Annotated in this window: 113 protein-coding genes, 1 tRNA gene, 1 other RNA gene and 1 pseudogene (2 of these 116 running past the window's edge); 24 read left to right on the top strand and 92 right to left on the bottom strand. The window is 38.7% G+C overall.

The window, feature by feature from the left end; genetic code table 11:
* A protein-coding gene (locus AC3WJG_RS17085; RefSeq protein WP_028409619.1) for an efflux RND transporter permease subunit crosses the window boundary here: on the bottom strand, positions 1-2510 show its 5' portion. 601 nt of this gene lie to the left of the window's left edge; 2510 of the gene's 3111 nt are visible here — the first part of the coding sequence; the start codon lies at positions 2508-2510; its stop codon lies beyond the left edge, outside the window.
* 268 nt (positions 2511-2778) lie between these two features.
* Between AC3WJG_RS17085 and AC3WJG_RS17080 the strand changes: the two genes are divergently transcribed.
* Positions 2779-3651, top strand: a complete 873-nt coding sequence (locus tag AC3WJG_RS17080; RefSeq protein WP_102813394.1) for a TetR/AcrR family transcriptional regulator — start codon at positions 2779-2781, stop codon at positions 3649-3651.
* Between the two features lie 24 nt (positions 3652-3675).
* On the opposite strand, the gene AC3WJG_RS17075 is transcribed toward AC3WJG_RS17080, so the two are convergent.
* The gene (locus AC3WJG_RS17075; RefSeq protein WP_028409621.1) at positions 3676-4260 is read right to left on the bottom strand and encodes a DUF502 domain-containing protein; all 585 of its coding nucleotides are present in this window, start codon (positions 4258-4260) and stop codon (positions 3676-3678) included.
* A gap of 170 nt (positions 4261-4430) precedes the next feature.
* Between AC3WJG_RS17075 and AC3WJG_RS17070 the strand changes: the two genes are divergently transcribed.
* Complete coding sequence (locus AC3WJG_RS17070; RefSeq protein WP_028409622.1) at positions 4431-5225, top strand: SDR family oxidoreductase; 795 nt, start codon at positions 4431-4433, stop codon at positions 5223-5225.
* A 129-nt stretch (positions 5226-5354) separates the two neighbouring features.
* Entirely contained in the window at positions 5355-6557 is a 1203-nt protein-coding gene (locus AC3WJG_RS17065) for an MFS transporter (RefSeq protein WP_060745821.1), read from the top strand.
* 37 nt (positions 6558-6594) lie between these two features.
* On the opposite strand, the gene AC3WJG_RS17060 is transcribed toward AC3WJG_RS17065, so the two are convergent.
* The 3 genes from AC3WJG_RS17060 to AC3WJG_RS17050 all read right to left on the bottom strand — a co-directional run bounded on the left by AC3WJG_RS17060 (position 6595) and on the right by AC3WJG_RS17050 (position 9018).
* Positions 6595-7026, bottom strand: a complete 432-nt coding sequence (locus AC3WJG_RS17060; protein ID WP_028409624.1) for a carboxymuconolactone decarboxylase family protein — start codon at positions 7024-7026, stop codon at positions 6595-6597.
* Between the two features lie 136 nt (positions 7027-7162).
* The gene (locus AC3WJG_RS17055; RefSeq protein ID WP_028409625.1) at positions 7163-8056 is read right to left on the bottom strand and encodes a LysR family transcriptional regulator; all 894 of its coding nucleotides are present in this window, start codon (positions 8054-8056) and stop codon (positions 7163-7165) included.
* Positions 8057-8391: 335 nt separating this feature from the next.
* Positions 8392-9018 carry an FMN-dependent NADH-azoreductase gene (locus tag AC3WJG_RS17050; RefSeq protein ID WP_102813393.1) on the bottom strand — a complete coding sequence of 209 codons (627 nt, stop codon included), beginning with the start codon at positions 9016-9018 and terminating at the stop codon, positions 8392-8394.
* Between the two features lie 215 nt (positions 9019-9233).
* Here AC3WJG_RS17050 and AC3WJG_RS17045 point away from each other — a divergent pair, with 215 nt between their 5' ends.
* Positions 9234-9947, top strand: a complete 714-nt coding sequence (locus AC3WJG_RS17045; protein WP_060745823.1) for an FTR1 family iron permease — start codon at positions 9234-9236, stop codon at positions 9945-9947.
* Positions 9948-9977: 30 nt separating this feature from the next.
* Here AC3WJG_RS17045 and AC3WJG_RS17040 read toward each other — a convergent pair whose 3' ends face one another.
* The 3 genes from AC3WJG_RS17040 to AC3WJG_RS17030 all read right to left on the bottom strand — a co-directional run bounded on the left by AC3WJG_RS17040 (position 9978) and on the right by AC3WJG_RS17030 (position 13331).
* Positions 9978-11333 (bottom strand): sensor histidine kinase, encoded by a 1356-nt coding sequence (locus AC3WJG_RS17040; RefSeq protein WP_098779248.1) that lies wholly within the window; start codon positions 11331-11333, stop codon positions 9978-9980.
* Entirely contained in the window at positions 11311-12036 is a 726-nt protein-coding gene (locus tag AC3WJG_RS17035) for a response regulator transcription factor (RefSeq protein ID WP_025752630.1), read from the bottom strand. Before AC3WJG_RS17035 ends, AC3WJG_RS17040 begins: the two co-directional genes overlap by 23 nt.
* 158 nt (positions 12037-12194) lie before the next feature.
* Positions 12195-13331, bottom strand: coding sequence for an MGDG synthase family glycosyltransferase (locus tag AC3WJG_RS17030; protein WP_240717505.1), 1137 nt, complete (start codon positions 13329-13331; stop codon positions 12195-12197).
* Positions 13332-13484: 153 nt separating this feature from the next.
* On the opposite strand from AC3WJG_RS17030, the gene AC3WJG_RS17025 reads away from it, so the two are divergent.
* From AC3WJG_RS17025 to AC3WJG_RS17010, 4 genes are all read left to right on the top strand, one after another.
* The gene (locus AC3WJG_RS17025; protein ID WP_028409630.1) at positions 13485-14111 is read left to right on the top strand and encodes an undecaprenyl-diphosphatase; all 627 of its coding nucleotides are present in this window, start codon (positions 13485-13487) and stop codon (positions 14109-14111) included.
* A gap of 129 nt (positions 14112-14240) precedes the next feature.
* A complete protein-coding gene (locus AC3WJG_RS17020) occupies positions 14241-14384 on the top strand; it encodes a hypothetical protein (protein WP_180976343.1) in 144 nt (47 codons plus the stop codon).
* A 197-nt stretch (positions 14385-14581) separates the two neighbouring features.
* On the top strand, positions 14582-15019 hold the full coding sequence (locus tag AC3WJG_RS17015) for a MarR family winged helix-turn-helix transcriptional regulator (protein ID WP_013085370.1): 438 nt from the start codon (positions 14582-14584) through the stop codon (positions 15017-15019).
* Between the two features lie 27 nt (positions 15020-15046).
* A complete protein-coding gene (locus tag AC3WJG_RS17010; protein ID WP_013059680.1) occupies positions 15047-15688 on the top strand; it encodes a nitroreductase family protein in 642 nt (213 codons plus the stop codon).
* A 33-nt stretch (positions 15689-15721) separates the two neighbouring features.
* Here the strand turns inward: AC3WJG_RS17010 and moaD are convergent, their stop codons facing one another.
* Genes moaD through AC3WJG_RS16985 form a run of 5 tightly spaced genes read right to left on the bottom strand, consistent with a single transcriptional unit; the run spans position 15722 to position 19233 of the window.
* Entirely contained in the window at positions 15722-15955 is a 234-nt protein-coding gene (gene moaD / locus AC3WJG_RS17005) for a molybdopterin converting factor subunit 1 (protein ID WP_028409631.1), read from the bottom strand.
* Positions 15956-15957: 2 nt separating this feature from the next.
* Positions 15958-16422 carry a molybdenum cofactor biosynthesis protein MoaE gene (locus AC3WJG_RS17000; protein ID WP_025752620.1) on the bottom strand — a complete coding sequence of 155 codons (465 nt, stop codon included), beginning with the start codon at positions 16420-16422 and terminating at the stop codon, positions 15958-15960.
* A complete protein-coding gene (mobB, locus tag AC3WJG_RS16995; protein WP_098791943.1) occupies positions 16419-16946 on the bottom strand; it encodes a molybdopterin-guanine dinucleotide biosynthesis protein B in 528 nt (175 codons plus the stop codon). The genes AC3WJG_RS17000 and mobB overlap by 4 nt, the downstream gene beginning before the upstream one ends.
* Positions 16934-18199, bottom strand: coding sequence for a molybdopterin molybdotransferase MoeA (locus tag AC3WJG_RS16990; protein ID WP_492588422.1), 1266 nt, complete (start codon positions 18197-18199; stop codon positions 16934-16936). The genes mobB and AC3WJG_RS16990 overlap by 13 nt, the downstream gene beginning before the upstream one ends.
* 17 nt (positions 18200-18216) lie before the next feature.
* A complete protein-coding gene (locus tag AC3WJG_RS16985; protein ID WP_102813391.1) occupies positions 18217-19233 on the bottom strand; it encodes a molybdopterin-synthase adenylyltransferase MoeB in 1017 nt (338 codons plus the stop codon).
* A 161-nt stretch (positions 19234-19394) separates the two neighbouring features.
* On the opposite strand from AC3WJG_RS16985, the gene mobA reads away from it, so the two are divergent.
* Positions 19395-19964 (top strand): molybdenum cofactor guanylyltransferase, encoded by a 570-nt coding sequence (gene mobA / locus AC3WJG_RS16980; RefSeq protein ID WP_098333930.1) that lies wholly within the window; start codon positions 19395-19397, stop codon positions 19962-19964.
* 12 nt (positions 19965-19976) lie between these two features.
* Here mobA and moaA read toward each other — a convergent pair whose 3' ends face one another.
* From moaA to AC3WJG_RS16965, 3 genes are all read right to left on the bottom strand, one after another.
* Positions 19977-20993: a GTP 3',8-cyclase MoaA gene (moaA, locus tag AC3WJG_RS16975; protein ID WP_098333929.1), complete on the bottom strand. Its 1017-nt coding sequence runs from the start codon at positions 20991-20993 to the stop codon at positions 19977-19979.
* 46 nt (positions 20994-21039) lie between these two features.
* On the bottom strand, positions 21040-21786 hold the full coding sequence (fdhD, locus tag AC3WJG_RS16970) for a formate dehydrogenase accessory sulfurtransferase FdhD (protein WP_371400140.1): 747 nt from the start codon (positions 21784-21786) through the stop codon (positions 21040-21042).
* A gap of 66 nt (positions 21787-21852) precedes the next feature.
* Positions 21853-22197, bottom strand: a complete 345-nt coding sequence (locus AC3WJG_RS16965; RefSeq protein WP_013059689.1) for a Na-translocating system protein MpsC family protein — start codon at positions 22195-22197, stop codon at positions 21853-21855.
* Positions 22198-22563: 366 nt separating this feature from the next.
* Between AC3WJG_RS16965 and fdhF the strand changes: the two genes are divergently transcribed.
* The 4 genes from fdhF (at position 22564) to modB (ending at position 27580) form a co-directional block, all read left to right on the top strand.
* Positions 22564-25503 (top strand): formate dehydrogenase subunit alpha, encoded by a 2940-nt coding sequence (fdhF, locus tag AC3WJG_RS16960; RefSeq protein ID WP_098433184.1) that lies wholly within the window; start codon positions 22564-22566, stop codon positions 25501-25503.
* Positions 25504-25514: 11 nt separating this feature from the next.
* The gene (locus AC3WJG_RS16955; RefSeq protein ID WP_013085382.1) at positions 25515-25994 is read left to right on the top strand and encodes a helical membrane plugin domain-containing protein; all 480 of its coding nucleotides are present in this window, start codon (positions 25515-25517) and stop codon (positions 25992-25994) included.
* 124 nt (positions 25995-26118) lie between these two features.
* Positions 26119-26916 (top strand): molybdate ABC transporter substrate-binding protein, encoded by a 798-nt coding sequence (gene modA, locus AC3WJG_RS16950; protein ID WP_098526056.1) that lies wholly within the window; start codon positions 26119-26121, stop codon positions 26914-26916.
* A gap of 7 nt (positions 26917-26923) precedes the next feature.
* Positions 26924-27580, top strand: coding sequence for a molybdate ABC transporter permease subunit (modB, locus tag AC3WJG_RS16945; RefSeq protein ID WP_028409640.1), 657 nt, complete (start codon positions 26924-26926; stop codon positions 27578-27580).
* A gap of 130 nt (positions 27581-27710) precedes the next feature.
* Here the strand turns inward: modB and ssrA are convergent.
* From ssrA to AC3WJG_RS16870, 15 genes are all read right to left on the bottom strand, one after another.
* Positions 27711-28072: a transfer-messenger RNA gene (gene ssrA, locus AC3WJG_RS16940) on the bottom strand.
* A gap of 137 nt (positions 28073-28209) precedes the next feature.
* The gene (gene smpB / locus AC3WJG_RS16935; RefSeq protein ID WP_013059694.1) at positions 28210-28677 is read right to left on the bottom strand and encodes an SsrA-binding protein SmpB; all 468 of its coding nucleotides are present in this window, start codon (positions 28675-28677) and stop codon (positions 28210-28212) included.
* A 151-nt stretch (positions 28678-28828) separates the two neighbouring features.
* Positions 28829-31171, bottom strand: coding sequence for a ribonuclease R (gene rnr, locus AC3WJG_RS16930; RefSeq protein ID WP_013059695.1), 2343 nt, complete (start codon positions 31169-31171; stop codon positions 28829-28831).
* Between the two features lie 38 nt (positions 31172-31209).
* Positions 31210-31950 carry an alpha/beta hydrolase gene (locus AC3WJG_RS16925; protein ID WP_013059696.1) on the bottom strand — a complete coding sequence of 247 codons (741 nt, stop codon included), beginning with the start codon at positions 31948-31950 and terminating at the stop codon, positions 31210-31212.
* 267 nt (positions 31951-32217) lie between these two features.
* Positions 32218-32451 (bottom strand): preprotein translocase subunit SecG, encoded by a 234-nt coding sequence (secG, locus tag AC3WJG_RS16920; protein WP_013059697.1) that lies wholly within the window; start codon positions 32449-32451, stop codon positions 32218-32220.
* A 208-nt stretch (positions 32452-32659) separates the two neighbouring features.
* Positions 32660-33955, bottom strand: coding sequence for a phosphopyruvate hydratase (gene eno, locus AC3WJG_RS16915; RefSeq protein WP_013059698.1), 1296 nt, complete (start codon positions 33953-33955; stop codon positions 32660-32662).
* Between the two features lie 24 nt (positions 33956-33979).
* A complete protein-coding gene (gene gpmI, locus AC3WJG_RS16910) occupies positions 33980-35512 on the bottom strand; it encodes a 2,3-bisphosphoglycerate-independent phosphoglycerate mutase (RefSeq protein ID WP_028409643.1) in 1533 nt (510 codons plus the stop codon).
* Complete coding sequence (gene tpiA / locus AC3WJG_RS16905; protein WP_013059700.1) at positions 35512-36267, bottom strand: triose-phosphate isomerase; 756 nt, start codon at positions 36265-36267, stop codon at positions 35512-35514. Before tpiA ends, gpmI begins: the two co-directional genes overlap by 1 nt.
* A 175-nt stretch (positions 36268-36442) precedes the next feature.
* Positions 36443-37627 (bottom strand): phosphoglycerate kinase, encoded by a 1185-nt coding sequence (locus tag AC3WJG_RS16900; RefSeq protein WP_013059701.1) that lies wholly within the window; start codon positions 37625-37627, stop codon positions 36443-36445.
* Positions 37628-37936: 309 nt separating this feature from the next.
* Entirely contained in the window at positions 37937-38944 is a 1008-nt protein-coding gene (gene gap / locus AC3WJG_RS16895; protein ID WP_013059702.1) for a type I glyceraldehyde-3-phosphate dehydrogenase, read from the bottom strand.
* Between the two features lie 45 nt (positions 38945-38989).
* On the bottom strand, positions 38990-40018 hold the full coding sequence (locus AC3WJG_RS16890; protein WP_013085386.1) for a sugar-binding transcriptional regulator: 1029 nt from the start codon (positions 40016-40018) through the stop codon (positions 38990-38992).
* Positions 40019-40151: 133 nt separating this feature from the next.
* Positions 40152-40400, bottom strand: a complete 249-nt coding sequence (locus tag AC3WJG_RS16885; protein ID WP_060745836.1) for a glutaredoxin family protein — start codon at positions 40398-40400, stop codon at positions 40152-40154.
* Positions 40401-40412: 12 nt separating this feature from the next.
* Complete coding sequence (rpoN, locus tag AC3WJG_RS16880) at positions 40413-41723, bottom strand: RNA polymerase factor sigma-54 (protein ID WP_028409645.1); 1311 nt, start codon at positions 41721-41723, stop codon at positions 40413-40415.
* A 286-nt stretch (positions 41724-42009) separates the two neighbouring features.
* Positions 42010-42684 (bottom strand): DUF8580 domain-containing lipoprotein, encoded by a 675-nt coding sequence (locus tag AC3WJG_RS16875; protein ID WP_028409646.1) that lies wholly within the window; start codon positions 42682-42684, stop codon positions 42010-42012.
* Positions 42685-42885: 201 nt separating this feature from the next.
* A tRNA-Arg gene (locus AC3WJG_RS16870) sits at positions 42886-42957 on the bottom strand.
* Positions 42958-43177: 220 nt separating this feature from the next.
* Here AC3WJG_RS16870 and clpP point away from each other — a divergent pair.
* The gene (gene clpP / locus AC3WJG_RS16865; protein WP_013059707.1) at positions 43178-43765 is read left to right on the top strand and encodes an ATP-dependent Clp endopeptidase proteolytic subunit ClpP; all 588 of its coding nucleotides are present in this window, start codon (positions 43178-43180) and stop codon (positions 43763-43765) included.
* Between the two features lie 33 nt (positions 43766-43798).
* Here the strand turns inward: clpP and AC3WJG_RS16860 are convergent, their stop codons facing one another.
* The 25 genes from AC3WJG_RS16860 to uvrB all read right to left on the bottom strand — a co-directional run bounded on the left by AC3WJG_RS16860 (position 43799) and on the right by uvrB (position 67380).
* Entirely contained in the window at positions 43799-44053 is a 255-nt protein-coding gene (locus AC3WJG_RS16860) for an HPr family phosphocarrier protein (protein WP_013059708.1), read from the bottom strand.
* Positions 44054-44081: 28 nt separating this feature from the next.
* Positions 44082-45026 (bottom strand): DNA-binding protein WhiA, encoded by a 945-nt coding sequence (gene whiA, locus AC3WJG_RS16855; protein ID WP_013085390.1) that lies wholly within the window; start codon positions 45024-45026, stop codon positions 44082-44084.
* Positions 45027-45059: 33 nt separating this feature from the next.
* Complete coding sequence (locus AC3WJG_RS16850; protein ID WP_013085391.1) at positions 45060-46046, bottom strand: gluconeogenesis factor YvcK family protein; 987 nt, start codon at positions 46044-46046, stop codon at positions 45060-45062.
* Positions 46043-46936, bottom strand: a complete 894-nt coding sequence (gene rapZ, locus AC3WJG_RS16845) for an RNase adapter RapZ (RefSeq protein WP_013059711.1) — start codon at positions 46934-46936, stop codon at positions 46043-46045. Before rapZ ends, AC3WJG_RS16850 begins: the two co-directional genes overlap by 4 nt.
* Before the next feature lie 41 nt (positions 46937-46977).
* A complete protein-coding gene (locus tag AC3WJG_RS16840) occupies positions 46978-47436 on the bottom strand; it encodes an 8-oxo-dGTP diphosphatase (RefSeq protein ID WP_013059712.1) in 459 nt (152 codons plus the stop codon).
* Positions 47437-47739: 303 nt separating this feature from the next.
* The gene (trxB, locus tag AC3WJG_RS16835; RefSeq protein ID WP_025752588.1) at positions 47740-48693 is read right to left on the bottom strand and encodes a thioredoxin-disulfide reductase; all 954 of its coding nucleotides are present in this window, start codon (positions 48691-48693) and stop codon (positions 47740-47742) included.
* Between the two features lie 111 nt (positions 48694-48804).
* Complete coding sequence (locus AC3WJG_RS16830; protein ID WP_050688922.1) at positions 48805-50307, bottom strand: tetratricopeptide repeat protein; 1503 nt, start codon at positions 50305-50307, stop codon at positions 48805-48807.
* A gap of 181 nt (positions 50308-50488) precedes the next feature.
* Positions 50489-51112 (bottom strand): bifunctional phosphoribosyl-AMP cyclohydrolase/phosphoribosyl-ATP diphosphatase HisIE, encoded by a 624-nt coding sequence (hisIE, locus tag AC3WJG_RS16825; protein ID WP_013059715.1) that lies wholly within the window; start codon positions 51110-51112, stop codon positions 50489-50491.
* On the bottom strand, positions 51109-51867 hold the full coding sequence (gene hisF / locus AC3WJG_RS16820; protein ID WP_025752585.1) for an imidazole glycerol phosphate synthase subunit HisF: 759 nt from the start codon (positions 51865-51867) through the stop codon (positions 51109-51111). The genes hisIE and hisF overlap by 4 nt, the downstream gene beginning before the upstream one ends.
* Positions 51867-52601: a 1-(5-phosphoribosyl)-5-[(5-phosphoribosylamino)methylideneamino]imidazole-4-carboxamide isomerase gene (gene hisA / locus AC3WJG_RS16815; protein WP_025752584.1), complete on the bottom strand. Its 735-nt coding sequence runs from the start codon at positions 52599-52601 to the stop codon at positions 51867-51869. The genes hisF and hisA overlap by 1 nt, the downstream gene beginning before the upstream one ends.
* Entirely contained in the window at positions 52588-53235 is a 648-nt protein-coding gene (gene hisH, locus AC3WJG_RS16810) for an imidazole glycerol phosphate synthase subunit HisH (RefSeq protein ID WP_028409649.1), read from the bottom strand. Before hisH ends, hisA begins: the two co-directional genes overlap by 14 nt.
* On the bottom strand, positions 53236-53820 hold the full coding sequence (gene hisB, locus AC3WJG_RS16805) for an imidazoleglycerol-phosphate dehydratase HisB (protein WP_025752581.1): 585 nt from the start codon (positions 53818-53820) through the stop codon (positions 53236-53238).
* Between the two features lie 75 nt (positions 53821-53895).
* A complete protein-coding gene (hisD, locus tag AC3WJG_RS16800) occupies positions 53896-55164 on the bottom strand; it encodes a histidinol dehydrogenase (protein ID WP_060745840.1) in 1269 nt (422 codons plus the stop codon).
* A 15-nt stretch (positions 55165-55179) separates the two neighbouring features.
* A complete protein-coding gene (gene hisG / locus AC3WJG_RS16795) occupies positions 55180-55812 on the bottom strand; it encodes an ATP phosphoribosyltransferase (RefSeq protein ID WP_013059721.1) in 633 nt (210 codons plus the stop codon).
* A complete protein-coding gene (locus AC3WJG_RS16790; protein WP_492588417.1) occupies positions 55812-56993 on the bottom strand; it encodes an ATP phosphoribosyltransferase regulatory subunit in 1182 nt (393 codons plus the stop codon). Before AC3WJG_RS16790 ends, hisG begins: the two co-directional genes overlap by 1 nt.
* Before the next feature lie 183 nt (positions 56994-57176).
* Complete coding sequence (locus AC3WJG_RS16785; RefSeq protein ID WP_028409652.1) at positions 57177-57704, bottom strand: acyltransferase; 528 nt, start codon at positions 57702-57704, stop codon at positions 57177-57179.
* A complete protein-coding gene (gene ppaX / locus AC3WJG_RS16780) occupies positions 57701-58348 on the bottom strand; it encodes a pyrophosphatase PpaX (RefSeq protein WP_028409653.1) in 648 nt (215 codons plus the stop codon). The genes AC3WJG_RS16785 and ppaX overlap by 4 nt, the downstream gene beginning before the upstream one ends.
* A gap of 60 nt (positions 58349-58408) precedes the next feature.
* Positions 58409-59242: a prolipoprotein diacylglyceryl transferase gene (gene lgt, locus AC3WJG_RS16775; RefSeq protein ID WP_028409654.1), complete on the bottom strand. Its 834-nt coding sequence runs from the start codon at positions 59240-59242 to the stop codon at positions 58409-58411.
* A gap of 16 nt (positions 59243-59258) precedes the next feature.
* Positions 59259-60194 carry an HPr(Ser) kinase/phosphatase gene (gene hprK, locus AC3WJG_RS16770; RefSeq protein ID WP_013085404.1) on the bottom strand — a complete coding sequence of 312 codons (936 nt, stop codon included), beginning with the start codon at positions 60192-60194 and terminating at the stop codon, positions 59259-59261.
* Between the two features lie 190 nt (positions 60195-60384).
* The gene (locus AC3WJG_RS16765; RefSeq protein ID WP_013059727.1) at positions 60385-60750 is read right to left on the bottom strand and encodes a phage holin family protein; all 366 of its coding nucleotides are present in this window, start codon (positions 60748-60750) and stop codon (positions 60385-60387) included.
* Positions 60751-60752: 2 nt separating this feature from the next.
* Complete coding sequence (locus tag AC3WJG_RS16760) at positions 60753-60947, bottom strand: PspC domain-containing protein (RefSeq protein ID WP_013059728.1); 195 nt, start codon at positions 60945-60947, stop codon at positions 60753-60755.
* A 41-nt stretch (positions 60948-60988) separates the two neighbouring features.
* Positions 60989-62080 carry a DUF4097 family beta strand repeat-containing protein gene (locus AC3WJG_RS16755; RefSeq protein ID WP_028409655.1) on the bottom strand — a complete coding sequence of 364 codons (1092 nt, stop codon included), beginning with the start codon at positions 62078-62080 and terminating at the stop codon, positions 60989-60991.
* A gap of 38 nt (positions 62081-62118) precedes the next feature.
* A complete protein-coding gene (locus AC3WJG_RS16750) occupies positions 62119-62430 on the bottom strand; it encodes a hypothetical protein (protein WP_013059730.1) in 312 nt (103 codons plus the stop codon).
* An 87-nt stretch (positions 62431-62517) separates the two neighbouring features.
* Positions 62518-65394: an excinuclease ABC subunit UvrA gene (gene uvrA, locus AC3WJG_RS16745; RefSeq protein ID WP_102813385.1), complete on the bottom strand. Its 2877-nt coding sequence runs from the start codon at positions 65392-65394 to the stop codon at positions 62518-62520.
* Between the two features lie 6 nt (positions 65395-65400).
* Positions 65401-67380 (bottom strand): excinuclease ABC subunit UvrB, encoded by a 1980-nt coding sequence (gene uvrB / locus AC3WJG_RS16740; protein ID WP_013059732.1) that lies wholly within the window; start codon positions 67378-67380, stop codon positions 65401-65403.
* Between the two features lie 335 nt (positions 67381-67715).
* On the opposite strand from uvrB, the gene AC3WJG_RS16735 reads away from it, so the two are divergent.
* Positions 67716-69377 carry a sigma-54 interaction domain-containing protein gene (locus AC3WJG_RS16735; protein ID WP_102813384.1) on the top strand — a complete coding sequence of 554 codons (1662 nt, stop codon included), beginning with the start codon at positions 67716-67718 and terminating at the stop codon, positions 69375-69377.
* Positions 69378-69443: 66 nt separating this feature from the next.
* On the opposite strand, the gene pruA is transcribed toward AC3WJG_RS16735, so the two are convergent.
* From pruA to ftsE, 8 genes are all read right to left on the bottom strand, one after another.
* Positions 69444-71015: an L-glutamate gamma-semialdehyde dehydrogenase gene (pruA, locus tag AC3WJG_RS16730; RefSeq protein ID WP_102813383.1), complete on the bottom strand. Its 1572-nt coding sequence runs from the start codon at positions 71013-71015 to the stop codon at positions 69444-69446.
* A gap of 27 nt (positions 71016-71042) precedes the next feature.
* Positions 71043-71957, bottom strand: a complete 915-nt coding sequence (locus AC3WJG_RS16725; protein WP_102813382.1) for a proline dehydrogenase family protein — start codon at positions 71955-71957, stop codon at positions 71043-71045.
* Between the two features lie 315 nt (positions 71958-72272).
* The gene (locus AC3WJG_RS16720; protein ID WP_063611554.1) at positions 72273-72503 is read right to left on the bottom strand and encodes a DUF2198 family protein; all 231 of its coding nucleotides are present in this window, start codon (positions 72501-72503) and stop codon (positions 72273-72275) included.
* A gap of 20 nt (positions 72504-72523) precedes the next feature.
* Positions 72524-73714: a PDZ domain-containing protein gene (locus AC3WJG_RS16715; protein ID WP_025752562.1), complete on the bottom strand. Its 1191-nt coding sequence runs from the start codon at positions 73712-73714 to the stop codon at positions 72524-72526.
* A 162-nt stretch (positions 73715-73876) separates the two neighbouring features.
* A complete protein-coding gene (locus tag AC3WJG_RS16710) occupies positions 73877-75316 on the bottom strand; it encodes a S41 family peptidase (protein ID WP_013059738.1) in 1440 nt (479 codons plus the stop codon).
* A gap of 173 nt (positions 75317-75489) precedes the next feature.
* Positions 75490-76698 (bottom strand): murein hydrolase activator EnvC family protein, encoded by a 1209-nt coding sequence (locus AC3WJG_RS16705; RefSeq protein WP_098791949.1) that lies wholly within the window; start codon positions 76696-76698, stop codon positions 75490-75492.
* Positions 76699-76858: 160 nt separating this feature from the next.
* The gene (gene ftsX, locus AC3WJG_RS16700) at positions 76859-77749 is read right to left on the bottom strand and encodes a permease-like cell division protein FtsX (protein WP_014457813.1); all 891 of its coding nucleotides are present in this window, start codon (positions 77747-77749) and stop codon (positions 76859-76861) included.
* Positions 77739-78425 (bottom strand): cell division ATP-binding protein FtsE, encoded by a 687-nt coding sequence (gene ftsE / locus AC3WJG_RS16695; protein ID WP_013085414.1) that lies wholly within the window; start codon positions 78423-78425, stop codon positions 77739-77741. The genes ftsX and ftsE overlap by 11 nt, the downstream gene beginning before the upstream one ends.
* 338 nt (positions 78426-78763) lie before the next feature.
* On the opposite strand from ftsE, the gene AC3WJG_RS16690 reads away from it, so the two are divergent.
* Complete coding sequence (locus AC3WJG_RS16690) at positions 78764-79300, top strand: flavodoxin family protein (protein ID WP_492588413.1); 537 nt, start codon at positions 78764-78766, stop codon at positions 79298-79300.
* A 25-nt stretch (positions 79301-79325) separates the two neighbouring features.
* Here the strand turns inward: AC3WJG_RS16690 and cccB are convergent, their stop codons facing one another.
* The 6 genes from cccB to secA all read right to left on the bottom strand — a co-directional run bounded on the left by cccB (position 79326) and on the right by secA (position 86539).
* The gene (gene cccB / locus AC3WJG_RS16685; RefSeq protein WP_013059743.1) at positions 79326-79640 is read right to left on the bottom strand and encodes a cytochrome c551; all 315 of its coding nucleotides are present in this window, start codon (positions 79638-79640) and stop codon (positions 79326-79328) included.
* A 124-nt stretch (positions 79641-79764) separates the two neighbouring features.
* On the bottom strand, positions 79765-80481 hold the full coding sequence (gene tatC, locus AC3WJG_RS16680; RefSeq protein WP_028409663.1) for a twin-arginine translocase subunit TatC: 717 nt from the start codon (positions 80479-80481) through the stop codon (positions 79765-79767).
* A 59-nt stretch (positions 80482-80540) separates the two neighbouring features.
* On the bottom strand, positions 80541-80759 hold the full coding sequence (locus AC3WJG_RS16675; protein ID WP_013059745.1) for a twin-arginine translocase TatA/TatE family subunit: 219 nt from the start codon (positions 80757-80759) through the stop codon (positions 80541-80543).
* A gap of 26 nt (positions 80760-80785) precedes the next feature.
* Positions 80786-82546 carry an alkaline phosphatase PhoD gene (gene phoD / locus AC3WJG_RS16670; protein WP_337134457.1) on the bottom strand — a complete coding sequence of 587 codons (1761 nt, stop codon included), beginning with the start codon at positions 82544-82546 and terminating at the stop codon, positions 80786-80788.
* A gap of 278 nt (positions 82547-82824) precedes the next feature.
* Positions 82825-83923 (bottom strand): peptide chain release factor 2 gene (gene prfB / locus AC3WJG_RS16665; RefSeq protein ID WP_114324550.1). Its coding sequence is split into 2 segments (ribosomal slippage): positions 82825-83859 and positions 83861-83923, totalling 1098 coding nucleotides; the frame shifts between segments, so codons are not numbered across the junction.
* 99 nt (positions 83924-84022) lie between these two features.
* The gene (gene secA / locus AC3WJG_RS16660; protein ID WP_013059748.1) at positions 84023-86539 is read right to left on the bottom strand and encodes a preprotein translocase subunit SecA; all 2517 of its coding nucleotides are present in this window, start codon (positions 86537-86539) and stop codon (positions 84023-84025) included.
* A 226-nt stretch (positions 86540-86765) separates the two neighbouring features.
* On the opposite strand from secA, the gene AC3WJG_RS16655 reads away from it, so the two are divergent.
* Positions 86766-87170, top strand: a complete 405-nt coding sequence (locus AC3WJG_RS16655; protein WP_102813380.1) for a GNAT family N-acetyltransferase — start codon at positions 86766-86768, stop codon at positions 87168-87170.
* Positions 87171-87241: 71 nt separating this feature from the next.
* On the opposite strand, the pseudogene hpf reads toward AC3WJG_RS16655, so the two are convergent.
* From hpf to AC3WJG_RS16630, 5 genes and pseudogenes are all read right to left on the bottom strand, one after another.
* Positions 87242-87795, bottom strand: a pseudogene (gene hpf, locus AC3WJG_RS16650) (ribosome hibernation-promoting factor, HPF/YfiA family).
* Positions 87796-87984: 189 nt separating this feature from the next.
* On the bottom strand, positions 87985-88323 hold the full coding sequence (gene fliT / locus AC3WJG_RS16645) for a flagellar protein FliT (protein ID WP_098333921.1): 339 nt from the start codon (positions 88321-88323) through the stop codon (positions 87985-87987).
* Positions 88324-88325: 2 nt separating this feature from the next.
* Positions 88326-88727: a flagellar export chaperone FliS gene (gene fliS, locus AC3WJG_RS16640; RefSeq protein ID WP_025752547.1), complete on the bottom strand. Its 402-nt coding sequence runs from the start codon at positions 88725-88727 to the stop codon at positions 88326-88328.
* Between the two features lie 16 nt (positions 88728-88743).
* Positions 88744-90534, bottom strand: coding sequence for a flagellar hook-associated protein 2 (locus tag AC3WJG_RS16635; RefSeq protein WP_102813379.1), 1791 nt, complete (start codon positions 90532-90534; stop codon positions 88744-88746).
* Between the two features lie 201 nt (positions 90535-90735).
* Positions 90736-91422: a YpmS family protein gene (locus AC3WJG_RS16630; RefSeq protein WP_263035502.1), complete on the bottom strand. Its 687-nt coding sequence runs from the start codon at positions 91420-91422 to the stop codon at positions 90736-90738.
* Positions 91423-91747: 325 nt separating this feature from the next.
* On the opposite strand from AC3WJG_RS16630, the gene AC3WJG_RS16625 reads away from it, so the two are divergent.
* Positions 91748-93145, top strand: coding sequence for an amino acid permease (locus tag AC3WJG_RS16625; protein WP_102813377.1), 1398 nt, complete (start codon positions 91748-91750; stop codon positions 93143-93145).
* Positions 93146-93182: 37 nt separating this feature from the next.
* On the opposite strand, the gene AC3WJG_RS16620 is transcribed toward AC3WJG_RS16625, so the two are convergent.
* On the bottom strand, positions 93183-94895 hold the full coding sequence (locus AC3WJG_RS16620; RefSeq protein WP_102813376.1) for a high affinity choline transporter 1: 1713 nt from the start codon (positions 94893-94895) through the stop codon (positions 93183-93185).
* Between the two features lie 628 nt (positions 94896-95523).
* On the opposite strand from AC3WJG_RS16620, the gene betB reads away from it, so the two are divergent.
* Together betB and gbsB are read left to right on the top strand one after the other, a co-directional pair.
* Positions 95524-97014, top strand: coding sequence for a betaine-aldehyde dehydrogenase (betB, locus tag AC3WJG_RS16615; RefSeq protein WP_337134454.1), 1491 nt, complete (start codon positions 95524-95526; stop codon positions 97012-97014).
* Between the two features lie 21 nt (positions 97015-97035).
* A complete protein-coding gene (gbsB, locus tag AC3WJG_RS16610; RefSeq protein WP_337134452.1) occupies positions 97036-98238 on the top strand; it encodes a choline dehydrogenase in 1203 nt (400 codons plus the stop codon).
* 42 nt (positions 98239-98280) lie between these two features.
* Here gbsB and cudC read toward each other — a convergent pair whose 3' ends face one another.
* The 15 genes from cudC to AC3WJG_RS16535 form a co-directional block, all read right to left on the bottom strand.
* Positions 98281-98835, bottom strand: a complete 555-nt coding sequence (cudC, locus tag AC3WJG_RS16605; protein ID WP_028409671.1) for a choline uptake/conversion transcriptional regulator CudC — start codon at positions 98833-98835, stop codon at positions 98281-98283.
* Positions 98836-99061: 226 nt separating this feature from the next.
* A complete protein-coding gene (gene csrA, locus AC3WJG_RS16600) occupies positions 99062-99292 on the bottom strand; it encodes a carbon storage regulator CsrA (protein ID WP_013085431.1) in 231 nt (76 codons plus the stop codon).
* A gap of 24 nt (positions 99293-99316) precedes the next feature.
* Positions 99317-99739 (bottom strand): flagellar assembly protein FliW, encoded by a 423-nt coding sequence (gene fliW / locus AC3WJG_RS16595; RefSeq protein WP_050690875.1) that lies wholly within the window; start codon positions 99737-99739, stop codon positions 99317-99319.
* Between the two features lie 81 nt (positions 99740-99820).
* On the bottom strand, positions 99821-100702 hold the full coding sequence (gene flgL / locus AC3WJG_RS16590; RefSeq protein ID WP_337134450.1) for a flagellar hook-associated protein FlgL: 882 nt from the start codon (positions 100700-100702) through the stop codon (positions 99821-99823).
* 2 nt (positions 100703-100704) lie between these two features.
* Positions 100705-102228, bottom strand: a complete 1524-nt coding sequence (gene flgK / locus AC3WJG_RS16585) for a flagellar hook-associated protein FlgK (RefSeq protein WP_028409674.1) — start codon at positions 102226-102228, stop codon at positions 100705-100707.
* Positions 102229-102246: 18 nt separating this feature from the next.
* Positions 102247-102708 (bottom strand): flagellar protein FlgN, encoded by a 462-nt coding sequence (locus AC3WJG_RS16580; RefSeq protein ID WP_223269021.1) that lies wholly within the window; start codon positions 102706-102708, stop codon positions 102247-102249.
* 21 nt (positions 102709-102729) lie between these two features.
* Positions 102730-102984 carry a flagellar biosynthesis anti-sigma factor FlgM gene (gene flgM, locus AC3WJG_RS16575; protein WP_028409676.1) on the bottom strand — a complete coding sequence of 85 codons (255 nt, stop codon included), beginning with the start codon at positions 102982-102984 and terminating at the stop codon, positions 102730-102732.
* A 159-nt stretch (positions 102985-103143) separates the two neighbouring features.
* Positions 103144-103557 (bottom strand): TIGR03826 family flagellar region protein, encoded by a 414-nt coding sequence (locus AC3WJG_RS16570; RefSeq protein WP_098333914.1) that lies wholly within the window; start codon positions 103555-103557, stop codon positions 103144-103146.
* A 61-nt stretch (positions 103558-103618) separates the two neighbouring features.
* Positions 103619-104254, bottom strand: coding sequence for a ComF family protein (locus AC3WJG_RS16565; RefSeq protein WP_253351967.1), 636 nt, complete (start codon positions 104252-104254; stop codon positions 103619-103621).
* A gap of 53 nt (positions 104255-104307) precedes the next feature.
* The gene (locus AC3WJG_RS16560; protein WP_337134449.1) at positions 104308-105816 is read right to left on the bottom strand and encodes an ATP-dependent helicase ComFA; all 1509 of its coding nucleotides are present in this window, start codon (positions 105814-105816) and stop codon (positions 104308-104310) included.
* Positions 105817-105895: 79 nt separating this feature from the next.
* Complete coding sequence (locus tag AC3WJG_RS16555; RefSeq protein WP_013085440.1) at positions 105896-106741, bottom strand: DegV family protein; 846 nt, start codon at positions 106739-106741, stop codon at positions 105896-105898.
* 106 nt (positions 106742-106847) lie between these two features.
* Positions 106848-107285 carry a YaaR family protein gene (locus tag AC3WJG_RS16550; protein ID WP_028409681.1) on the bottom strand — a complete coding sequence of 146 codons (438 nt, stop codon included), beginning with the start codon at positions 107283-107285 and terminating at the stop codon, positions 106848-106850.
* 119 nt (positions 107286-107404) lie between these two features.
* Positions 107405-107836 carry a flagellar export chaperone FliS gene (gene fliS, locus AC3WJG_RS16545; RefSeq protein WP_081085243.1) on the bottom strand — a complete coding sequence of 144 codons (432 nt, stop codon included), beginning with the start codon at positions 107834-107836 and terminating at the stop codon, positions 107405-107407.
* A 422-nt stretch (positions 107837-108258) separates the two neighbouring features.
* A complete protein-coding gene (locus AC3WJG_RS16540) occupies positions 108259-108942 on the bottom strand; it encodes a response regulator (RefSeq protein ID WP_492588410.1) in 684 nt (227 codons plus the stop codon).
* A 77-nt stretch (positions 108943-109019) separates the two neighbouring features.
* Positions 109020-110168: a sensor histidine kinase gene (locus tag AC3WJG_RS16535; protein ID WP_028409683.1), complete on the bottom strand. Its 1149-nt coding sequence runs from the start codon at positions 110166-110168 to the stop codon at positions 109020-109022.
* Positions 110169-110607: 439 nt separating this feature from the next.
* Between AC3WJG_RS16535 and AC3WJG_RS16530 the strand changes: the two genes are divergently transcribed.
* Complete coding sequence (locus tag AC3WJG_RS16530) at positions 110608-111243, top strand: YigZ family protein (protein WP_060745863.1); 636 nt, start codon at positions 110608-110610, stop codon at positions 111241-111243.
* Positions 111244-111439: 196 nt separating this feature from the next.
* A complete protein-coding gene (locus tag AC3WJG_RS16525; protein ID WP_060745864.1) occupies positions 111440-112438 on the top strand; it encodes an LCP family protein in 999 nt (332 codons plus the stop codon).
* Between the two features lie 38 nt (positions 112439-112476).
* On the opposite strand, the gene AC3WJG_RS16520 is transcribed toward AC3WJG_RS16525, so the two are convergent.
* On the bottom strand, positions 112477-113529 hold the full coding sequence (locus tag AC3WJG_RS16520) for a glycosyltransferase family 4 protein (RefSeq protein ID WP_013059776.1): 1053 nt from the start codon (positions 113527-113529) through the stop codon (positions 112477-112479).
* A gap of 631 nt (positions 113530-114160) precedes the next feature.
* Between AC3WJG_RS16520 and AC3WJG_RS16515 the strand changes: the two genes are divergently transcribed.
* Positions 114161-114694 (top strand): NfeD family membrane protein, encoded by a 534-nt coding sequence (locus AC3WJG_RS16515; RefSeq protein WP_098249421.1) that lies wholly within the window; start codon positions 114161-114163, stop codon positions 114692-114694.
* Between the two features lie 20 nt (positions 114695-114714).
* Positions 114715-115343 carry the 5' portion of a flotillin lipid rafts scaffold protein FloT gene (floT, locus tag AC3WJG_RS16510; protein WP_013085445.1) on the top strand. Its footprint extends 901 nt past the window's final position, so the window shows 629 of its 1530 coding nt (coding positions 1-629); the start codon lies at positions 114715-114717; its stop codon lies off the right edge, out of view.

The following is a 115343-nucleotide window of genomic DNA, read 5'->3' as shown; positions in this document are numbered from 1 at the left end:
GAAACACCGCCTACATCGTCACTCTTAATATCGGCACTTACCTCTGCATAAATTTTATTATCACGGCGAGTTACCGTATTCGATGTTTTACCTTTTTTAATGTCGACAACTTCATTTAATGTAACTTCCTGTCCAGTTTGAGAGGTCACTTTTGTACTTGAAAGTTCAGCAAAAGTAGAGAAATCCTCTTTTTCTTTTGGAAGGTACACGTTAATTTCGTTTCCGTCTTTTTGGATAGTTGTTAATACTTCACGCTGTCCAAGGTTCGAAATTTGCATACCAATTTGACTGGCTGACAAGCCGAGTTCAGCAGCTTTCTTTTGATTCGGTACTAGCGTATATTCATCAAACGTATCTGAAAGCGTAGAATCGACATTTTTCAGTTCTTTATGCTTTTCTAAAACATGCTGAACTTTATCAGCATAAGGTTTGATTTCTTCTAAGCTATCTCCGTAAATAAGGACGTTTAATGAATTATTGCTGCCGCTAGACGCCGTATTCATTGAGCCCCATTCACCTTGATTCGCTTGTTTATTAAGAGCTTTTAATACTTTATCCTGCTCTTTATCAAAGTTTTGTGTATCCTCGTCATATTGCACAAATGTTAAAACGTTATTTTTGCTTCCCGGATTAAAAGAGTTACCTTCACCGAACGAATACTGAACCGTTTTGACACCATCTCGCTTCATCAAGTACGCTTCTGCGCGATTTGCTGCTTTTTCTACGTCGCTTTGAGACTGTCCGGCTTTCGGTGTATACGTAAGCGTCAGCGTTTTTTCTTGATCAGATGATAAGAAGCTCACGCCAATAGAAGGAACTAAGAATAAACTTCCTACTAACAGTAGTACGGCTAACCCAAAGGAAATAAGCTTATGGTTTAGCGTCCAGTTCAAAATTCGCTTATATCCGTGCGCTAGTTTGCTTGGTTTTTCTTCTTTTACTTTTACATTTGTTTTAAATAACGAATGAGCAAGCATTGGCACGAGTGTTACCGCTACTAGCAGTGATGCTAACAGTGCAAAAACAACGGTTAATGCAAACGGTAAGAATAGCTCTCCTACCGGTCCTTCTACTAGACCTAACGGTAAGAATACGGCCACGGTTACGATTGTAGAAGAGAAAATTGGAACAAACATTTCTTTCGTCGCCGCGACAATTAAATCTTTTCCTTTAAGCTTTTCTTCCTGATAAGCCATGCGGCGGTAAATATTTTCAATAACGACAATGGAATCATCTACAACCCTTCCGATGGCTACAGTCATCGCTCCAAGCGTCATAATATTTAAAGAGATATCCATTGATTTGAGCGCTAAAATGGCGATCAATAACGAAAGCGGAATCGAAATAACGGCAATAATCGTTGAACGAATATCACGTAAAAATAAAAGAATAATAATAACCGCAAAGACCGCACCGATAATAGCTTTATTTAGCATCGTATGAACGGAATCTTCAATCGGTTTACCTTGATCAAAAATATTGTCAACGTGAAGGTCTTTGTTTTTCTTTTCTAGGCTATTCATTTTCTCTTTAATATCATTTACAACATTTACTGTGTTCGCATCCTTCGCTTTGACAACTTGTACAGCAATGGAAGGTTTTCCGTTCGTGCGAGAAATAGATTCTGCTTTCCCCGTCACTTTAATATCCGCAATTTCTTTTAATTTCACAGTTGGAATAGAAGCTGCGGATGGCGCCTGCTGTACGGTGCCTTGTGTCTGCTGCTGGCTCATTCCTTGTTGCTGACCTTGAGCAGCTCCTTGACTAGGCACAGCTGGAATCTCTAAGTTTTCTAAATCTTTTTCTGTTGTCATCTTTCCGTCTACCACAACAGATTTTTGAGATCCATCCATCGTATACGTGCCAGCCGGCACTTTTGCATCGGATGCTTGGATAAGCTTTTTCACCGTATCTTCATCAAGTCCCAGCTGCTTGAGCTTGTCTTGTTTGAATACAAGTTCTGCTTCTTCAACTTGTTCTCCTGACACACTGACCGAAGAAATCCCCTGCACTTTTTCAACTTGTGGAACAACGGTATTTTTTACATACTTCGTTAAGTCTTCTAATGATTTTTTATCATCTGAAACACTTAATGAAATAATCGGAAAATCACTAATGCTTTGTCTTGAAACATTTGGTTCCTCTACATCATCTGGCAGATCTACGTTTGAAAGAGCTCGCCTAACTTCGTCTTCTGCCTTTTCCATATCTTTACTAAAACTATATTCAACTTGAATGGTAGCCATGTTTTCATAAGAAGATGAGCTAACTGTGTCAACGCCGCTCAGTCCCTGGAGCTTTTGTTCAATCGGCTTACTCACCTTATCTGCCACTTGTTCCGGAGTGGCTCCCGGATAAGTTGCACTGACTGTTACAACAGGCGTTGAAATATCAGGAATGGTCTCTAGCTTCATATTAAACCCTGAATACAGCCCTGCAATAATGACAAAGAGCGTTAACAGCCATACTGCAAATTTATTTTTCAATGAAAATTTAATAAACTTCCCCAATGCATATCCTCCTTCAAATATATGTATACTAATAAAATTGACTGATCGGTCACAACAACTTAAAATATAAATGACTAACTAGTCAGTGTCAACCCTAAGCAGGTTCTCTCCTGACTTGTTCATAATAAAGACATATTTATAATAATCGTTTTTTAAAGGAACTGACTCTCGTTCTCAACTTTGATATATACCTTTATCTTTTTTAGTGTATGATACTATTATCTAACGAAATGAATGGCCAAATTGTTCAATAAAGGAGGTAGAAGACATGAAGGAAAAAGAAAAAAGAATAATTGAAGCTTCGATTAAGCTTTTTGCAAAAAAAGGATTTAATGCTACCTCTGTGCAAGAAATTGTAGATGAATGCAACATTTCAAAAGGTGCGTTTTACCTGCACTTCAAATCTAAGGATGCACTTTTATTATCAATTCTAAACTTTTACTATGAAAAGCTCTTTAGCTCTGTTTATGCTCTCGACGAGGAAGTGAACGATGCCCGCAGCCGCTATATGAATCAGCTTATCTATTTCTATGAATTTATTACGGAGCACAGAGATTTTATTATCATGCAAATCCGTGAAAAATCTATTCCCTTTAACAAAGAAGTGGAGACCTTTGTTCATAAAATGCAGCGAGAAACATTTTACTTCCATCGCAAAAGCCTCGTTAGCGTATACGGAGAAGACGTAACTCCTTATATCTCGGATTTAACGAAAATGATTGAAGGTATTCATCATTCCTTTTTAGAAATTATTATCTTCAATCAATTCGAGCTTACATTTAAAGAAGTAGCGCAGTACATAATGGACCGAGTTGATGTAATAGTAGAAGATTTATTAGCTAGAAAACCTCGTCCCCTTATTCCTGCTTCTTTTGGTGAAGATATATACGGAAAGGAACGAACGACTTTTCTCAGTAAAAATGAGCAGGTAAAACAAGCCCTTGAGGAAATTAAACATCTGCTAGACAACAGCGATCATATCTCTGATGAGCACGCAGACAGCTTTCACATTTTACAAACGGAGCTAGAAAAAGATAAGCCTACTGCTGCTATTGTAAAAGGCATGGTTGGAAATTTAACGGAACTTAAACCGTTGGAAGAACCGCTTAATCTTTTAACAGCCTTACTTCAACAAAAATAACAGAAGGCTTCAACAAGCCTTCTGTTATTTTTCTGCTTTTGAACTAGATACTCCCCCAGATAACACGAACTTCATAGCTTCCTCAGGCTTAATATCTAACCATTCAATTTCTTCTTTTGGAATCAAAAAAGTAAAACCGGCTACTTGAAAAGTCTGCGGAACATAAACGGCTACGTGGTCTTTTAATGAATGAATCACCTCTTCTACTTCTTCAGAGGTCACAAACCCTATGACTTTCATTGACGTGCCGGGCATCGTCACTAAAGCGACTTTTGAAAATGACTTTTTCTCTCCAAGAAAAGATTGAAACGTATCTTTAATAACGGTATATAGCGTTTTAACAAACGGTATTCTTTCTAACAATCGATCAATTAAGTTAATAATTTTCCCTGTAAAAAAACGAGTGGATAACCATCCTAAGAACGTAATTAAAAGAAGAGTCGCTAAGATGCCAATCCCCGGTATATAATCCTGCTTCATATAGGGCTTCAATACGTTTCCTAAAATGCTATCTAAAAAATTAAACACTCTTACTAAAATATAAATAACAAGGATAATAGGGACAATCGTTAAGAGTCCATTAATAAAACTTTTTATAATTGCTTTCATGCAAACACCTCATTTTTTCTGACATACTGCTGTTTATTATACAATGGATTTGTTTTGCTGCGTCTCTTTATTTCTATTCGCACACGTATAAACTAACGACGTTTTATCAAAATAATAGATGGGTACATGAACATACATACTTATATATCTATTTTTGCGGAGGGATACAATTGGGACGTTTAGAATCAAAAATTGCAGTGATTACAGGATCAAGCTCTGGCATTGGAAAAGCAACTGCTGAACGCTTTGCGAAAGAAGGAGCGGTTGTTATTTGTGCTGATATTAATTTAGACGGTGTGAAAAAAGCAGCACAAGAAATTAAAGAAGCTGGCGGTGAAGCCTACGCCTACTATATCGATGTAGCTGAAGAAGAAAAAGTAAAAGAATTCACAGCAGAAATTGAAAAGAAATTTGGTAAAGTGGACATTCTTTTTAATAATGCAGGGACAGACACAGAAGGCGGCAAGCTTCACGAATATCCAGTAGAACTTTGGGATCGCTTAATGTCGGTAGATTTACGCGGAACGTTTCTTGTAAGCAAATACGTTATTCCGCTGATGTTAGAAAATGGCGGATCGATTATTAATAATTCATCCGTGTCCGGGCTGGCAGCAGACTTAGACCGTTCTGGCTATAATGCAGCGAAAGGTGCTATTACCAACTTAACAAGAACCATGGCAATTGACTACGCTCGTGAAGGTATTCGCGTTAACTCAATTGCTCCTGGAACAATCGAAACACCTCTTCTTGATGATTTATCAGGCGCTGAAGAAGGAAAAAAATTCAGAAAAGCATATGAATGGGTCGATCCGATGGGCCGTCTAGGCAAACCGGAAGAAGTAGCCGGTGCTGTATTATTTTTAGCATCTGATGACAGCTCATATGTAACAGGTGATTGCATTACTGTAGACGGCGGTCATATGGCGTACACATGGCCTGGAAAAATGCTTTACGATAAAATGTGAGAATAAAATTAGCTCTATACCATTAGGTATAGAGCTTTTCCGTTTGCATTTTTTCTTTAAAATAGACGTGACATTATGTCAAGACAGGTGTAAACTTAAAGCAAAATTCTTTGCTTCTAGGAGGAAGACATGAAAACAAAACAATTATCAGAACGTCAGCTTCTTGGCATCGCGGGGCTCGGATGGCTCTTCGATGCAATGGATGTTGGCATTTTGTCTTTTATCATTGCAGCTCTTCACGCTGAATGGGAACTTTCCCCTACTGAAATGAGCTGGATAGGCAGCGTTAACTCGATCGGAATGGCCGTTGGAGCTTTAGTGTTTGGGTTATTGGCTGATCGAATTGGACGAAAAACCGTTTTTATTGTAACTCTTGTTCTTTTTTCAGTAGCAAGCGGCCTTTCGGCTCTTACTACTACCCTGGCTGCTTTTTTAGTATTTCGATTTTTAATTGGAATGGGTTTAGGAGGAGAGCTGCCTGTTGCTTCTACACTTGTTTCTGAGACGGTGGCGCCGGAAAAACGCGGTAAAGTGGTCGTCTTATTAGAAAGTTTTTGGGCGTTCGGCTGGCTACTGGCAGCGCTTATTTCTTACTTTGTAATCCCAGCCTACGGGTGGCAGCTAGCGCTTATCCTGACGGCTATCCCAGCGTTTTATGCCATTTATTTGCGCATCAAACTGCCAGATTCTCCTCAGTTTGTGGAAGCGACAAAAGAAAAGAAACCGTCGATTGCGGACAATGTAAGAAGCGTGTGGTCTAAGCCTTATCGTCAATCTACGATTATGCTGTGGGTTCTGTGGTTTTGCGTTGTATTTTCATATTACGGCATGTTTTTGTGGCTACCTAGCGTCATGGTCATTAAAGGATTTAGCTTAATCAAAAGCTTTGAATACGTATTGATTATGACGTTAGCTCAGTTGCCCGGCTATTATACGGCTGCTTGGTTTATTGAACGCATGGGCCGAAAATTCGTATTGGTCACCTATTTGTTAGGTACGGCTGCTAGCGCATATATCTTTGGAAATGCCGAGTCACTTTGGCTCCTGCTAACAGCAGGTATGCTGTTGTCTTTCTTCAACTTAGGCGCTTGGGGAGCTTTATACGCGTATACACCTGAGCAATATCCGACGTCTATTCGAGGCACAGGAGCTGGAATGGCTGCTTCTTTTGGAAGAGTTGGAGGAATTTTAGGACCGCTGTTAGTTGGTTATATGTCAACGCAAGGTGCGTCTTTAACCGTTACGTTCTCAATCTTTTGTGTAGCTATTTTAATCGGTGTTGGTTCGGTTGTTTTTCTAGGAAAAGAAACCAAACAAAAGCAGCTCGCATAAAAAAAGACGCTCTTTTAGAGCGTCTTTTTTGTGCTTATTATTTATTTTCTACTAGCTCTTTTTCACCTGTTTCTACTTCCACGTCACGCTGAGCGAACACTTTCTTAGCTACATTTAAAGCATTTAACACGCGTGGGAAACCTGTGTATGGGATTAATTGAATGATGCTCTCCACAATTTCCTTTGGCTCTAGTCCAGCAGTTAGACCTGTATTCAAATGCAGCTCCAGCTGTGGCTCTGTACCCTGAGTAACCAGTGATGAAATGGTCACTAACGCTCGCTGCTTATTTGTTAGGCCAGGTCGTGAATAAATGTCTCCATAGGCAAATTCAATAATGTATTTTCCAACGTCAGGAGCTAGGTCTTTTAAGTCTTCTGTAATTTTTAAATGAGTTGAAATATCATCGTTACTCGTTAATGTATATTCCATTAATTTATCTAAACCTTTTTGATAACTATCTTGTGCCATGTAAAATCAACCTCCGTATTTTTTACTGACACCGCGCGGAATCACTGTTTGTTTTCTTGTATGTTTTCTACACTATCTACTTTAACGCACATTTTCTCTTTCGTAAAATACATATATTCAATACAACATATGCATTTTATCTATATAAAGCAGAATGCTGTTTATTCATATAGTGTAGAAATTGTTTAGAGGCATATGAAATATATTTATCCTTTTTTAAAATCAATGCTAGATCCCACGAAATCGAAGGGTTAATAATAGGAACGGCTTTTACGATAGCCGAATCTACTTTTGCTGCAATGGACTGTGGAAAGATAGATACACCTAAGTTTTCCGCAATCATTTCACCAATGAAATCCCATTGAGAGCTTTCGTAGGCTACGTTAGGTTCAAACCCTGCTTGTTGACATGCCTGAATAAGCCGGTCGTGAAGTGTAAAATCTTCATTAAACAAAATAAATTTCTCTTGGGCTAACTCATTAATTTCTACATGCGTTTTAGAGGCTAAAGGGTGGGAATGGTGAACATATAAAAGCATTTTTTCAGAGGTAAAAGGATTAATATCAAAAAGGTGTTCATTTACTGGAAGGACCGCCACGCCTAAGTCTAATTCTCCTTTTTCTACTGCTTTTTGAACACGGTTGGCTCCGTATTCAATAAGTTTAATTGTGATATCTGGATAGAGCTGCTGAAACCCTTTAATAATCTTTGGAAAGAACAGCACTCCAATCAATGGAGGAATCCCAATTTTAATCACTCCTTTTTTCAGATTCATCACATCATATAAATAAGTCGATAGCTCATCAATGGATGCCATGACTTTTTGTCCTTGCATATACACGACTTCCCCTGCATCCGTTAAATCAATCTGTCTTGCGGACCGATCAATTAACTCTACTTCCAATTCTTCTTCTAAGTTTTTTACCATTTTGCTTAAAGTCGGCTGTGAAATATGAAGACTTTGAGATGCTTTAGTAAAGCTTCTTAGTTTGGCAACTTCTAAAAAATAATTAAGCTGACGAATATCCATCTCTGCTCCTCCTATAGATAAAGTGAATATCTTTTATATTATTTATTCATTTTACCTATTATTTTTTAAGATATACAGTAAAAATATAAAGAAAAGATGGACACATAATAAATCAATTTTATCTAAAAAAGAACAAATGGGATAAAGGCGCTAGTATGGACCGTTTGTGACACAGCTGTTGATTTATGAGCGAGTCTTCGCCTTGCCCTCCCATCAACACCTAGAAGCTAATGAAGCCTCCGCTTACCATAACATCAAAAAAATCCGAACGATTCATCGTTCGGATTTACCTTCACCTAAAATGCTTTTGCACCGTCTTCTTTTACTAGGATTATTTAAAATGTTTTGGCTGCTTGTGCTGCTTGTTCTAGACCGCTTTCAATAATTTCTTGAGCACGATCTGGAAACTGATTGTGACCTTCAATAATAACAGAGTTCACGTCCGCAATTCCAAAGAATTGAAGTACGCTGCTGACATATTTAACGGCCATTTCGACGTCAGCTGCTGGACCTTCTGAATACACTCCGCCTCGTGCATTTAATAACATCACTTTTTTATCGCCTAGTAATCCCACCGGACCGTCTGGCGTATACTTAAACGTTTTGCCTGCTTGATTTAAATAATCAAAGTACGTATGAAGCACGGCCGGCACGGTAAAATTCCAAAGCGGAAAGGCAATAACAATTTTATCTGCTTCCACAAATTGTTCTAAGTAGTAATTAGCAGTTTCTGCTGCTTTGTTTTCCGCTGCCGTCACTTCTAGCCCTCTTGCTAATTTAAACTGACCGTTTATCATGTCGGCACCTAAATAAGGAAGTTCTTCTTGAAACAAATTTAGTTCTATTATTTCTTCATCTTGGTGCGATTGTTGATAGCTTTCTAAAAATGCATCATATAATTTCACGCTAACCGCTTCACTTGCCGATCTGTCATTTGCTTTTATAAAAAGAGTATAACTCATACTAAAACCTCCACTGATTGTTGATACTCTTATTTTATTCGCTTTTTTCGTTCGTTTCGAACGACTTTATAATGAAATGCCTTCATACTTTAGTCTGAAAAATCCTATATTAGATTTTATTAAAGAACAAAAAACAAATTGACAACGATAATCATTATCATTAAAATTGGAGAGAATTTAATTATTACTATCATTTAAAGTAAGGGGAGCTTTTTATGTGGTCGAGTTTGGCTTTGTCGCTTCGTGAAGGTTTAGAAGCGTCACTTATTATCGGAATTATTTTAGCTCATGTTACAAAAATTGGCCGAAAAGACTTAAAGTATTCCGTCTTCATTGGCGCTGCTGCTGGCCTTATTTTCAGCTTAGTATTTGGCTTTATTGGCTTTAATGAGGCGAAAGAGTTAGAAGAAGAGTCAGAAGAAATTTTTGAAGGAGTCATGATGCTTTTAGCTGCAGGTCTTATCGCTTATTTTATTCTGTGGTTGCACCGAAGCAAAGAAATGACATCTTCGGTTACATCAAAAATTTCCAGAAGCTCTTCCAAATGGGGAATAATCGTTTTAGCCTTTTTATCTGTCTTTCGTGAAGGAACAGAACTAATTATTTTTAATCTGACACAAGTGAATCAACACGCCTCTTCTATTGTATTCGGCAGTATAAGTGGCATTTTGCTGGCCATCGTTATTACATACATTCTGTTCAAAACAGCTATTAAGCTGAACCTGTGGATTATTTTTAAAGCGCTTGGTATTTTCCTTATTTTTATTGGAGGAGAGTTATGCGGTGAAGGTTTGGTTAAGCTATTCGAAGCTGGTGGAGAGCCCCTTGAGATAATTGGATTTAGTGTATTTACAGTTGCATCACTGTATCTATTCTTCCAAACGGAGTTAAAAAATTTAAAAGTAAGAAAACAAAAATCAGCATCATAATCACACAAAAGCCGCCTAATGGCGGCTTTCTTAGTTTGTAGATGAAACGGGAAGGTGAATCACAACTTCCGTTCCTTGTTCTTCTTCACTTTTAATAAAAATCTCGCCTTTATGCTGACGGACAATAGTTTGTGCAATCGATAGTCCAAGCCCCGTTCCTCCCGTAGCTCTGCTTCTAGCTTTATCGACTCGATAGAAACGTTCAAAAATATGGGCAAGATCTTCTTTTGGAATGCCAATTCCATAGTCTTTTACTTTGATAATGACATCTTCCTGCTTTTTTTCAACGGTCACTTCAATTTTATCCGTACTGTATTTAATTGCATTATCAAGCAAAATAATCAACACTTGCTTCATTTTTAGTTCATCCACTTCAATCATAATGGGCGTTTGATCATAATGAAGAACTAATTCTCTTTTGTATACCTGCTGCAGCTGCTTAACGATTTGTTCAAAAATAAGAACAAGATCTGTTTGCTTCGTATCAAGCGTTTGTTCTTTTTCCACACTTGCCAGATCAAGCAGCGTTTCAATCATTTTTTGCATTTTGGTTGCTTCCGCATAGATGGTGTCGATGGCATCCAGCGTAATTTCTTCATTTTTAATCCCTCTTCTTCTTAATAAATTAGAATAACTGCGAATAACGGTTAGAGGGGTTTTTAATTCATGAGAAGCATCGGAAACAAACTGATTTTGCTTTTCAATATTTTCTCGCAAGCGGTCAATCATATGATTAAAGGTAACGGTCATCCCCTGCAGTTCATCTCTCGTTTCCGTTTGAATGAGGACCTTTTTAGGAACACCGCTCTCTTCGATCTCTTTCATCGTTGTGACCATATTTTTAATAGGATGCATAATGACTCGTGATAACCATCTTCCTCCTAAAAGAGACAGTAAAATGGACACAAGCGAACAAAAAATCAAAATTGATAGCAAAATATCTTTACGGGTTTCAAAACCAGTCAGAAGCTCACCAATCTCAAGTGTTTCAACGACTTGATTATTGACTTTGACAGGCATGCGAATAACCAATACTTGCTTTTCTCTGATTTTGCGAAGTTTCACCTTTTTTTTCTTTGAAAATTCGGGCTTGATTTTCACCAGATGAGGATCATTTGATACCTGGTTGATAACCGTAGAATTTTCTGAGACTGTTCGGATAAATGAATGGTTGGTCAAATAAAATTTTAGTAACTCCGGCGAGAGCTCCACGGAATGATCTTGCTGACCTTTTTGAATAATCTCGCGTGCTTTTTCGAATAAAATGTCCTGTTCCATATTTACGGTAGATTTAGTAAAAGAGAAAAAAACAACGATGTTCATGATTAATAAAATAACCACTAGCCATGCTGTTGTCAGTAAATTAATCTTCGTCGTGATCTTCATGTTTCTCCTCTTTCATCATATATCCTACGCCCCGCACCGTATGAATGAGAGAAGTAGAAAAACCTTCATCTACTTTTTTTCTTAAGTGGCGAATATACACATCAATTACGTTCGTTTCTCCTTCATATTCATAGCCCCAAACGTTTGTGAGAATTCCTTCTCTCGTGACAATTTTATTTTTATTCGTAAGCAAATACACGACTAAATCATACTCTTTCGGTGTCAGCGTAATGGATTCATTGTTTCTTAGGACTTCCCTTGTTTCAAGATTAATGGTCAAATCACTTATCGTTAAGAGCTCCGCTTCAGCTTCTTTCGTTCCTGATGCTTCTACGAGCGAACGATAGCGAATACAAGAGCGAACCCGCGCTAACAGCTCTTCAATTTCAAACGGTTTCGTAACATAATCATTAGCCCCTTGATCTAAGCCCATTACCTTATCTAGCGTCGTATTTCTGGCAGTTAATAAAATAACTGGCGTAAATACTTCCGCTTTCCGAAGTCTCCTTAACACCTCAATACCGCTCAGGCTTGGAAGCATCACGTCTAGCAAAATGAGGTCATATTGAGCGGATATTGCCGTCTCTAACCCCGCTTTCCCGTCGTACTCAACATCTACTTCATAATCTTCAAATTCCAATTCAATCTTTAACACTTTCGCAATTTGCGCTTCATCTTCCACAATTAAAATTTTCTCTTTCATGTTATACACCTCTCACCACATGTCTTAAGTGAAAGAATAGCTTCTTTAGATAAAAAAACAACACCTTTTTCAAAAGATGTTTGTTTTTTTATCTAAACCCTACTTTTTCAACATACTTGTTCTTTAGCTTATCCTTATTGTTTGTAAACATGAATGTTTTACGCATGAAGACCGATCGTTTGCTTTTCACCTAAAATCCAATTGACTACTGCTAAAAGTTCTTCAGGCGTTTGTGCTTCGATTTCTTTATGATAAGCAGCAATAGCGTTATATAATGTGTTCATTTTATCAGCATCCTGCAGCACTTCCTGCAGCTGACTTTCTAACGATTGATCCGTCTTTAGTTCTTGAACTAAGTTTCGTTCTGTTAAATAGCGTAAATTTACTTCTTCTTGACCCGGTAAAGCAGAATGAACAAAAATCGGTAAATTTTTGCGAAGAGCTTCACTGACCGTGATACCACCTGGCTTTGTTACGATAGCATCCACTTGTTCATACAGTTCATTCATTTCTGTGCGTGATGAAATGTACGGAATTGGTGTAACGTGCTGTAATTCCCATCCCTTGATTTCTTCGTATAACTTTTGATTTTTGCCGCATAAGACAAAGTAATGAAAATGGCGCGCATCTTTTAAATCATTGTAGAAATCCATAATATTGCCTAAGCCGCTGCTGCCTCCGGCAATTAAAATATTTTGGTTACCATGATGCTTAACAGTTCTTGTTTTTGTTATTTCTTCATGTACCGGTATCCCTGTGACCATCATATTTTGAAGTGGAATTTCACTTTGAGCACGAAGCCCTCTTTTTACTTCTTCACTAGGAAGAAAGTGAAAGTCAATCTCTTCTTTTCCCCATAAATTATTAATAAAGAAATCCGTGTAGACATTTATAATAGGAACATCACACTTGCCTTTTGCTTTTAATTGACTGAGCAAATAAGAAGGAAATCCATGTGTACATATAATTAAATCCGGATTTTCTTCTTTAACTAAGTGCTCCATTTTTTTTGCGAATACGTGATGATACCATTTGAATGAATGAACAGGCGGTTCATAAAAGAGATGTTTGTATGCCATATTGTACGTTTCTGGAGCATAACGAATCCATTTCAAATATGTGCCTGTGACCACTTTTTCTAATAGTTCGTTTGTATAGCTTAATAAATCTATTTTTTTATAACAAATATTTGTTGTTCTTCTTTCCAATATATCCATTAACGCCTCTGCCACTTGATGATGGCCAGAAGGCATTTTTAGAAGAGGTAAAAATAAAACCTTTTTCAACTGTTTCATCTCCTATTCTAAAAGCAGTTTCTTCCTCTCCTTTTTATATCATTAAATGCCCTTAAATTTCGGATTTTAATTGATTTTTAATGTGAAATTCATCGTTTTTTTAGAGTGTCAATCTAAACTAAGAGTGAAAAGTACTGCATAAGGAGAAAACAAATGAACCTCAATTACGAAGTATTTCAATGGATTAACTCGTTTGCTGGTAAATCCAGCGCAATGGATTCTGTAATGATTATCATCACGAATAGCGTTCCTTATTTTATAATGGCTTGTTTGCTTTTGCTTTGGTTTAGCGGAAAAACAGAAAGAACAATTTATCACCGTTATACGGCTTTATACATGTTGTTTACAATTGTACTTTCTCTATGTATCAATGAAGTCATTCACCTGGTGTATTACCACCCGCGTCCGTTTGTGACTCATCACGTTCATAAACTGATTCCGCACCCGGCTAATTCATCTTTTGTTAGTGATCATTCAATTTTAGTCTTTTCTGCTGCTTGGATCATGTGGTTACGGAAAAACAAATCGAGAAGCATCATTTTTATATGGGCTGTCATTTCGGGCCTTTCGCGTATTTACGTAGGCGTTCACTATCCAGCAGATGTACTTGGAGGCATGGTGATCGCGGGAGCTATGGGATGCTTTATTATATACGTTTCAGCTAAAACAGCTCCTCTTATTCAGCGATTATTCTGGATTCACGATTTGATTATCAAGCGTATTCCGTTTCTATCTCCCTATACACATGAACAAATTAGCAAAAAAAATCATTCAGCTTAAAGAGGCTGAGACAAAAATAGTTTAGCTGAAGTGAAAAACGAACCACTAATCAAACAGTTTGATTAGTGGTTCGTTTTTTTTGTTATGGTGAACGTAGATTTTATCTGTTTCGTTCCTTCCAGCAGTTGATTGGAGGGCAAGACGAAGACTCCTGCTGGAACAGTGGAACAGGTGAGATCCCCGCAGGAGCGTAAGCGACGAGGAGGCTCAGCGGCCGCCCGCGGAAAGCGAAGCCTTGCACGGAAATCAACTGCGGTCGAGCAAGCAGTCTAGATTATATATCCAGATTGTTCGCCTTTGGATCGGATTCATTTCGTTACTTCCCAGTCTCTTTCTTTATTATTTTTAAAAAACAACGTTCACTTTCTTGACTTTCACTTTTATTTATTTTATATTAGTTGATGTATCAAACATTGATGTATCAAATATTAATCCATCAATAAATATCATAGAAAAAGGGAGCGACTTTCTTGTCACATTCATGTTCTGAAAAAGCAAATGTTCTGTATGCTCTGCAAGAAGTTAATAAACAAATTAATCAAAAGTTTGAGCATTGTACCGGTGTTAGCCAATCACGTCTTGATATTTTACATCAGCTTTATGAAACAGGTGAAATGAGTCAAAAGGCGCTTCAACAGCAAGTAAACATTGACAATGCTGCAATTACAAGACATTTAAAGCAGCTCGAAGAAAGAGATGTTGTATCACGCCGTAAAAACCCTGATGACAACCGCGTAACATTTGTAAAGCTTACGAAAAGCGGACATGAAAAAATCGGTGCATTTCGAAACGAAAAAGCTCGCTTTATTGATGAAGCATTTAAAGATTTCAGCGAAGAAGAACAGCTGCTGCTTTCCAAAATGCTCGAGCGTTTAAAAGTAAACATTTCGGCCATTGAACGGTCATAACATTTTTAACATAAAGGAGAGTTCATCATGACACAAACAAAAACACTAAACAATGATTTCCAAGATATTATTACAGGGCGCAGATCTATTCGTTATTACGATCCATCTGTCAAAATCAGCCGTGAAGAAATGAAAGAAATTTTAACAGAAGCGACGCTAGCTCCATCTTCTGTTAATGCACAGCCTTGGCGCTTTCTAGTAATTGATAGCCCTGAAGGAAAAGCAACATTAGCTCCGCTTGCTAAATTTAATCAGTCACAAGTAGAAACATCAGCAGCTGTTATTGCGATATTCGGCGATTTAAAAAGTGAAGAAAATTTAGATGAAATTTACGATAAAGCTGTTGAACTAGGCTATATGCCACAAGAAATTAGAGACATGCAAATCCCTAAAATCAAAGCGCACTACGCAGCTGCTTCTGAAGAATTAAATAAAGAAACAGTATTAATTGACGGCGGTTTAGTATCCATGCAGTTAATGCTTGCTGCACGTGCTCATGGTTATGATACAAACGCTATTGGCGGTTATGAAAAAGATCAAATTGCCGAAGCATTCGGTTTAGACAAAGAGCGCTATGCACCGGTTATGTTACTTTCAATCGGCAAAGCAGCAAATAGCGGTTACCCGTCTGTACGTTTACCAATCGAAAAAGTAGCTCAATTTAGATAATAAAAAAAGGTGCTGTGTATTCAGCACCTTTTTTTATCCTCCACTAACGGGTGGAATAAATGCGACGGTATCTCCCGTTCTAATGGCTTCTTCATCTGTTACAAACTCTTCGTTGACTGCTGTCATCGTTTGCTCCAAAGAGGAAAGCTTATACGTTTTTTGTACATATTCCTTTAATTCCTTCACTGTTATATCTTGCTTATCAACTGTTACTTGTTCCACTCCAGCCTCTTCACGTATAGCAGCAAAAAATAAGACGTTAATCATTTTCACATCTCCTTCAATGGCTTTCCTTCAGGATATTCTTTCGTTTCTAACTGATCTCCAATCCATTTTGTTCCGTCTTCCCAAAATTCTTTTTTCCAAATTGGCACAATTTGCTTAATGCGTTCAATAGCATACTCGTTTGCTTCATAAGCTGTTTTGCGATGCGGAGAAGAAACGGCAATAACTACTGCGACTTCTGTTATATCAAGTTTCCCGATTCGGTGAGTAATAGCTGTCAACGCATCGGGCCACTTTTCCTGAATTTCGTCACCAATTTGGCTAAGCATTTTCACTGCCATTGGCACATAGGCTTGATATTCAAGAGAGAGCGTCTTCTTGCCTTTTGTAAATTCTCTTACCGTTCCAATAAATGTCGTAATAGCTCCAGCGTCTCTTCTAGAAACTTTTTTAATTATTTCATCTACAGCAATTGGCTGATTTACTACTTCAAATAAGTGCTGGTTCATCTTCTTTCCCCCACTTCTTTCAATAAAAAATTAAGATAAAGTTCGTCTTCTTGTAAGTGAAACATTGGATATGCTCGCTGCACTTCTTTTTTTAGTGGAACGTGACTAATCACGCATATAATATTGGTTAGAGAGGAAAGCAGAACAAGATCTTCTTCACTTCGAATCAAGACTGCTTTTGGATAGGATTCTTTTTTATATCCTTCAACAAAAATGACATCTGGCGAGAAAAATTGATAAAAATCAATCAGCTTTTTTAGGCTCCAGTCTTTACTATCTGCCGTAAGCTGTAGGATTCCACCTCCCTCTACACCTGCCACATCGGCACCTGCTTGCTGGTGGCGATGACTGTCTTTTAGCTCACTGCTGCTATCTGGAGGTCCGCCGTGTCCATGGTGCTTAATAGAACCTACACATAGATTAAATTGTTTCGCTCTTTTAATGAGCTTTTCCACTAAAGTAGTTTTTCCGCTGTTTTGAAATCCAACTACTTGTAAAACAGTGCAACTTGCTACCAAGGCCATTCACTTCCCCGCACGTCATCTAGCAATAAGACGTCAACCAGCATTCCTTCTTTGTATCCTCTCGTTCCTCCGGGAAATATAATTAACGTATCCGCATGAGCTAAAGAAGAAACAGCACTAGATTTTGTAAAGCTTAGTGGAGAAGCAATCAGCTGTCCTTCCCTATATGAAAGCCTGCCAGATACAAATCGCATAAAAGGATTTGGCTTTAAGAAGTCTTTTCCTAACAAAGCTTTTTCTTTCCGAAGATGAGGGGTGCTTTTACCCGCATATGTACTGATGACAGGACGAGCCAGAAGTTCAAAACCGACATAGCACGCTGTAGGATTTCCCGATAGGCCAAATAAAAGCTTCTCTTCCATACGAGCAACCGTTGTGACACTGCCTGGCCTCATCGCTATTTTATTAAAAAGAACTTCGGCCTGTAATTGCTTATAAACATCTGGTAGATAATCATAGTCTCCTACTGAAACGCCGCCCGTTGTAATCAGCATGTCCACTTCTGATAGTGCAGATTTTACCGCATTGTAGCACTCACTTAAATCATCGGGCATGATACCAAAATAGTTCACTTCGCCCCCAGCTCTTTCAATTTGGGCACGAAGCATATGAGCATTGCTATTACGAATTTTGCCCCGTTCAACAGGATCACTCACTTCCACTAGTTCACTTCCAGTTGCAAGTAATCCAACTACAGGCTTTTGGAAGACAGCTACGTTATCATAGCCAAATGTGGCTAAAAGAGCAGCTACTCCCGGAGTGATATACGTTCCTTTTGAAGCTAACACGGTGCCTTTTGTTGTTTCTTCTCCTTGAAAAGAAATGTTATCTCCGCCGTTAAATGAACGCTTGATTTGAACGATCGGCTGATTGTCCTTCGTATATTCTTTTGTTACTTCAAGCATCGCAACCGCATCGCAGCCTTTGGGAATAGGAGCTCCTGTCATAATACGCACAGCCTGCATCGCGCTGACTGTATGTTCAAAAACAGAACCCGCTCCTATTTCTCCTCGAACGGCCAGTTCTACTGGATGAAGTGATGATGCTTCTTTCGTATCTTGCGACCGAACGGCAAAACCATCATATGGTGAACGATCAAAAGCAGGAATATCATGATCTGCTATTAAATCTTCAGCTAAAAATCTGCCGTGAGCTTCTTCAAGCGCAATGATTTCTTGCTTTCTGTTTTTTGCATACTGCATCACTCGTCCAACGCATTCTCCGACAGGGATAGGAGTTCGCTTTTCTCTCATTCTTTTCACTCCTTTACTCATCCTAGTAAACGATAATATAAGCTTTTCGCAAATTGAATATCATTCGTTCCATGAATAAATACACGGCCATCTTGAAAAATTACAAAGCGCTGCTCTGAAAGCTGACATGACAGAAGGTATGGATTGCGGTCCACTTTCCCCTGTTTTTTTAACCGATTTTCCAATTCATCGAAGTTGTACAAATGGCGCTGCGAAGGTCTGATTTGAACCGTCTCTCTGCCGCACAGAACTTCTGTTTTAAGCTGATTTTCATACGCTAGGTTCGGATAGGTTCGGGTCGATCCGCAAGAAAAACATTTATCACTTTTCATTTTGCCCGTCTTAAATTCAGCGTGCTGATTATTCCAGACGTCAAAGGTTAGAAATGTGTGACGCAAAGCTTCAACATCTTCGACTAAAATTTTTAATGCTTCGGCTATTTGATAGGCTGCTACGATTTGAACAGCTGGACTGATAATTCCTGCTGTCTCACACGTTGCTCCTCCCACAGGGATCTTTTTTAGTATACAGTGCAGGCAAGGCGTTACATTTGGGATAATCGTATAAGTGGTGCCATAGCTGCCGACACATGAGCCATATATCCAAGGCACGTCATGCTTATGTGACAAATCATTTAAAATAAAACGGATGTCAAAATTGTCTGTTGCATCAATGATCACATCAGCTGTTTGGACGATACTTTCTAAATTAGCAGGCTGAGCATCCATCACCAGCGCTTCGATCTTCACTTCTGTGTTTATTTGACCCAAACGATTTTTTGCTGCTACAGCTTTAGGTAGTTTGTTTTGGGCATCTTGTTCTGTATAAAGCTGCTGACGCTGTAGATTACTCCATTCTACATAATCACGATCTACAAGAGTCAATTTTCCAATTCCAGCACGCACGAGAGCTTCTGCGCTGGCGCTGCCTAGAGCCCCTGCACCCACAACTAAAACATGCTTACTTCTAATTTGCTGCTGCCCTTTGTTTCCAACAGGCTGGAAAAGCTGCTGACGTGAATAACGTTCTGTCACTCTTTTCTCTCCCTTTCTCGTTCAATCTCTGACTTCACTATCTATTCCTTCATCAAAGATATTTCTTTAAAAACATGCTATTATACACATAAAGCTAAGCTGCTTTACGGACGCTTACGTGCATAAATATACAAATATATTTTGATGGAGGTATTTAATAAATGTCCATTGCCGGCATTGTATTAGCAGGAGGAAAATCTTCTCGCTATGGTAAACCAAAAATGTTTGAAACCTATAACAAGAAATCATTTTACGAATATAGTATAGATGCATTAAAAGAAAATCACGTCACACCTATACTTGTGTCTACCAACCAAGATTTACTCCCTTATTTTCAAAGGAAGGATGTTGCATTTGCAGTTGAAAAATGCCCGTATCAAGGACCTTTGTATGCAATTCATCACGCTTTAACTGCCATCGATTGCTGCGCTGAATGGTTCTTTATTCTTTCTTGCGATATTCCTTTTATTAATGCTGAGTTTGTTCATCACATGATAACACTGACTCAAACAGACTCACCTGACATTGTTCTTCCTGTTCAGCCTGATCACATTCACCCGCTTCTAGCACTCTATCACCGTAGAACGCTTCCTCTTATTGAACAACTCGTTACACAAGGTGAAAGAAGGCTTACGCAATTATTGAATCAGACAAATGTCCTTCGCGTGCCTTTTTCAGCAGAAGATCCCACGTTTATAAATGTGAATCATCGCAGTGATTGGGAAGTATAAAGCTTTTTTGAATTATCCACCAATATGGGACATTTCCACTTTTTCAGCGCCTTGGACCTGTCTTCCGTTAGCTCGTTCGTCTGAGTAGCGATCTTTCCGATGATTCCAGATATCAGAAATAGTGTCACAAACAGTATGATCAGATGCTTCTGATCGTATCAGTTTGCGGAGGTCATATCCTTTTGACGCGAACAAACAGGTATAGAGCTTTCCTTCAGCCGATACTCTTGCGCGTGAACAAGTGGAACAGAATGAATCTGTGACAGATGAAATGATACCAATTTCCTCTTCTGTCCCGACGTATCGATACCTGGTAGCTACTTCCCCCGTATAATGAGGTGGAATTTCTTCAAGAGGCATTTCTTGTCCAACTATATCCAGAATTTGTTTCTTTGTTATAACCTCATCCATTTTCCATCCGTTTGAATTTCCAACATCCATATATTCAATAAAACGCAGCGTATGTTTTTTGTCTTTAAAATAGTGGGCCATCGGAAGAATATCCTGCTCATTCTTGCCTTTTTGAACAACCATGTTTATTTTGACTGAAATCCCCGCACGAGCTGCTGCCTCTATTCCTTCTAATACTCGTTTTACGCTTCCTCGGTTTCCATTCAGCTCTTGAAATCTCACTTCATCAAGTGAGTCTAAGCTGACGGTCACTCTTGATAATCCCGCTTTTGATAAGGCTTCTGCATGCTTCTTTAACAGTGAGCCGTTTGTTGTTATGGCAATATCATCTATACCCTCAATTTGCTTCAGACGATTGATTAGATCTGGCAAGCCTTTTCTTAGCAGCGGCTCTCCTCCCGTTATACGCACTTTTTTTACTCCTAGCGATGCGAATAATCTAGTGAGTCTCTCTAATTCATCAAACGAAAGAATGTTTTCGGCAGGTAAAAATGGATAGTCTGCCCCAAAAATTTCTTCAGGCATACAATATCGACAGCGAAAGTTACAGCGATCTGTTACGGACAAACGCAAGTCTCGTAAAGGACGCTTTAAAGTATCAACTATAGCGTATGACATCTGCCTCATCTCTCCTCTCTCTAGCTGTCAGCTTCTCCACAGCAGATTAACTCTCTTTTAAAATTCTTTCCGGGCATGTATAAATATTCAACGAATCATTTCGAATAAACCCTACCGTTGTAATTCCCAATTCTTCTGCTAGATTTAAAGCAAGTTCAGTCGGAGCAGATTTTGAAAGAACCACTTCACACCCGATCTTCGCTACTTTCAACAAAATTTCTGACGAAATACGGCCGCTGAAAACGACTACTTTATCTCTAATTGAAATATGGTGTTTTAAGCAATACCCGTATAGTTTATCTAGAGCATTATGCCTGCCAATGTCCATTCTGCTAAGCATAAAGCCATTTTTATCACAAAGAGCAGCGTTATGAACGCCACCCGTTTCTTGAAACGTAGCAGCAGATTGCTGCAGCTTATTCATCAATTGAAAACAATCCTTAATTGAAAGTTCTACCGATATATCATTCATTTTTTTAGCAGTCAGCGCATCATTTATAAAGACAAACCCTTGTCTGCTCGCCCCGCAGCAAGACGTGATATATCGTTTATTTTGAAGGTTTTGAAAATACGGGTTTAATTTATCTATTGTAACATGAACATACCCTTCTTTTTCTTGAACCCATATGTTTTTAATGTCTTTATATGCTCGAATAACCCCTTCAGATGCTAAATAGCCAATGACCATATCTTCAATGTATTGAGGGCTACATACCATCGTGACAAACTCTTCTTCGTTAATTTTCACAGTCACAGGAAACTCCGTTACAATTTTATCTTCCACGCTTTCCATTTCACCATTTTTAAATTTAAGAACTGTACGCTTCTTAACGGTCGAATTCATGTGATGTCTCCTTTTTCAAATAATGTTTTTATCAAAAACGAATACGGAAACCGCTATATTTTCTTTTATTTTCATATCTGAAAATAAATTAACCAGCTTTGCTCCGACCAATTCTTCTAGCCCTTCGGGCGGATTCGATGCATATACATCTTGGATCATTTTTGTTCGAGCTAGATGAACCATGTCACATCCTTCAGAAGTGCTTGCAATAAATGTTTCTGTCGGAGTTAAATTTCCATACAGTGTTGAGACAGCCATATTTTCAACAAAAACCGTATGTATTCTTTCCGGTCCTTTTCCAAATAAATCTTTTCGAAGCTTCCGAATAATATCATTAAATTCATGAATAGTTTTTGACATAATCAACGCTCTCCCACCGATTAAAATTAAATTGTGCATTTTATTCCTACAGTTTTTTTATCATAAATCAACACTTCAAAAAATAAAAGCCTAAAATTTTTGCAGCAAAACTTTTGAAGAGAGTTCGGTATTTAAAAAAGTTGTGCATTTAAAAACGTAGCGATATAATTATAAATAACCGAGATGGAATAATAATAATAATGAATTGTTATTACTCTATCACTTTTTCTTAACGATATAAATGGGCCGGATTGGCATATTAGTAAGACCTGCTAGTAAACTATTCCACCATGATTGCACTTCCCTTATTTAATTAGGCGTGTGTATTCATGGTGGTTTTTTGTTTTATATAAAGGAGGAAAACAAATGAGTCGTGAAACCATCACTGTTCATATAAATGGCAACGAATACAAGGCAGCTTCAGGTTCTACCATACTTGAAATTATTAACCAGCAAAGCATTGAGCACCCTCAGATTTGTTATGTTCCTGAAGTGGATCCTATTCAAACTTGTGACACATGTATCGTTGAAATGAATGGCGAGTTAGTTCGTTCTTGTTCTACAAAAGCTGAAAACGGCATGAAGATTGAATTACAATCAGCACCCGCAAAAGCGGCACAGACGGAAGCAATGGATCGTTTATTAGAGAATCATTTGCTATACTGCACCGTTTGCGACAATAACAATGGAAACTGTAAATTACATAACACAGCCGAAATGATGGAGATTGAACATCAAAAATACCCCTATACGCCAAAGGCCTCAGAGAATGAAGTCGATATGTCTCATCCGTTCTACCGTTATGACCCTAATCAATGCATTGCTTGTGGACAATGCGTAGAGGTTTGTCAAAATCTTCAAGTTAATGAAACACTCTCTATCGACTGGGAAGCGAAACGCCCCCGCGTTCTCTGGGATGACGGTGTAGCAATCAATGAATCTTCTTGTGTGAGCTGCGGTCAATGTGTAACCGTATGCCCTTGTAATGCATTAATGGAAAAATCCATGCTTGGAGAAGCTGGATTTATGACTGGACTTCCAAAAGACGTTTTAAATCCAATGATTGATTTAGTTAAAGAAGTAGAACCTGGATACAGCGGAATTTTTGCTGTTTCAGAAGTAGAAGCAGCTATGCGTGAAACACGCACGAAAAAAACAAAAACGGTCTGTACATTTTGTGGAGTGGGATGTTCATTTGAAGTTTGGACAAAAGGCCGTGAAATCCTTAAAGTTCAGCCTAGCTCTGATGCTCCTGCAAATGCTATTTCAACCTGTGTGAAAGGAAAATTCGGCTGGGATTTTGTAAACTCTGAAAAACGTATTACTAAGCCTTTAATCCGAAAAAATGGCGCATTTGTAGAGTCGTCATGGGAAGAAGCCTTGGACTTAGTAGCAAGCAGGTTAAGCTCTATCAATCAGCAGTATGGACATGGATCAGTTGGTTTTATCTCTTCTTCTAAGATTACAAACGAAGAAAACTATGTTATTCAAAAGCTGGCTCGCCAAATGTTCGAAACAAATGACGTAGACAACTGCTCTCGCTACTGTCAGTCTCCTGCAACTGATGGATTATTCCGAACAGTGGGAATGGGAGGCGATGCCGGCACGATAAAAGACATCGCAAAAGCTGGACTGGTTATCATCGTTGGAGCTAACCCTGCTGAAGGTCACCCTGTATTAGCAACTCGTATCAAACGCGCGCATAAGCTTCATGACCAAAAACTAATCGTCGCGGATTTGCGCAAAAACGAAATGGCTGAACGCTCTGACATTTTTATCAGTCCAAAACAAGGTACGGACCAAGTATGGCTAATGGCTGTAACAAAATACATGATTGACCAAGGATGGCACGATGAAAAATTCATCCAAGAAAACGTCAACTATTTTGAAGACTTTAACTCTTTGCTTGAAAAGTACACGCTTGAATATGCTGAACAAATCACGGGTATTCCAGCAGCAACGCTCATTCAAATAGCTGAAATGATTCGAGACGCCGATGGAACCTGTGTGCTGTGGGGCATGGGCGTAACGCAAAATACGGGAGGCTCTGATACATCAGCGGCTATCTCAAACCTGTTGCTTGCTACTGGAAACTATCGACGCCCTGGAGCAGGCGCTTATCCACTCCGAGGCCACAATAACGTCCAAGGAGCATGTGATATGGGAACTCTTCCAGCTTGGCTTCCAGGCTATCAGCACGTCACAGACTCAGTCGCCCGAGCGAAATTTGAAAAAGCATACGGTGTAAAAATTAAAGACAAGCCAGGGCTTGATAATATTCAAATGCTGCATTCAATTGATGAAGGAAAAATGAAGGCCATGTACCTTGTCGGAGAAGATATGGCTCTTGTTGATTCAAATGCTAACCACGTACACGAAATATTATCAAATTTAGATTTTTTTGTCGTCCAAGACATTTTCCTTTCGAGAACGGCTCAATATGCTGATGTTGTACTCCCTGCTGTTCCTTCTCTTGAAAAAGACGGAACGTTTACCAATACGGAGCGACGTGTCCAAAGATTGTATCAAGCATTACCAACGCTCGGTGATTCAAAGCCGGATTGGTGGATTGTTCAAGAGATTGCCAACCGCTTAGGTGCGAACTGGACGTATACACATCCTGGTGATATCTTTGCAGAAATGGCTAGTCTATCACCCCTATTCAGCCAAGCCAGCTACGAAAACCTTGAAGGCTGGAATAGCTTCTTATGGGGGAGCTTAGAGGGAAAAAGCACGCCGTTACTTTACGTCGATGGGTTTAATTTCCCAGATAAAAAAGCGCGCTTTGCTTTATCACATTGGGTACTTCCTGCCGAATTCCCAGAAGAATATGATCTACACATTAATAATGGAAGAATGTTAGAACATTTTCACGAAGGGAATATGACTAATAAATCGAGCGGCATCCAATCAAAAGTACCAGAAGTATTTGTAGAAATTTCACCTCAGCTTGCCAAGGAGCGTGAAATTGAAGAAGGTTCGCTTGTCAGATTAATCTCACCGTTTGGAGCAGTAAAAGTACAGGCATTAATTACAGAGCGAGTAAAAGCAAATGAACTGTACCTTCCAATGCACTCTGTTCATAAAGATTCGGCTATTAACTTCTTGACGGGACCTGCAGTAGACCAACGAACAAATACGCCGGCTTACAAACAAACAAAAGTACGGATGGAAGTATTAAGTAAAGGTGGCGAAACGCCTTTACCGCCTACAAATCCGCGTAATAAAAAACGTCATCCTCAAAATGGGGTCGAGGTTCAGCGTAAATGGAACCGTCCTGGCTACGTCCATTTAACAAGTAAATAGGAGGAGAAAAGATGGCACAACCTATTACAGAAATTAAGAAACCTCTTCTAAGCGAGGAAGAAGAAAAACAACAAAAATTAGAAGATTTAACTTCTCTGCTGGCAGATAATGAAGAAGCGTTGAACCGTATTCTCGGTATTGTTGGCGAACTTAACGACATGGGTGTTCTTGAAGCTGCTGATTCAATGATTCAAGCAAAAGAAAAAATCTCAAAAATTGCGCTTCATCAAATTTCCAGAGAGCCGGTAACCAATTTAATTAATACTCTTATGGGTGCAAGCAGCGGTTTGATGAAGGCAGATCCAGAAGTAACCGCTAAACTTGTAAATAGCGCAACGGCTGGTATGAACGAAGCGAATGAATATGTAAAAACAGGAAAAAAAGTAAGTGCATTAGCTCTTATAAAAGCGCTAAACGATCCAGATGTCAATCGTGCAATTGGATTTGGGCTTCACTTTTTAAAAGGAATGGGCAAAGCGTTGGAAGAATAAATGAAGCAGCGACTTGAAAGTTTTCCCCTTTCAAGTCGCTGTTTTCTTTTTAGGAAGTCAAATTTTAAATGAACGTGATATAGTTATACTAAATTGCTTTACTACAACTAATTGAGGTGACACGATGCAACAATACTTTAAACCCTTATTCGCACTATTATTTTTAATTATGTTTACTGCTGCTTGTTCGAACGAAACAAATACAGATCAATCCGCAGCTCAGCACAAAAACATCAGCTTAACGATATCCGCTGCGGCCAGCTTAAAAGATGCGCTCACTGATCTTCAAAAGCAATATGAAAAAAAGCATCCAAATATAGACTTAAAATTTAATTTTGGAGCTTCAGGCTCGCTGCAGCAGCAAATTACAAACGGCGCACCTGTTGATTTATTTTTTTCAGCCGCGGAAGACAAGTTTGATGCACTAGTAAAAGCAGGAGCTATTTCCAAGGAAAATGGTACTGACTTGGTTGGCAATGACCTTGTGCTTATCGTCCCAAAGAATAATCCGTCTGCTATCACAAACTTTGAAGATCTATCAAAGCCGACTGTTCAAAAAATTGCACTTGGAATACCAGAATCCGTTCCTGCCGGACAGTATGCGAAGGAGACTTTTGAACACATGAACCTCTGGAAAGACATTGAGCCAAAAACCGTCTATGCGAAAGACGTACGCCAGGTGCTTTCCTATGTGGAGACAGGAAACGTTGAAGCTGGGGTGGTTTATAAAACCGATGCCTTGATTTCAAAAAAGGTGAAGATTGTCGCTACTGCAGAGAATAGCACTCACAAACCAATTGTATATCCTGTAGGCGTTATTAAGGATTCGAAACATCCACAAGAAGCGAAAGCTTTTTATCAATTTTTACAAAGTAAGACGGCTCTTGACACTTTAAAGAAATACGGTTTCACTGCAAATTGAGGCCGCTATGATTCAAGAATTTTTATCTCCTCTTCAGCTATCCCTTAAAATTGCATTAGTAGCAGGATTTGTCGTTATTATTTTAGGCACTGTTATAGGAAAACTGTTATCCAGGAAACACTTTAAGGGAAAAGTGATGATTGAAACGGCGTTAATGCTCCCGTTGGTGCTCCCTCCGTCCGTTGTTGGATTTTTATTGATTGTCATATTCGGGAAACACAGCCTGCTTGGCCGGACAATTGAATGGGTCTTTCAACAACCTGTTATTTTCACATGGTGGGCGGCTGTTATTGCATCCGTTGTCGTTGCGTTTCCGCTTATGTATCAATCTGCCAAAACAGGCTTTCAAGGCGTAGATTACGAAATTGAAGACGCAGCTCGAGTAGATGGTGCAAGCGAATGGAAAGTCTTTTTCTTTATTTCCATCCCTTTAGCTTCTAAAGCCATCGTAACAGGAGGAGTGCTAAGTCTGGCAAGAGCACTCGGAGAGTTTGGAGCCACTTTGATGTTTGCTGGTAATATTCCAGGTGAAACACAAACTGTTCCTACCGCTATCTACGTAGCGATTGACTCTGGAAACATGAATCTCGCTTGGCTATGGGTTATTTCAATCGTCTTTCTTTCCTTTCTTATGCTGCTTTTTGTTCAGCTTAAACAAAAGTAAAAGGATGTCTCTTACACAAAGAGACATCCTTTTTACATACATCATAAATTAAAAAGGAGCTAATCAAATGAAGAACATACATTTGATTAGCTCCTGTTATAAGTAAGGTAAGCCACCATACAATATGTATTGGTGGAGACGGTGGGAGTCGAACCCACGTCCAGAAATATCGCCACTTAAGCGTCTACGAGTGTAGTTGGCATATTGATCATTCGCGAGCTGTTCTGCCTACCAACAGGCGTCCCAGTCGCTAGTCTGATTATTCTCTTCCTTCGTCCTCAGACGGCGAACTCCGGCGTAGCCCACTTAAAGTGAGTCCCTTACCCTACCACATGGGCGATGGAGGGAGGAACCGCTAAGCTACTATTATGCAGCTAAAGCGAAGTTATTGTTAGATTTGCCAGTTATTATTGGCGTTGATGTTTTAACGAGGCCATCTCCTCGACTCGCAACCTAAGCTCGAACTACCCCTGTCGAATCCGTAACGTCCCCATATAAAAGGGAGTCGGAATGTGTAAGAAAAAATCTTACATCAGATAGCGACTTCAGTGTGCAAAATGAAATCTAACTGATAACAATACTTATTATATCACAAAATGAGCATTTTGCAATTGTAAGATTTTGTAATGTTACATCTTTTGACGATCACGAAATGCTCGTTCGATATCGCGCTTCGCTTCTTTTCGCTTCAAGTCTTCACGCTTGTCATATTTCTTTTTACCCTTACCAAGCCCTAGTAAAACCTTTGCGTATCCATTTTTTAAATACACTTTTAAAGGAACTAATGAATAACCCGTTTCTTTTGAATAGCCAATTAGCTTGCTGATTTCACGCTTATGCAGCAATAACTTTCGTGTACGCAACGGCTCATGATTGTATCGATTTCCTTGTTCGTAAGGACTAACGTGCATATTGTGTAGAAATACTTCTCCGTTTTGCACACGAGCAAAAGAGTCCTTTAAATTTACACGCCCATTACGAATTGATTTGATTTCCGTTCCTTGTAGAACAATACCCGTCTCATATGTTTCTTCAATAAAAAAGTCGTGGCGGGCTTTTTTGTTTTGTGCAATTAATTTCCCTTCACCTTTTGGCATAAAACGTTCCTTCCCTTCAGCCGTACTTACGTATATGTATGATATTATGTATCATTTTACTGTATGGAAATCTAAACAACAACTAAAACGTTTAATGGAGCTGTTTTGAAGCAGAAGGAATACCCTTCTGCTTCACTGCTGTCGATTTCGATTATTTGCGCTTTTTCTTTTTGCGCTTAACGTTTGGGGCACCCTCGAAGAATCTCTTTTTCTTTTTCTTCTTTGGCTTTTGAGTAGACCACTCTTCATTTTTGCTTCGGCTGCCCTCGCGACCTTTTCCTTTATCATCTTTGCGTGACTTTTGTTTTGCTTTAATCACTTTAGGACGGTCTTTAGATAAGCGTTTGCGACTTTCTTTCATTCCTACAATAATAAAATCAACTGAACGCTCGTCTTTATTCACATCGGCAACTTTCACTTCAATTTCGTCTCCAATTCGGAAGACATTGCCCGTTTTCTCTCCAATCATTGCATAGTGACGCTCGTCATAACGATAATAGTCATCTGTTAAGTCACTGACATGAACTAAACCTTCAATCGTATTTTCTAGCTCCACGAACATTCCAAAGTTAGTAACAGAGCTAATAATACCATTAAATACTTCCCCAACTTTATCAGCCATAAACTCAGCTTTTTTCATATCGTCCGTTTCTCGCTCAGCGTCAACTGAACGACGTTCCATATTAGAAGAATGCTCAGCAACATCAGGCAGAAGTTCGCGCCATTTTTCTTGCGTTTGCTGATCTGTTTTTCCTTCAATTAAATACGTGCGAATGAGACGATGAACGATTAAATCCGGATAACGACGGATTGGAGACGTAAAATGTGTATAGAACTCAGCTGATAAACCAAAGTGGCCTAAACTTTCTGCTTCATATTTCGCTTGTTTCATCGAACGAAGCATAACAGTTGAAATAACCATCTCTTCAGGCGTACCTTTTACTTCTTCTAAAATATCCTGTAGCGCACGCGGATGAATATCGTTTCCTGTTCCTTTCACCGTGTAACCAAAGTTTGTAATGAACTCTAAGAAACGAGTAAGCTTCTCTGCATCTGGATCTTCATGAATACGATAAATGAACGGTACGTTCATCCAATGAAAATGTTCTGCTACTGTTTCATTCGCCGCTAGCATAAATTCTTCGATTAGCTTTTCAGCAACCGAACGTTCACGCAAAATAACATCGTGGGGATGGCCATCATCGTCTACTAATACTTTTGCTTCTTTGAAATCAAAATCAATGGCACCGCGATCCATTCTCTTTTTACGAAGAATAGCTGCTAGCTTTTCCATACGCTCAAACATCGGAACGATTGGCTCGTAGCGTTCTAACACTTCTTCGTCTTTATCCACTAAGATTTTGTTAACGTCTGAATACGTCATTCGTTCTGTCGTTTTGATGACACTTTCAAAAATCTCATGTTTTACTACTTCACCCTGTGGATCGATTTCCATCTCACAAGAAAGCGTAAAACGGTTAACTTTTGGATTTAATGAGCAAATTCCATTAGATAAACGGTGAGGAATCATCGGAATAACTCGGTCTACTAAATAGACGCTTGTTCCGCGCTCCGCTGCTTCTACATCAATCGGAGAACCTTCTTTAACGTAGTGACTTACATCTGCAATATGGACGCCTAATTTGTAGTTTCCATTTTCAAGCTCTGTAACCGTTACGGCGTCATCCAAATCTTTTGCATCTGCTCCGTCAATGGTTACAATAACTTGATCACGAAGATCGCGGCGGTTGCCGATATCTTTTTCGTCAATCGTTTCAGGTGTATCAATTGCTTGTGTTAAAGCATCAGCAGGAAATTCTTGAGGAAGACCGTGCTTATGGATCACAGAAATGATATCGATCCCCGGATCGTTTTTATGTCCAAGAATTTGAACAACTTTTCCTTCTGCGTTCATGCGGCCTTCCGGATAGGTTGTCAGTTCTACTACTACTTTATGGCCTTCAACGGCACCGTTTCTTGCTGCTTTGGGAATAAAGATATCACCTGCAATTTTTTTGTCATCCGCAATCACAAAGCCAAAATTTTTGCTTTGCGTATACGTACCTACAATTTGCTGGGTACCTCGTTCTAAGATTTTTACAATGGTTCCTTCACGACGAGCACCTGATGATTCTGATGACACTCTTGCAAGCACAATATCTCCGTGCATAGCATTGTTTGTTTCAGTAGGGGGAATAAATACATCACCCGCATCTTTTTCTTCAGGAACTACGAACGCAAACCCTTTTGCATGTCCGCTTACTTTCCCTTTAACAAAATTCATTTGTTCCGGCAGCCCGTAGCGATCGTTTCTTGCCCGGATAATTAAACCCTTCTCTTCCATAATAACAAGTGCCTTCACAAACTCTTTGAATGACTCTGCATCCTCAGTATTAAATTCTTTTGCAAGCTCTTGGACAGTCAAAGGTTTGTAATTATCCCTTTTCATAAAATCCAATATTTCATTTATATAGGGCTGATTTTCTTCTTTCACATCATGTCCCTCCTTTTTCTTTATTCGTATTATCTCTATCACCAATCAAGTGATTCCAAAAATGCATATACATCCTCGTGAAGCTGATCACGCTCTTTATCAAAGGTAATGGTATGACCAGATTCTTCGTACCATTTTATATCTTTTGTAGGAGACTCGACGCTATTATAAATAATATTAGCGCTGTCTGTATTAATCATATGATCATGACGACCTTGTACAACAAATGTCGGTGCATAAATCATATCAACTGAATTTCGCACTTCAGCGATTAATTCCTGTAAAGACTTTAATGTGTTCATTGGTGTTTGCTTGAACTCTTCCATTTCTTGTTCAATCTGTTCAGACGATTTACCTTCACGCTTTTTATATTCGCGTGCATACGCTAAAACACCTTCATACATGACTTCTTCACTCTTTATATACATAGGGGCGCACATAGGCACAATACCCTTTATAGGTACAGTGTAACCTAATTTCAGTGAAAATACGCCACCTAGTGAAAGACCTACAGCGGCAATACTTTCATGACCTTTGCTTTTCAAAAACTCATAGCCGTCCATGACATCTTTCCACCAATCTTTTGGACCAGTATGAACAAGTTCTTCAGGGGCTACGCCATGTCCTTTGTAATGAGGTGCGTGGCATGTGTATCCTTTTTTCTCTAAAAAACGACCTAACATACGAACATCAGCAGAATTTCCGGTAAAACCATGAAGTAATAAAACAGCTTTTTCGCCGCCTTCAAATGTAAATGGCTTTGGTTGTGCAATTTTCATATATCATTTAACTCCTTTTAGTTATAATATCTGCAGTCCTAATAGAAAAAAACATGTATTTATGTGACGGTCATCACATAACAAGAGATGTGGCCGTCGACTTTTACGCTTTTATACTATATTTAGTACTTTTTTCTAAAGGTATATTATATCATTACTTAAAAATGAAATTAAAGTATTCAACACGCCCATTAAAAAACCACCTAATACATAAGTTGGTATACACCAAGTACATATGCATTAGGTGGCAGTCTATCCAGTAACATATTAAAGTTTGAAATAAGATACAGCAAGTGTTAACACAAAGAATAAGATAGATAACACTACTGTCAAACGGTGTAAAACTAAGTCAATTCCACGTGCTTTTTGTTTCCCAAATAACGTTTCAGCTCCACCGGAAATAGCTCCAGATAATCCAGTAGTTTTACTTGATTGTAAAACGACCACAACAATCAAAGCAATTGAAACAATCACTAGCAAAGTAATCAGCAATGTATGCACTAAGACACACCTCCTACACCAAGTAATAATCAATCAGCGGGGTTTCTTCATCCCTTCTGATTGGCATTACCGGGGATAAAGTACGCGCACTACGCTAAGGTTAATTTATCATAAAAAACCCTCTCGTACAAGTAATGGCAGTGAAATACACCGGATTTTAACGTAAAAAAACGGATGACAATCGTCATCCGTTTTTTATACTTTCAACTTATTTTTTTAAGTTGTAGAAAGATTTAGCGCCATCGTATACAGCTAAAACACCTAGCTCGTCTTCGATGCGTAGTAATTGGTTGTATTTCGCAATACGATCTGTACGGCTCATAGAACCAGTTTTGATTTGACCAGCGTTTGTTGCAACAGCGATATCAGCGATTGTTGCATCTTCAGTTTCACCAGAACGGTGAGAAACTACTGCTGTGTAACCAGCACGTTTAGCCATTTCGATAGCTTCGAACGTTTCAGTTAATGTACCGATTTGGTTAACTTTGATAAGGATAGAGTTACCTACGCCTTGTTCGATACCTTGAGCAAGTTTTTTCGTGTTTGTTACGAATAGATCGTCACCAACAAGCTGTACTTTTCCGCCAATGCGCTCAGTTAATAGCTTGTGACCATCCCAGTCATTTTCGTCTAAACCGTCTTCGATTGAAACGATTGGGAATTCGTTAACTAACTGCTCGTAGAAATCTACCATTTCAGCAGAAGTTACGCCTGTACGGCCTTCGCCTGCTAAATCATATTTACCAGTTTCTTTGTTGAAGAACTCAGAAGAAGCTACGTCCATACCTAATTGGATGTCTTTACCAGCTTCGTAACCAGCTTTTGTGATTGCTTCTACGATTACTTCTAATGCTTCACGGTTAGAACCTAAGTTAGGAGCGAAACCACCTTCGTCACCTACAGCTGTGTTTAAACCTTTAGCAGATAAAACAGATTTTAACGCGTGGAATACTTCAGCACCCATACGGATTGCTTCTTTGAATGTAGGAGCTCCTACAGGTAAGATCATGAATTCTTGGAAGTCAACGTTGTTATCAGCATGAGAACCACCGTTGATGATGTTCATCATTGGAGTTGGTAATTGCTTAGCGTTGAATCCACCAAGGTAACGGTATAATGGAAGACCTACGAAATCAGCTGCTGCGTGAGCTACTGCCATAGATACACCAAGAATAGCGTTGGCACCTAATTTACCTTTGTTTTCCGTACCATCTAGCTCAATCATAAGGCGGTCGATACCGATTTGATCAGTTACGTCCATACCTACTAATTCAGGAGCGATAATTTCGTTTACGTTTTCTACTGCTTTTAATACACCTTTACCTAGGTAGCGAGATTTGTCACCATCGCGTAATTCTACTGCTTCGTATTCACCAGTAGAAGCACCACTTGGTACTAAAGCGCGTCCGAAAGCGCCTGATTCAGTATATACTTCAACTTCAACTGTTGGGTTACCGCGAGAATCTAATACTTCGCGTGCATAAATGTCAAGAATTGCTGGCATTTTAAAACTCTCCTTTATAATTAATTATTTAATTAATGTTTTACCTGTCATTTCTTTTGGCTGTGCTACATCTAGAAGAGTAAGCATCGTAGGAGCTAGATCTCCTAGAATACCGTCTTCACGAAGCTCTAAGCCTTGTTTGGTTACGATTACTGGAACAGGATTCGTTGTATGAGCCGTCATTGGATTACCTTCAAGCGTAATCACTTCATCAGCATTACCATGGTCTGCTGTGATGATTGCTGTACCGCCTTTAGCTAAAATTGCATCTACGATTTTGCCTAAGCACTCATCTACTGTTTCAATCGCTTTTACCGTTGGTTCTAACATACCTGAATGGCCAACCATATCAGGATTTGCAAAGTTTAATAAAATAGCGTCTTGCTTATCGCCTTCGATTTCTGCAAGCAACGCGTCCGTCACTTCATAAGCACTCATCTCAGGTTTCAAGTCATATGTTGCTACTTTTGGTGAATCGATTAAGATACGTGTTTCACCAGGAAACTCTGCTTCACGTCCACCGCTCATAAAGAACGTTACGTGAGGATATTTTTCTGTTTCGGCAATACGAAGCTGCTTTAAGTTATTTTGAGATAATACTTCACCAAGCGTGTTATCTAAGTTATTTGGCTTAAAGGCTACATATCCGTCAACTGTTTCGCTGAAGTGAGTTAAACATACAAAATGTAAGTTTTTCGGATGTTTTTCACCGCGATCAAATGAACGGAAATCTTCGTTTGCGAACGTATTTGAAATTTGAATTGCGCGATCTGGACGGAAGTTGTAGAAAATAACTGCATCTTCGTCTTGAATTGTCGCAACTGGCGATCCGTCTTCTTTTGTAATAACAGAAGGTAAAACGAATTCGTCATAGATTCCATTTTCATACGAATCTTTTACGCACTCTTCAGCGCTTGTATATGATGGACCTTCGCCGTAAACCATTGCGCGGTATGATTTCTCTACACGCTCCCAGCGTTTGTCGCGGTCCATTGAGTAGTAACGTCCTGAAAGTGTTGCAATTTCACCAACGCCGTACTCTTCAATTTTTTCATTAAGTTCTTTTAAATACGTTTCAGCAGATTGAGGTGCTACGTCACGACCATCTAAGAAGCCATGAATGTAGACTTTTTCTAAGCCTTCACTCTTAGCTAGACGCAATAATGCATATAGATGTTCGATATGACTGTGTACACCGCCATCAGATAAAAGCCCGAAAAGATGAAGGTTTGTACCCTTTTCTTTTGCGTGCTTTACAGCTGCTAGAAGCGTTTCGTTTTGTTCAAACTCGCCTTCACGAATTGCTAAGTTTACACGAGTTAAGCTTTGGTACACAATTCGGCCTGCGCCGATGTTTAAGTGACCTACTTCAGAGTTACCCATTTGGCCTTCTGGTAAGCCTACAGCTTCTCCAGACGCCTGAAGTGTAGCATGAGGATACTCGTTCCAGAAACGGTCGAAGTTTGGTTTTTTTGCATGTGTTACCGCATTACCTTTATCTTCATCGCGTAATGCAAAACCATCTAAGATGATTAATGCTACTGGCTTTTTACTCATTACTTACCAGCCTCCAAAAGCTGTAAGAAAGAATCTGCTTCTAAGCTTGCTCCACCTACTAAAGCTCCGTCAATGTCTGATTGAGACATATATTCTTTGATATTAGCAGGTTTTACGCTACCGCCGTATTGAATACGTACAGCATCTGCAACATCTTGAGAGAATTGTTCTGCAACAACGCTACGGATGTATGCACAAACTTCGTTTGCACCTTCAGCAGTTGAAGATTTACCTGTACCGATTGCCCAGATTGGCTCATATGCGATAACCGTTTGTTTTACTTGCTCATCAGTTAGACCAGCTAATGCTTTTTGTACTTGATTAGCTACAACTGTTTTTGTTTGATCTTGTTCGTACTCTTCGTTTGTTTCACCGCAGCAAACGATTGGTGTTAAACCGTGTTTGAATGCAGCAATTGTTTTTTGGTTTACTGTTTCGTCCGTTTCAGCAAACATTTCACGACGCTCAGAGTGTCCTAAAATGACATAGTTCACACCTAAGTCTGCTAAAGCAACAGGGCTCACTTCTCCAGTGAACGCACCGTTTTCTTCAAAGTGCATGTTTTGTGCACCAATTTTTAAGTCTGTGCCTTTAGTCGCTTCTACTAAACGATCTAAAAATAGTGCAGGTGCACATACTACTGATTCTACGCTTTCAGGAGATGGTACTGCTCCTTTTACTTCTTCAACAAAGCTAGTTGCTTCAGAAAGTACTTTGTTCATTTTCCAGTTTCCTGCAATAATTGGTTTACGCATGTATAACACCGTCCTTTGTTTATTGTGGGTTTTCCCTTCACGCGTTAGATGTCCAAGAGGGTGCTGTTAAAAGTGATTCGGTCCCTTTTATCTCTTGGTCATCCATCTTCGCTGCTTGATAATTTTTTATATTATCAGTCGTCAGGTCGGTCCTCCGTCTTACTGAAACATAAACTTACTTATCGTTTAATGCAACTACGCCTGGAAGTTCTTTACCTTCCATAAACTCTAGTGACGCACCGCCACCTGTAGAAATATGGCTCATTTTATCAGCTAAGTTGAATTTTTCAACAGCTGCTGCAGAGTCTCCTCCGCCGATTACTGAATATGTGTCAGTTGCTTCTGCTAAAGCTTCTGCTACTGCTTTTGTTCCGTTAGCAAATGCATCTAATTCAAATACACCCATTGGTCCATTCCAAATAACTAACTTAGAGTTTTTGATTACGTCAGCATAGATTTCACGCGTTTTCGGTCCTGCGTCTAAGCCTTCCCAATCGCTTGGAATATCTTCAATTGATACAACTTGAATATTAGCATCATTTGAGAAGTCATCTGCTACTACCACGTCCACTGGCATGTAGAAGTTTACTCCGTTTTTCTTAGCTTTTTCCATGAAAGATTTTGCAAGTTCAATCTTGTCTTCTTCAAGAAGTGATTTACCTACTTCATGGCCTAGTGCCTTAATAAATGTGTAAGAAAGTCCTCCACCGATGATTAAGTTATCTACTTTATCAAGCAAGTGGTCAATTACACCGATTTTGTCTTTAACTTTTGCTCCACCAACGATTGCAGTAAATGGACGTTCTGGGTTTGATAATGCTTTTGAAAGCACATCAAGCTCTTTTTCCATTAAGAAACCTGCTACTGCTGGAATATGTTGTGCAATTCCTTCTGTTGAAGCATGCGCACGGTGAGCTGCACCGAATGCATCGTTTACGTACACGTCTGCTAATTCAGCAAATGCTTTTGCTAATTCAGGATCGTTTTTCTCTTCACCTGGGTAAAAACGTACGTTTTCAAGTACTAAAACATCGCCTTCGCTCATGCCGTCGATTGTTTTCTTTACTTCTTCACCAAAAGCTTCGTCAGCTTTTGCAACGTCTTTACCAAGAAGAGCTTGTAAACGTTCTGCAACAGCATTTAGACGTAACTCTTCAACAACTTCGCCTTTTGGACGTCCAAGATGGCTAGCTAAAATTACTTTTGCACCTTGTTCTACTAAATATTGAATAGTAGGGATAGCTGCACGAATACGAGTTTCGTCTGTTACTTTTCCGTCTTTCATTGGTACGTTAAAGTCTACGCGACAAAATACTCGCTTTCCTTTTACATCGATGTCTTTCAACGTTTTTTTGTTCATCGTTAAAAGGCCTCCTTAAGTATTTATGGTACTAAGCAAGTAGGCTTCTATGTAATCATCAATCCACAAACCACCGTAGATTTCATTTTATATATTGGCGCCTTTCTATATAAAGTGAAACTCCAGTTAGCTGCTTATGACGCTTTTTCATGTAGAAGCCAATACATAAATCAAGGAAGAGGGGGTATGCCCCTCTCTTCCTTAGCAAGTCTTATTATAGTCGTTCTATTTTCAGATATCCAATAAAAAAGGAAAGTCTAGTCGATTTCTGTCTTATTGAATAAAATAGAAGCGAATTTTAAGTTATTCTTATAGTCCTTTAGCAGCGATGTATTGAGCAAGGTCTACTACACGGTTAGAATATCCGCTCTCGTTATCGTACCAAGAGATAACTTTAACCATGTTACCTTCCATTACCATTGTAGATAATGCATCGATTGTAGAAGAGTTGATGTTACCATTGTAGTCACCAGATACTAGTGGCTCTTCGCTGTAACCAAGGATGCCTTTAAGATCGCCTTCAGCAGCTTCTTTAAGAGCGTTGTTTACATCTTCAACCGTTACTTCTTTGTCAAGTTCAGCAACTAAGTCTACTAAAGAAACGTTTGGAGTTGGAACACGCATAGCTCCACCGTTTAATTTACCTTTTAATTCAGGTAATACTAGAGATACAGCTTTAGCAGCACCAGTTGAAGTTGGGATGATGTTTTCAGCAGCTGCACGAGCACGACGGTAATCTTTGTGTGGTAAGTCTAAGATTTGTTGGTCGTTTGTGTAAGAGTGAACTGTTGTCATCATTCCGCGTTTAAGACCGAACTTGTCATTTAACACTTTAGCAAATGGCGCTAAGCAGTTAGTTGTACAAGAAGCGTTTGAAATTACGTTGTGGTTAGCCGCATCGTATTTGTCTTCGTTAACACCCATTACGATTGTGATATCTTCGTCAGATGCTGGAGCAGAGATGATTACTTTTTTAGCTCCTGCTTCTAAGTGTTTCGCAGCGTCAGCGCGTTTTGTGAAGAATCCAGTAGATTCAACAACGATTTCTACGCCTTGTTTGCCCCAAGATAATTGAGCTGGGTCACGTTCAGCAGAGATTTCGATTGTTTTACCGTTTACTACTAAGTTGCTACCATCTACTACTACTTCTGCATCTAATTTTCCGTGTACAGAATCATATTTTAAAAGGTGAGCAAGCATGTTAGCATCTGTTAAGTCGTTGATTGCTACTACTTCAACGTTATCATTTTTTAAAGCTGCGCGGAATACATTACGGCCGATACGACCAAATCCGTTAATACCAATTTTTACTGCCATGGGTATTTCCTCCTTGAATGTAAAAAGTATTTTTTATATGAGGGATTAATTAAAATCCCTTACTAACTCTTTTGCGGCGCCTTCATCTGTAATGAGAATCGAATCATGCGCTTGTTGCATAAACGCTTTAATTGCCTTTGCTTTTGATGAACCTCCTGCAACAGCAATAACACATTTATTGTTCTTTAAATCATCGAGTTGTATGCCAACTGTTTTAACTTTATGAACAACTTCGCCTTGATGATTAAAATAGTATCCAAATGCCTCACCTACAGCATGTCCATTTTTCACTTTTTCTAAGTCTGCTTGTGGTGTTTTACGGCGTTCTGCCATTGTCATAGCGTCTCCTATTCCGTGAACAACCATACCAGCGGACTTAATTAAATGAAGCATGTCTTTAATAGATGGTTCACCGATAATGGATCGGTATGCTTCATCACTAAGCTGATCTGGAACATGAAGCAAGCGATAGTGACTCATGGACTTTTCAGCCATCTTAGCACAAATCGTATTTGCTTGGTTTTGTACATTTTCACCTAGCCCTCCGCGAGCAGGTACAAAAAGTACATCAGGGTGTTTTAAATCAGGTGTCATCATTTCGGCAACGGCGGCAAGCGTCGTACCACCTGTAACAGCAACGGTATTTTTTTTACCAACAAGGCGCTCCTTGATACACGAAACAGATGCTCGACCCATTTCATTTTTGACCCAAGGAGACTGATCACTATCTCCAGATACAACAACAACTTCTGATAAAGAAAACGCCTCTTTTAATGTTGTTTCCAATAACCGAAGTCCTGAAACTTCCTTCATTACTTCTTCTAATTCAGCCAGAAGGAGCTCTCCCTCATTTGTAAGCGTCATTCCACTAGGGTAAATGTCAATCAAATCTTGTTCTTTTAAGAATGTTACTTCGCTTCGTAACACACGCTCTGTTAGCCCAAGGCTTACAGCTAAGTTTCTGCGGCCAATCGGCTGCATTAAACGTATGTATTGCAAGATTTGATAGCGCTTTTGCATAACTGAGAGAAGTTCAGGTAATAATTTTCGTTGTACTTCTATTAAAGAACGCATGTTAAAATCCCCTTAAGGCATAAACTCGCTGGACACATTTTGTCCCGTATAGACATATTATGTCCCACCTTGCGCAAAAAAAATTCACCCTGCTACAAAATCTATTCTAACAGGAGTGAATCCTTTATTCAACTCATGTGTTGCCTATTTTTAAAAGTAAGCGTTTTCTTAATGGAATACCTGTTATTTTTCCATATTCCACTTCTTCTCCGTCCATTTCTACTACAGGAATCGTAAGATGATATTTTTCCAGCCACTCATCGTTTTTATAAATATCTCGTTCAATAAGCTGAAAGGGAAACTCCGACTGCAGCTCTGCAAGCAGCTTCTTTGCATCATCGCATAAATGACAGCTATTTTTGGTATACAGTACGACTTCCACATTCCCACTCCTTTACTGCGTGACAAAAAGTTTTCGTTGACTGGATGGTAGAACGTTTAATTGATCTCGATATTTGGCTACCGTTCTTCTTGAAATAGTAACGTTATAATTGCTTTGCAAGACGTTAGCCAACTGCTGATCAGAAAGCGGACGCTGTTTGTTTTCTTCTGATACTAGCTTTTTAAGCAGTTCTTTTACGTGAGTTGTAGAAGTCGCTTCGTTGTTGCCCAGTTGAATACTAGTTGAGAAAAAAGATTTCATTGAAAAGGTGCCAAAAGGCGTTTGAATATATTTGTGCCGAGTAGCACGGCTAATCGTCGATTCATGCACGGAGGTTTGTTCCGCTACTTCCTTCATTGTTAAGGGTTTCAAATACGAAGGACCCTTTTTAAAAAATGCTTCTTGTTCAACAAGTAAGGTATTCATTAATGCGTTTAATGTATCTTTGCGTGTGTGTAAACTTTTCATAATCCATTGAAATTCACGATATTTCTCTTGTAAATAAGAAAACATTTCTTGGTTTTGCCTGTTTTTCAGCTGAAGTTTGTATTGTTCATTCACTGAAAGGCGTGGTTCCAAATCCTCATTTGCATAAGCGACGACATTTCCATCTTCAATTTTTACAATAAAATCCGGTACAATGAATCGTTCATTGGACTTCATATAAAATGATCCAGGACGAGGATTTAATTTTTTAATCTGTTCATGTAATTGTTGAAGAGCTTCAAGTGAGATTTGACATAACTTTGAGATTTTCATCCATTTTTTATACGCAAATTCCTCAAAATGATGTGTCAAAATTTGCTCTATTTTTTCTGTCCATTGATTACTTCTTTTTAATTGAAGCATTAAGCACTCTTGTAAACTTCTCGCCCCTACTCCTGCTGGGTCCATCTGCTGCACAAGCTGGAGGGCCTTTTCAACCTGCTCCTGATCTTGGCCAAGCTGGTTAGCAAGTATGATTAACTCATCGTGCAAATAGCCAGCATCATCCAGGCTATTAATAACAAATTCAACGGCTGCCTGCTCACATTCATCTAACTTTAATAATGCGGATTGATTCATTAAATGTTCGTACAGCGTTTCTTTAGGAGCTGGTATACTGCTCATATAATCTGTTGAATCAGAAGTTGCATGATTTTTTTGATTGTGAGATGTATAGACGGGCAGCTCTGAAAAATCTATAAGCGGATTTTGAAGCGCCTGCTCATGTAAAAACGCTACAATATCCATCGATGAATATTGTAAAAGAGAAATAGCTTGTGATAATTCTTTTGACATCGTCAGCTTTAACGACTGCTGCTGAAATAATCCAATCTCCATTATTTCTCCCCTCCCCTTCATCTATTTTACTATAAAAACGCTTTCAAAGAGCATGTAACTATTTTTTATATGTAATTTTTTCATCAAAAAATCTTCGTCAACCTTTGTTAACGAAGCGGTTCATCCTATTTTTAATTACTAACCATCAAAAAAGTAATAGAGCTATGCACCTTTATAACTTTTCATTATAATTCGCACCAACCACATGATCCGAGTAATAATCCGACATGACGTTTTCTTCGTCATGTCGAATTTTCTGCATGTGTATAATATATAGAAAAATTGCTTATTGAATGGTTTGTGCCATTTGCATAAACTTGTCCAAGTTTTCTTCGTCATTTTTCGTGAAGATGGTTAGCTTCATCGGTTTCTTTCCTTTAACCAGCACGGCGTTTACCGTATGATCGCCAGATGTGGCTTCATACCAAACAGAATCTTTGAAGATTCCGTTCTCTTCAAGATTCTTTTTCTCTGCTGCATTTTTATTAACTGCTGTTGCCGTTTGTTTAACAGATTGAGCAGCGTCATCCATCGATGCTTCTGATGAAAGCATTTCAATACGCATAAATTGAGAATCATCTGAAGTTAATACTAACGCATCTTTTCCTGGTTCTTCACCCGTTAGTTTATAGCCGTCCATTACTTGAATAGAATAATCTTGTTCTGGGCTTTTTGTTAGTTTTGTTTCTGAAGAAGACGTTGACTGTCCATCTTCCGCTGTTTCGCTAGTTGATGATTGACTTCCTGAAGGTTTGGCTGAGGCCTCGGAAGAATCCGCATCTTTTTTCGAATCTTCTTTTGCAGCGCCTGATGTTTGATCAGATTTAGAAGCCTTATCTTGCTGAACATTCTCTGCTTGATCATTAGACTTCGGCTGAGCAGAATCTTCGTTCGTCCCGCATGCAGACAGCAATAGTGCTACCGATGCACTGACAATGAAAAGTTTGTTCACATATTTCATATTTATTCCTCCTCGGTGTTTCTTTTCCTTATATACTGTTTTATAGTATTCTGACAAATTCTGCAACCGGTACAATGGAATTAATTTCTTGCTTCTTTGCGCGTATAAAGGGTTAGAGGAGAAAAATAAATATTATTTTTTGAGAATATGAGCCTTTTTGCTCAAAATAAAAAACGTTGCGTAATCCGCAACGTTTTAAGACGCCCTCGACAGGATTCGAACCCACCCTAAGAGAACCGGAATCTCTTGTGCTATCCACTACACTACGAGGGCATATTTGTCACAACTTCCATTATAGGAGAGAAAACTTCTCTTTTCAATAGAATACTACGTTTATTTTTTTTAGAAGGGGGAAAAATTTTAATAATGTCAAAGAGGAATACATAGTCTTTTAAGCGAATATGTGTAGTAGAGGTTCTTTTGTTTGACCTTTATTGACCATACGTGTATTATAGGTACATAACAAATTATTCTTGTTAAGGAGGAATTTAATATGAACTTAATTCCTACAGTTATTGAACAAACAAACCGTGGTGAACGTGCTTATGACATTTATTCACGTTTATTAAAAGACCGCATTATTATTTTAGGTAGTGCTATTGACGATAATGTAGCTAACTCAATCGTTTCTCAGCTTCTATTCTTAGCTGCTGAAGACCCAGAAAAAGATATCTCACTTTATATCAACAGTCCAGGTGGCTCTATTACAGCTGGAATGGCTATCTACGATACGATGCAATTTATTAAGCCAAAAGTTTCTACAATTTGCATCGGTATGGCTGCATCAATGGGCGCTTTCTTACTGGCTGCTGGTGAAAAGGGCAAACGTTTTGCTCTTCCAAACAGCGAAGTAATGATTCATCAACCTCTTGGTGGTGCTCAAGGACAAGCTACTGAAATCGAAATTGCGGCAAAACGTATTCTATTCTTACGCGAAAAACTAAATTCAATTTTAGCTGAGCGTACAGGTCAACCGTTAGAAGTGCTACAACGTGATACAGATCGTGATAATTTCATGACTGCTGAACGCGCTTTAGAATACGGGCTAATTGACAAAGTATTAGAAAACGACCCTAAATAAAAAAAAGCCTTTCCCGCAGCGGGAAAGGCTTTTTTATGCATCGTTCTCTACGTAAGCTACTAACGCATCCATTGCTTCTTTTTCATCTACCCCTTCAACAATGAGCGTAATGAGAGAACCATTATTAATCGCTAAGCTCATTAACCCCATGATACTCTTAGCGTTGACTACTTTCTCATCTTTCTTCAAGTACACATCAGATGTAAAACGAGTTGCTTCTTGCACAAACAGTGCCGCAACACGAGCTTGTAATCCCGTTTTTAATTTTACTTCTACTTGTTTTTCCATGATAAAATCCTCCCCCTTGCAATTCCCCTTATGTGACTGGCTGACCGGCGCGAAGCTTGTCTGCTATTTGGTCAATTTTACGCAACCGATGGTTAATGCCCGATTTGCTAATTTGACCTCCAGATACCATCTCACCAAGCTCCTTTAACGTAACGTCTTGGTATTCCACACGTAAACGAGCAATTTCTCTTAGCTTTTCTGGTAAGATGTCTAATCCAGCTGTTTCATCAATATAACGAATGTTTTCCACTTGACGAATAGCCGCTCCGATCGTTTTATTTAAGTTAGCTGTTTCACAATTAACTAAGCGATTAACGGAATTTCGCATATCTCGGACGATTCTTACATCCTCAAACCGTAAAAGAGCGTTATGGGCTCCAATGATATTTAGAAACTCCGTAATTTTTTCAGCTTCTTTTAAATAGTTAATATAGCCTTTTTTCCGTTCTAATGTTTTACTATTCAATTGAAATTCGTTCATTAAATTGCATAAAGCTTCGTTGTGCTCTTCATACAATGAAAAGATTTCAAGATGGTACGATGATGTCTCTGGGTTATTAATAGAACCGCCGGCTAAAAATGCGCCTCTTAAGTAGGATCGCTTACAGCATTTTTTTTGTACTAGCTCTGGTGAAATACGATGTGTAAACGTGAACCCTTCTTCTACAATTTTTAAGTCTTCCAAAAGCATTCTCGTTTTTTCTACTAATCGAACAATATACACATTGTTTTTCTTCAACCGCATTTTCTTACGCACAAGCAGTTCTACTGACACATCATAATTTTTCTTAAGCAGGACATAAATGCGCCGAGCAATTGCTGCGTTTTCTGTTTGAACATCAACCGTGAATTTTTTATTTGAAAAAGAAAGTGAACCATTCATTCGAATTAATGCAGAAAGCTCTGCTTTTGCACAGCAATCTTTGACTTCTAAATTCGTTAACTCTTTTTTTGTTTCTGATGCAAATGACATAACTTCACCTCCAATCTACATACGGAAATAGTGTTAAACACCCGTATTCGCTTTACCTTGCAGCGATGTCAGCATAGAATACACAAGCTTTGCTACTTTTTTTGTATCATGCCTAATTACGCTGCCGTCATACTGAATAATTTGATCTTCAATCACTTCTAACCCTAACTTTAGCAATACTTCACGATCATATTCTACAGGCTGAGCCTGCTCTACTTGATATTTCTTTTTCAAAGGTGCTGGAATAGGTGCATTATTGACGATAATCGCATCTAAAAATGCACACGGCATATGATTGTAAAGCGCTTTAATATGATCACTTGCCTTAAAGCCTAATGTCTCACCCGGCTGCGTCATCACGTTGCATACGTACACTTTCTTTGCTTTTGTCGAACAAAGCTCGTTACAAATATCCTGCACCAGTAAATTCGGCAAAATACTTGTATAAAGACTTCCGGGCCCCAACACAATTAAATCAGCGCGTCGAATCGCTTTTATTGTCTCGACAAGCGGTTTCACATCAGCGGGCGATAAAAATACTTTATTAATTTTTTTATTAACTTCTGGAATTTTAGATTCACCTGTTACGATGGATCCATCTTGCATCTCCGCATGCAGCACAACACTTTGATTAGCTGCTGGAAGTACTTTCCCTCTGACGTTTAGTACTTTGCTCATTTCTCGTATAGCATGCACAAAATCGCCAGTAATAGACGTCATAGCTGCAAGCAACAAATTGCCAAGAGAATGGCCTGTAAGCTCATTTCCTGTATCAAATCGATGCTGAAAAAGCTCTTCAACTAGTGGCTCTACATCAGATAAAGCAACTAGCACATTTCGAATATCACCAGGAGCAGGGATTTCAAGTTCATCGCGCAATCGGCCAGAACTTCCCCCGTCGTCTGCTACGGTTACAATGGCTGTAAGATCAAGAGGGTATTCCTTCAACCCTCTTAACAGCACTGGTAAACCCGTTCCTCCCCCAATGACGACAACTTTTGGAAGCTGTTCACTGCTCATCTATGATTTTCCTTTCTCCTCTCAATGTCACGATGAGAAATATGAGTTTTGTATTCATTCTGGAAATGGTGACCTAAATATTCAGCTAGTGTGACGGAGCGATGCTGTCCGCCTGTGCAGCCTATAGCAATGACCAGCTGGCTTTTACCTTCTCGCTTGTACTGTGGAAGCATAAACGAAAGTAAGTCTACTACTTTTTCAATGAACTTTTGAGTTTCCGTCCATTTTAATACGTAAGAAGAAACCTCTTCTTCAAGCCCCGTTTTAGGACGCATATGGTCAATGTAGTGAGGGTTTGGCAAAAAGCGCACATCAAAGACTAAATCAGCGTCAATAGGCACACCATATTTAAAACCAAACGACATCACATTAACAGTAAAAACCTGTGAAGCGTGCGACGAAAACTGAGTTAAAATTTTCTCTCTAAGCTCTCTTGGTTTTAACTCTGACGTCTCATAAATAAGCTGAGCTCTTCCCTTTAACTCCTCAAGAAGCTCACGTTCCATACCAATTCCTTCTAAAGGTAAACCCGAAGGAGCTAGCGGATGTGAACGTCTCGTTTCTTTATAGCGCGTCACCAATACAGAATCTTTTGCATCTAAAAATAAAATTTGTGGCGTGACCCACGTTGTTTCACTCATGTTATCTAATGCTTCAAACAAGCTTTCAAAAAACTCTCTGCCTCGCAAGTCCATAACAAGAGCAACTTTATTCATTTTATTCCCTGACTCTTTCATGAGTTCTAAAAATTTCGGTAGCAATGTAGGGGGTAAATTATCTACACAAAAGAACCCTAAATCTTCAAAACTCTGAATTGCTACTGTTTTTCCTGCACCTGACATTCCAGTAATAATCACTAATTGAATATCGCTTACAGACCCAGTACTCATTTTCCATCCCCCTCAATCTATGCATACATGTCTATTTATCATTAACAAGGATCAATTCGATAAGATAATAACTCGAAATCTGTTGTATACGTAAAGTTGCCATAAATAACACCCGACCCTTTTGCTACATAATCGATAATGTGATGATCTCCCGGTGCCATCGGCAATTCACTTACTTCACTCAAATTATGCCAACCGAGTTTGCCTTCTTCTGATTCTAGCACATTTGTCCCATCAAAATCTGTAGCAAAAAAAGTAAACATCATCCATTCAGATGAAATTTGATCGTTTTCTTTCATCGTAAAAGTAAAGATACCTTTTACAGTGGGATTTTTCAAATAAATTCCCGTTTCTTCACGAAATTCTCTTACAACAGAGTCTTTTACAGATTCTCCTTGCTCCATTTTCCCACCCGGGGCCACCCACCAGTTTCGTCGTGGCTTTTGAAGCAACAATACTTTATCATCTTTCATTAATACACAATTTGTGACCCTTTGCATGTTTTCCACCTCATCATATGTATACTGACATTTTCTTTTATTATACTACGAAACAAACTTCTCTCACAACGGAGATGAACTAACTATTACTAAATTTTCTGAAAATAATCCATTGCTGTTATATACGTAAATTCAATCTGTTATAGTCACAAAAAAGAGGCATAGGAACACGTCCTATGCCCGACATATATATATTTTATAAAAGGGGGTCAATTACTATCTATATAGTACCCCATCAATGTTTCACAGGTGTTACAGAACAGTTAAAACCGAATTACGTTTTGTAAAAGATTGATTTCAGCCTTATTGCTGAATAGCTTTTAACTTTTCTTTTAACTCTTCTACATAGTGCTGAGCCGCTTGAGCAGCAATGCTGCCATCGCCTGTAGCTGTTACAATTTGACGAAGAGCCTTTTCACGAACGTCTCCAGCTGCGAACACACCTGGTACTTTTGTTTCCATTTGCTCGTTCGTTTCAATATATCCTTCTTTATTCGTGATGTTTAGGCTTTCGAATGGTTTTGTTAGTGGAACCATTCCAACATAAATGAATACGCCGTCCGCACCAAACTCGCGCTCTTCACCTGTTTTTGTGTCTACTAACGTTACGCTGCCTACTTTACCGTCTTTTTCTTTTACTTCTTTGACCGTTGTATTCCAAATAAAATCAACTTTTTCGTTATCAAATGCACGCTGCTGTAGGATTTTTTGCGCACGAAGCTCATCGCGTCGGTGAATAATTGTTACTTTTGTTGCGAAGCGTGTTAAATATACGCCTTCTTCAACCGCAGAGTCTCCACCGCCTACAACGACTAGCTCTTTACCTTTAAAGAATGCACCGTCACATACAGCACAATAAGATACGCCGCGGCCGCCTAGTTCTTTTTCTCCTGGCGCACCTAATTTTTTATATTCAGCACCAGTAGCAACGATTACTGAACGTGTTTTATATTCTTTGCTGCCTGCACGAACTGTCTTGTATTCTTCTCCGTCGATGATTTCTTTAATATCACCGTACGCATATTCCGCACCGAATTTTTTTGCATGCTCAAACATTTTGTTAGAAAGGTCAGGACCAAGGATATGATCATAACCTGGATAGTTTTCTACATCTTCCGTATTAGCCATTTGACCGCCTGGAATTCCGCGTTCAATCATTAATGTTGATAAATCTGCACGAGATGTATATACAGCAGCAGTCATACCTGCTGGGCCTGCCCCAATAATAATGACATCATAAATTTTTTCTTCTGTCATCGCTTTACACTCCTTTTAGGAAATTCCTTCGTAGTTGATTCCAAATTTATGGATAATTATTTCGTTACCACTATCCTAATATGTTCTTCCTATTATCGTCTATTTTTTTGCTCAATTTAATAACGTATTCACAATTTTACTGTACTTTCTCACTGTTGCAGCGGAAATGGAATATTGTTTTGCCGCATCGGCTTGAGTAATAGACTGGTTTTGTTCTTTCGCCCATATATATGTGACGGCTGCGGCCCATGCATTTACGTTCACATGCTGAAAATCATAGGATTGTTTATATACCTGTACATATACATAAAACCAAAAGCTTAAAAGATCCTGGATATCACTTTCAGTCTGCGATTCCATCTCCAGTTCAATAACATCTGCCACCTCAAAAATCACATGGTGTTTATCCTGCCATACATACGTATATACTTCATCTAAAAGTGTACTCATATGTATGGACGACTTGATTTCTTCTAAAAGAAGCAGACGCTGTTGTTCAGGAAGCTTCTTCGCCATATACAGGCTGTAAAGCTGATCATGAACATTTTTTGTTGCACATTTCTTTTTCGCTGTAATATCCACTTTCGATTGAAAAACCTTCGCAGCTTTTTGACTGATGCGCCAAGGCTCCTCTCCTTCTTTATCAGGAACGTCTTCCAATGCCAGCTTCCACATTTCTTTAGCGAACGCTTCACGCCCGGTATAGTAAGAAGCATATGAGAGCCAATAATGAAATGAGTTGTCTCCTTGAAATCCTTGTGTATAAAGCTTTTTTAACCATCTGTATGATAGTTTGTATTGACCAATCAATGCAAATGTTGCTCCAAGCTTATAGCGGTGTTCAAATGACATTGGATAAACGCGGCTAAGCCCGTCTGTAAGCTCCTCAACTTCTTTATGCTTATGGCAATAATAATAGAAAATCAGCTGATTGCATAACGCATGAAGATTTCCAGGGTTTTTCTCCAATACTTCATTCAGCAAATCCATTGCCTCATCAATTTTATTTAAATAAAAATAAGCTAACGCTAAATTATTATATGCAGACCAGAATTCTGGATACTCATCAATTATTTCAGTTAACAAATCCACTGCTTCTTCAAAATTCGTTGCTTCAAGCAGTCTTTTTGCTTGTTCTTGTTTTATAATCAGCATGTCGCCTAGCTGATTTTTAGGCTCTTCATCTTCTTCATCCACATCAATTGATAGTAAATCTAACAGATCTGTAGCCGATCGAAAGAGGTCACCATTTGGAAAATGCTCAATGTAATACATCGCGTATTTTTTTGATTCTTCAAACAGTCCAAGATGCGCATAGCTGTTAGCTATATAGTAGTAACAGCTTCCTAATGTATCGTCCATATGATGAATCACATGGAGAAAAAGCTCGTTGGCATCTTGATAATCTCCCCGCTCCGTTAAAGCTACTCCAACATTTGTAAGAAGCTGTGGATTACGGGCATTTTCTTTGTTTGCACGCGTTAAATACTTGAGCGCTTTATCCGACTCCTCTTCTTCAAACGCCTGCAGCGCTTTTTCGAAATAGAAGTCACCCGTTTGCGAAAATGGAATTACTTGTGCCATTTTTTGAATTACTTTTGAGTGTTTTTCCATTAAGCCCTCCAAATAAGTTGATAATTTCGACGTTCGTAGTATATCACATTTGCCAAGAAGTTTAATACCTCTATTCAAAAAAGGAGCCTGCAAGCAGTCGTTTCTTGACGCAAATAAGAGAAGGTTTTGCCTCTTTTATCTAAAATGAGACAACTCCTTCTCTCTTTTCACTATGTAGCTATTAGCTAGAGTGACGCTCTTTTAATACTGATAGGACATCGTCTAAAGGCAGCTTTTGCTCACGAAGTAAAACAAGTACGTGGTACAATAAATCTGCAACTTCCCACTTCAGCTCATCATGGTCACGATTTTTTGCTGCAATAATGACTTCACCAGCTTCTTCTCCTACTTTTTTGAGGATTTTATCTACGCCTTTATCAAACAAGTACGTCGTATAAGCTCCTTCTGGCATTTCAGCTTCACGCTTAGCGATTACTTCTTCTAGCTCATTAATAATAGCAAACCGATTATCATTTTGTTTATTTTCACCAAGAATTGTTTCATTAAAACAGCTGTAAGCCCCCGTATGACAAGCAGGACCTTGAGGCTCCACCTTTACAACCAGAGAATCAGCATCACAGTCATATGCCATGCTTACAATCTTTTGTGTGTTTCCCGAGGTTGCGCCCTTGTGCCACAACTCTTGTCGAGAACGGCTGTAAAACCATGTTTCACGTGTATCAATTGATTTTTGAAGTGATTCTTCGTTCATATAAGCCAATGTTAAAACTTCTTTGCTCACAGCATCTTGTACAATAGCCGGTACAAGTCCATCACTGTTGAATTTAATGTTTTCAATCGTCATCGAATGCTCACTCCTTGTTGTTTTGCATAGCTTTTAATTTCTTTTACAGATGTTTCTTTATAGTGAAAGATCGAAGCCGCCAAAGCCGCGTCAGCTTCTCCTTTTTCAAACGCATCGACAAAATCTTGACCATTTCCTGCTCCGCCAGAAGCAATAACAGGAACGCTCACTGCTTGGCTAACTGCTTTGGTTAATGCTAAATCAAACCCTGACTTTTCGCCGTCTTTATCCATACTCGTTAACAAGATCTCACCCGCACCGCGCTTCACTGCTTCTCTTGCCCAGTCGATTACTTCCCAGTCCGTTGCGTTGCGGCCTCCGTGTGTATAGACTCGCCATGATTGTAAACTTTCATCGTACTTAGCATCGATGGCTACCACAATACACTGAGCTCCAAAAAAGTCAGACCCTTCTGTAATGAGTGCTGGATTGAGTACGGCCGCTGTATTTAATGACACTTTGTCTGCACCAGCACGAAGCATTCTCTTCATATCTTCTAATGCATTAATTCCTCCGCCCACCGTAAAAGGAATCGCTAGCTGAGATGCTACTTCTTCTACAACATGTACCATCGTTTTGCGTCCTTCATGAGAAGCAGAAATATCCAAAAAGACTAATTCGTCTGCGCCTTCTTCATCGTAAAACTTCGCCAACTCTACAGGATCTCCTGCATCTCGAAGTTCCACAAACTGAACTCCTTTTACCACACGGCCGTCCTTTACATCTAAACAAGGAATGATTCGTTTTGTAATCATTACGCTTTCACCTCTTGAAGTGCTTCAGCTACTGTAAACTTATTTGTATAAAGTGCTTTCCCTACAATCGCACCAATAACGCCGTCAGCTTCATACTTCTTTAGTGCATCTAGATCAGCAAGTTTACTAACTCCCCCTGATGCAATCACACCTTTTCCAGTAGCCTTAGCCATTTCAACAATTCCTTCCACATTAGGACCAGACAGCATGCCATCAGTAGAAATATCCGTGAAAATAAATGTTTCCGCACCAGCATTAGCCAATTCTTTTCCTAGTTCTGTCGCTTTGATTGTAGATGTTTCCACCCAGCCTTCCGTCGCAACATAGCCGTCACGTGCATCAATACCAATAGCAATACGTGCACCATATTCCTTCAGCATTTTTTTCACAAATTCAGGATTAGAAATAGCTGCACTTCCTAAAATAACGCGGTCAATTCCGTTTTCTAAATAGTAAGCAACATCAGCTTCTGAGCGAATACCTCCTCCAATTTGCACACGTACATTTAATTTCTTTTTCACGCCTAGCACAAATTCATCATTTACGCGCTTGGCCGCTTTTGCGCCGTCTAAATCAACCATGTGAATCCACTGAGCGCCTTCACTTGCGAATTGTGTGGCCATATCTACCGGAGAATCTCCGTACACCGTTTCTTTTGTGTAATCTCCTTGAAGCAAACGGACGCACTTTCCTCCGCGCATATCAATGGCTGGATATATTTCAAATTTGCTCATACGATGGGCTCCTTTTCTCTACGAAGTTTGCATAATTTTGCAGCATTTGCATTCCGATTGCACTGCTTTTTTCAGGGTGGAATTGAGTGCCAAATACGTGTTCTTTTCCAACAACTGCTGGAACTTCAACATCATAAGGACTTGTTGCTAAAAGCACGTCTTGGTCATTTGTTTTTACGTAATAAGAGTGAACAAAGTACACGTGACCTTCACTGATTCCATCAAGCAGAGCAGACGGCTGATGAAAATTTAAAGAGTTCCAGCCCATGTGCGGAACTTTATATGTCTGTCCTTCAGCAGTAATGCCGGGAATACGCTCGACTCTCCCTTTTAACAGTTCCAGCCCTTTTGTTACGCCGTTTTCATCGCTTTCTTCAAATAAAAGCTGCATACCTAAACAAATTCCAAGCAAAGGCATTCCTTTTGCTACTTCTTCTTTAATAAAGTCCGTCAGCTTTGTTTGATTCAGCTGTTCCATCGCATCTTTGAATGCTCCAACTCCAGGAAGAATCAGCCCTTTTGCCTTTCTTAGCTCAGCAGGATCTGCCGAGATAATATAATCATAGTTTAATCGTTCAAGAGCTTTACTTACGCTGTATAAGTTGCCCATCCCATAGTCGATAATTCCAATCATTTACAACATCCCTTTCGTCGAAGGCACACCTTTGACACGCGGATCAATCGTTGTCGCTTCGTCCAAAGCACGTGCTAAAGCCTTAAACACCGCTTCAATAATGTGGTGTGTATTTTTGCCGTAGTGTACAATTACATGTACATTCATGCGAGATTCTAATGCAAATTTCCATAAAAATTCATACACAAGCTCTGTATCAAATGTACCGACGCGCGACGCGGGAATGTCACCTTTAAATTCAAAATGAGGACGATTGCTTAAATCTACTACCACTTGAGCCAACGCATCATCCATTGGTACAAAAGCATTTCCATAGCGTTTAATTCCTTTTTTATCACCGAGCGCTTCTTTGAACGTTTGACCAAGGCAAATACCGATATCTTCCGTTGTATGGTGATCATCAATCTCCGTGTCCCCATCTGCTTTTACATCAAGGTTAAACTGTCCGTGCTTTGTAAATAAATCGAGCATATGATTTAAAAAAGGAACGCCTGTATCAATGCTCGCTTTTCCTTCTCCATCGATTCCAATCGCTAATGCAATATCCGTTTCGTTTGTTGTACGTTTAATACTTGACTCTCTCATTGTGAAACTCCTTTCAACTGTGCATGTAATAGATAAAGAAAAGAACATTTCTACTCTTTTCTTTTAATCTCCACCTTATTTTTTAAAGCGTTCTTCAACCGCCCTTGCATGAGCTTCTAGCCCTTCTAAACGAGCAAACGCTGCGATCTTCGAGACATTTTTCTGCAGGGCTTGTTGGCTGTATGAAATGATACTAGACTTCTTCACAAATGAATCAACTGATAAAGGACTTGAGAATTTTGCTGTCCCATTGGTTGGAAGAACATGGTTTGGTCCCGCGAAATAATCGCCAACAGGTTCTGAGCTGTATCTTCCTAAAAAAATAGCACCGGCATGACGAATGGAACCTAAAAGTTCAAGCGGACTTTCAGTCATAATTTCTAAATGTTCAGGAGCTAATTGATTAACAGCTTCAACAGCTTCTTCTAATGACCCTGTCACATAAATAGCACCATGGTTATCAATAGAAGGTTTTGCAATTTCTTTCCGAGGTAGAGATTCCACTTGTCTTTCCACTTCTTCTTTAACAGCTTCGGCTAATTTCATAGAAGGCGTTACTAAAATGCTTGAAGCTAATTTGTCATGTTCTGCTTGAGATAATAAATCAGCTGCCACTTCGTTCGGCTTAGCCGTTTCGTCTGCTAGTACGACAATTTCACTAGGTCCAGCAATTGAGTCAATGTCTACTAATCCATATACTTCTCTTTTCGCTAATGCAACAAAGATATTACCAGGACCTACAATTTTATCGACGGGTTTAATTGTTTCTGTTCCATAGGCAAGTGCTCCTATCGCTTGAGCTCCACCTACTTTATAAATCTCTTCGACCCCAAGCTCATTCGCTGCTACCACTACTCCAGCAGGCAGCGCGCCGTCTTTTCCTGGAGGTGAAACCATCACAATACGTTTTACCCCTGCCACTTGAGCAGGAATGACATTCATTAAAACGGAAGAAGGATACGCCGCAAGGCCTCCCGGTACATAAACACCTACTGCATCTAAAGGCGTTACTTTCTGCCCTAAAATGGTGCCGTCTTCTTTTGTTGTCATCCAAGACTGCTCGACCATTCTTTCGTGGTAATCACGAATGTTGTCAGCCGCTTCACGAATGATTGACAGCATGTCTACATCAACCAGCTCATAAGCACGCTTCTTTTCTTGTTCCGTCACAAGTAAAGAAGAAAGCTCAACGCCGTCAAATTTGGCTGTGTATCTTTTTAAAGCTTCGTCTTTTTGCTCTTGCACCTGCTTTAAAATATTTACGACAATTTCTCTTTGAGCACTCGTCCCTTGATCAATCGTACGTTTTAAGCTCACTTGTTCTGTTACACGTGTAATTTTCAATGTATGTCACCTCTTTTATACAGGTTGAACCACTTGGGCTAAACGATTCACTAAATCATCAATTCGTTCGTCTTTTAAACGATAGCTCACAGGGTTCACAATCAAACGCGATGTAATATCTTCAATGTGCTCTAATTCAACAAGTCCGTTCTCTTTTAGTGTTTGTCCTGTTGATACAATATCAACGATCCGATCAGCCAGGCCGATTAAAGGCGCTAATTCAATGGAACCATTCAATTTAATAATTTCTACTTGCTCTCCTTGCTCCCTGAAATAAGTAGATGCTACATTTGGATATTTGGTTGCCACTTTTTGAGCAATTTCTGATTTTTTAGCATTAGGCAAACCGGCAACGGCCAGATGACATTTACTAATATTTAAATCCAACAGCTCATAGACATCTCTTTCTTCTTCTAACATTACGTCTTTACCTGCAATACCAAGATCTGCTACTCCGTATTCTACATAAGTAGTAACGTCCATTGGTTTTGCTAAAATAAAGCGCATGTTCTCTTCAGGAATGTCTACAATCAGCTTGCGCGAATCGTCAAATTCTGGCGGCAATTGAAAGTCTGCTTGACGCAAAAGTTCAGCTGCTTCTTCAAAAATACGTCCTTTTGGCATTGCAATTGTTAATAGTTCACTCATTATTGTCCCCCCTTGCCTCGTTTTCCAATTAGAAACGTGACTTCTTCAAACTGTGAAGTAAATACATCAACATCATCAACGCCTGCAATTTCCTGAGTCACTACCCGGTATCCTTGCTTGCGCTGTTCAGCAGCTAAAGCTAATGCCTCATCTAAACGCTCCTGGCTATATAATATGCCGTATACTGCTGAAGGCTCATATACTTCTTCGCCCAGCGCTTCAATTAAGCGGTCGAGCTGAATTCCAAATCCTGTAGCTGGTGTTTTAGACGCGAATTTTTCAAGAAGCTGGTCATAACGTCCTCCATTACCGATATGGAAACCAACGTTTTCAGCAAAGACTTCAAATAAAATACCTGTGTAATAGCTCATATGACTGACTAAGTTAAAATCAATTTTAATTTCATCCGTTACACCGTATGCATCAAGCATGTTCCATAGCTTTTTCAAATCACCGGCTGCTTTTTTGCCACCTTCGTTTTCAACTAGTTCAACCGCTTCTTCAATCTTCTTTTCATCTCCGCGCAGGTTAAGCAGCTGAAGGAGACGCTGTTTATCAATAGAAGATAGATTCAAATCTTTTACATGATTACGATACCCCACGTAATTTTTCTCATATAAAAAGCGGCGAAGCACGTTAGCACGTTCTTCATTTCCGACAATTTCTAAAAAAAGTGAATTAACAAACCCGATGTGGCCAATTGCCACTTTAAATGATTTAAGTCCCGCTCTTTTTAATGCGCCGATCATGAGAGCAATCACTTCAGCATCGCTGCTCATCGTAGCATCTCCAATTAGCTCCACGCCTATTTGCTCAAACTCCGCCGGGCGGCCGCCCTCACGCTGCTGAGCTCGGAATACATTTGCTTCATAAGCTAAGCGCAAAGGAGAATTATTTAAAAGTTTTGAAGCGGCCACACGTGCAAATGGCGTTGTTACATCCGGTCGCAGCACAAGCGTATGCCCTTCTTTATCTAAAAGTTTAAACAATTGTTGATCTAAAATAGCTGATGCGCTTCCTACCGTCTCGTAATATTCCACAGTAGGCGTTGCCATATATTGATAGCCCCAGCTGCTGATTTCATCTGCCAGCTGATTGCGAACTTGTTTTTTTCTTTCAAAAAGAGCTGGCAGGGTATCTCTCATTCCAAGGGGTTTTTCAAACATAAATAACTTTGACATTCCGACACGTCCTTTAGGCTTGATTTTATCTATTAAGGAACCATTGATAGGTTGTTTTTACTTTATCACACTAATGTATTAGCGAAATAACAAATTAAAGTTATTGATAGTTTACACCCGATAAAGTCAGCCGTCAACCGCCAGCTGTTCAAATTTACAAAAAAAGCCACAGCTTAGTTCTTGCTAAGTTGTGGCTTTAGGTTCTGCTTCCCTGCGCTTTTCCATTTCTTCTTTTGTATAGATGACACGCATAGGGTTACCTCCAACAAAGAAACCGGGTGCTACATCTTTATGAACCACCGTTCCAGCCGCTACAACCGCTTCATTGCCGATTGTTACACCTGGAAGGATGGTGCTATTTGCTCCAATCATCACTTCATCCCCAATGATGACATCTCCAAGACGATATTCCGTTATCAGATATTCATGAGCGAGAATAGTTGTATTGTATCCGATAACCGTATTGCGTCCTACTTGTATTTTTTCAGGAAACATAATATCGAGCATTACCATAAGGGCAAAGGATGTTTGAGGTCCTACTTTCATCCCTAAGCACGTTTTATACAGCCAGTTTTTCATCGAAAGAAAAGGCGTATAGCGAGCGCATTGAATGATTAGGAAGTTGCGCACTACTTTCCAAAAAGGCACGGTCTTATAGACATGCCAAAGGGAATTAGCTCCTTTAACCGGATAGCGCGTCGTTTTTCTCACTGACGTTCTCCTTTTAATATATCAATTAAATCCGTCATATTCTCTAAAATAATATCAGGATTATAAGAAGCGATATGATCTCTTCCTTTTGCACTCCAAGCAACTCCAGCTGTTTTCGTATAAGCTCTTTGGCCAGAAACGATGTCGTGATGGTTATCTCCCACCATCAGCGCTTCTTCAGGTTTAGCATTAAGCAGCTTCAGCGCTTTTTCTACTGGCTCAGGATGCGGCTTTGCATTTGTGACGTCTTCAATTGCGACAATCGTATCAAAGAACTGGTCTAACTTTGTTAACTTAAGCCCCATCATGACCGTATTTCTTTGCTTTGTTGTGACAATACCTAATTTATAATTCTGCTCGTGCAGCCATTTAACTGTTTCAAGTACGCCTTCAAATTCTTTAACAAGCAAATCATGATTAGCTAGATTATGCGTGCGATACATCTCAATCATTTCGTTTACTTTCGTTTTATCCATTTCTACAAACGTGTCGTATAAAGGAGGTCCCATAAACTGTAAAATATCTTCGCGAGTATATTGTTCAGGATAATAGTGATTAAGCGTATGAGTAAACGAGGCAATAATTAATTCATTGGTATCAATTAACGTACCGTCTAAATCAAACAAAACCGTATTAATCGTCATTATTCATTTCCTTCCCTTGCGTCAAATCAAGTTTGTATAAGTCTTGTAGCTTTTCTTCATTTACGCCTTAGATTGTGCTTCTTCATTCTCTAAGTATTTCTGTTTACTCATTCCCGTCACGCGGCGGACAATAATTAAAATAATGGCTATTACAATCAGTACAAGTGAAACAACTTGAGCGATTCTGAGTGTATGCGTCAGCATTAAACTATCCGTGCGAAGCCCTTCTACAAAGAAGCGGCCAACTGAGTACCAGATTAAATAAGATAAGAAAATTTCTCCTTTTCGCAGACTGGTGCGGCGAAGTACCATCAACAGGATAAATCCTGCAAAATCCCATAATGATTCGTATAAAAACGTAGGATGGTAATATGTACCGTTAATATACATTTGGTTAATAATAAAATTTGGAAGGTGCAACCCTTCTAAAAAAGCACGGGTAACCGGCCCCCCGTGTGCCTCTTGATTCATAAAGTTGCCCCAGCGCCCAATGGCTTGGCCAAGGATTAAACTAGGCGCAGCAATATCAGCCAACTTCCAAAATGAAATCTTTTTTACTTTCGAATATACAATGGCAGTTAATACGCCTCCGATTAAGCCACCATGAATGGCAATCCCACCTTGCCAAATCTGAGGTATTTCATTTAAATGCTTTGAATAGTATCCCCATTCAAAGGATACATAATAAATTCGTGCACAAATAATAGCTATTGGCACAGCAAATAAGATGAGATCAACAAATGTATCTTTTGATAAGCCTCTTCTTACGCTTTCTCTTGTCGCAATATAAAGACCTAATAGAACACCTACACCGATAATTACGCCGTACCAGTAGACCGTTAGAGGGCCAATTTCAAGGAACACGCGATCTAACGGCTGAATAGTTGCTTCCACAAGTTAACACCCTTTCTTATAAATCTTCACGATCTCCTTCTTCAATTACATCTGTTAGACGTGCGGAAAATTGTTCTGCTGCATTAATACCCATACGCTTTAAGCGGAAGTTCATTGCCGCCACTTCAATGATAACAGCTAAGTTTCGTCCCGGACGTACTGGCAATGTAATTTTTGTAACGTCCGTATCAATAATTTTCATTTTATCTTCTTCTAAACCAAGGCGATCATAATGTTTCTGCTGATCCCATGTCTCTAACTGAATAACAAGTGAAATTCGCTTATAGCTTCGTACAGCTCCTGCGCCGAATAGCGTCATCACATTGATGATCCCTAGTCCTCGAATTTCAAGCAAATGCTCGATTAAACCAGGCGCATTTCCTACAAGCGTGTCTTGATCTTCTTGACGGATTTCCACACAGTCATCGGCTACTAGACGATGTCCCCTCTTAACAAGCTCTAGAGCTGTTTCACTTTTACCAACGCCGCTTTTCCCCATGATTAATACACCAATTCCGTATATATCAACTAATACGCCGTGCATGGCGGTAGTAGGTGCTAGCCGGCTTTCAAGAAAATTCGTTAAATGGCTGGAAAGTCGCGTTGTTTTAAAGCTTGAACGCAGCACAGGAACTGATTCACGCTCTGAAGCTTCGATAAGTTCTTTCGGTACATCCATTTCGCGCGAAACAATGATAGCCGGCGTGATATCTGTACACATCTTTTCCATTCGAACTTTTTTTTGTTCATCATCTAATTGTTTAAAAAATGATAGTTCTGTTTTACCTAACAGCTGGATACGTTCTGCTGGGTAATATGTAAAATAACCTGCCATTTCAATACCTGGACGTGAAATATCACTTGTTGAAATAGGGCGGTCGATTCCTTCTTCTCCGCTAATAAGCTCTAATTTAAATTTCTCAATGATGTCTTTTGTACGTACTTTAACCACCATGCATCCTCCTTTTATGAACAGTCATATATCTGTTCATGTCTACAGTATATCCAACTCTCGCTTTTATGTCGCGTTTGGTTCTACTAGCCATTTTATTTTATCATTAATACAGAAAGAAAAGAAAAAAAGATGGCATAGGCTGCATCGCCTTGCCATCTTTTTCAGAAAATTAAATATTACAAGAAAGTTATCTTCTATTTTGAAGCGGTTCAACAATCACTCGTTGAATAAGCGCATTTAAAAGCGACATAATTACTGAGGCTAAAAGTGCTGTACCAAACCCGTCAATATTAAAAGAATCTCCCATAACACTTTGTGTAATCATCAGCGTAATGGCATTAATGACGAATAAAAACAGCCCAAGCGTAAGAAATGTCACCGGCAGGGTAAGTAAAATTAAAATTGGCTTAACAAACACGTTCAAAATAGATAGAATCAAGCTGGCGATAATAGCTGCACTGACTGATTCCAAGTGGAAAGTGTCGATATAACCTGCAATTACGATTAATACGAGGGCATTGATTAAAATACTAATGATTCCACGCAATAACATCTTTAGAAATCTCCTTCTTCATTTGGAACTAAAAACACAAAAATCATATATAAAATGACCGGAGTACCTACTGTAAAAAATAAACTGATGATAAACAATACGCGGAGTAGTGAAGCATCTATTCCGATATACTGAGAAATACCGCCGATAACACCCGCAAGCTTGCGATTTGTTCGCGAACGATACAACTTTCGCACGTTAATCATCTCCTTTGTTTTTTTACTAAAACAAGCGTTTTCTATTTTATAACAATTGAGCCCGTTTTGGATTCAGCTAACAATTTATAGCCTTTCGGCGAAGCGACATTTGCTTTGAAACGAAGTTGTTTTATCACCGTTTCTTTTTTCTCATCTACTATTTCCATCTCAGGAAGTGTACACGTAAAATTCCCAAAGTTAGATTTCAAATCTCCATCAACGGAGAGGTGAGGCGGCGTATAGAGCGTAATGCTTCCTGTAGTCGTTTTGAAAAATGCTTTTTCAATGCGCTCTCCTTTTAAATACGTATCAATATCTCCGTTAAATGTCTGAACATCAATCTTTTTTGTATCTCCATCAAATTTAACCGTTCCATTGATTGTTTCAAGCTCACATTTCGAAGCGAGTATTCGAGAAAGTTCCATATGCCCGTTTGATGTCTCCATTTCAAGAGAATGGCTGTTCACATCGTAAAAGCGGATGGTACCATTAGCTGTTTTGGCTTTCAGGTCTCGTACGCTTAGTCTTTCCCCATCGATTGAACCATTAAACATACGGAGCTTGACGCGTTCATATTCCATTTCTGGAATATAAATAATCGCTTTCACCTTCATTTGCTTTTGCTGAATTGCAAAGCGCAATTTGCCATTTTCGATAGAAAATGCCGTATGCTGCAAGAAAGTGCGGCGCGCTTCATCCGAATTCTCTACTTTGTAGATAGCAGCTTCACACTCTATTCGTACTTCTGTACTTCCCCAAGGTCGGAGTTGAACGCTTCCATTTGCTAAATCTACGTCAATCTCTTGAATATATGCTTCTGATTGTTGAAAGATGTGCTGAACGTCAATCGAAGGACCAAAGTTAAAATCTAAATCTCCTTCTTTTACTTTTTTTACTGTTTGATCTACAAATGTAAATAATTTTTCCTTTAAAGAGCTTTGAGATGACTTAGAAGCGTACGTTTTTTTCTGTTTTCCTCCTACATAAGGGGATAGCTCAGCTTTATCAGGCGTAGCATAGGAAGAATCATTAGCTGAGTCTTTTTCCAGTGAATTTAGCAAAGTTAAAGCCTCATCTACGCTAAGTTTCCCTTCTTCTACCATCTGTAAAATTTGTTTGCGCTTTTCACTCATACGTTCCATCTCCTCTTTACGTTTTAGTCATTTAACTTTTATCTGCTTAATATTTGTATCCCTTTTACAATATTCCATACAAACACAACAACATTAACTAAAGAAACAACAACTAAAGCTACAATTAAAAGAATAAATACCGTTCCACTAGAGCCAGTAAGAGCAGGAAGCAAGAAAAATAAGAACAAGATCGCTGTAGCGATAGGTAATAAATGTGACAAAAATGCAGTTTTTGCATGTTTCTTTACTTCTATGTTATGAACAACAAAATAAATAATAATAGGTAATAAAAATGGTGCAAAGAAAACGCTAAAATAATTTAAGGAAGATAGTATGCGATTTCCTTCCATAATAATCAGCTCCTTATATCATGTATTACGTTTTAATGAGTTAAAAAGTTTCATTCTTTATAAAAAAGACACCAATGCTGGTGTCTTTTAACGAGTTAATGCCTCTGCTTTTTCAACTTTTTTCTCCATACGCTTACGGTCACGTTCTAAAATTGGCTTCAAATAATGACCCGTATAGGATTCTTTTACGTTTGCCACTTCTTCTGGCGTACCCGTAGCCACAATTTGTCCGCCTTTATCTCCACCTTCAGGCCCTAAATCAAGAAGGTAATCAGCAGCTTTGATAACGTCTAAATTATGTTCGATCACTAGAACCGTATCTCCATTTTCAACTAAACGCTGGAGCACTTTTAATAATCGTGCAATATCATCGACATGAAGACCGGTAGTCGGTTCGTCTAAAATGTACAGCGTTCTTCCTGTTGAGCGGCGGTGAAGCTCTGAAGCTAACTTTACACGCTGTGCCTCTCCACCGGATAAAGTAGTAGCCGGCTGTCCAAGCGTGATATAGCCAAGTCCTACATCGTAAATTGTCTGCAGCTTCCGCTTAATCTTTGGAATGTTTTCAAAGAAGTGAAGCGCATCTTCAACTGTCATATCCAACACATCTGAAATGTTTTGATCTTTGTATTTCACTTCTAAAGTTTCACGGTTATATCGTTTGCCGTGGCAGACTTCACAAGGGACGTATACATCTGGCAAGAAATGCATTTCAATTTTGATAATACCGTCTCCTCGACAAGCTTCACAGCGGCCGCCTTTCACGTTAAAGCTAAAACGGCCTTTTTTATATCCGCGCACCTTTGCTTCGTTTGTTTGGGCAAATACATCTCGAATGTCATCGAATACACCTGTATACGTTGCAGGGTTCGAACGAGGCGTACGGCCTATGGGAGACTGATCAATATCAATGACTTTATCTAAGTGTTCAATACCTTTGATTTCTTTATGTTCTCCTGCTTTGCTTTTTGCTTTATGCAGCTTTTGCGCCAATGATTTATGAAGGATATCATTTACGAGCGTACTCTTACCTGATCCAGATACACCTGTAACAGCCGTGAACATACCTAACGGAAGCTTTGCTTTTACGTTTTTTAAATTGTTCTCTTTTGCTCCTATAATTTCAATCATCCGATCTTTATCTATTGACCGTCTTTCCGCTGGAAGAGGAATAAACTTCTCTCCTGATAGATATTGACCCGTTAAAGAGTTTTCATCTTCCATCACTTCCTGAGGCGTGCCTTGAGAAACAACAGCCCCCCCGTGTACGCCGGCTCCTGGTCCGATATCAATTAAATAATCAGCTGCCATCATCGTATCTTCGTCATGTTCTACAACAATCAACGTATTTCCAATATCGCGCATATCTTGCATCGTGCGAATTAAGCGATCATTGTCACGCTGATGAAGACCGATAGAAGGTTCATCTAAAATATAAAGAACCCCCGTCAAACGAGAACCAATTTGAGTAGCTAAACGGATCCGCTGTGCTTCTCCTCCTGAGAGAGTTCCAGCAGAACGGTTTAATGTTAAGTAATCAAGCCCCACGTTAATGAGAAAGCTTAGACGCTCACGAATTTCACGCAGTATCATATCTGCAATCTTCATGTCTTTTTCAGATAGGCTGAGACTTTCAAAAAAATCATATGCTTCTTTTACTGAGAAGCGGGTTGTATCTCCTATATGCTTTTCGTCAATAAGCACCGCTAAGCTTTCGCGTTTTAAACGATTTCCTTTACATTTTGGACAAGCTTGCTGAGCCATGTACTTTTCCATTTGCTCACGGATATAATCTGAACTTGTTTCATGATAACGGCGCTCTACGTTCCGAAGCACGCCTTCAAATTCGATATGATTTTCTCTTACTTGGCCAAAATCATTTTCATAGCGAAAGTAAATTTTTTCTTTACCGCTGCCATATAATACTTTATCAAATAAATGTTCCGGGATATCTCGCACCGGCACGTCCATGTCGATGCCGTAATGTGTACATATGGCTTCAAGCAGCTGCGGATAGTATTGAGAACTTGTTGGCTCCCAAGGTGCAATTGCGTGCTGACGAAGCGTTAAGTCATAGTTAGGAATAACTAAATCTTTATCCACTTCCAATTTCGTTCCTAACCCGTCACACGTTGGACACGCCCCGTACGGACTATTAAATGAAAACATGCGGGGCTCAAGTTCTCCAATGGAGAAACCACATTTTGGACAAGCATGATGCTCACTAAAAAGCAGTTCTTCTTCACCTATCACATCAATAATTACTTTCCCTTCTCCAAGGCGAAGAGCTGATTCCAAAGAGTCCGACAAACGAGCGGCTACACCTTCTTTTACAACAACGCGATCAATCACTACTTCAATGGAATGCTTTTTGTTTTTTTCCAGTTCAATTTCTTCTGTTATTTCACGCATTTCTCCGTCTACTCGAATGCGAACGTACCCTTCCTTTTTAATATCTTCTAACACTTTTACGTGGGTACCTTTTCTTCCAGATACCACAGGTGCCAGTACTTGAAGTTTTGTGCGTTCAGGGTACTCTAAAATTCTATCTACCATTTGCTCAATCGTTTGAGATGTAATTTCAATTCCATGATTAGGACAAATCGGCTTTCCTACACGAGCAAACAAAAGGCGCAAATAGTCATAGATTTCGGTCACAGTTCCGACGGTTGAACGAGGGTTTCGGCTCGTTGTTTTTTGATCGATTGAAATAGCAGGCGACAATCCTTCGATTGAATCTACATCGGGCTTATCCATTTGACCTAAAAACTGTCTTGCATATGCCGAAAGCGACTCGACATAACGTCTTTGTCCTTCTGCATAGATTGTATCGAAAGCCAAAGAAGATTTACCAGAACCTGATAACCCTGTTAATACCACTAATTTGTCTCGCGGGATTTCAATATCGATATTTTTCAAATTGTGGGCTCGTGCACCTTTTACCACGATTTTTTCCATCGCCATGTTTTATCACCCTTCCGCTTTTAATTCTAGAATCAAGTCACGAAGCTCAGCTGCGCGTTCAAAGTTAAGCGCTTTGGCTGCTTCTTTCATTTCTTGTTCCATTTCTTCTACGAGCTTTGCTTTTTCTTTTTTGTTGAGCTTATCAAATGCCGGTGCTTCTTCATACGTTTCTGTATCTTCTGCTACTACTGTTGCACGAATTGAGCCTCGAACTTCTTTTTGAATCGTTGTCGGTGTAATACCATGCTCTTCATTGTAAGCTTCTTGAATACTTCTACGACGCTTGGTCTCATTGATAGCAATATCCATGGAGTTTGTGATGCGATCTGCATACATAATGACATGTCCATTAGCATTTCGCGCAGCACGTCCGATGGTTTGAATAAGCGATCGTTCTGAACGCAAGAATCCTTCTTTATCCGCATCTAATATGGTTACTAACGAAACTTCCGGAATATCTAAACCTTCACGAAGTAAGTTAATTCCTACGAGCACATCATATTTTCCAAGCCGCAGCTCTCGGATAATTTCAATACGCTCGAGCGTCTTCACCTCAGAGTGAAGATATTGAACTTTAATGCCAATTTCTTTTAAGTAGTTCGTTAAATCCTCAGACATTTTCTTTGTTAACGTCGTAACGAGCACTCGTTCATTTCGCTTAATCCGGTCGTGAATTTCTCCAATTAAATCATCAATCTGTCCTTCAATTGGTCGAACTTCGATATTTGGATCCAATAATCCCGTTGGACGGATAATTTGTTCAATTACATCAGGTGCCTTCTCAAGTTCGTAAGGACCTGGTGTTGCAGAAACATGAACAATTTGGTTAATATGCTGTTCAAATTCATCAAATTTAAGCGGGCGGTTATCTAATGCGGACGGCAAGCGGAAACCATGGTCTACTAACACTTGTTTACGCGCTTGGTCTCCATTGTACATTCCTCTAACTTGAGGAATCGTAACGTGTGATTCATCCACAACAAGAAGGAAATCTTCCGGGAAGAAGTCCAGCAGTGTATAAGGTGTAGAACCAGCGGGACGAAGCGTTAAATGACGAGAGTAGTTCTCGATTCCCGAACAAAAGCCCATTTCTCTCATCATTTCTAGGTCGTAGCGCGTGCGCTGCTCCAAGCGCTGCGCTTCTAAAAGCTTTCCTGCTTCTTTTAGCTTCTCTAGCTGTTCTTCTAGTTCTTTTTCAATATTTTGAATGGCAACACGCATTTTTTCTTCTCTCGTGACAAAGTGAGATGCCGGGAAGATAGCTACATGTTCACGATCTCCAATAATTTCTCCTGTTAGAGCGTCAACTTCTCGAATGCGGTCAATTTCATCGCCGAAAAACTCAACGCGAATACAGTGTTCATCTCGAGATACAGGAAAAATCTCCACAACATCACCGCGAACGCGAAACGTTCCGCGCTTAAAGTCAATATCATTTCTTTCGTACTGTACATCCACTAGCGTACGAAGCAGCTGATTACGCTCTTTTTCCATTCCTACTCGAAGAGATACGACCATTTCTTTGTATTCTTCCGGAGAACCTAAACCATAAATACAGGACACGCTGGCAATAATAATGACATCTTTTCGTTCAAAGAGAGAAGAAGTTGCCGAGTGACGAAGTTTATCAATTTCATCATTAATGCTTGCATCTTTTTCAATAAATGTATCTGTTTGAGGTACATAGGCTTCAGGCTGATAGTAATCGTAGTAACTGACAAAGTATTCAACTGCATTATTAGGAAAAAACTCTTTAAACTCACTGTACAATTGACCAGCAAGCGTTTTGTTATGAGCCATAATTAGTGTCGGCTTATTTATTTCCTTAATAACATTAGACATGGTGAAGGTTTTTCCCGTTCCTGTAGCACCTAGCAAAACTTGATGCTGCTTACCTTCTTTAATTCCTTTCACGATCTTTTCAATTGCCTTTGGCTGATCACCTTGCGGTTGATATGGGGATACTAATTCAAACTGATCTTTCAAATGAAGGCCTCCGTTTCCATTTTCTTGTTTTATCTATTTTTATTACGATATGTAAAAACCGAAAACACGAACTGATATTCGTATTTTATCACTTTATAATCATAAATGAAACTAATGAGTATTAATCTTATATAGTGTTTGTTTGTTTTTATTTTTTACCCTGTTACTTTATTACCCACTAAATTCTTATACTACCCTTTTCGAAGGGAATACAACTCTTTAGATGAAAGCAATAAAAGAAAGTAAGCTGCATAATTGTTTGAAAGAGATAGGCTTTTGCGCCAATTTCTAAATTATGATACAGTATAAAAAATATGTACTGAGAGGGGTTTAGTATGGCAAGCGTTGATCAAGTTCTTATAAATAACTCCTTTATAACAGTTGAAGAATCAACTTCTTTAGCTAAAGTGAAATCTGAACTTTCAAACTATGACTTCGTTATAGTCACAGCAAGTACCTTTTATGTAATACAAAAAGATGAACGATACGTGTTAACAGGTCATGACGAGGCATCGTCCATAAAAAAAGTAATAGCGGATACAAATTGGCCTTCATCTTCTACTTCTACGTTAGCCAATTTACAAGCCAACACAAACTGGAACAGACCAGTCCTCATTCAAGCAGAAAACCAAGAAACCACAATAGGACTTGTAACACCTTCACAGTGGATTACACATTTGCATAGCCAAAATGAGATATTAGCTTCCTATTTTGATACATTGGCAGAAACCATTAATGATGCAGTGACAGCCGTCGATAATGAAGGAAATGTAATCTTGTGGAATACTGCTGCGGAACATACGTATAAGATTCAGAGAGATGATATTATGGGTAGAAAAATCGGAGAGCATTTCAAAGATGAATCCATCATTCTACATACGATTCTAAATGAAGGGCGCCCTGTACGCGGAACGTATCATCGTCCTAATGAACAAACTCACGTGCTCATCAATGCATCTCCTATTATAAGAAACAATCGAGTCATAGGTGGAGTCGCAACTGAACATGACATTACCAATATTGTAAGATTAAATGAAGAAATTGATGTGTCTCTTCTCATCCCAAAAGATAATCCATTTTCTTCTTTCGCGGGTATCAGTCCTGAAATTAAGCAAGCCGTTGACATTGCCAAAAAAGTGGCATCTACAGATATGCCTATTTTATTAACGGGAGAACCTGGTTCTGGGAAAGAAATGCTGGCTCAGGCTATCCACTACGGTGGATCCAAACATAAAGAACCTTTTTTATCTTTAAATTGCGCCACTATTCCATCGGGACTCCTGGAAATTGAGCTCTTTGGTCATCAAAAAGATGTCTTTTCAGAAGATCCAACTACCATTGCGGGAAAACTGGAGCAGGCTCACAACGGGACGTTATTTATTGAAGAAATTGATAAAATGCCTCTTGAAATTCAAGTTAAGTTTCTCCGTTACTTGGAAGAACGATCCTTTTATCACGTTGGAGGCACGGAAGAAATTCAAGTTCAAACCCGAATTGTAGCCTCTACCACGACGCCTTTGGAAGAGTTGCTAAAAGCCGGTGAATTCCATGAAAATCTTTACTATTTACTGACCGTCATCAACATTATTATTCCGCCGCTTCGAGACCATAAAGAAGACATCGAAGCATTAACACAGCAATTTGTACAGGAATTCAGCAAGAAGTATAAAAAGAAGGCTCCTTTCATTAGCTCTGAAGTTCTCGAAGCCTTTATGCAATACGATTGGCCAGGCAATATTCGCGAGCTGAGAAATACGATTGAACGAATGATTTTTCTAAGTGATCAGTCGTTGATTACCCTTACGCACCTTCCTGACAATCTGAAGGATGCAAGTTCTTTCACAGAAGTTCAAAAAGAAGAAGATTCTCTTCAAGAAGCTAGGCTAATAGAAGAGACTCTTCAAAAAACCTATGGAAACAAAAGTGCAGCAGCAGATTTGCTTGGCATTTCACGCGGCACCCTTTACAACAAAATCAAAGAATACGGACTAAACTAATCAAAAAATTCGACACGAAGCTAAAGATGCTTCGTGTCGAATTTTTTGATTTCCTATAGACTGAACTTATTTCTGTTTTCTCGCTGTCATCTTCCCTTGTGTAAATAATAGAAGATAATCATACCCTCCGGCTTTCGAGTCTGTTCCGGACATATTAAAACCGCCAAAAGGATGAACGCCAACTAATGCTCCTGTACATTTTTTGTTAATATATAAGTTACCGCAGTGCATGGTAGCTAACGCCCTTTGAATTCTCTCTTCGCTTTCAGAGAAAAAGGCTCCCGTCAAACCGTAATCAGTTTCATTGTAAATCTCAATGGCTTCTTCCCAGTTAGCTGCTTTTGTCAACGCAAGGACCGGTCCAAAAATCTCTTCTTGCATAATTCGTGCTTTTGAATCCACATCTTTGAATACTGTAGGTTCTATATAGTAGCCATTTCCGGGAGCTTTAGCTCCCCCGGCAATAAGCTTTCCTTCTTCTTTGCCAATTTCAATGTAGGCTAATACTTTTTCATACGCTTTTTGATCAATAACAGGTCCCATAGAAGGGTTGTCTTCAGGCAGTCCGACGGTTAATTCTTTTGTTAATGCGGCTACCTTTTGGGCAACCTCTTCATAAACAGATTCTACAATAATCGCTCGAGAGCCAGCGGAACACTTTTGGCCTTGAAATCCAAACGCAGATGCTACGATCGCTTGCGCTGCCCCGTCTAAGTCTGCCGTTTCATCTACTACAACGCCATCTTTTCCTCCCATTTCAGCTATGACGCGTTTCAGCCAAATTTGTCCAGACTGTACTTTTGAAGCACGTTCATAAATGCGACATCCTACTTCTCTTGATCCCGTAAAAGAAATAAAACGAGTTTGAGGATGTTCGACTAAATATTCTCCAACTTCTATGCCATCTCCAGGGATAAAATTCAGAACACCAGACGGAAGACCGACTTCCTCCATCAACTGAACAAATTTCGCAGCAATAACCGGTGCAGAATCAGCTGGCTTTAAAATAACTGCATTTCCAGATACAATTCCAGCTACAGTCGTTCCAGCCATGATGGCAAGGGGAAAATTAAAAGGTGAAATGACTACTCCTACGCCTAAAGGAATATACGTCATCTCTGTTGTTTCACCTTCTACCGGCGTTAAAGGCCGATGCTCATTCGTTTCACTTAAACGAATCATTTCTCGCGCATAAAATTCCATAAAGTCAATAGCTTCCGCGGTATCCGCATCAGCTTCTGCCCAGTTTTTCCCCACTTCATAAACGAGCATGGCAGAAAATTCATACTTTCTTTTTCTCATCAGATCTGCTGCTTTGAATAAATAATCAGCACGTTCAGCAGGCGAGACATTCTTCCATGATTGAAATGCTGCTGATGCTTCTTGCATTGCCTGCTCAGCATAAGCTTTAGTGCCACGGCTTACTCTGCCAATCACTTCATCTACTTTTCCCGGGTTCGTAGAGACAATCACTTCTTCTGTTGAGATTTTATCCTTTCCAATCGTGAGAGGATATGTTTGTCCCAGTTCTTTTTTCACTTTCATTAACGCCGCTTGCATCGCTTGTTTATTCTCTTCTAACGAAAAATCAGTAAACGGTTCATTTTTAAAAACTGAGATTTTTGTACTTACTGTCATTTCAACCAGTCCCCTTTAATTAGAAATTTATTTCGCGAAGTTTTTCAGCACGAACCATACGTTGGCGGGACGCTCAGCTAGGCGTCTCATGAAATACCCAAACCAATCAATGCCGTAAGGAACATAAACCCTGACTTTATATCCTTCTTTTACTAGACGGTCCTGCAGCTCTACGCAAATTCCATAAAGCATTTGGAACTCAAATTGGTCATGTGAAATACCATTTTCTCTTACTAATCGTTTTGTGTACTGAATCATTTCTTCATCATGACTTGCTACAGCTGTATAGTGACCATTTAATAAATGCATTTTAATGATTTTTTTATAGTTTTCATCTACGTCTTTCTTTTCTGGAAATGATACTTCTGGTGATTCTTTATAAGCTCCTTTTACTAGACGTAAATTAGCTTGATATTGATGTAAGTCATTCATATCTTGTTCTGTACGATAAAGATACGCTTGAATCACAATTCCAACATTATCAAATTCTTTGCGTAATTCTTTATACATATCAAGGGAGATTTGGCAGTGCAAGTAGTCTTCCATATCAATTCGAACAAAAATATTATTCATTCTGGCCGTGTGTAGAATTCTGCGCATATTTTCCATACAAAGCTCTTTGCTAATATCCAATCCTAAAGAAGTCATCTTTAATGATAAATTTGATTGAACGCCCGATTCTGCAATGGCTTCTAGTGTCTGAATGCACATGGCAGTAGACAACCTGGCTTCCTCTTCTGTAAAAACAAATTCTCCTAAATGATCAAGTGTAACAACTTTTCCACTATTGTTAAGCTCCTTAGATGTTTGAATTGCTGATTCGGTTGAGTCTCCAGCAACAAAACGAGCTGCCCCCATCCTCAATCCATACTTTTTAGCTAATTTGTTCATTGAATGATTTTTGCCAAGCGACTGAAACATCGTTCTCATTAATACTTCCATCAATCCTAAACCTCCTTTTATTTTTTAAAATTAAAAATAAACTAAATTTTCAGATTAATAATTTTATTTTTCTATACCCTTCTCACATTTCTGTACACTTATTTAAATAAATTTATACATAAGTGTTTAAAATGTTTTATTCATAAACATATTTGTCTAATTAATTTGATTATACTCGCTCATTACATGAACCGAAACAATATTGTTATAAGTTCTAACTCACTTTTTCACACACAAAAGCTCTCCACGTTGTGTAGAGAGCTTTTGTGTACAGTTTAATAATAAGCAATTAACTTATCATCAAACCAACAATCTTTATTTTCCAGCTGCTAGCATGCTTTTTGCATATATAAAACCGATGGCTGCTGAAAGTAAATCTATTAAAATAATAAGCGGATAATCTGCGTACCCTTTATATACAGAAACAGCTATCAACAAAAGCGTCAGCGCTGTGGCAACATATAAGTTATATGTTACTCTAGCAAACAGAAGAAGCAATATGGCGGGTAGAAAAACTGCGGCAATCGTTTTGACTTCCACAAACATTTCTCCTTTTTATCCGTCTTTTAACCAGCTTGTGAATCACGTTTTGTATAATTGTGTACAAACAAAATACCTAGTTCATGATGTTCGTTGTCATACAATGCTCGCTGAGTAAAGCGAACTTCTCCATTTTCGTCAATAACTTCTAGCTTACAAAAAGCACGGTTATTAACTTGTAATGCTTCATAAAATTTATGGACTTCAGATACAGCGATTCCATTTACCTTAATAATCACTTCTCCTACTTTCAAACCCATTTTCTCTGCCGGAGAATGAGGGATGATTCCTAATACAACCAAACCTTGTGTACGCTTAGTAAATAGTGCGGGCGCTTTTTCATCGCTTCGACGCTGCTGCAAACGAATCCACTCTCTTCCTATGATCGCTAGAATAACAACAGCTACAGCGGCAAGAGGATAAAAAATAGCAGCAATCGTAATGATCGTTAATCCCACGCCTAATGCTAATACACGCTTACCAGTAAATTCAATAGATTTAAACGGCACCATACTTTGAATTCGCTGATAAAAACCGATAGCAAAAGGAACAAAAAACAGGCTAAATGATGTTCCATCAATAGATAACACAGGCCACCATGGAAACACAGACGTAATGGCGCTGCCTGGAATTAAGACAAAAAGCGGGACAACCCATAATTTTTGAGAGTAATGAGCTCCAATTTCCTGCCCTCTTTTACTTTTCACAATGGCTGGAGACGTACCTTTTGCTCCAAATTTCCAAATTAAATATCCTTCTGCTAATACAAGCAGAGACATTAAAATAGTCAGAGAAGGTAAATCTGCGTTATGAGCTTGCACAGACCACGTTTGAATAAATCCTTCACCGAAACCAGATGCCGGAATAAGCAAGGTTGCAAGCACAGCCAGTCCTACGGTGTAAGAAGGAGAAAGCCATTTAAACGTCCACGGACCGCTTATGATAAAAGTTAAAACAGCTACAAGTACAATCATTCCTATAGATACATAGACACCTAGCAACACGGTAACAACGGATAAAATCAACCCAATAATGATACCTGGAAAAAATAAATATTTTGCTTCTAAAATAAAATCAAACACGCGAACATGAAAATTCTGACGCTCTCTCTTGACGCGAGAAAGACCTACAAAAAACGAGACGAGCAGAAATAGATAAGTTAACGGATGTAAAAACAAACGCCCGATACCTTTTAAGAGCTCTAATGCAAAATCCATTTTTTCACCACCTGTATTTTTCACATTTTTATTACAACATTTACGATTGATTGTTATGTATCATAGGCTTCTTTATTTTATCAAAATGCATCACTAACCGACAATGTTGTTTTTACTAAAAAAGTTCCGTGCTTTGGAAAAGCACGGAACTTTTTCTACTTCTTATTGACTAGCTAGCTTTAAAGCCGTTTGAAGCTGACGATCTTCATCTTTTGATTTAATTTTTTCTAGAAGTTTTGTTTGTAAAAGCGCTGCTGTATCTTCATCGATTTCACCTGTAGCTTTTTGCTTATTGGCTTTTTGGAATGCAGTTACAGCTGTTTCTGTCTCTTTACTAAAATATCCGTCTGTACGTCCAGGTTCAAAGCCAAGGCCTTTTAGCATCACTTGAGCATTCTTCACTTGGTCACCTGTCATATCACGTGTTAATGGCTTTTTATCAACTTGAATTGGATTTGCATAATAATAATCCGGCTGCTTGACTTCTACCGTTGGTTTTATACCTTTTTCGTTAATCCAGTTTCCATCAGGCGTTAGCCATTTATAGAACGTTAATTTTAAATTACTGCCGTCTTCCATTGGAACAGCTTGTTGAACGGTTCCTTTTCCATAGGATTTTTCACCGACTAGCTTGTATCCTCCTGCTTCTTTTAATGCCCCGGCAAGAATTTCAGAAGCGGATGCACTCCCTCCATCAATCAAGGCCACAATTGGATAATCCTTTTGCTTTTTCATTGAAGAAACCACTTTTTGACGTTCACCGTTACGATCTTCAATCTGAATATATGGCTTTTTATTCGTTACTAATTTATCAAGCATTTTTTCAACGCTCGTTAAATAGCCACCAGGATTTCCCCGAACGTCTAGAACTAAGCCATCAATATTTTTATTTTCAAGTTTTTTCAACTGTTTCGTAAATTCGTCTCCCGTTGATTCAGAGAATGACGTAATTTCCATGTATCCAATTTTTTTATTGTTTACATTTTTAACAGAAGAATAGACGGTTTCAATTGGAATCTCATCTCTTACAACTTTTACTTTCATCGTTTCTTTCACGCCCGGTCGTTGAACATCTAATGTCACGGTAGAGCCTTTTTTACCGCGAATTTTTAATACTGCTTCATTCAATTCCAGACCCGCGATACTTTTACCATCGATCTTTAAAATCTGATCATTTGGTTTTAATCCTGCTTTTTCCGCAGGAGATTGTTTAAACGGAGCTACAATTGTTACTTTTCCATCTACCATGCTTACTTCAGCGCCAATTCCCTCAAACGATGAATCAAGAGACTGCGTGAATTGCTGTGCCGTTTTCTTATCCATGTAAGATGAGTGAGGGTCTCCTAAGGTTTGTACCATCCCTTGGATTGCGCCATCTAATAATTTTTTGTCATCTACATCTTTGTAATATTTTGAAGATATCAGTTCATAAGCTTGCTTGATTTTGTCTAGCTCTTCCTTTTCCACTTTACTATCATTTGAAGAAGTTGTAAGGGGGGTACTGACCGTTCCAGCATTTGCATACTGAATGCCAAAATATGTACCTGCTGCTCCAACAACTAAGGAGAGTGCCATTAATAGTGCAACGATTTTCCGATTCAAGTTCTTTCATCCTCCTCAACCTTAAGCCATCTCTTCTTATTATAATAGATACAACCAAAACTATGTAATAAAAAGGATGCATGTGTTATTTGTAGCAAAAGGCACCACACAAATCAAGTGCGATGCCTTTTTGTTAAACTATATGTTGAGCTTGTACCACGTATGCTAGGAACTTAAAATTTAATATAACTTTCAGGGTTTACAGCGGAACTTTTGCCTTTCCAATCGCCTTTATGCAATTCAAAATGCAAGTGAGCACCAAACGAACGTCCTGTGTTCCCTATATAACCTAATTGTTGACCTTTATTGATAGATTGACCGCTTGAGACGCTGTAGCTCTCTAGATGAGCATAAACTGTAACCCACGTCTGACCTTCTACATTGTGACGAATAAATACGGCATTACCAAAAGAAGAAGAATGATATGCTCTAATTACCTTTCCGCTTGCTGCGGCTACAACTGGGACACTTTCTCCTCGCTTTCCAATATCGATACCGTAGTGTCCTCTTCCAAACGTTTCTCGATACCCAAAATGAGATGTTACCGGGCCCTTTGCTGGCCTCATAAACGACCCGCTTGTAACAGGGGGTGCCTCTTCTGTTGCCCCGGCTGTTTCAATTTCTTGCTGTTGAGCTTGTGCTGCATTTTTTTGATCAGCTAAAATAGAAGCTTGCTCTTCTAATCCAACGGCTTCTTCATTAAATTCTTTTTCCTGATCTTTGAGCGTTTGCATGAGCTGATTCTTTTCATCCACTTGTTTTTGCAGCTGCGCACGAAGATTTTTAAGTTCTTCAAGCGCTTGATTTACTTCCGTTAGCTTGTTTTGAACTTTTGTTTCTTTCTCTTCTTTTGCCTTTTTATCGGCTTCATGCTGCATTAACAAATCACGGTCAGCCCCTACAATTGTCGAAACCGCACTCACTCTGCTAATAAAGTCTCCGAAGCTTTCAGAGCCTAGCAGTACATCTATGTAATCCACAGACCCGCCATTTTCTTGTAAAGCACGAGCACGTTTTTTTAATAGCTCATTTCGTTTTTCAATTCGTTTTTTTACAACGTCAATCTCGCTTTTCAGCTTTTCGATGTCTTGCTTTGCTTTTTCTACTTCAGATTCACGGCTGCGGATATCTGCATTCGTTTGTCCGACCTCTGAATCCAAGCGCGCAATCTCAGCTTCTTCGTTTTTTTGCTTTTCTTGAACCTCTTTTAATTTCTCTTTATTTTGATTAATATTTTGGTTCACATCATCACTTTTTTTCTCTAAATCACTGAGTTTAGTAGTGCTGGCACTTTGTGCATAAGCAATTTTTTCATTACCTATCCAAGCCGCACTTAGTCCAACTAAAACTGCTGCTGTCATTACTAATGTCTTACGTGTCATTTGTTTCTCCCCATCTGCACATATTTCCCCGTATAAACGGGCATTAGCAAGACCCCCATTAGCACTTTTTTCTATTTTTATCTGTAATTACACAACAACCTCACATCTGATAAACATCAAATGTGAGGTTGTTATAATCTATTATGTTAAAAATCTATCTTTATTTTCGTAAGAATTTACGGATGGATAATGTACTTCCCCACATCCCAATTAGACCACCGATTACAAGTAGTAATAGCGATACTTGAAGCACGAATGGAAAGGCAGGTAAAAGTTCAAAGAATCCATCAAACTTAGGTTGAACTTCATTATATAAAACGCTGTACACACCGATAATAACTGCAATTGGCACAATAGAACCAAGCACCCCTAAAAACAGACCTTCAATAAAGAACGGCCAGCGAATAAAGGAGTTTGTAGCTCCAACTAAGCGCATAATTTCAATCTCTTCACGGCGAGCTACAATCGTAATTTTAATTGTATTTGAAATTAGGAACATTGCTGTAAATAGAAGCCCTAAAATCAGCACTACTCCAATATTACGAGCTACTTTCAGCACTTTAAATAACTTTTCAACTTGATCTTGTCCGTATTGAACTTTTGCTGCATACGGATATTTCTCAATTTGTTTAGCTACTTTTGCGACATCAGTCGGCTCTTTTGTTTTAACAACAAATACATCATTTAATGGGTTTTGCTGTTCAAACGGTTCAAAAGCTTGTCCTTCATCACCCATACTATTAATTAAATCTTTTAACTCTTTATCTTTAGAAGAAAACGTCACCGTATCAACTTGCTTAATTGCATCTAGCTTTTCTTTCATTGCTTTTCGATCATCTGCTGTCGCTGCAGCATCAACGTGAACACGAATTTCCACATCATTTTCAATCAATTTAGCAATGTGGTTTAAATTCATCATCAACATAAAAAATACGCCTACAAGCAAGAGCGTCACGGTAACAGCACTTGCAGATGCGAATGTCATCCAGCCGTTTCTTCCTAAACTTTTAGATCCTTCACGTAAGTGGCGCCCGAATGTTCTAGCCTTCATATCCGTATTCACCTCTTACTTCATCGCGCACAACATTTCCATTTTCAATCGCAATTACGCGCTTTCGAATTGTATTTACAATTTCACGGTTATGCGTTGCCATCAAAATAGTCGTACCGCGTTTATTAATCTCCTCAAAGATATCCATGATTTCCCACGAAGTCTCCGGATCAAGATTCCCTGTCGGTTCATCGGCGATGACAACCTTCGGACTATTCACAATTGAACGCGCAATAGACACACGCTGCTGCTCGCCTCCAGATAATTCATCAGGGAAAGAATCCATTTTACCCTTTAACTTAACAAGCTCTAGCACCTCTAGCACTCGCTTTTTAATTTCTTCGGGACTTTGCTCAATTACTTCTAGTGCAAAAGCAATGTTTTCATAGACCGTTAATTTTGGAAGCAGCTTGAAATCTTGAAAGACTACACCAATATGACGTCTAAAGATAGGAACTCTGCTATCTTTTATTTTTGCTACATTTGCACCGTTTACAATGATATTTCCTGAAGAAGGCTTTTCTTCACGATACATCATTTTAATAAAAGTGGATTTTCCTGCTCCACTTGGTCCTACGATATAAGCAAACTCACCTTGATTAATCTTGATGCTAATGCCATTGATTGCTTTTACACCGTTCGGATACGTTTTATATACATTTTGCATTTCAATCATAAGTAATCACCTAATCAAGTGTGTTATTTTAATACTATGTAAAACTTGTCAAAATACGACAAAACTCTACAATCCAAACCAAAAATTCGACTCTTCTCACGCGCTTTCTCATTATAACATCACTCTTCGTGAAAATAAGCCCCAAAAATATTACATTTTTATTTCAAATATGACATAAGTAGGATATTTTTAGCAAGGTATGAGAATTTATCCTTATTTTTAATTCTGTTGTTTTTTGCTGTTCATTTTTTACGAATATCGTTAGACAAAGCACATTCATGTCTACTTTTTTTACAAACAAGGTATGATAAATAAGAAAAACGATGAGGAGGGATAACATGATCACCATTTATGGAAGTTCACGAGAAAACGGAAATACGGAGGAATTAGCTAAAGCAGTCTTAAAAGATATCAATACGGAAGAAGTTTACTTGCGCCGGCATACCATTAACCACATTACTGATATGCGTCACGATGAACTTGGGTTTACCAATCAACAAGATGATTATTATGATATAGCGAAAAAGATGGCAGTGCACGACACTATTTTATTTGTTACGCCTCTTTACTGGTACGGTATGAGCGGATTAATGAAGAACTTTGTGGATCGTTGGTCTGAAAGTCTTAGAGATTCGACAATCAACTTTAAAGAACAAATGAAAAATAAGCGCGTGTATGTATTAGTAGTAGGGGGCACAGGCGCATCTGTAAAACCTCTTCCTCTTATTATGCAATTTCAATACATTGTCGATTTTATTGGCTCTTCCTTTAGCGGATACATCATTGGAGAAGCCAATGCACCTGGAGACATAGCAAAAGATGTCAAAGCTCAACAGCAAGCCATTGTCTTAAACCAAGAATTAAAGCAGCTTTAACACAAAAATAAGACGGATATCCGTCTTATTTTTTCTTTGCCAGCCAAGCAGCAACTTTTTTTGCATCTTCTTCATTGATTAGTCCCTTTGGCATACCGCCTTGACCATTGTTAATAATGTTTTCAATTTCAGCTTCTGAGTGCTTGCTGCCTACATGCTGCAAGCTTGGTCCATTCGCTCCTCCTAAATCTACTCCGTGACAGCCTGTACAGTTTTTCTTCACAATGTCTTCTGCACTCGCTGAAGATTCACCAGCAGATTCATTTTTAGAGCTTCCTCCGCCGCACGCGGACAAAACAAGCGCTAGACCGATTGTTAACGTCAGTAATACTTTTTTCAAGCCTTCTCCCCCTTGCTGTAGAGTTTTCACTCTATTATAACCTACTCCAGAATGTTTAAAACACTCTGTTTACAAGGACTTTGTTTCAATTTCATGAATTCTCTCATCACACTTATGTATACGATTAAGCAATTGATTCGTTTCCTAAACGTTTTTTGTATACTACGCGTGAAATTGTCACACTGAGCTCATATAAAAGCAGAAGCGGGACAATGACTAAAATATCTGAAATAAAATCAGGAGGAGTAATAAGTACAGATATCACAATTAAAGCAAAATAAGAGAACTTCCTTGCTTTAGCTAATCTTAAAGGGTTTAGAACCCCTAAGCGCGTTAAGAATAGAACAACTAAAGGCATCTCAAATAAAAACCCAAACGGTAAACACAGATTAAGCATAAAACGAAAATAATGCTCCGCCGTAAACATCAGTGAAAACTGATCATTCGACAAGCCCGTTAAAAATGCTAAAACCATTGGAAATAAAACAAAATAACCGAATCCCAACCCGCTTACAAACAAAAGAAAAAAGAATGGAATGAAGGTAAGTAGAACCTTATATTCTTCCTTTTTTAACCCAGGCGAAACAAACCGAAATACTTGATAAGCAGCTACTGGAAGTGTAAAAGCAAGCGCAAAAACAAATGCAATCACCATATAAATCCATACGATTTCACTTGGTCCAAGTACCGCAAGCTTGCCGTCCAAATCTTTCACTAGCCACTGATAAATATCTTGTACAAATACAAAACTGACAATAAGTAAAACCACAAATGCACAAAGTGTTTTAATGATTCGAACACGCAATTCTTCAAGGTGCTCCATCAAGCTCATTTCTCCCATTGTATTTCTCTCCTTTCTGACAAGTAGAAATAGACGAGTTTCCTCGTCTATTTCCTTACTTACAATGTAGATTCATTCTCTTTTTGTTCAGAAACGGTTGCGGTTTGCTTTTCTTTCACACTTTCATCATCTGATACGAGCCCTTTTGCTGCTCCTTTAAATTCAGTTAATGTTCGTCCAAACGCTCGTCCAACTTCCGGCAGCTTAGACGGTCCAAAAATTATTAACGCAATGACTAAAATAATAACCAAACCAGGGATTCCAATATTAGAAAACATACTTGACCTCCTTTTTCTTACTCAGTTTACTGCTGGACTTTTTCTTTCTTTTTCAACTCTTGTTTTTCATGTGCTTTCCCGTGTGCCCGCATACGATCTTCCTCTACTTCCTTAGAAATCTTTAGTCCACGCGGCACGTTATTTACTTCAACTTCCGTCATACCTTTTCCATCTTTTTTATATTGAAAGGAAGCTCGAGTTGAAATTTCTGCACCAGGCTCTGTTACAAAAGGCACAACGCGATAATCGGCTTGCCATATATCAGGAGTTACCGTACACCTTACATATCCTCTGTAATCATTAAAAAATGTGAGGTGTGGATTTTGACTTAAAATTTTATCCGTGTCTGCTCGTTTATCTGCTCCGTTCCCTCCGGAAGTGATGGAGGTGCCGACGAACTCTGCACCAATAATTCTTGAATTAAGGTTAGCAAAATCCGCGTATAAGTTAGAAGCCCAGTTAGCGTGTACATCCCCAGTTAGTACAATGACGTTGTCTAACTTTTTCTGTTCAATAAAATCCATGACGCGCTGACGATTCGCCGTATACCCATCCCATGCATCCATGCTGTATGTAGGCTTAGCCACCGTTCCAAATTTTCTTGGTGCAAAGAAAATTTGTTGAGCCAGTACATTCCAGTGACACGCTGACTTTTCAAGATTAGTAAACAGCCATTTTTCTTGTTCATTCCCCAATAGCGTACGTTTGGAATCAAGAGATTCTGGCGTTTGCGGCTTTGTTCCGTCTCCGTTTGCTTGATTATCTCTGTACTGACGTGTATCCAACACTTGAAAAGAAGCTAGTTTGCCATATGAAAAATCACGATACAATCTCATATCCGTTCCATGAGGCAAGGATGTTTGGCGCAAAGGCATGTGTTCGTAATAAGCTTGATAAGCTGCAGCTCGGCGTTGGATAAATGCTTGTACTGATTGGCCTTTTTCAGGAATTACATTTGCATAATTGTTTTCTACTTCATGATCATCCCACGTCACAATCCATGGAAAAGCAGCATGAGCAGACTTCAAATTGGCATCTGACCTGTACTGAGCATGCCTGTTTCGATAGTCTTGCAGCGTTTGAATTTCTGCGCTGCTGTGAGTACGAACATTTCCGCTTGCAGCCACGTACTCGTTTGGTCCATATTCATAGATGTAATCACCCAAATGAACAACAAAATCTAATTGTTCTTTAACCATATGCTCATAGGCCGTAAAGTACCCATGTTCATATTGCTGACACGAAGCGAATGCAAACGTCATGCTGGCTACTTCTGCATTTGCTGAAGGAAGTGTTTTTGTTTTTCCGACCGGGCTTAACTCATGGCCGCTTTTAAATCGATAATAATAAATATGACTTGGCTTTAATCCTTTTACATCAACGTGAACAGAATGAGCAAGTTCAGGTCTAGCCACTTCTGTTCCTCGTTTGACAATTCGATGAAAGTCTTCATCTTCACTAAGCTCCCATTTTACTGGAATAGGTTGATTAGGCATTCCCCCGCCACTCAATGGGTCTGGTGCTAATCTTGTCCAAAGGACAATACTATCTGCTAAAGGATCTCCTGATGCGACGCCTAGAGTGAACGGATAACTTGAAAATTTAGGCGCTGCAGCTGAAACTTCTACTGCATTTAAACCAATAGACTGAGCAATTGTTAAGCCAAGTGATACTCCCGCTACTTTTCCAGCTCCTTGTAAAAAACGCCGTCTGTCAAACCCTTTACTCGAAGAAAAACTATTCTGTTTCACTTGCTCTATTAATTCGTTTAACGATTTATTTTCCATTGCACATGCCCCTTCCTCATGATTTAGCTCAAATTATAAACACTGTTTGTAAAAGGGGTATAAAGGATTGTAAAGAAGCACTTACCGCAGAACAGGTATTTTTAACCATTTTATTTCATTGACAAAATAAGAGAACTGACGACAGTAACCTTTAAATTTCTGCATTTTCTTAATTTTCTTTTTAACAATAGTTCTTTACGCTCGTTTTTCTTCATCCAAATTTTACAAAGTCCCAACAACTAAAAAAAGGCAGCATACCTAGGTATGCTGCCTTTTGATTAAATATGAGAACGTAAATACGCATCGATAAACGGATCTAAATCTCCATCCATTACGCTTTGCGTGTTTCCGACTTCCGTATTTGTGCGGTGATCTTTTACTAATGAATACGGATGGAATACGTAAGAACGTATTTGACTTCCCCACCCAATATCTTTTTGTTCTCCGCGAATTTCAGCTAGCTGTTCTTGCTGCTTTTCGATTTCTAATTGATACAGCTTAGATTTTAACATCTTCATTGCTTGCTCACGGTTTTTAATTTGTGAACGTTCCGTCTGACAAGATACGACTACATTAGTTGGAAGGTGAGTAATACGAACAGCTGAATCTGTTGTATTGATATGCTGACCTCCGGCACCGCTTGCACGATACGTATCAACCTTCAAATCTTCCGTACGAATATCAATTGAAATTTCATCGTTAAATTCCGGCATTATGTCGCACGATACGAATGACGTATGACGACGGCCTGATGAATCAAACGGAGAAATACGAACGAGACGATGAACGCCTTTTTCAGCTTTTAAATACCCGTACGCATTATGACCTTTAATTAAAAGCGTTACACTTTTAATACCAGCTTCATCTCCAGGTAAGTAATCAAGCGTTTCTACTTTGAAACCTTTTTTCTCTGCCCAACGCGTATACATACGTAGTAACATTGAACCCCAATCCTGTGATTCTGTTCCACCAGCACCTGGGTGCAGTTCTAAAATGGCATTATTTTTATCATACGGCTCGCTTAAAAGCAGCTGTAATTCAAAGTCATTCATGCCTGATATAAGCTCTTTTAATTCACTAACTAGTTCTTCTGCTAAATCTTCATCGTATTCTTCTTTTACAAGTTCATGAGACACTTGTAAATTTTCATATGTTTCATCCAAGTGGTTAAATTGATTTACTGCATCTTTCAAACCATTGGCTTCATTAATAACAGTCTGAGCTGCCTGCTGGTCATTCCAAAAATTTGGATCAGCCATAGTCTCATCTAATTCATCGATACGAGCTTGTTTTGTATCGAGGTCAAAGAGACCCCCTAAAGTCCGCTAATCGCTTAGCTGTTTTGTCAAGTTCTTGCTTAATTTCTACTAAATCCATGAGTTGAACACCTCTATTTTATTTTTGACGCACAGGAAGGAAATGAGAAGACTCATTTCCTTCCTGTACTAATTCATTCTATACTAATTGACTCTTACTTTATGATTCTTTACCGCAGCAGTTTTTATACTTTTTGCCACTTCCGCAGATACAAGGATCATTTCGGCCAACTTCTATTGCATTTACTTTTGGCTTCTTCTTAGCCGGCGCGTCTCCTTCTTTTGGATGAACAGCCGCCTGACCTTGCGCTACCTCTTGACGCTCAAGGTTGTTGTTAATTTCTGCTTTCATGATATACTTCGTCACTTCTTCTTCAATGGTTGCAATCATATTTTCAAACATCGCAAAACCTTCCATTTGGTATTCGCGAAGAGGATCTGTTTGGCCGTACGCACGAAGGTGGATACCTTGGCGAAGCTGATCCATCGTATCAATATGATCCATCCATTTAGAATCAACTGCTCTAAGAACAACAACTTTTTCAAATTCACGCATTTGTTCTTCAGGGAGCTGCTCTTCTTTTTCATTATAACGAGCTTTTGCATGATCTACCAGCAGTTCTACCATTTCTTCAGGCTCTTTACGGCGAAGATCTTCTTCTGTGACTTCACCTTCCTCAAGAACATTAGCATTTACGTAATCAATAATCGCTTGTAAATTCCATTCCTCTTCTAATTCTTCACGCGGCGTGTTTACTTCAACCACACGCTGTAGAGTTGATTCAATCATACGTTCTACAATCGCACGCAGGTTGTCTGAATCAAGCACTTCAAAGCGCTGTTTGTAAATAACTTCACGCTGTTGACGAAGCACGTCATCATATTGAAGCAATTGTTTACGCGCATCGAAGTTATTACCTTCAACGCGTTTTTGAGCGGATTCAACAGCTCTTGTTACAATTTTACTTTGAATTGGCTGTGAGTCATCCATACCAAGGCGATCCATCATTGCCATCATATTATCTGAACCAAATCGGCGCATTAATTCATCTTCCATGGATAGATAGAATTGAGATACCCCTGGATCACCTTGACGTCCAGCACGTCCGCGAAGCTGATTATCAATACGGCGTGATTCATGACGCTCTGTACCAATTACAGCAAGACCGCCAGCTTCAACGACACCTTCACCTAGTTTGATATCCGTACCACGACCAGCCATATTCGTTGCGATTGTTACCGCACCTTTGTGACCCGCATTTTCAATAATATCCGCTTCACGCTCATGCTGTTTTGCATTTAACACGTGATGACGAATGCCTTTTTTCTTTAATAAAGCTGATAAAACTTCAGATGTTTCGATCGCAACTGTACCAACAAGAACAGGCTGCCCTTTTGCGTGGCGCTCGGCAATATCTTCTACTACCGCATTAAACTTGCCTTCCATTGACTTATAAATTAAATCCGCTTTATCATCACGTGAAATTGGCTTGTTTGTCGGAATAACAACAACGTGCATGTTGTAGATATTACGGAATTCTTCTTCTTCCGTTTTAGCTGTACCCGTCATACCTGATAATTTTTCATACATACGGAAGTAGTTTTGGAATGTAATTGTAGCTAACGTCATGCTTTCGTTTTGAATCTCAACGTTCTCTTTAGCTTCGATAGCTTGATGCAAGCCGTCGCTAAAACGTCTTCCTTTCATTAAACGACCAGTAAATTGGTCAACGATTACGACTTGATCTTCATCAATTACATAATCCACATCATTTTGCATCGTTACATGTGCTTTAAGCGCTTGGTTGATGTGATGGTTTAGCGCTACGTGTGAAATATCAAATAAGTTTTCAATGCCAAATGCGCGCTCGGCTTTTGACATACCTTCTTCGGTTAGCTGAACGCTTTTTGTTTTGATATCAAAAGTAAAATCGGTTTCTTTATCAAGCGTGCGAACGAATGCATTAGCTTGAATATAAAGAGCAGTCGATTTCTGTGCGCTGCCGGATATAATAAGCGGCGTACGTGCTTCATCAATTAAGATAGAGTCAACTTCATCGATTACGGCAAAATGAAGCGGACGTTGAACCATTTGTTCTTTGTAAAGCACCATGTTATCACGTAAATAGTCAAATCCTAGTTCATTATTTGTACTATACGTAATATCGGCTGCATATGCTTCTTGCTTTTCTTCACGCGTTAAATGGTTTAAATTTAACCCTACTTTCAAGCCTAGGAATTCATATAAACGACCCATTTCACTAGCATCACGGCTCGCTAAGTATTCATTGACTGTTACTACATGTACACCTTTTCCTGTAATAGCGTTTAAGTACACAGGCATAGTAGCTGTCAACGTTTTACCTTCACCCGTTTTCATTTCCGAGATATTCCCTTCATGCAGAGAAATACCACCCATTAGCTGAACTTTGTACGGATACATGCCTAACACACGTTTCGCTGCTTCACGTACAACCGCAAAAGCTTCATCTAATAGGTTATCGAGCGATTCGCCATTTTGGTAGCGTTGTTGAAATTCAGCTGTTTTTTCACGAAGCTGATCGTCCGTTAAAGACGCAATTTCAGGACCTAACGCATCAATTTGGTCCGCCATTTTTTCTAAACGGCCGATTTGACGTTGATTGCCGTCAAACACTTTTTTAAATAATCCAAGCATATTAAAACGCTCCTCTATTTATAATCAGTACATTTTATACTATTTTCATTCATATCTGTATCTTTCATTATAAAACATTCTGAGTAAAATTGTAACATTGCAGCTAAACAAGTAGCAACTTGTACCCTTTTTCGTCTGTCTCTTTACGAGTACTACTCTATTAACGAGTTATTTTCTATTGTGATTTCCCCTTCCTCACTCTTACAATAAAAAAGGGGAATGTAGAATGAACGTTCAATTGATTACAAAAGAACAAGCTTGGGAAGTCCGACATACCGTCATGTGGCCTGATAAAGATTTCAGTTATATTCAGCTGAAAGATGATCCATCAGGCATTCACTATGGACTGTTTGAAGAAGGAGAGTTAAAATCAGTTGCTTCTTTATTTATAACAGGGGATGAAGCTCAATTTCGAAAATTTGCTACTCTCAAAGAAGAACAAGGAAAAGGATATGGCAGTCGTCTACTAGAAGAGGTTTTTCTCGAAGCTAAGAACCTTGGGGTACGAAAGATCTGGTGTAACGCACGAGAAAATAAAGTCTCTTTTTATAAGGTGTTCAACATGAAAGAAACCACGCGTGTATTCACCAAATCTTCTACGCGCTATGTAGTGATGGAACTATTTTTTTAAGCAGCTAAAAAGCAGCGTGCGGAGGCACGCTGCTTTCACTTTACTGCTCTTGTTTAAGAGAGCCTATAATCTTAGTTTGGTTCAATCAATCCATATCGTCCATCTTTTCTTCGATATACAACGTTTGTAATGTTGGTCTCAGCGTTTGTAAATACAAAGAAACTATGTCCTAACATATTCATTTGCAAAATAGCCTCTTCGCTATCCATTGGTTTTAAGTTAAATCGTTTTGTACGAACTAGCTCTAATTCATCTTCTTCAGTTGCAACAGCTACGTTCGCTTCGCTTTCTAATGCTGCGAACAGATACTTCTCAGCGCCTTTTTCACGCATTTTTCGATTTACTTTTGTTTTATGTTTACGAATTTGACGCTCTAATTTATCTAGGACAAGATCGACAGCTGCGTATAAATCACTGTGTGTCTCTTCACAGCTCTCAATACGAGATCATTCATTGGGATTGTGACTTCTATTTTTTGATCGTTATTGTAGACTTTTAAGTTTACATTTACGTCAGCAGTTGGTGTTTCGTCGAAATAACGCTCTAACTTACCAAGCTTTTTCTCTACGTATTCCCTAATTGCTGGAGTCACCTCAATGTTTTCACCGCGAATGTTATACATCATGTTCGAACTCCTCCTTTAATCCATTGCTATACCTCTACAATTCTACAATACCCGACACAATCCCTTCCTAAACTATTAAAATTTTTTGAAAATTTAGTGAAAATTTATGGAACCTGAGAAAAGTTTATGAAAAAACCAAAAAAATAGACCTTCTTCATAAGAAGAAGGGTTGTATTTTTTTACGCAGAATTAATTTTTTTTATCGTAAAACATCCCATCAAACGTTTTTATTTCGTAAGGGTTTACATAGCTGTTATTATGCTTTTTTTTCGCTTTTAGCAAACGGAGATCTACCATAATTTGATGCCGAATTAAGATGAGTTTTTGATCAATTTCCTTATTCATTTCGACAATTTTCTTACCCATCGATTCATTATCCCTATTTTTTGGCGGCAGTTTTTCTATGAGGTCACGTCTTTTTAATAGAAGATACTCTAACTTTTGAATACCTTCTTCTCGATTTTTGTCAGAAAATGTTTGAATAAGCCGATAAATCTCATCCGTTAGCTGATATAGGTCGTTAATCATCTTTATGCTTGACCGCCGCTTCCATGGACTTGCTGGCGGTGAAGCTGCACAACTTGCTTCCACGTATCGCGAAATTCTGTTACATATTGTTCGGCTTCATCCAAGCTTGCTGTGTCATTTTTTGTATTTGCTTCAATTAAACACTGGTTAATATAGTCATACATAGCCATCATAGACTTAGCAACTTGCACGTTTGTATCAAGAGTAATCATTAATTCTTGAATAATATTTTGTGCCTTTAACAGATTCGTATTTTTCAGCTCAATATTTTTTTCCTGTATGCCTGTTCGTGCAAGTTTGATAAATTTTAAACACCCGTTATACAGCATAAGCGTTAACTCTCCTGGAGAAGCAGTCTGAACAGCTCCTTGCTGATACGCTTGATATGGATTATTTGCTGCCATAAACGTTCACTCCTTCTTAACTAAAATATTGCGATAACTGCGCGCTTTGAGCATTTGCATTTTGAATGGCTTTTTCCATTGCTGTAAACTGCCGATAATACCGGTCCTCTACCTGTGTGAGCCTGCTTTCAAAACTAGTAATTTGGCTGTTTACGCTTTTTAAATTCCGCCCAAGCAAAAATTGTTCACTTGTCCACGTTGAACGGCCAGCGCGCTGCTCAACTTTGGATACGGTTTGAGTAATCGTATCTCGTAAACGTCGTACAATCCCTTTTTCACTTGTTGTACTTCCACTTTTCATAAATAAATCCATGACAGACTGCGGATCTTTTTCAATTGCTTCTTTTAATTTAGTTCCATCACCTTCTATGACTAGCTTGCCTCGATCGCTATAGTTTGCACTAGTTGAAATACCGATGTCGGTTAGCTGCGAAAATGCTCCGCTCACTCCTGATACAGAGGCATACCAGTTGGAACGCATTTGGTTTAGGCCGCTTGATAGAATTGAGTCTCCTTTTAACAAACCGCTTTTTGCCTTATCATCCCACTGCTCAGCTTGTTTATCCGTTAGTTTTTCTCTTTCTTCATCAGTCAAAGGCTGATAGTTTCGGTCTCTTTCTTCCGTGATCTTTCCATTAATTTTCTCAATCAGTTCATTGTATTTGGTCACGAAATCTTTAATTGTATCAAATACTTTTTGCGTATCATTGCTTACGTTAACGCGCACATCTCCTGTGAAATTGTTTTGAAGGGTATAGGTAACGCCTCCCGTTGTAAATGTATTGGACTTACGAGTTGTTTCTAGACCGTTTAGCGTAAATTTTGCATCTGTTCCTTTGGCATTACCGGCGAGCTGTAAAAAGCCCGTCAAAAATCCTCCTAAAAAAACCATGTTTGAACCATCCGCACTATCAGCAGAAGATAAATTTCCCGTATCTTTACGAGTCATGACAACTTTATTTGTTCCTTCATCGAAAAAGGCTGAAATGCCTGCTTTTGAATTGCTGATTTGTGTAAGAACGGTATTTAATGAGGTGGAACCGTCAAACTCAAATGATGTACTGCCATCTTTATTATCACCCGTTGCTTTACCGTTGCTGTCATAAGTTGTAATAGAAAAGTTCAATACATTTTGCTGATACGAGAACGCTTCAATTGTGCTGCCGCTTGTTAATGTGGTACCAAATGTCATTTCACCTGTGTCTGCGTTAATAAATACTTCATTAGGATCTACTGTTCCTGCCTCAGTTCCTATTCTCACGCTATAACTGTTAGTCACACCTCCGGTGGTAACAGAGATAGACTGCAGAGTATTCCCTTCAGAAAGAGACCCTTTGGCTAGTTTTACTGTACTAGTATCAGCACTTAACGCTATAGCAGCTTGATCAATTGTTTTTTTAGTCCACACTCCTGTTCCCATCGAATCCCGTTGAGACCACAAGCTTTTCGTCGGATCAATACTAGAAGCAATACTGTTAGCGCTAATACTCTGCGCAGCAGTCGCCATTGTCACGTTTGAAAGAGTATAAGAAGCATTTGCTGCTGAGGAAGTAGCTGCTGCTTTTACTTTCGTTTCATCTGCTGAAGATACCGTTTTAGACGAATAAGAAGACTGCAAGGTCATATTAAAAGCGAGATTATTAAAGTCTGATAGAAGCAAGTTCATTGAGCGATAATCATCTCGCTGCCACTCTAACGTTTGCTTTTGTTTTTTCATTTTATCGATAGGCATTCGTTCAGCCTTCATTAAATCACTAACGATTTGATCAATATCCATTCCGCTTGCTAACCCACTTACTCTTACCACTTAGCATCACCACCGTTTTTTATTCATCTATTCATCAACTGTTAGCCATAAAATATGAGTACATTTTTTCGGATTTTCTTATTCGTTCATAGGTTCAACACTTCTTTATTTTGTATCGGTAAAACAAACATTTTTTTCATAGGTCAAATGGTGCAAGATAGAAAAAGCTCACTTATTTTTCTATAATAAGTGAGCTTTTTATTATTGGCCAAACAAGTTCAGTTTCTGGGATAAATCTCTTTGAATATCCTTAGGAATAAGGTACGGTGCTAGATTTATAATATCTCGTAACGAATCAATGGTTACAGAGGCAGATAAATTTATATATTCATTCGTTGTATCTGCTTGCTCAAACGAAATGGAATCTGGCAAATTATTGAGCAGAGTAATTTCATTCATTTCTTTATCGACCGTGACATCAGAAGCCTTATCAATATTTAAGCGATCCCATACAAGAGACATCGGAATCGGCATTCTTCCTAGATGCACGCTATTCACCTTTAAAACAAGCTTTCCATTTTCGGCATTTGGTGTTACGTCAACTACAAACTGTGATTCCATAAAAGATACTACATGTTTATTAATATAAAATTTTATATGTTCTGGAAGCAACTCGGCTTCTGCTCCGTCAATCGTTTCATCATTTTCGTAAAGGTAGCTGCGCAAATAATCATTAACATCGCTCTCGCTTAATCGGTATCCTAAAATAGGAGAGCCTCCGTTCAGTTCTAGCGACGTCGCATGAGCGGACTTTTCTTTTGCCAGTGAAGATAATGAAGCAGTCTGATCAAGTTTTTCAATATTTCTGACGGGACTAATAAAAAAATACAACCCAACTAAAAGGATAATAAATAGAAAAATAACAGCTATAAATTTTCTCAAACACACGCACCCTCTCAAACATTCTTCTTGGAATATAATACCGATTTCTCTTTTATCATACAAGATAAATAAGATGTATGTCGAAAACTTGTATAAAATGTACGTATATCCCCGACATTCCAAATGGCGAATAAGTCTATATCGAATAAATCAAGTCTATTTTGACTTAAAATACGTCAATTTTAGTAACTTAAAGTCGATTTTTATAGGAATTTGATAATTGGCACACTTCTTGCTTATTATAAAGGTAAGGGGAGGAATTTCTATTTATATTTTCAGAATTTACTTTATTTTCTAATAGTCTTTCGATAATTTTAAAGGAGTGAATACGATGGGAAACAAAACAGAATCACACGGAAAGTTAAAGCAACGTCACGTTTCCATGATTTCCATTGCAGGTATTATCGGAGCCGGCTTGTTTGTAGGAAGCGGATCCGTTATTAACGCAACAGGCCCAGCAGCAGTAGTTTCATATGCAGCAGCCGGACTGCTAGTCGTTCTATTGATGCGTATGCTCGGTGAGATGGCTATGGTAAACCCAGATAAAGGCTCATTCGCAACATATGCTCAGCAAGGAATTGGCGCGTGGGCAGGTTATGCTGTTGGATGGCTTTACTGGTTTTTCTGGCTAATTGTAATTGCGATTGAAGCCACTGCAGGAGGAGCAATTGTTCATGAATGGCTCCCTTCCGTACCAATTTGGCTTTTAAGCTTAATCTTAACCTTTGCATTAACTTTAACAAACTTGTTCTCTGTCAAATCATTTGGAGAATTTGAATATTGGTTTGCTATGATTAAAATTGTGGCAATCGTTGCTTTTATGGGAATCGGTTTAGCTATTATTTTCGGATTAATCCCAGGTACATCTTCACCTGGTCTAGCTAATTTAACGGGCCACGGAGGCTTTATGCCAAAAGGTACGAACTCTATCTTTTTAGGAGTTATTACCGTTATTTTCTCTTATTTCGGAGCTGAAATTGCGGCTATTGCAGCTAGTGAATCAGAAAATCCAGCAAAAGCTATCACAACTGCTATTCGCAGTGTCGTATGGCGAATTTTAATTTTCTATATTGGTTCAGTTGCTATTTTAGTAACTCTTTTACCTTGGAACTCAGCTGATTTACTAAAAAGTCCATATGTAACAATGTTAGAAATGGTCAATATCCCAGCAGCTGCACAAATTATGAATTTAGTCGTATTAGTATCCGTTTTGTCTTGCTTGAACTCTGCTTTGTATACGAACTCACGAATGATTTTATCATTAGCTCAAAAAGGACAAGCTCCTCGCGCTTTAGCAAAAGTAAGCAAATCAGGCGTGCCGGCAAGAGCTGTATGGATTAGCACAGCTGCCGCATATGTATGTGCTATCTTTAGCTTCGTTTCGCCGGATAAACTCTTTTTATTCTTAGTTAATGCATCAGGAGCCATCGCTCTTATTGTATATTTAGCTATCGCTATTTCTCACTTACGCCTGCGTAAGAAAATGAATCGAGCCAACCAGCCAATTAAAGGGATGAAAATGTGGTTGTTCCCGTATTTAACATACGTAACAATTGCTGTTATTACCGTGATCTTCTTATCAATGGCATTTATTGATTCGATGCGCTCACAGTTTTTCTTAACTCTTGGATTAACCGCTGTGGTTCTTCTTTCATACTCGTTCATCAAAAAAACAAACAACAAGCGACCTGACGATCAATTTTCCGAGCCAGAAAATATTGCAAAATAAAAAAGCCGCAGATGCGGCTTTTTTATTTTGCTTTCGATTATTTCTCAACCGATATGTCACGATGAAGATTTCGAAGCGGCTGAGGAGGGCAAATACGTCGCGTCGCGTAAGAAATGATAAAAATAGTTAACAACCCGCCTATCATCGCAAATGTACGAAACGGAAACATGACCACTCCGTCTTCAATCATCGGATACGGAAGCAGCGCTTTTAAATGAAGCAGCGGTTCTCCTCCACCTATTCGAAGAACAAGAGACACAATAAACCCAGCCAAAGATCCGTACCAGTTAGCTCCTTTAAAGAATAAAGCACAAACCAACTGCGGAAAAAGTATGCAATACACGAGGTCCCCTGATAAATACCATAAAGAGTAGACACTCTCAGAGTTTAAAGCAATTAGAGTTGCCCCCGTGCCAATGATAATGATAGAACGTTTAATAACTTTATCTAACTGCGCCTGTGTCGCATTTGGTTTTACAATCGGACGATACACGTTCCAGGCTGCCATCCCCGAAGCTGAAAGTAACGAAGCCGCTACTGCAGCCATGACGGCAGCAGCTAGTCCTCCAAGTGCAATCGCTCCTACTAAATCAGGCGTTAGATATTTAAATACATACGTTAAAATCATGGACGCGCTCTCAGGGCTTGAAGCTCCAAATGAAGACCAGTCTGCACTATAACCTATCATCCCTATTAAAGTTGGAGGTAAGGCCGCTAACGCGCAAAAGATGCCGGCTGTAATAGATAGCCACATTGCTGCTTTTTCATTTTTAGCAGATAACACGCGCTGAAAATAAATTTGCCATGGAATACCACCAAAAATAAGTAAAAATGTGCTATCCCACCATTGCCAATATGTATTTCCCCATTTCGGATCTTCCCAGCCTTTTAATGGAGGAAATAAATGAAGAGAACCAGTCATGCCTTCTGAATAAGTGGAAAAAACGGCTCCCACCCCTCCCGTATTCGAAAATGCAAAGGGAAGCACCAGAAATAGTCCTAAGAACATAATAGAAAGCTGTAAGATATCGGTATGTGCTACTGCCCACAGGCCGCCAATCACGGTGTATGCAATGGCAATAAGTGCGGAAAGAATGATGGAAATTGAAAAACTGAGGCCTAAAATCACACCGAATGTTGTTCCTAAAGCAGTTAAGATAGCTGCGCTCCAAAACAGCTCTCCCAGTATAGCCGGAAAATAAAGAACCGTAGCCATTTTCTTACCAAAACGAGATTCTAGAGGATCGAGCATTGTCATAAACTCAAATCTTCTCATCTTTCTAGCAAAAAAGATACCTCCTAAAATCAAGCTGATTGAATAACACCATGGCGCTTGCGTCCATGTCAACCCTGAGGAATAAACGGTTTCGGCCGTTCCAGCAATATACCCTCCACCTACCCAAGTGGCGGTCATTGTGAACATTGAAATCCATAGCGGCATAGATCTTCCTGCAACAAGCATATCATCTGATTTTCCTTTTTTACTTGCAGCGGCTCGAGCACCAATAAAATAAATAACACCATACATAATGAACATTAAAATGAGGCCTGGCCAATAGAGATCTGGATTATAGAGAGAATAGATAAATGCGACAACCATAAAGATGGAAAATCCTATAATAGTTGTCCATAAGGGGGTTAGTAGACGGTTGTTCCTGTTTGATTTCCCTGAAAAGTCAGAAGTCTCATTCGACTTTTCAGGCCTGGCTTGTTGTGTGTCTGAACGAAATGGCTTTTTAGCATTTTGCATCGTCTCACATCCTTTAAATTGATAAAGAAATCTAAAGACATAATTGTCCTCTATTCCCTTTTACTACCAGCATACAATTAAACCTAAAAATAGATTTTTTAGAATAAAATATAAATAGTTGGATTATAAATACCAATGCGAAGGGGAGAAATTACGTTTATATAATTATATTAAAATAATTTAAATTGACCTTTTTTATTATTTCACTAAGAAATCATAATTATTTTCATCTTCCATCTAAACTCCTTTCTTAATTTCCACATTCAAAATCCTTTGTTTTTCAAGGTTTGTATGCAAGCAGATATAGTACTATGGTTAATATATCTGAATGTTTAGGATATTGTCAAAAAAGTTTGAGGGTTTTCATATAAAAAAAGAATAATATTCTCATAGCTCATACACAAAAAAACCTTTTGTATCAAGGGACATAGCAATCAGTGATTTTTTATCACTTTTCGTTAAATTTTTTCTTAATATCCGAATGATTAGTCTTTTACAGAGAAGATAATCTAATAAATTCAGAACATTTAGAGTTTTAGGATTTGACTAAATTAAATAACCGATGCTATAATTCGAATTGTTAAGAACGTTAAATATAAATTTAACAAATTCTATTATTTGGAGGTCGATGCTATTGGAACAAACACTTACGCTTGAAAAAATGCACATAAACGGCGAATGGGTTGAAGCACGCAGCGGCGAGAAAAGAGAGATTATAAATCCTTTTAATCAAGAGATTATCGCTGTCGTTACAGAAGGAAATCGTGCTGATACTGTAGAAGCTATTGAAGCAGCTAGAAAAGCTTTTGATGCAGGTGAATGGTCTAAATTTACAGCGGCCCAAAGAGGTTCTTTACTATTTAAAGTAGCGGAAGAAATTCGTAATGATCGTGAAGAACTCGCTAAACTTGAAACCTTAAATACTGGAAAAACCCTCGTTGAAAGTCTGGCAGACATGGATGGGATTGCTGATGTCTTTCAATACTATGCTGGATTAGCAGATAAAGATGGTGGACAAATGATTGAGTCACCTAATCCCGATTCTGTTAGCCGCGTTGTCCGCGAACCTGTAGGTGTATGCAGCCAAATTACTCCTTGGAATTACCCTTTATTGCAAGCCTCTTGGAAATTGGCTCCGGCACTTGCTGCTGGGAATACAATTGTTATTAAACCAAGCGAAATCACCCCTTTAACAACTATTCATATGATGAAAATTTTTGAAAGAGTTGGCTTTCCAGCAGGCGTCATTAACATTGTACTCGGCCCGGGTGCGACGGTTGGACAAGAAATGGCAGAAAGTCACTTAGTAGATTTAGTTTCCTTTACAGGTGGCGGTGTATCTGGACGTAAAGTCATGCAGGCTGCCGCAGGCAACTTTAAAAAAATCGCTCTTGAACTCGGTGGGAAAAATCCGAATATCGTCTTTGCTGATGCTGACTTTGACACTGCGGTTGACTATGCATTAAATGCGGTCTTCTTTCATGCTGGTCAAGTTTGTTCAGCTGGTGCGAGATTACTCGTTCAAGATGATATTCACGATAAATTTATTTCAGCAGTTATTGAACAAGCCAAAAAAATTAAGCTAGGAGACGGCATGGACGAAGCCACTCAAATGGGACCCGTTATCTCAAAAGAGCATCTAGCTAAAGTAGAGCATTACATTGAGCTTGGCAAACAAGAAGGTGCTTCCCTTGTTTTAGGAGGCAAACGTCCAACTCAAGAGTCTTTACAAAAAGGTTTATTCATTGAACCAACTATTTTCACAGACTGTCATGGAGATATGAAAGTTGTCCAAGAAGAGTCATTTGGTCCAATTATGACCATTGAGCGCTTCAGCACCGAAGAAGAAGCGGTGGCACTTGCTAACGATACAATCTATGGATTAGCTGGAGCCGTTTGGACAAGTGATATGAATCGAGCTGAACGTGTAGTAAAAGCACTCCGTATGGGAACAACTTGGATTAACGATTATCATCCGTACTTCCCGCAGGCTCCTTGGGGAGGATATAAGCAATCTGGGATTGGAAGAGAGCTTAGCCACATTGGGCTAGAAGAATATACGGAAATTAAACATATTTATACGAATACAAATCCACAGCCAATGCGCTGGTTTCAATAAAATTCAAGGGGGAATGTAAAGATGTTTATGCGATTTGAAAGAATGGAACGTTTAAAAAGTTTTGAGATGCCAACGGTTGTAAAACATGGAATTGGTGCTGTTAAGCATACTGGAGAAGAAGTAAAAAACCTAGGTGTATCTAAGGTTTTACTAGTAACAGATCCTGGTGTAAAAAAAGTAGGCTTAGCAGACCCTGTAATCGCTAGTTTAAAAGAAGCGGACGTAGACGTTATTTTATTTGACCAAGTAGAAGCCAACCCTTCTATTCACGTAGTAGCAGACGGCACAAAAATGTACAAAGAAAATGGATGCAACGGATTAGTAGCTGTTGGAGGCGGAAGCTCAATGGATACGGCAAAAGCTATTGGTGTAGAAGTAGCTCATAATGCTCCCGTCTTAGATTATGAAGCAGCTGAAGGAAAAAAACCTTTAACAAAACGTATTCCTCCTTTAACAACCATTCCTACAACTGCGGGTACAGGAAGTGAAGTCACACAATGGGCTGTCATTACAGATCCTGTTCGTGAGTTTAAGTTTAATACAGGTGGACCTTTAATTGCTGCTCACTTAACAATTATTGATCCAGAACTGCACGTATCTATGCCTTCACATATTACGGCCGGTACAGGAATTGACGCATTAGCTCATGCAATTGAATGTTATACATGTCACTTTGCACAACCAATGACAGACTCTGTTGCTTTATTGGCTATTGAGTATGTTGGGAAATACTTACGACGTGCAGTTGCAAATGGACAGGACATCGAAGCACGCTATGGAATGGCGCATGCGGCTATGCTTGCTGGCCTTTCATATGGAAGTGAATCTGCAGGAGCAGCTCACGCGATGGCACAAACATTAGGAGGCATTTATCCAATTGCCCATGGCCCTTGCGTAGCAGCTATGCTAGGTCCTGTAATGGAATATAACTGGATGGGCGAGCCTGAAAAATTTGCGCGCATAGCTCAAGCTTTAGGAGTTAATACACATGAATTAACGCTTGAAGAAGCAGCTCAAGCAGCTGTTCGTGAAGTATATCAACTAGTTAAAGATGTACAAATCCCTTCTTTAGAAGAACAAGGTGTTCCAAAAGAAGCAGTTTCTCGCTTAGCTCAAGAAGCATTTACTGATCCACAAACGGTTGGTAACCCTCGTGATCTAACTGTAAAAAGTTACGAATGGATTTATAATCGCTGTTTTGAAGCTACACCATTAACCGTGTAAAAATAATAAAAAGGCTGTTGATTTTTCAACAGCCTTTTTTATTTACTCTTTCGCTAATTCTTCATTTAAAATATCGATGATTCTTCGGTCGTCAAAAACTTTTACTACTTTTTTCAAGAAATGATAATAATGTTTGGACTCTATAATCTGCGCTAAATTACGCTTTGCTTTTACTGCGATCTCCTCAGGTACATCTTCATCATTTAAGAGAATCTGCAGCTTGTTTTCTGCTTCTTCGATTGCCTCTAAATTAACTGAAATTTCTCTTTGCCACTTCTTACAGAAAAATGAAAAAAAGGACTTAGAAAAATCTTTTTCTGCTTCATATAAGTCTTTTCGAACACCTTTTTTCCACACTTTGTGAACCATATCAATATTTTGCAGTGAACGAATGGATGTACTCATCGTTGGTTTACTCATACCCAATTCTTCACTCATTTGATCTAACGTAACCGGCTCATCCATAAAATAAAGCATGCCATACAGCCTTCCTACTGAAGGTGTGACACCATATAAATCCATCGTATCAGCTAAAGCGCTGACAACCACATCTTCTGCTTCTTTTAATAAATCATGATACTCTTGAACATCACTCATTTACTCTTCTCCTCTTTTGTTAAATTTATTTGAATTATACTTAATAAATTTAATGATACACGATAAAAAGGAAAAAAACAGAAATTCAGTTCAATTTTTTGATAAAAAAGAAGCCTTCTCTTAAAGAGAAAGGCTTAAGACATAGTGGGGAATACTATATGTTTATCTTTCCCGATTTAGATATTATTTATACCGTATATTTTTGATTATTTTCAAACTGATCGTTTTATTTCTTTTTCGGTAATTGTTTCAGCATATCAATAGCATGTAATGTAATTTGAGAAGCACTTTTATTTTCGTTACGTATTTCTTCATAAATCTCTTGTCTATGAATATCTACAGACTTTGGAGCTTGAATTCCTAGCTTTACTTGATCACCATTAACTGCAAGGACGGTCACTTCAATTTCATCACCTATTTTGATTGTTTCATTTAACTTTCGTGTTAAAACAAGCATGGACTCACTCCTTATCTATTCCTCTTACTCAAATAACCTGTGCTTCGTTTCGTAAGCTGTATTCATTAAAATCACTTGCTTAGCAAGCTGTTGCTTTGTATTAATAATAACAGGAGCCTGCAAATTAGCTGTTATATTTTCCACAGAATCTGACATCGTAAGCAATACGTAAACAGCTGCATCTTCCGCCTGTTGTAATTGAAGCTTTTCGATTTCCTGAGGTTCTAGTTGAAAATCATAATCTAAAAAAAACTGAAATGGATCCGTGATAATAAAAGCTAATTCTTTGGTTTGAATAGACTGCAGAACTTGGAAAGCTTCGGCTTCGGGAAGTGGTAAAATAACGAATTCAGTTTCTTCCAAAAAACCTGGAATCCCTTGATTGAATGTCAGTGTTTGCTGATTATCTATTTCTATATCTCCATGGTAGCTTGTTGAAATTTTCATCTCATCACACCTTTGTTAATTGATTTTTTCTTGTTATCTTTTTTCATTGTAAAAAAGTTCCTTCTGTTTAGAAGGAACTTTTTAACGCAAGAAATCTAGCAGCGTAGGCTGAATAATTTGAGCCCCTACTCCCAAAGCAGCACGATGTACGCTTTCTTGTACGGTTAAATCCGTAATGACTTTTTCAATATCTGCATCTTCATTATTTGAAAGCATCTTAGTAGCCGTAATTTCCTGTGAATAAAGGCGGTTTTCGATCAGCTCAAGCCGATTGCTCCTTGCTCCCAATTCAGATCGCTCCGCTAATAGCGTAGACAGCTGCGTATCTACCTTTGTAGAGAGATCTTTTAGTGAGTTGACATCGTTTTGTTCAAAAGCTGTTTGAACATTGTTCATTAAGTCGAATGCACCTTGTCCAAAAATGTTTTCAGGATGAATATTGACTCTCAGCTGGATACCTTTTGATACTTCAACTGAAAAAGGATCCAGGTTAATGTTCGATTCTATTATACCGCTTTCATTCTCACTTATAGGCGGTGCTCCTACATTTACACCGTTAAAGATATAGTTTCCTGCCACCTGCGTATTCCCTACTTGCATATAATCCAGCTTTAACTGTTCAATTTCACGTGCAATTGCTTGGCGGTCATCACTTTCATTCGTACCGTTTAACCCTTGCACCACCAGCTCTTTGGTGCGCTGAAGAATGGAGTTGACTTGTTCAAGTCCAGATTCTGAACTATCAAACCAAGACTGAGCTTCTGTTAAATTACGTTTATATTGATTTACTTCAGAAAGATTAGAACGATAAGCCATTCCTTTAGTAGCCACTACCGGATCATCTGAAGGACGAGTAATTTTCTTCCCCGTTGATAATTGGTTTTGAAGTGTTTCCAGCTTATTATAGCTATTGCTAATCTGTTTTAACGAATTAGCCGCTAACATTCCTTGTGTGACACGCATCTTTACCTTCCTCCAGTTCCAAGACCATTTACAATTTTATCAAGCATTTCATCAATCATAGTCACCATACGGGCACTAGCGTTATATGCATGCTGAAACTGAATCATATTGGTCATCTCTTCATCTAATGAAACTGCACTGGTAGACTGGCGCCTTTGCTCCACAGCTCCCTGGAGAGTTTCTGAATTGCTTTTTAAGCGGTTGGCTTGTTGGGCATCTACTGACATTTGGCCAATAACAGATTGATAAAAGCCATCTAGGGAAACAGCTTGATTCCCGGAATTAATAAGCACCTTTTGACGAAATTGAGACAATAGCTGAGCATTTTGTCCATCTCCTTTGCGGCCAGTTCCATCATCTCCAGAAGAGGCCGAAGAAGCAGCTGCAATATTGTTTGTGTTTTGTTTGATTTTATCAGCAATAACAATTCCAGTTGCAGCCCCTTCTTTCTGAGAAATCTCATTAAAAAAGGACATACCAGTTTCACCATCTAGCGTGACACCTTGTTGGTGCTTATCATTAAACCAGTTCACAAACTCATATGCCATTTCATCTAAATCATTAATCATTGAAGCGTAAACACCTGTTTTATTACCACTATTATCTATATATCCAGAAGCCTCAATTAACCCTTTAAGTTTTCCTTGAGGAAATGACTCGGGATTTCGTATCTCATCCCCTATATGAATTTCCGTTACATAGGAATCTTGATTTGTTGTCAAACTGATGGCATTTACTTGATGAGTTTTTCCATCTAAAAGAGTAATAGGCCCTTGAGACGTTTGAAGCTGAACCGTTACCACTCCTTCTGACGTTGCAGAAGCGTTCCCGCTGCTTTTTGTATACTCTAAAGAAACCGGCATAAATTTAGAAATCTCATCTAACAGCCGATCTCTTTCATCATACAAATCATTAGGCAAATAGCCGTTCGGTTCTACCTTTTGTATTTGTTGGTTCACGTTATTTATTTGCTCTAGCAAAGAATTCACTTGTGTTACGGCTACGTCACGCTCGTTTTGCAAATCACCTTGAATCGTTTTTAGAGAAGTAGATAAATAAGAGAAGGTATCGCCTACTGCTTCAGCTCGTTCAATCATAACAGACCTGGCTCCTGCTTCTGAAGGGTGTGAAGCTACATCTTGAATGGATTCAAAAAGTTGATTAAAAACAGCTGAAAGTCCATCTTCAGTAGGTTCATTCATAATTTCCTCCATTTTTTCAAGAGCACCAGCGCGCGCATCCCAATACCCCACTTTAATGGTTTCATCTCGATACTGGGTATCTAAAAATGTATCACGTATTCGCTCTACCGTGCTGGCTTCTACTCCCATTCCTATTTGACCCGCAGTTCCAGTCTGATTCATCCCTGGGGCTGGATAAGCTGGGAACGTTTCTAAACTTACTCGCTGACGCGTATAGCCCGGCGTATTTGCATTAGATACGTTATGGCCAATCGTGTAAAGAGCCGCTTGTTGGGCATCCATTCCTCGTTTAGCCACCTGCAAACCATGAAATGTTGAACTCATTCTGCTTTCCTCCGTTCTTTATGCCTTCGAATTAAAAATAGAATTGGACTGAAACGATCTATTATTTGTTTTTGTGTAATTGAACGAATCCTCTCGTTTCGATGGAACAAGAAGGTCTAGTTCGGTATGAATCAGCTGCAAAGACTGTGTAAGCAGCTGATTGTTCAAGTCATTTGCATACTTTATATCTTGAATTATATCTATTAGCTGTTTTTGAAAGGGTATCAAGATGGAGTATTCAGAGAATGAGCCTGCTATTTCTTCAATGGAGCGAGCAGCATGTCCGCTTTTTTCCATCGCTTCTATACGTTTTGTTTCCAGTGCAGAAATAGCAGCTATATGAGATTGCTCTTTTTGCAAAGAAGCCGTGAGTGCCTTTACATCTTGTTTAATAATAAAATTTGTTTTCTCTTTAACAATGACAGACAAACTTTTGTGAAGCGTTACTTGTTTTTCTAGGATCGTTTGAATTTCTTGCACGTTCAATCAATGTCAGTCCTTTTATTTTTTATAGAAATCTACAATACTTTTAGCAATTTCTTTTCCGTTAATTTCGTACGTTCCGCTGTTAATTTGCTGTTTTAGTTTCTCCAATTTTTCAAGTCTTTCTGGAGATGGTTCATTTCCCTGAAGTTTCTTCGCCTCAGATGAAATATGAATCTGATCTTGTGAATTCTTTTTAGAGACCTGTTCTGTTTTTTCTGATTGTTTTTTGTACGGATTTATTCCAAATAAGTTCGATGGGTTAATCTTCATCTCTCTCACCTCTTTTTATATTTGTATCCGTTATCTCTATTCATTATATCGGAATTTCCATCTAAACCTTTAGCATCGGCAAGGAAGTTGAGACCATTTTCACAGTCCTCCTTAAACATAGGTCTATAGATAGAGGACGTGCAAACACTCAGCACACTTTTACTCTTTTTTCCTTTCGTTAGAACGATAGGTGGGACGCGTCAGCTCTTCATTTGAACGAATCATCTCACGATTATGCTTTTCTAAACCATGTTTAATTTCTTGAGAGCATGAATGACAAAGTTTACCTTCTCGAATCTGAGCGTTGCATTGCATGCATGGATAGCTTATATTTGGAAAATTAGTTAGCACTAAGCGACCTTGTCGAATAAATTGGTGAATTAACGAATCTGAAACGCCCGTTTCTTTCATCACTTCGTAAGTCGTTGCTGTACGATTTGCTCGTTTCTTTAAGAATGAAGAAACACGTTGAAACAGAGCTTCTTCTTTGTCAAAACATGATTTACATATGTTTATTGATCCACTTTTTACAAATAAATGACCGCATTCCCTGCAATTATCTAACGTTCCCATATTCGAAACTCCTCATTTGTTTTTTATTTTACTATCGGTCAAAGTTTTAAATTATACATCTTCATGCACGAATTAAAGTGAGCGAACGAACTGAACGTGCACCAGCTTCCTGCAAGCAATTTGCCGCTTGGCGCACGGTTGCTCCTGTTGTATAAATGTCATCAATCAAGAGAAATTCTTGATTCGTAACCATTGAGGAATCGACTACTTTAAATTCCAGCCTTTCTGCCAGCCGACTTCGCCTATTTTTTTTTGATTGCTTTGTTCCTGAACAGCGAACAAGAGGCATTTCTATGTTGTCACTGATCAGTTCAGCTAGCGCTAAAGATTGGTTAAACCCTCTCTCATATAATCTCTCGTCCGTTAAAGGTATAGGAACTAGTATAGCTTTTGGATTACATTCTTTTTTATAGAACTTATACCACTGCTCCTTGAATGCTTGGATAATTTCATAATCTCCTTGAAATTTAAAACGTTCTATTATGCTTTGCATAAAATCATTGTACGTATAAAGAGAACGGTTAAAAAAAGAAGCATCATTCCATTTCTGACAGTCCATACATGTGTCTAGCTCATAATGAGAAGGAGCCAGGTCTCCAAGAGAACGGCCGCATCCTCTGCAAATGCTACTGGTGATGATGGGACATCTTTGCAAGCAAACAGCGCAAATCCTGTCCGTTGAAGAAGGTTTTAACAATGACCTCCAATCGAAAGAAGAGACAAGAGGTTCAAAACAAATCAGACATATTGTCATTGATCAATCAGCCCTTCCTTATAAGCTAGAGCATTCATATATTCAATATGTTCTTTTGCTTTTCGCATAGACAGAGACTGCCCATAATGAAAAAAGACCACGTCTCCCGTTGGAAATTGAGCGCTCCTCCCTACTCTTCCTGAAATTTGAACAAGAGCACTTTCAGTAAAAATCGTTTCTTCTGCTCCCAATACTGCAACATCTATGTTGGGAACCGTTACGCCTCGCTCTAATATTGTTGTCGTTACTAAAATAACTAGCTGTCCTTCTCTAAATTTCATTACTTTTTCTTTTCGCTGGGAATCTTCAGCATGGACACCGTCTACCTTTTCGGTCAGCTTTCGAATCATGTCTGTGATGGGAGCAATCCACTTAATTTGGGGGACGAAGATAAAGCATTGTTTTCCTTCCTCTATTCTTTTTTTCAGCCATTTCTCAACATTAGCAGGCAAAGTATCTGTTTTCATTTTTTTCTTCCAATTGCCACACCATTCAAATCGAGGAACAGGAATAAGCATTCGGTGATAGCGGGCTGGAATGTTAACTACTTGTTTTTTTCCTTGCTCAACTTCTTTTTTTAATGATTCACTTGGAGTCGCTGTTAAATAAATCTTTGATGCAGCGTGTTTAGCTGCTTTTGCAACAGCATAGTGCAGCATAGGCTCTGTCGAATACGGGAATGCATCTACTTCGTCAATAATCAGCACATCGAATGCTTGATAATAATGCAGAAGTTGATGAGTGGTGGAAATAATAAGAGAGGATTCATGAAAACGGTCTTCGCTGCCTCCATACATAGCCAGCACAGACATATCTGGAAATGCCGATTGAATTCTTGGCTTTAACTCAATAACCACATCTGTTCTTGGAGTAGCAATACAGACTTTCTTTCCGCTGTTCAACGCTGATTCAATACCTTTAAATAAAATTTCCGTTTTTCCTGCTCCGCAAACAGCCCAAATTAACAGCTCTTCATCCTTTTTTATAGCTTGAATGAGTTCATTTGAAGCACGTTCTTGAGCTTTAGACAGCGTTCCTTTCCAATTCATCACGCTGCTTTTTGGCAGGACATTGCTTGCTGGTCCTTCCCAGTTTATAAAGGGTGTGCACTCACTTACTTTGCCCATTACAATACATGCTCGGCAATAGTAGCACTCCTGGTGACATCTACTGCATGGAAATGAAGCAAAATAAAAGGGACTATCACTTCCACACCGGTTGCATTTATATCCGTTTTCTTTCTGGGTAAGTGCTTTTTGATAGGAAATATATCCGTTTAGATAATGTTCATGAATGAGGGATAAAGGATAGGGAGTCTGAGTTAGTAGAAGCTGCTTTCCGCTTAGAGAGCGCTGAAGACCTAAAGAGTAGGAGTATGAAGGATTTAAAGGTGGAGTTCTCCACGTATCGATTTTTGAGAGAGGAAAAGCAGCTAGGCTAGGTACTTGAACGGGATTTAGCAATTCTTGTTTAACAGTAAAAAGCATATCTTCATTCCTTTCCATGTTTATCGTACACATCTATATACGCAAAAAAAGGTGTTTTTTCCTGCAAAAAAACCAAATCAAATGATTTGGTTTTCGATTACTTTTTATACCAGCCTATACCGATGGCACCTTCACCTAAATGTGTGCCAATGACAGCGCCAAAATATGAAAGACTCCATTCAATATGAGGATATTCTTGTTCTAAGTCTCGTTGAATTTCTTTTGCTTCATTTTCACGATTAGAATGAATAACTACAGCCTTCATAGGTACATTTTCTTTTGCATCCTCATCAAGAAGCTCCGTGATTCGTTTTAACGCTCGCTTACGCGTACGAATTTTTTCAAACGGAACAATTTTTTTAGATTCAAAATGTAGCACTGGCTTTACTTGAAGCAGACTGCCGATAATAGCCTGAGCAGCATTTAGGCGACCTCCACGCTGCAAGTGAGATAAATCATCTACCATAAAATACGCACGCATTGATAGTTTCATCTCTTCAAAACGCGCAATGATTTCGTCAGGATGTTTATTTAATTGGACCATCTCGGCTCCTTCAATCGCGTAAAAGCCTTGAACCATACAGCTGATTTCTGAATCAAATACGTGCACATCAAAGTCTTCTACCATGCTACCTGCCGTCAAAGCACCCTGATACGTTCCGCTAATTCCACTAGATAACGTAATAACGATAGCAGCATCGAATTGATCTCGTTTTAACTGTTCAAACAACTCTACAAATTCTCCGATAGCAGGCTGAGAAGTGGTTGGAAGATTTTTTGCTTCTTTAATTTTTTCAAAATATTGATCTGCAGTCATATCTACTTCTTCACGATATGTTTCTTCACCGAAAATAACGCTTAGCGGCACCATATGTATATGATAGTTTGATCGAATTTCCTCTGATATATAGGCGGTACTATCTGTAATAATTGCTGTTTTCATAAGATAGGGATCCATCCTTTGTTATATAAAATAATTTCACTCTATTCTACAACATTTAGGATTAAAATGCATGTAACGAGAGGTTTACCTCTTAGTAAAGGCTCCCTCACGTATACATATTAATTAACAAACCTTGAATTTCTCCAACCCGCTTGAGTAAATTTAAACTGTTTTTTTCTTTTTGAAGGATATCATTTGTCAAGTCAACTAGTTTTGTATCCACTTCTTTCACTAATTTATATACTTTAGTCGTTCCTCTATGATTAAACCCTCTTTCTTCATGCAGTTCAAAACCATTTTTAACGACTTCGTTCATAAACTGCTTCACAAGCGTCTTGTATTTCCGCAAAGAATCAATAGTTTGATTTTTCACTAACTGCTTTCCCTGTTCTTCAATTTTATTTATCACTTGAGTTAAATGTTCATTGGTTAGTTCTTTTTGTTTTTTGGCCATTACTCCTGTAAATGAACCCGAACCACTTACTTCTTTTTCTCTAATGAGATTCACTGAAGAAGAAAGACCGTTAATTCGCTGTACCTCCACTATGTATCTCTCCTTTCTCTGTTAGTATACACTTCATTCAATTTAGACTTTTAGATGCGCCAGCTTGATTAGGTGAAAGTTTAGAGAGGCATCCGATGCGTGGATATAATGATTATCCTCTAGCTAAGAGTGATACTTATATGCTGTTCATAAGAAGACAGCTTGTTTTTTCGGGGCGAAGAGGTAACTTTAGGCGTTGCTTTTAATACTTCATTCCAAACGTTAGAAAGCTTCTTCATCATTTGTTGAACTTCACATAAAATAAACGTATCTTTTTTTAAATTAGCCATAATTAATCGCTCAGACATATAGTTGTAAAGAGTATCTAACTGCTCTGCAATGATACCTGCTTGATATGTTAAGCCAATTCCTAGCCGATATAAAATATCGTTGCACTGTTTAATTTTTTCATTCGCTATAAAATAATCGCTGTGTTGAATTGCTATAACAGCTTCATCAATATTTTGAATAAATTTTTCATACATCATAGCTGTTAGCTCTTGCGGAGATTTATGATAGATTAATTCTTCCGTTATAAAATTCAGCTTCATCACCTTCTTGTCTTCTTTAAATCCGTTTTCTATTTATTTCACTAAAAGCTAACTTTTAAATTTTTAAAGGACACCAGTTGAGGTTCGAATAAATTCTTCTACGGCCTCATATGTATCTGAATGTATTAAAGACCTTCTTTTACAAGAGCATGCATCAACTTGATGAACGTTGGTTTGAGGTATGGATGCTTTCTTCGAAGGTTGTAGAATCCTTAAGATTTCCTTTCTGCTTAAGTGAAGTTGAAGGACGAGTAAATGCGCAAAAGTATCACCCTTCGCCTTCCTAAAAGATATTTTCTACCTTTAACTTATCGGTTGTTTTCCTCTCTCATTAAATATGACTTTTTACCCACAATTTCAAAAAAAGTTATAAAAAGAAAAAAAAAGTCCGATATACCTAGCGGTATATCAGACTTTTGGACTTACCTTACTTCTACCCAACCGTTTTTAATTGCCACAACAACAGCTTGAGTACGATCATTTACATTCATTTTTTGTAAAATATTACTTACATGGTTTTTAACGGTTTTTTCACTAATATATAATGCTTCTCCGATTCCTCGGTTACTTTTACCATCAGCTAACAGTTGTAGCACTTCGCACTCACGACGTGTTAACAAATGTAGTGGACGGCGAATCTCAATTGGTTCGTGCGGATAAGAAGACGATTGTCCTTGAGCTGCTAGTCGACGGTACTCTTTTACTAAACTATGTGTTACTTTAGGGTGTAAATATGAACCACCTTCTGCAACTACTTTCACCGCCTCAATTAACGCATCCGCATCCATTTCTTTTAGCAGATAGCCTCGTGCACCTGTTTGTAAGGCATGAGTTACATATGTCTCATCATCATGGATAGATAAGATAATAACTTTAGCGTCCGGATTTACTTCTAAAAGCTTTTTCGTAGCTTCTACACCATTTACAGCCGGCATGTTAATATCCATGATTACAACATCAGGTTGATGTTCTTCTACAAGGTCAATAACTTCGCTACCGTCGTCACCTTCTGCAACTACTTCAAAATCTTTTTCGAAATCTAAAATTCTTTTTACTCCTTCACGGAATAATTGGTGATCGTCGATTATGATAATTCTTGTCTGCATGTTTGATTCCTCCCCAAATCGAACAACAAATGTTTTACTCTATACTGACCCCTATTTATATACATATCTCTGCCTTTTTAAGCGGCTATAATCGGTACTTTAATCATAACAAGCGTGCCTTGGTTAATTTTCGAATGAACAGAAATAGTCCCATCTAACAAATCAACACGCTCTTTCATTCCTATTAAGCCGAACGAATTCTCTTTTTTCTCTTCTTGATTAAAACCGCAGCCGTCATCTTTGACAAGCAAAATAGCGTGTTCATTGTTGAACTCTATCTTCACTTGGATTTCTGTCGCGTCTGCATGTTTTAATGCGTTCGTTACAGCTTCTTGCACTAGACGAAACAGTGCTACTTCTAATTTTGAAGCAGTTCGCTTCTCTTGTCCAATGGAAATAAACGTAATCCGAGGCTTGCCTTCGTTATAATCTTCGATTGTATCAAGATATTTACGCAGCGTCGGAATTAGACCTAAGTCGTCAAGTGCCATCGGTCTTAAATCATATATAATTCGACGCACTTCGTATAGGGCAGAACGAACCATTTTTCGTAAATCTCGAATTTCTTCCATTGCTTCTTTTGCACTACGTTCCCGGTAAATTCGGTCAATTAATTCCGATCTCATCATAACATTTGCAAGCATTTGAGCTGGGCCGTCATGAATCTCTCTTGACAAACGTTTCCGTTCCTCTTCCTGAGCTTCAATAATCCGAAAGCCGAAATACTCTTTTTGAATGGCATCTTCTACTATTTCCCCTACTTGTTTTAAATCACTTGTTAAATAATTTAACACAACGGAAATTTGACCTACTAGGTGATCTGCACGTTTAATCGTTTCTTCCAATGTAAGCAAGCGTCTTTCTAGTTCATCTCGACGATTACGCAGCTGATATTCGCTTTGCTGATTCATCAGCAGCTTGGTTTGTAATTCGTGTGCTTTTTCATAAGCGTCTTTTACTTCAGGCTCTGAATAAATTTGAAAATGTCGGCTCACATCAGACAAACGCTTTCGAGCCAACCTTGCCTGAGTTTCCAATTGATCGCCTTGCTCTATCGTCTCAAGAACTTTCCCTTTTAACACTTCTAACTCTTCTTTAATTTGCTGATATTCTTGTCTGGCATCTTCAGAAAGGCGATAGACTTCATTTTTACTATCTCCCACTGTGCCAATAATCTTCTCAAAAATTTCATCAAGTGCCTTACTTGTTAATTTATGTTTCGACATTTACTCACCCCAAACTATACTCACATTCGGAGAAATGTCTATACGTTCATGCTATATATAGTATTCGTATGACCTATCTGAATTGTGAGGATAAGATCCATATTTTCTCCCTATCTGACTTTTTATATCCAAAAAGTAACGGTTGTTTTTAGTACCCTCAAACTCGACATCAATCGACGCTTGACTCGCGTTATTTGAATAGATTACCATTTACACTCACTATTCAACAGTGACTAACTGCCTGTTTAGACTATTTCATCATTTAGCTATACAAGCCTGCACACTCTTTTATTATAACGTATATTCTGTATAGCTTGTTCAAGTGATGTTGAATTTGATTAATTGATGTCTTTTCATAAACATTTTATACTAATAGCAAGTAAACAGTACGTAAATACCCGTTTTTCTTCTATTTATAACGCTAAGGAGGATTTTTTGATTGTTATCACAATATTATACCGTAAAACAAGAAGGTTCACATGAAATCACTATTCAAAAATCTAGATTCATTTGTCATATGAAACGTGTAACAACTGAGGAAGAAGCTCAGCAATTTATCCAAGACATTAAAAAACAGCACTGGAATGCTACTCATAACTGTTCAGCTTACCTAATTGGAGAACGAGATCAATTTCAAAAAGCAAACGATGATGGAGAACCAAGTGGAACAGCAGGCGTACCCATGTTAGAAGTGCTCAAAAAAAGAGGCTTAAAAGATACGGTGGTCGTCGTTACGCGCTATTTCGGAGGCATTAAATTGGGCGCAGGTGGCTTGGTGCGCGCATATGGGAAATCTGTTTCCGAAGCGTTAAATGAAATAGGTACAGTCAAACGAACTCTCATGGCGGTTATGCATACAACCGTCGACTATACATGGCTTGGAAAATTAGAAAATGAGCTTCGCAGTTCTGTTTATCTATTAAAAGAAATCCACTACGCAGATATGGTAGAGATTGAAACATTTGCAGAGGAAGCTCAAACAGAAGCATTTACTGAATGGATGACCGAGCTAACAAACGGCCAAGCAGATATTCGAGCAGGTGAGACGACCTATTTAGAAGAAGATGTAGAATGAATTATTTACTCTCATTAAAAAACATTGTACAATTGATAAATAGCGCAACTATTCTGATGGTTGCGCTACTTGTCAATGAGTAAAAAACCTCGTACAGATGCATAGCTTTGACGAGTTTGATTCATACATTCCAATTTATAACACATACTAAGTGTCACAATAAGTGTTCGAATATACGAATAAAAGGAGAAACCGTATGGCTCAATATAGACGTTTTCAAAAAAGAGTAAACAAACGGAAAAGAAAACGAAGGCTTTTTACATTTTTTCTGTTACCTATCCTTATTTTAGGGCTTTCTGCAACCGCTTATGGCTCTTATTTATTTGTTAAAGCTAAAACAGTAGCTTCTGATTCTTATGAAGGACTCGGAGATCGCGATAATTCTCCTATGCGTGATCGTAAAATCGATCCCAAAAAAGATGATATATCCATTTTATTTATGGGCGTAGATGATAGTGAAACCAGGAAATTCGGAAATTCAGCCCGTACAGATGCTTTAATCTTGGCGACCTTTAACGAAACAAATAAAACCGTAAAGCTTGTAAGCATACCTCGAGATTCGCGGGTTTATATACCTGAAGTGAACAAAAAAGATAAAATTACTCATGCGCATGCTTACGGAGGTCCAAAAGCAACTGTAGAAACGGTAGAACAGCTGTTTAATGTTCCTGTTGATTACTATGTTAAAGTGAATTTTAAAGCTTTCACAGACATTGTAGACTCACTTGGAGGAATCGATTTTGATGTACCTTATGCGATGAGTGAAAAGGACTCAAAAGATCGTCATAATGCCATTGTCTTAAAACCAGGAAATCAACATTTAAATGGCGAAGAAGCGTTAGCTGTTGCTCGAACACGAAAACAAGACAACGATATTGAGCGAGGAAAAAGACAACAGCAGTTGATTGAAGCCATGATTAAAAAAGCTGCTTCCATTGGATCACTAAATAAATATGGCAATCTTATCGAAGCTGTTGGCGATAATATGAAAACGAATTTAATGTTCGGTGAAATGCTTTCATTTTATGATTATGCTTCGAAAAAAGTAGACATCGAAACCATTAACTTAGACGGCAGCGATGAAAAAATTAACGGCGTTTACTACTTCAAACTAGATAATGATTCGGTGGAAAAAGTAAGTGAAAAGCTCCGCAAGCATTTAGGCATTGAATCAACTTCAGATACAACAGAATAATTAAAAAGACCTCTTGGATATCCAAGAGGTCTTTTTAATTAATTTTTTAAACGAAGCCCACGAACCATGTTGAGAATTGGCCTATATGTCTTATCAACTAGTCCTATCTTTTCGACGATAATTTCAATCGCTACAAGGAGGATAGCTAGTACAAGAAAAGACCCCCACATTGTTTGTACCTTTGAGAAGATAACTGCCGCTAAACCAAATATCGCACTCATTCCATAAATAATTAAAACCGTTTGTCTATGGCTGTACCCTAAGCGCAACAAGCAATGATGCAAATGGGATTTATCGGGAGCCGATAGCGGTTGATTTTTTACGATTCGGCGAATAATAGCAAAGAACGTATCTGAAATTGGCACTCCTAAAATAATAACTGGAACAATGAAGGAAATAACCGCTACATTTTTAAATCCTAACAGAGACAATACAGAAATCATATAGCCTAAAAATAGTGCTCCTGTATCGCCCATAAAAATCTTAGCGGGGTGAAAGTTGTAAAACAAAAATCCGAGCGTACTTCCCAATACGATGAAACCCATGCTTGTCACAAACACATTGCCCATCATAATAGCCATACCCGAGATGGTAATCAATACAATAGAGGAAACGCCGGCAGCTAATCCATCCAATCCATCAATTAAATTAATAGCATTGGTAATTCCTACAATCCATAATACCGTAATTGGAATACTTAACATTCCGAATTCTAATTTTCCGCCAAACGGCAAGTTAATGAAGTCAATTTGGACTCCGCCGTATACAACAACAATTAATGTCGCTACTAGCTGACCGCCTAATTTGATTTTAGCGGATAGCTCAATCATATCATCTAAGACACCGGTAATGATGATAATGATGCTTCCGATTAAAATCGGCAGCGCATATTTACTGTCAGGCTGTAAAACGAGGTATCCAATAAGAAAACTAAAAAATATCGCCAAACCTCCAAGGCGAGGCATAATTTTTTGATGAACTTTTCGTTGATTTGGTTTATCCGTTGCACCTATTTTAAACGCCAGCTTCTTAACCAGCGGAGTGATCAGAATAGATGTAATAAAACAAATAAACAAGGTCAAATATAGCATGGAGACCCTCCTCAGGTTTATGTTAACCAAAACCATAAAAAATGTATCCAACTTTATATAATTGGATAGTATTTCAAATTGCGTATCACAATAATTACTTACTTATTCCCAAAATGGATTATATCACAATGATTCTACTACTTAAATAGAAATTTATTCTCAAAAATTAGCACATTTACAAACTATCAATAGAAAAGAACTGTATTTTTTGGTGTATAAACAGCTGATTTACTTTATTCTTATGTGGTTATTTTATGTAGAACATTTTCTTTACTATACTTTATTAAAATATAAGCGAACTCCCCCCTTTTCGTCTAATTTATTCGTCATCTCTAACTCTTTTTCCTTTTTATTAAGCATATTTAAACCTTTATTTTTATTTCACATGGCCCCACTCATTATATGAACAAGCTTTTGACCTATCTATGTCCACTACTTCAAACCACATTCACTGAATCGTTGTCCTTATCTTATATCATTTAAAAGTTAAAATATAGTGAAATGGATAGAGATGAAATTAAACAAAAAAAGGAATTTTATCAAAAAAAATGAAACTTTTTTTCGATACGGTTCGTAATACATAGTAGAAACAGCATCAATTATCTTACATAAAGGGGGTGTTGAATGAACTATGTTCGGCCTATCTGTTCAAACAGTGTATTTGTATGGATTAATCATCTGCGGAAGTCTTACCTTCTTATACATTTTATTTAGCGATTTGTTAGATGGATTATCTGAAGCGATACCTTTTTTTAACCCCACTCTTCTTTTTTCTTTTTTAACATTCTTTAGTGCCAGTGGATATTTGTTCGCCTATACGTCATTGCAAAATTATTGGATTATTTCAATTTCCGCTCTTATTGCCCTTCTACTCGTTATTTTGCTCAACGTTTTTGTATTAATTCCTTTATCATCGGCTGAAGAATCTCTTGCTTTTACTGAAGATTCGTTAAAAGGAAGACTTGGTACTATTATTACTTCCGTTCCTGCAGATGGTTATGGAGAAGTATTTATCGAAGGGGTTAGCGGCACTATCTCCAAACCCGCTGTCAGCTTTAAAAACACTGCTATACCTTTAGGCAGCAAAGTGCTTGTTGTAGATATACAAAAGGGCAACGCACTCGTTGTGATTTATGAAGAAGTTATGACCAATCACTCATTATAAATAGTATTAGGGGGAGTTTTATGTTTTCAACACCTATATTAGTTGTCGTTGGAATTGTTGTTTTTTTATTAATTGCGCTGATTGCCGTATTTATTACAAAATACCGTACAGCAGGTCCAGATGAAGCCTTAATTGTAACAGGAAGCTATCTAGGAAATAAAAACGTGCACGTTGATGAATCCGGAAACCGCATTAAAATTGTTCGCGGCGGCGGTACGTTTGTGCTGCCAGTTTTTCAGCAGGCTGAGCCTCTGAGCTTGCTGTCAAGCAAACTGGAAGTATCTACACCTGAAGTATATACAGAACAAGGTGTTCCTGTTATGGCTGATGGGGTATCAATCATTAAAATTGGAGGTTCTATTTCAGAAATTGCCACGGCCGCTGAGCAGTTTTTAGGCAAAGCAAAAGAAGACCGTGAAACCGAAGCTAGAGAAGTCTTAGAAGGTCACCTTCGCTCGATTCTTGGTTCTATGACGGTAGAAGAAATTTATAAAAACCGTGAAAAATTCTCTCAAGAAGTACAGCGCGTTGCTTCACAAGATCTGGCTAAAATGGGCTTAATTATTGTATCGTTTACAATTAAAGACGTTCGGGATAAGAACGGCTATCTAGAATCTCTAGGGAAACCTCGTATTGCTCAAGTTAAGCG

The sequence above is a fragment of the Priestia sp. FW507-14D1A genome (genome assembly GCF_058781295.1).
Note: the sequence above shows the minus strand (reverse complement) of the source record. Positions and strands in the feature narration are given on the sequence as shown.

Excerpts from the sequence above, each read along its gene's own strand:
- secA (WP_013059748.1), bottom strand. The coding sequence starts at position 86,539 with ATGCTTGGATTATTTAAAAAAGTGTTTGACGGCAATCAACGTCAAATC.
- AC3WJG_RS16520 (WP_013059776.1), bottom strand. The coding sequence starts at position 113,529 with ATGCTATATTTGACCTTGTTTATTTGTTTTATTACATCTATTCTGATC.
- fliS (WP_081085243.1), bottom strand. The coding sequence starts at position 107,836 with ATGAAGCTGAATTTTATAACGGAAGAATTAATCTATCATAAATCTCCG.
- AC3WJG_RS16560 (WP_337134449.1), bottom strand. The coding sequence starts at position 105,816 with ATGGAAAGGAATGAAGATATGCTTTTTACTGTTAAACAAGAATTGCTA.
- modA (WP_098526056.1), top strand. The coding sequence starts at position 26,119 with ATGCAACAATACTTTAAACCCTTATTCGCACTATTATTTTTAATTATG.
- AC3WJG_RS17040 (WP_098779248.1), bottom strand. The coding sequence starts at position 11,333 with ATGAAGATCACGACGAAGATTAATTTACTGACAACAGCATGGCTAGTG.
- AC3WJG_RS17050 (WP_102813393.1), bottom strand. The coding sequence starts at position 9,018 with ATGAGTTATACTCTTTTTATAAAAGCAAATGACAGATCGGCAAGTGAA.
- ftsX (WP_014457813.1), bottom strand. The coding sequence starts at position 77,749 with ATGAAGGCTAGAACATTCGGGCGCCACTTACGTGAAGGATCTAAAAGT.
- modB (WP_028409640.1), top strand. The coding sequence starts at position 26,924 with ATGATTCAAGAATTTTTATCTCCTCTTCAGCTATCCCTTAAAATTGCA.
- AC3WJG_RS17035 (WP_025752630.1), bottom strand. The coding sequence starts at position 12,036 with ATGAAAGAGAAAATTTTAATTGTGGAAGATGAAGCGCAAATTGCGAAA.
- AC3WJG_RS16965 (WP_013059689.1), bottom strand. The coding sequence starts at position 22,197 with ATGTCAAAAACTATTCATGAATTTAATGATATTATTCGGAAGCTTCGA.
- ftsE (WP_013085414.1), bottom strand. The coding sequence starts at position 78,425 with ATGATTGAAATGCAAAATGTATATAAAACGTATCCGAACGGTGTAAAA.
- gpmI (WP_028409643.1), bottom strand. The coding sequence starts at position 35,512 with ATGAGTAAAAAGCCAGTAGCATTAATCATCTTAGATGGTTTTGCATTA.
- AC3WJG_RS17080 (WP_102813394.1), top strand. The coding sequence starts at position 2,779 with ATGAAGGAAAAAGAAAAAAGAATAATTGAAGCTTCGATTAAGCTTTTT.
- AC3WJG_RS16555 (WP_013085440.1), bottom strand. The coding sequence starts at position 106,741 with ATGAAAACAGCAATTATTACAGATAGTACCGCCTATATATCAGAGGAA.
- AC3WJG_RS16990 (WP_492588422.1), bottom strand. The coding sequence starts at position 18,199 with ATGAGAGAAAAGCGAACTCCTATCCCTGTCGGAGAATGCGTTGGACGA.
- phoD (WP_337134457.1), bottom strand. The coding sequence starts at position 82,546 with ATGGAAAATAAATCGTTAAACGAATTAATAGAGCAAGTGAAACAGAAT.
- AC3WJG_RS16620 (WP_102813376.1), bottom strand. The coding sequence starts at position 94,895 with ATGCAAAATGCTAAAAAGCCATTTCGTTCAGACACACAACAAGCCAGG.
- uvrA (WP_102813385.1), bottom strand. The coding sequence starts at position 65,394 with ATGGCGATGGAAAAAATCGTGGTAAAAGGTGCACGAGCCCACAATTTG.
- clpP (WP_013059707.1), top strand. The coding sequence starts at position 43,178 with ATGAACTTAATTCCTACAGTTATTGAACAAACAAACCGTGGTGAACGT.
- gap (WP_013059702.1), bottom strand. The coding sequence starts at position 38,944 with ATGGCAGTAAAAATTGGTATTAACGGATTTGGTCGTATCGGCCGTAAT.
- AC3WJG_RS16690 (WP_492588413.1), top strand. The coding sequence starts at position 78,764 with ATGATCACCATTTATGGAAGTTCACGAGAAAACGGAAATACGGAGGAA.
- whiA (WP_013085390.1), bottom strand. The coding sequence starts at position 45,026 with ATGTCATTTGCATCAGAAACAAAAAAAGAGTTAACGAATTTAGAAGTC.
- AC3WJG_RS16755 (WP_028409655.1), bottom strand. The coding sequence starts at position 62,080 with ATGAGTGAAAAGCGCAAACAAATTTTACAGATGGTAGAAGAAGGGAAA.
- AC3WJG_RS16735 (WP_102813384.1), top strand. The coding sequence starts at position 67,716 with ATGGCAAGCGTTGATCAAGTTCTTATAAATAACTCCTTTATAACAGTT.
- AC3WJG_RS16655 (WP_102813380.1), top strand. The coding sequence starts at position 86,766 with ATGAACGTTCAATTGATTACAAAAGAACAAGCTTGGGAAGTCCGACAT.
- AC3WJG_RS16955 (WP_013085382.1), top strand. The coding sequence starts at position 25,515 with ATGGCACAACCTATTACAGAAATTAAGAAACCTCTTCTAAGCGAGGAA.
- AC3WJG_RS16830 (WP_050688922.1), bottom strand. The coding sequence starts at position 50,307 with ATGGAAAAACACTCAAAAGTAATTCAAAAAATGGCACAAGTAATTCCA.
- AC3WJG_RS16525 (WP_060745864.1), top strand. The coding sequence starts at position 111,440 with ATGGCTCAATATAGACGTTTTCAAAAAAGAGTAAACAAACGGAAAAGA.
- AC3WJG_RS16790 (WP_492588417.1), bottom strand. The coding sequence starts at position 56,993 with ATGTCAAAGTTATTTATGTTTGAAAAACCCCTTGGAATGAGAGATACC.
- AC3WJG_RS17060 (WP_028409624.1), bottom strand. The coding sequence starts at position 7,026 with ATGGCACAAGATAGTTATCAAAAAGGTTTAGATAAATTAATGGAATAT.
- hisH (WP_028409649.1), bottom strand. The coding sequence starts at position 53,235 with ATGATTGGAATTATCGACTATGGGATGGGCAACTTATACAGCGTAAGT.
- AC3WJG_RS16715 (WP_025752562.1), bottom strand. The coding sequence starts at position 73,714 with ATGGATTTTGCATTAGAGCTCTTAAAAGGTATCGGGCGTTTGTTTTTA.
- fliW (WP_050690875.1), bottom strand. The coding sequence starts at position 99,739 with ATGAAAATTTCAACAAGCTACCATGGAGATATAGAAATAGATAATCAG.
- rapZ (WP_013059711.1), bottom strand. The coding sequence starts at position 46,936 with ATGAGTACTGGGTCTGTAAGCGATATTCAATTAGTGATTATTACTGGA.
- hisF (WP_025752585.1), bottom strand. The coding sequence starts at position 51,867 with ATGATTACAAAACGAATCATTCCTTGTTTAGATGTAAAGGACGGCCGT.
- AC3WJG_RS16925 (WP_013059696.1), bottom strand. The coding sequence starts at position 31,950 with ATGAAAATTGCACAACCAAAGCCATTTACATTTGAAGGCGGCGAAAAA.
- fliS (WP_025752547.1), bottom strand. The coding sequence starts at position 88,727 with ATGGCAGCAAATAATCCATATCAAGCGTATCAGCAAGGAGCTGTTCAG.
- AC3WJG_RS16675 (WP_013059745.1), bottom strand. The coding sequence starts at position 80,759 with ATGTTTTCTAATATTGGAATCCCTGGTTTGGTTATTATTTTAGTCATT.
- AC3WJG_RS17075 (WP_028409621.1), bottom strand. The coding sequence starts at position 4,260 with ATGAAAGCAATTATAAAAAGTTTTATTAATGGACTCTTAACGATTGTC.
- AC3WJG_RS17045 (WP_060745823.1), top strand. The coding sequence starts at position 9,234 with ATGTGGTCGAGTTTGGCTTTGTCGCTTCGTGAAGGTTTAGAAGCGTCA.
- AC3WJG_RS16875 (WP_028409646.1), bottom strand. The coding sequence starts at position 42,684 with ATGAAATATGTGAACAAACTTTTCATTGTCAGTGCATCGGTAGCACTA.
- flgK (WP_028409674.1), bottom strand. The coding sequence starts at position 102,228 with ATGAGTTCAACATTTCATGGTTTGCAGGTGGCTAAACGAGGAATGGAT.
- betB (WP_337134454.1), top strand. The coding sequence starts at position 95,524 with ATGCTATTGGAACAAACACTTACGCTTGAAAAAATGCACATAAACGGC.
- AC3WJG_RS17030 (WP_240717505.1), bottom strand. The coding sequence starts at position 13,331 with ATGAAACAGTTGAAAAAGGTTTTATTTTTACCTCTTCTAAAAATGCCT.
- moaA (WP_098333929.1), bottom strand. The coding sequence starts at position 20,993 with ATGTCATACGCTATAGTTGATACTTTAAAGCGTCCTTTACGAGACTTG.
- AC3WJG_RS16540 (WP_492588410.1), bottom strand. The coding sequence starts at position 108,942 with ATGCAGACAAGAATTATCATAATCGACGATCACCAATTATTCCGTGAA.
- AC3WJG_RS17025 (WP_028409630.1), top strand. The coding sequence starts at position 13,485 with ATGAACCTCAATTACGAAGTATTTCAATGGATTAACTCGTTTGCTGGT.
- csrA (WP_013085431.1), bottom strand. The coding sequence starts at position 99,292 with ATGCTTGTTTTAACACGAAAGTTAAATGAAACAATCAAAATAGGTGAT.
- AC3WJG_RS16890 (WP_013085386.1), bottom strand. The coding sequence starts at position 40,018 with ATGCGTTCTTTAATAGAAGTACAACGAAAATTATTACCTGAACTTCTC.
- smpB (WP_013059694.1), bottom strand. The coding sequence starts at position 28,677 with ATGCCAAAAGGTGAAGGGAAATTAATTGCACAAAACAAAAAAGCCCGC.
- rpoN (WP_028409645.1), bottom strand. The coding sequence starts at position 41,723 with ATGGAGATTGGATTATTTCAGCAGCAGTCGTTAAAGCTGACGATGTCA.
- AC3WJG_RS16515 (WP_098249421.1), top strand. The coding sequence starts at position 114,161 with ATGTTCGGCCTATCTGTTCAAACAGTGTATTTGTATGGATTAATCATC.
- AC3WJG_RS16840 (WP_013059712.1), bottom strand. The coding sequence starts at position 47,436 with ATGCAAAGGGTCACAAATTGTGTATTAATGAAAGATGATAAAGTATTG.
- AC3WJG_RS16705 (WP_098791949.1), bottom strand. The coding sequence starts at position 76,698 with ATGACACGTAAGACATTAGTAATGACAGCAGCAGTTTTAGTTGGACTA.
- flgL (WP_337134450.1), bottom strand. The coding sequence starts at position 100,702 with ATGCGTGTCACACAAGGAATGTTAGCGGCTAATTCGTTAAAACAGATT.
- AC3WJG_RS16860 (WP_013059708.1), bottom strand. The coding sequence starts at position 44,053 with ATGGAAAAACAAGTAGAAGTAAAATTAAAAACGGGATTACAAGCTCGT.
- AC3WJG_RS16625 (WP_102813377.1), top strand. The coding sequence starts at position 91,748 with ATGGGAAACAAAACAGAATCACACGGAAAGTTAAAGCAACGTCACGTT.
- AC3WJG_RS16535 (WP_028409683.1), bottom strand. The coding sequence starts at position 110,168 with ATGTCGAAACATAAATTAACAAGTAAGGCACTTGATGAAATTTTTGAG.
- hisA (WP_025752584.1), bottom strand. The coding sequence starts at position 52,601 with ATGAGCAAATTTGAAATATATCCAGCCATTGATATGCGCGGAGGAAAG.
- eno (WP_013059698.1), bottom strand. The coding sequence starts at position 33,955 with ATGCCAGCAATTCTTGACATTTATGCACGCGAAGTATTAGATTCTCGC.
- pruA (WP_102813383.1), bottom strand. The coding sequence starts at position 71,015 with ATGACAGTAAGTACAAAAATCTCAGTTTTTAAAAATGAACCGTTTACT.
- flgM (WP_028409676.1), bottom strand. The coding sequence starts at position 102,984 with ATGAAGATTAACCCATCGAACTTATTTGGAATAAATCCGTACAAAAAA.
- fliT (WP_098333921.1), bottom strand. The coding sequence starts at position 88,323 with ATGATTAACGACCTATATCAGCTAACGGATGAGATTTATCGGCTTATT.
- ppaX (WP_028409653.1), bottom strand. The coding sequence starts at position 58,348 with ATGACGATTAATACGGTTTTGTTTGATTTAGACGGTACGTTAATTGAT.
- AC3WJG_RS16850 (WP_013085391.1), bottom strand. The coding sequence starts at position 46,046 with ATGAGCAGTGAACAGCTTCCAAAAGTTGTCGTCATTGGGGGAGGAACG.
- AC3WJG_RS17055 (WP_028409625.1), bottom strand. The coding sequence starts at position 8,056 with ATGGATATTCGTCAGCTTAATTATTTTTTAGAAGTTGCCAAACTAAGA.
- AC3WJG_RS17010 (WP_013059680.1), top strand. The coding sequence starts at position 15,047 with ATGACACAAACAAAAACACTAAACAATGATTTCCAAGATATTATTACA.
- moaD (WP_028409631.1), bottom strand. The coding sequence starts at position 15,955 with ATGATTAACGTCTTATTTTTTGCTGCTATACGTGAAGAGGCTGGAGTG.
- AC3WJG_RS17000 (WP_025752620.1), bottom strand. The coding sequence starts at position 16,422 with ATGAACCAGCACTTATTTGAAGTAGTAAATCAGCCAATTGCTGTAGAT.
- mobB (WP_098791943.1), bottom strand. The coding sequence starts at position 16,946 with ATGGCCTTGGTAGCAAGTTGCACTGTTTTACAAGTAGTTGGATTTCAA.
- trxB (WP_025752588.1), bottom strand. The coding sequence starts at position 48,693 with ATGACAGAAGAAAAAATTTATGATGTCATTATTATTGGGGCAGGCCCA.
- tpiA (WP_013059700.1), bottom strand. The coding sequence starts at position 36,267 with ATGCGTAAACCAATTATTGCAGGAAACTGGAAAATGAACAAAGTACTT.
- tatC (WP_028409663.1), bottom strand. The coding sequence starts at position 80,481 with ATGGGAGAAATGAGCTTGATGGAGCACCTTGAAGAATTGCGTGTTCGA.
- AC3WJG_RS16900 (WP_013059701.1), bottom strand. The coding sequence starts at position 37,627 with ATGAACAAAAAAACGTTGAAAGACATCGATGTAAAAGGAAAGCGAGTA.
- hisIE (WP_013059715.1), bottom strand. The coding sequence starts at position 51,112 with ATGACGATTGAAAACATTAAATTCAACAGTGATGGACTTGTACCGGCT.
- fdhF (WP_098433184.1), top strand. The coding sequence starts at position 22,564 with ATGAGTCGTGAAACCATCACTGTTCATATAAATGGCAACGAATACAAG.
- AC3WJG_RS17065 (WP_060745821.1), top strand. The coding sequence starts at position 5,355 with ATGAAAACAAAACAATTATCAGAACGTCAGCTTCTTGGCATCGCGGGG.
- AC3WJG_RS16725 (WP_102813382.1), bottom strand. The coding sequence starts at position 71,957 with ATGGAAGTATTAATGAGAACGATGTTTCAGTCGCTTGGCAAAAATCAT.
- fdhD (WP_371400140.1), bottom strand. The coding sequence starts at position 21,786 with ATGGAAAGCGTGGAAGATAAAATTGTAACGGAGTTTCCTGTGACTGTG.
- AC3WJG_RS16765 (WP_013059727.1), bottom strand. The coding sequence starts at position 60,750 with ATGTTATTGCGTGGAATCATTAGTATTTTAATCAATGCCCTCGTATTA.
- gbsB (WP_337134452.1), top strand. The coding sequence starts at position 97,036 with ATGTTTATGCGATTTGAAAGAATGGAACGTTTAAAAAGTTTTGAGATG.
- hisB (WP_025752581.1), bottom strand. The coding sequence starts at position 53,820 with ATGAGAGAGTCAAGTATTAAACGTACAACAAACGAAACGGATATTGCA.
- AC3WJG_RS16570 (WP_098333914.1), bottom strand. The coding sequence starts at position 103,557 with ATGGGAACGTTAGATAATTGCAGGGAATGCGGTCATTTATTTGTAAAA.
- cudC (WP_028409671.1), bottom strand. The coding sequence starts at position 98,835 with ATGAGTGATGTTCAAGAGTATCATGATTTATTAAAAGAAGCAGAAGAT.
- AC3WJG_RS16750 (WP_013059730.1), bottom strand. The coding sequence starts at position 62,430 with ATGGAAGGAAATCGCATACTATCTTCCTTAAATTATTTTAGCGTTTTC.
- mobA (WP_098333930.1), top strand. The coding sequence starts at position 19,395 with ATGTCCATTGCCGGCATTGTATTAGCAGGAGGAAAATCTTCTCGCTAT.
- hisG (WP_013059721.1), bottom strand. The coding sequence starts at position 55,812 with ATGAGTGAACTATTAACAATTGCAATGCCAAAAGGACGTATTTTTGAA.
- AC3WJG_RS16720 (WP_063611554.1), bottom strand. The coding sequence starts at position 72,503 with ATGTTTGTGGAAGTCAAAACGATTGCCGCAGTTTTTCTACCCGCCATA.